The 113,443-nt window shown below is 65.3% G+C and carries 103 protein-coding genes, 6 tRNA genes and 1 riboswitch (2 of these 110 cut by a window edge); of the genes, 79 read left to right on the plus strand and 30 right to left on the minus strand.

Annotated elements, in window-relative coordinates:
* Window positions 1-300, plus strand: the end of a protein-coding gene (gene ttcA, locus ACH5N8_RS01025) for a tRNA 2-thiocytidine(32) synthetase TtcA (RefSeq protein ID WP_483282167.1). It extends 573 nt beyond the left edge of the window; 300 of the gene's 873 nt are visible here — the last part of the coding sequence; the start codon falls outside the window, past its left edge; it ends in the stop codon at window positions 298-300.
* A gap of 869 nt (window positions 301-1,169) precedes the next feature.
* Window positions 1,170-2,084: a TIGR01777 family oxidoreductase gene (locus ACH5N8_RS01030; RefSeq protein WP_483282168.1), complete on the plus strand. Its 915-nt coding sequence runs from the start codon at window positions 1,170-1,172 to the stop codon at window positions 2,082-2,084.
* Between the two features lie 17 nt (window positions 2,085-2,101).
* Here ACH5N8_RS01030 and ACH5N8_RS01035 read toward each other — a convergent pair whose 3' ends face one another.
* From ACH5N8_RS01035 to ACH5N8_RS01055, 5 genes are all read right to left on the minus strand, one after another.
* Entirely contained in the window at window positions 2,102-2,416 is a 315-nt protein-coding gene (locus tag ACH5N8_RS01035) for a DUF3240 family protein (RefSeq protein WP_483282169.1), read from the minus strand.
* Entirely contained in the window at window positions 2,409-5,510 is a 3,102-nt protein-coding gene (locus tag ACH5N8_RS01040; protein ID WP_483282170.1) for an efflux RND transporter permease subunit, read from the minus strand. The genes ACH5N8_RS01035 and ACH5N8_RS01040 overlap by 8 nt, the downstream gene beginning before the upstream one ends.
* A complete protein-coding gene (locus ACH5N8_RS01045; protein ID WP_483282171.1) occupies window positions 5,510-6,622 on the minus strand; it encodes an efflux RND transporter periplasmic adaptor subunit in 1,113 nt (370 codons plus the stop codon). Before ACH5N8_RS01045 ends, ACH5N8_RS01040 begins: the two co-directional genes overlap by 1 nt.
* Window positions 6,619-7,884: a TolC family protein gene (locus ACH5N8_RS01050; protein ID WP_483282172.1), complete on the minus strand. Its 1,266-nt coding sequence runs from the start codon at window positions 7,882-7,884 to the stop codon at window positions 6,619-6,621. The genes ACH5N8_RS01045 and ACH5N8_RS01050 overlap by 4 nt, the downstream gene beginning before the upstream one ends.
* Before the next feature lie 97 nt (window positions 7,885-7,981).
* On the minus strand, window positions 7,982-8,392 hold the full coding sequence (locus ACH5N8_RS01055) for a hypothetical protein (protein WP_483282173.1): 411 nt from the start codon (window positions 8,390-8,392) through the stop codon (window positions 7,982-7,984).
* Window positions 8,393-8,469: 77 nt separating this feature from the next.
* On the opposite strand from ACH5N8_RS01055, the gene ACH5N8_RS01060 reads away from it, so the two are divergent.
* Window positions 8,470-9,354 carry an SDR family oxidoreductase gene (locus ACH5N8_RS01060; RefSeq protein WP_483282174.1) on the plus strand — a complete coding sequence of 295 codons (885 nt, stop codon included), beginning with the start codon at window positions 8,470-8,472 and terminating at the stop codon, window positions 9,352-9,354.
* Between the two features lie 13 nt (window positions 9,355-9,367).
* On the opposite strand, the gene ACH5N8_RS01065 is transcribed toward ACH5N8_RS01060, so the two are convergent.
* Window positions 9,368-9,724, minus strand: coding sequence for a cupin domain-containing protein (locus ACH5N8_RS01065; protein ID WP_483282175.1), 357 nt, complete (start codon window positions 9,722-9,724; stop codon window positions 9,368-9,370).
* Between the two features lie 97 nt (window positions 9,725-9,821).
* On the opposite strand from ACH5N8_RS01065, the gene ACH5N8_RS01070 reads away from it, so the two are divergent.
* The 9 genes from ACH5N8_RS01070 to ACH5N8_RS01110 all read left to right on the plus strand — a co-directional run bounded on the left by ACH5N8_RS01070 (window position 9,822) and on the right by ACH5N8_RS01110 (window position 17,448).
* Complete coding sequence (locus ACH5N8_RS01070) at window positions 9,822-10,109, plus strand: hypothetical protein (RefSeq protein ID WP_483282176.1); 288 nt, start codon at window positions 9,822-9,824, stop codon at window positions 10,107-10,109.
* 43 nt (window positions 10,110-10,152) lie between these two features.
* Window positions 10,153-10,251: riboswitch (TPP riboswitch) on the plus strand.
* A 148-nt stretch (window positions 10,252-10,399) separates the two neighbouring features.
* A complete protein-coding gene (locus ACH5N8_RS01075) occupies window positions 10,400-11,497 on the plus strand; it encodes an FAD-dependent oxidoreductase (protein ID WP_483282177.1) in 1,098 nt (365 codons plus the stop codon).
* Window positions 11,498-11,502: 5 nt separating this feature from the next.
* Window positions 11,503-11,700: a sulfur carrier protein ThiS gene (gene thiS, locus ACH5N8_RS01080; protein WP_460027621.1), complete on the plus strand. Its 198-nt coding sequence runs from the start codon at window positions 11,503-11,505 to the stop codon at window positions 11,698-11,700.
* A 2-nt stretch (window positions 11,701-11,702) separates the two neighbouring features.
* Window positions 11,703-12,530, plus strand: a complete 828-nt coding sequence (gene thiG, locus ACH5N8_RS01085; protein ID WP_483282178.1) for a thiazole synthase — start codon at window positions 11,703-11,705, stop codon at window positions 12,528-12,530.
* 39 nt (window positions 12,531-12,569) lie between these two features.
* On the plus strand, window positions 12,570-14,075 hold the full coding sequence (locus tag ACH5N8_RS01090) for a phenylacetate--CoA ligase family protein (RefSeq protein ID WP_483282179.1): 1,506 nt from the start codon (window positions 12,570-12,572) through the stop codon (window positions 14,073-14,075).
* Between the two features lie 151 nt (window positions 14,076-14,226).
* The gene (locus ACH5N8_RS01095; protein ID WP_483282180.1) at window positions 14,227-15,048 is read left to right on the plus strand and encodes a cytochrome c family protein; all 822 of its coding nucleotides are present in this window, start codon (window positions 14,227-14,229) and stop codon (window positions 15,046-15,048) included.
* 143 nt (window positions 15,049-15,191) lie between these two features.
* On the plus strand, window positions 15,192-16,553 hold the full coding sequence (locus ACH5N8_RS01100; protein WP_483282181.1) for an alkaline phosphatase family protein: 1,362 nt from the start codon (window positions 15,192-15,194) through the stop codon (window positions 16,551-16,553).
* Window positions 16,554-16,630: 77 nt separating this feature from the next.
* On the plus strand, window positions 16,631-17,026 hold the full coding sequence (locus tag ACH5N8_RS01105; RefSeq protein WP_460027626.1) for a hypothetical protein: 396 nt from the start codon (window positions 16,631-16,633) through the stop codon (window positions 17,024-17,026).
* A gap of 218 nt (window positions 17,027-17,244) precedes the next feature.
* A complete protein-coding gene (locus tag ACH5N8_RS01110; protein WP_460027627.1) occupies window positions 17,245-17,448 on the plus strand; it encodes a YgaP family membrane protein in 204 nt (67 codons plus the stop codon).
* Between the two features lie 159 nt (window positions 17,449-17,607).
* Here the strand turns inward: ACH5N8_RS01110 and ACH5N8_RS01115 are convergent, their stop codons facing one another.
* From ACH5N8_RS01115 to minC, 4 genes are read right to left on the minus strand one after another with little or no spacing between them, the layout of a single operon-like run.
* A complete protein-coding gene (locus ACH5N8_RS01115) occupies window positions 17,608-17,823 on the minus strand; it encodes a winged helix-turn-helix domain-containing protein (RefSeq protein WP_460027628.1) in 216 nt (71 codons plus the stop codon).
* Window positions 17,824-17,879: 56 nt separating this feature from the next.
* Window positions 17,880-18,161 (minus strand): cell division topological specificity factor MinE, encoded by a 282-nt coding sequence (minE, locus tag ACH5N8_RS01120; protein ID WP_460027629.1) that lies wholly within the window; start codon window positions 18,159-18,161, stop codon window positions 17,880-17,882.
* Window positions 18,158-18,973 (minus strand): septum site-determining protein MinD, encoded by an 816-nt coding sequence (gene minD, locus ACH5N8_RS01125; RefSeq protein ID WP_460027630.1) that lies wholly within the window; start codon window positions 18,971-18,973, stop codon window positions 18,158-18,160. Before minD ends, minE begins: the two co-directional genes overlap by 4 nt.
* 30 nt (window positions 18,974-19,003) lie before the next feature.
* Window positions 19,004-19,744 (minus strand): septum site-determining protein MinC, encoded by a 741-nt coding sequence (gene minC / locus ACH5N8_RS01130; RefSeq protein ID WP_460027631.1) that lies wholly within the window; start codon window positions 19,742-19,744, stop codon window positions 19,004-19,006.
* 74 nt (window positions 19,745-19,818) lie between these two features.
* On the opposite strand from minC, the gene ACH5N8_RS01135 reads away from it, so the two are divergent.
* Complete coding sequence (locus ACH5N8_RS01135) at window positions 19,819-21,042, plus strand: alkaline phosphatase family protein (protein WP_483282182.1); 1,224 nt, start codon at window positions 19,819-19,821, stop codon at window positions 21,040-21,042.
* A gap of 70 nt (window positions 21,043-21,112) precedes the next feature.
* Here the strand turns inward: ACH5N8_RS01135 and ACH5N8_RS01140 are convergent, their stop codons facing one another.
* Complete coding sequence (locus ACH5N8_RS01140) at window positions 21,113-21,964, minus strand: MlaA family lipoprotein (RefSeq protein ID WP_460027633.1); 852 nt, start codon at window positions 21,962-21,964, stop codon at window positions 21,113-21,115.
* Between the two features lie 163 nt (window positions 21,965-22,127).
* Between ACH5N8_RS01140 and rnt the strand changes: the two genes are divergently transcribed.
* Window positions 22,128-22,742, plus strand: coding sequence for a ribonuclease T (gene rnt, locus ACH5N8_RS01145; protein ID WP_483282183.1), 615 nt, complete (start codon window positions 22,128-22,130; stop codon window positions 22,740-22,742).
* A gap of 33 nt (window positions 22,743-22,775) precedes the next feature.
* Here rnt and grxD read toward each other — a convergent pair whose 3' ends face one another.
* Window positions 22,776-23,105 carry a Grx4 family monothiol glutaredoxin gene (gene grxD, locus ACH5N8_RS01150; RefSeq protein ID WP_483282184.1) on the minus strand — a complete coding sequence of 110 codons (330 nt, stop codon included), beginning with the start codon at window positions 23,103-23,105 and terminating at the stop codon, window positions 22,776-22,778.
* 201 nt (window positions 23,106-23,306) lie between these two features.
* Here grxD and ACH5N8_RS01155 point away from each other — a divergent pair, with 201 nt between their 5' ends.
* Together ACH5N8_RS01155 and ACH5N8_RS01160 are read left to right on the plus strand one after the other, a co-directional pair.
* The gene (locus ACH5N8_RS01155; protein ID WP_460027636.1) at window positions 23,307-24,326 is read left to right on the plus strand and encodes an isocitrate/isopropylmalate dehydrogenase family protein; all 1,020 of its coding nucleotides are present in this window, start codon (window positions 23,307-23,309) and stop codon (window positions 24,324-24,326) included.
* Window positions 24,327-24,412: 86 nt separating this feature from the next.
* Window positions 24,413-24,488, plus strand: a tRNA-Glu gene (locus ACH5N8_RS01160).
* A 136-nt stretch (window positions 24,489-24,624) separates the two neighbouring features.
* Here the strand turns inward: ACH5N8_RS01160 and ACH5N8_RS01165 are convergent.
* The 3 genes from ACH5N8_RS01165 to ACH5N8_RS01175 form a co-directional block, all read right to left on the minus strand.
* Window positions 24,625-25,131, minus strand: a complete 507-nt coding sequence (locus ACH5N8_RS01165) for a globin domain-containing protein (RefSeq protein WP_483282185.1) — start codon at window positions 25,129-25,131, stop codon at window positions 24,625-24,627.
* 157 nt (window positions 25,132-25,288) lie between these two features.
* Window positions 25,289-26,044 (minus strand): rhomboid family intramembrane serine protease, encoded by a 756-nt coding sequence (locus ACH5N8_RS01170; protein WP_483282186.1) that lies wholly within the window; start codon window positions 26,042-26,044, stop codon window positions 25,289-25,291.
* A 125-nt stretch (window positions 26,045-26,169) separates the two neighbouring features.
* A complete protein-coding gene (locus tag ACH5N8_RS01175; protein ID WP_483282187.1) occupies window positions 26,170-28,371 on the minus strand; it encodes a primosomal protein N' in 2,202 nt (733 codons plus the stop codon).
* A 342-nt stretch (window positions 28,372-28,713) separates the two neighbouring features.
* On the opposite strand from ACH5N8_RS01175, the gene ACH5N8_RS01180 reads away from it, so the two are divergent.
* From ACH5N8_RS01180 to ACH5N8_RS01190, 3 genes are all read left to right on the plus strand, one after another.
* Window positions 28,714-29,304 (plus strand): HNH endonuclease, encoded by a 591-nt coding sequence (locus tag ACH5N8_RS01180; protein ID WP_460027640.1) that lies wholly within the window; start codon window positions 28,714-28,716, stop codon window positions 29,302-29,304.
* Window positions 29,305-29,434: 130 nt separating this feature from the next.
* Window positions 29,435-32,086 (plus strand): cation-translocating P-type ATPase, encoded by a 2,652-nt coding sequence (locus tag ACH5N8_RS01185; RefSeq protein WP_483282188.1) that lies wholly within the window; start codon window positions 29,435-29,437, stop codon window positions 32,084-32,086.
* 49 nt (window positions 32,087-32,135) lie between these two features.
* Window positions 32,136-32,525, plus strand: a complete 390-nt coding sequence (locus tag ACH5N8_RS01190; protein ID WP_483282189.1) for a hypothetical protein — start codon at window positions 32,136-32,138, stop codon at window positions 32,523-32,525.
* A gap of 22 nt (window positions 32,526-32,547) precedes the next feature.
* Here the strand turns inward: ACH5N8_RS01190 and prmC are convergent, their stop codons facing one another.
* The 3 genes from prmC to hemA are packed head-to-tail and all read right to left on the minus strand — an operon-like array spanning window position 32,548 to window position 36,198.
* Complete coding sequence (gene prmC, locus ACH5N8_RS01195; protein WP_483282190.1) at window positions 32,548-33,849, minus strand: peptide chain release factor N(5)-glutamine methyltransferase; 1,302 nt, start codon at window positions 33,847-33,849, stop codon at window positions 32,548-32,550.
* A 3-nt stretch (window positions 33,850-33,852) separates the two neighbouring features.
* Window positions 33,853-34,935: a peptide chain release factor 1 gene (prfA, locus tag ACH5N8_RS01200; RefSeq protein ID WP_483282191.1), complete on the minus strand. Its 1,083-nt coding sequence runs from the start codon at window positions 34,933-34,935 to the stop codon at window positions 33,853-33,855.
* A 3-nt stretch (window positions 34,936-34,938) separates the two neighbouring features.
* On the minus strand, window positions 34,939-36,198 hold the full coding sequence (hemA, locus tag ACH5N8_RS01205) for a glutamyl-tRNA reductase (RefSeq protein WP_483282192.1): 1,260 nt from the start codon (window positions 36,196-36,198) through the stop codon (window positions 34,939-34,941).
* 217 nt (window positions 36,199-36,415) lie between these two features.
* On the opposite strand from hemA, the gene ACH5N8_RS01210 reads away from it, so the two are divergent.
* From ACH5N8_RS01210 to amoB, 30 genes are all read left to right on the plus strand, one after another.
* Window positions 36,416-38,152 (plus strand): tetratricopeptide repeat protein, encoded by a 1,737-nt coding sequence (locus ACH5N8_RS01210; RefSeq protein ID WP_483282193.1) that lies wholly within the window; start codon window positions 36,416-36,418, stop codon window positions 38,150-38,152.
* The gene (gene lolB / locus ACH5N8_RS01215; protein ID WP_460027647.1) at window positions 38,149-38,721 is read left to right on the plus strand and encodes a lipoprotein insertase outer membrane protein LolB; all 573 of its coding nucleotides are present in this window, start codon (window positions 38,149-38,151) and stop codon (window positions 38,719-38,721) included. Before ACH5N8_RS01210 ends, lolB begins: the two co-directional genes overlap by 4 nt.
* Window positions 38,722-38,730: 9 nt before the next feature.
* A complete protein-coding gene (ispE, locus tag ACH5N8_RS01220; protein ID WP_460027650.1) occupies window positions 38,731-39,582 on the plus strand; it encodes a 4-(cytidine 5'-diphospho)-2-C-methyl-D-erythritol kinase in 852 nt (283 codons plus the stop codon).
* A 5-nt stretch (window positions 39,583-39,587) separates the two neighbouring features.
* Window positions 39,588-39,662: transfer RNA gene (locus ACH5N8_RS01225), tRNA-Gln, on the plus strand.
* Between the two features lie 35 nt (window positions 39,663-39,697).
* A complete protein-coding gene (locus tag ACH5N8_RS01230) occupies window positions 39,698-40,651 on the plus strand; it encodes a ribose-phosphate diphosphokinase (RefSeq protein WP_460027648.1) in 954 nt (317 codons plus the stop codon).
* Between the two features lie 46 nt (window positions 40,652-40,697).
* Window positions 40,698-41,306, plus strand: a complete 609-nt coding sequence (locus ACH5N8_RS01235) for a 50S ribosomal protein L25/general stress protein Ctc (RefSeq protein ID WP_483282194.1) — start codon at window positions 40,698-40,700, stop codon at window positions 41,304-41,306.
* A gap of 50 nt (window positions 41,307-41,356) precedes the next feature.
* The gene (pth, locus tag ACH5N8_RS01240) at window positions 41,357-41,950 is read left to right on the plus strand and encodes an aminoacyl-tRNA hydrolase (protein WP_483283160.1); all 594 of its coding nucleotides are present in this window, start codon (window positions 41,357-41,359) and stop codon (window positions 41,948-41,950) included.
* 42 nt (window positions 41,951-41,992) lie between these two features.
* A tRNA-Tyr gene (locus tag ACH5N8_RS01245) sits at window positions 41,993-42,077 on the plus strand.
* Between the two features lie 17 nt (window positions 42,078-42,094).
* Window positions 42,095-42,168, plus strand: a tRNA-Gly gene (locus ACH5N8_RS01250).
* A gap of 11 nt (window positions 42,169-42,179) precedes the next feature.
* Window positions 42,180-42,255: transfer RNA gene (locus ACH5N8_RS01255), tRNA-Thr, on the plus strand.
* 39 nt (window positions 42,256-42,294) lie between these two features.
* A complete protein-coding gene (gene tuf, locus ACH5N8_RS01260; RefSeq protein ID WP_483282195.1) occupies window positions 42,295-43,485 on the plus strand; it encodes an elongation factor Tu in 1,191 nt (396 codons plus the stop codon).
* A gap of 48 nt (window positions 43,486-43,533) precedes the next feature.
* A tRNA-Trp gene (locus tag ACH5N8_RS01265) sits at window positions 43,534-43,609 on the plus strand.
* A 45-nt stretch (window positions 43,610-43,654) separates the two neighbouring features.
* Window positions 43,655-44,035 carry a preprotein translocase subunit SecE gene (gene secE, locus ACH5N8_RS01270; protein WP_483282196.1) on the plus strand — a complete coding sequence of 127 codons (381 nt, stop codon included), beginning with the start codon at window positions 43,655-43,657 and terminating at the stop codon, window positions 44,033-44,035.
* Window positions 44,036-44,039: 4 nt separating this feature from the next.
* Window positions 44,040-44,573, plus strand: coding sequence for a transcription termination/antitermination protein NusG (gene nusG / locus ACH5N8_RS01275; RefSeq protein ID WP_460028592.1), 534 nt, complete (start codon window positions 44,040-44,042; stop codon window positions 44,571-44,573).
* A gap of 76 nt (window positions 44,574-44,649) precedes the next feature.
* On the plus strand, window positions 44,650-45,081 hold the full coding sequence (rplK, locus tag ACH5N8_RS01280; protein ID WP_460028593.1) for a 50S ribosomal protein L11: 432 nt from the start codon (window positions 44,650-44,652) through the stop codon (window positions 45,079-45,081).
* Window positions 45,082-45,777 (plus strand): 50S ribosomal protein L1, encoded by a 696-nt coding sequence (rplA, locus tag ACH5N8_RS01285; protein WP_483282197.1) that lies wholly within the window; start codon window positions 45,082-45,084, stop codon window positions 45,775-45,777.
* 220 nt (window positions 45,778-45,997) lie between these two features.
* Complete coding sequence (gene rplJ, locus ACH5N8_RS01290) at window positions 45,998-46,525, plus strand: 50S ribosomal protein L10 (protein ID WP_460028595.1); 528 nt, start codon at window positions 45,998-46,000, stop codon at window positions 46,523-46,525.
* A gap of 46 nt (window positions 46,526-46,571) precedes the next feature.
* Window positions 46,572-46,946 (plus strand): 50S ribosomal protein L7/L12, encoded by a 375-nt coding sequence (gene rplL / locus ACH5N8_RS01295; RefSeq protein ID WP_483282198.1) that lies wholly within the window; start codon window positions 46,572-46,574, stop codon window positions 46,944-46,946.
* A gap of 236 nt (window positions 46,947-47,182) precedes the next feature.
* Window positions 47,183-51,259 carry a DNA-directed RNA polymerase subunit beta gene (gene rpoB / locus ACH5N8_RS01300; RefSeq protein WP_483282199.1) on the plus strand — a complete coding sequence of 1,359 codons (4,077 nt, stop codon included), beginning with the start codon at window positions 47,183-47,185 and terminating at the stop codon, window positions 51,257-51,259.
* Between the two features lie 72 nt (window positions 51,260-51,331).
* On the plus strand, window positions 51,332-55,537 hold the full coding sequence (gene rpoC, locus ACH5N8_RS01305) for a DNA-directed RNA polymerase subunit beta' (RefSeq protein ID WP_483282200.1): 4,206 nt from the start codon (window positions 51,332-51,334) through the stop codon (window positions 55,535-55,537).
* 73 nt (window positions 55,538-55,610) lie between these two features.
* Window positions 55,611-56,279 carry a c-type cytochrome gene (locus tag ACH5N8_RS01310; RefSeq protein WP_483282201.1) on the plus strand — a complete coding sequence of 223 codons (669 nt, stop codon included), beginning with the start codon at window positions 55,611-55,613 and terminating at the stop codon, window positions 56,277-56,279.
* A 70-nt stretch (window positions 56,280-56,349) separates the two neighbouring features.
* Window positions 56,350-56,928 carry an ATP-dependent zinc protease family protein gene (locus ACH5N8_RS01315; protein WP_483282202.1) on the plus strand — a complete coding sequence of 193 codons (579 nt, stop codon included), beginning with the start codon at window positions 56,350-56,352 and terminating at the stop codon, window positions 56,926-56,928.
* A 34-nt stretch (window positions 56,929-56,962) separates the two neighbouring features.
* A complete protein-coding gene (locus ACH5N8_RS01320; RefSeq protein WP_483282203.1) occupies window positions 56,963-58,501 on the plus strand; it encodes an inactive transglutaminase family protein in 1,539 nt (512 codons plus the stop codon).
* 4 nt (window positions 58,502-58,505) lie between these two features.
* A complete protein-coding gene (locus tag ACH5N8_RS01325; RefSeq protein ID WP_460028601.1) occupies window positions 58,506-59,471 on the plus strand; it encodes an alpha-L-glutamate ligase-like protein in 966 nt (321 codons plus the stop codon).
* A gap of 192 nt (window positions 59,472-59,663) precedes the next feature.
* Window positions 59,664-61,028, plus strand: coding sequence for a phosphate ABC transporter permease subunit PstC (gene pstC, locus ACH5N8_RS01330; protein ID WP_483282204.1), 1,365 nt, complete (start codon window positions 59,664-59,666; stop codon window positions 61,026-61,028).
* Complete coding sequence (gene pstA, locus ACH5N8_RS01335; RefSeq protein WP_483282205.1) at window positions 61,021-62,331, plus strand: phosphate ABC transporter permease PstA; 1,311 nt, start codon at window positions 61,021-61,023, stop codon at window positions 62,329-62,331. Before pstC ends, pstA begins: the two co-directional genes overlap by 8 nt.
* Window positions 62,332-62,413: 82 nt before the next feature.
* A complete protein-coding gene (gene pstB, locus ACH5N8_RS01340) occupies window positions 62,414-63,250 on the plus strand; it encodes a phosphate ABC transporter ATP-binding protein PstB (RefSeq protein WP_460028604.1) in 837 nt (278 codons plus the stop codon).
* Window positions 63,251-63,627: 377 nt separating this feature from the next.
* Window positions 63,628-64,407 (plus strand): bacterial ammonia monooxygenase, subunit AmoC, encoded by a 780-nt coding sequence (gene amoC, locus ACH5N8_RS01345; protein WP_483282206.1) that lies wholly within the window; start codon window positions 63,628-63,630, stop codon window positions 64,405-64,407.
* A 124-nt stretch (window positions 64,408-64,531) separates the two neighbouring features.
* The gene (amoA, locus tag ACH5N8_RS01350; protein WP_460028921.1) at window positions 64,532-65,275 is read left to right on the plus strand and encodes a bacterial ammonia monooxygenase, subunit AmoA; all 744 of its coding nucleotides are present in this window, start codon (window positions 64,532-64,534) and stop codon (window positions 65,273-65,275) included.
* An 82-nt stretch (window positions 65,276-65,357) separates the two neighbouring features.
* Complete coding sequence (gene amoB / locus ACH5N8_RS01355; protein ID WP_483282207.1) at window positions 65,358-66,602, plus strand: bacterial ammonia monooxygenase, subunit AmoB; 1,245 nt, start codon at window positions 65,358-65,360, stop codon at window positions 66,600-66,602.
* A 141-nt stretch (window positions 66,603-66,743) separates the two neighbouring features.
* Here amoB and lipA read toward each other — a convergent pair whose 3' ends face one another.
* The 6 genes from lipA to ACH5N8_RS01385 form a co-directional block, all read right to left on the minus strand.
* Entirely contained in the window at window positions 66,744-67,718 is a 975-nt protein-coding gene (gene lipA, locus ACH5N8_RS01360; RefSeq protein ID WP_460027309.1) for a lipoyl synthase, read from the minus strand.
* Window positions 67,719-67,742: 24 nt separating this feature from the next.
* Window positions 67,743-68,378 (minus strand): lipoyl(octanoyl) transferase LipB, encoded by a 636-nt coding sequence (gene lipB, locus ACH5N8_RS01365; protein WP_460027310.1) that lies wholly within the window; start codon window positions 68,376-68,378, stop codon window positions 67,743-67,745.
* Window positions 68,375-69,844 (minus strand): magnesium transporter, encoded by a 1,470-nt coding sequence (gene mgtE / locus ACH5N8_RS01370; RefSeq protein WP_460027311.1) that lies wholly within the window; start codon window positions 69,842-69,844, stop codon window positions 68,375-68,377. Before mgtE ends, lipB begins: the two co-directional genes overlap by 4 nt.
* A gap of 17 nt (window positions 69,845-69,861) precedes the next feature.
* Complete coding sequence (locus tag ACH5N8_RS01375; protein ID WP_460027312.1) at window positions 69,862-70,158, minus strand: YbeD family protein; 297 nt, start codon at window positions 70,156-70,158, stop codon at window positions 69,862-69,864.
* A gap of 63 nt (window positions 70,159-70,221) precedes the next feature.
* Window positions 70,222-71,073, minus strand: coding sequence for a D-amino acid aminotransferase (locus ACH5N8_RS01380; protein ID WP_460027354.1), 852 nt, complete (start codon window positions 71,071-71,073; stop codon window positions 70,222-70,224).
* Between the two features lie 25 nt (window positions 71,074-71,098).
* Window positions 71,099-72,247 (minus strand): D-alanyl-D-alanine carboxypeptidase family protein, encoded by a 1,149-nt coding sequence (locus ACH5N8_RS01385; RefSeq protein WP_460027313.1) that lies wholly within the window; start codon window positions 72,245-72,247, stop codon window positions 71,099-71,101.
* A gap of 150 nt (window positions 72,248-72,397) precedes the next feature.
* Between ACH5N8_RS01385 and mnmG the strand changes: the two genes are divergently transcribed.
* From mnmG to ACH5N8_RS01495, 22 genes are all read left to right on the plus strand, one after another.
* Complete coding sequence (gene mnmG / locus ACH5N8_RS01390; RefSeq protein WP_460027314.1) at window positions 72,398-74,272, plus strand: tRNA uridine-5-carboxymethylaminomethyl(34) synthesis enzyme MnmG; 1,875 nt, start codon at window positions 72,398-72,400, stop codon at window positions 74,270-74,272.
* On the plus strand, window positions 74,269-74,898 hold the full coding sequence (rsmG, locus tag ACH5N8_RS01395) for a 16S rRNA (guanine(527)-N(7))-methyltransferase RsmG (RefSeq protein ID WP_460027315.1): 630 nt from the start codon (window positions 74,269-74,271) through the stop codon (window positions 74,896-74,898). Before mnmG ends, rsmG begins: the two co-directional genes overlap by 4 nt.
* Window positions 74,899-74,904: 6 nt before the next feature.
* Window positions 74,905-75,669, plus strand: coding sequence for a ParA family protein (locus tag ACH5N8_RS01400; protein ID WP_460027316.1), 765 nt, complete (start codon window positions 74,905-74,907; stop codon window positions 75,667-75,669).
* Window positions 75,670-75,691: 22 nt separating this feature from the next.
* A complete protein-coding gene (locus ACH5N8_RS01405; RefSeq protein WP_483282208.1) occupies window positions 75,692-76,573 on the plus strand; it encodes a ParB/RepB/Spo0J family partition protein in 882 nt (293 codons plus the stop codon).
* 43 nt (window positions 76,574-76,616) lie between these two features.
* Window positions 76,617-77,003 carry an ATP synthase subunit I gene (locus ACH5N8_RS01410; RefSeq protein WP_483282209.1) on the plus strand — a complete coding sequence of 129 codons (387 nt, stop codon included), beginning with the start codon at window positions 76,617-76,619 and terminating at the stop codon, window positions 77,001-77,003.
* 20 nt (window positions 77,004-77,023) lie between these two features.
* Window positions 77,024-77,803, plus strand: coding sequence for a F0F1 ATP synthase subunit A (gene atpB / locus ACH5N8_RS01415; protein WP_460027319.1), 780 nt, complete (start codon window positions 77,024-77,026; stop codon window positions 77,801-77,803).
* A gap of 42 nt (window positions 77,804-77,845) precedes the next feature.
* Window positions 77,846-78,118: a F0F1 ATP synthase subunit C gene (gene atpE / locus ACH5N8_RS01420; RefSeq protein ID WP_460027320.1), complete on the plus strand. Its 273-nt coding sequence runs from the start codon at window positions 77,846-77,848 to the stop codon at window positions 78,116-78,118.
* Window positions 78,119-78,173: 55 nt separating this feature from the next.
* Window positions 78,174-78,653, plus strand: coding sequence for a F0F1 ATP synthase subunit B (locus tag ACH5N8_RS01425; protein WP_483282210.1), 480 nt, complete (start codon window positions 78,174-78,176; stop codon window positions 78,651-78,653).
* A complete protein-coding gene (locus ACH5N8_RS01430) occupies window positions 78,653-79,189 on the plus strand; it encodes a F0F1 ATP synthase subunit delta (RefSeq protein ID WP_483282211.1) in 537 nt (178 codons plus the stop codon). Before ACH5N8_RS01425 ends, ACH5N8_RS01430 begins: the two co-directional genes overlap by 1 nt.
* A 15-nt stretch (window positions 79,190-79,204) precedes the next feature.
* A complete protein-coding gene (atpA, locus tag ACH5N8_RS01435) occupies window positions 79,205-80,746 on the plus strand; it encodes a F0F1 ATP synthase subunit alpha (protein ID WP_483282212.1) in 1,542 nt (513 codons plus the stop codon).
* A gap of 9 nt (window positions 80,747-80,755) precedes the next feature.
* Complete coding sequence (atpG, locus tag ACH5N8_RS01440) at window positions 80,756-81,622, plus strand: F0F1 ATP synthase subunit gamma (RefSeq protein ID WP_483282213.1); 867 nt, start codon at window positions 80,756-80,758, stop codon at window positions 81,620-81,622.
* 46 nt (window positions 81,623-81,668) lie between these two features.
* Window positions 81,669-83,051: a F0F1 ATP synthase subunit beta gene (gene atpD, locus ACH5N8_RS01445; protein WP_483282214.1), complete on the plus strand. Its 1,383-nt coding sequence runs from the start codon at window positions 81,669-81,671 to the stop codon at window positions 83,049-83,051.
* Window positions 83,052-83,078: 27 nt separating this feature from the next.
* Entirely contained in the window at window positions 83,079-83,501 is a 423-nt protein-coding gene (locus tag ACH5N8_RS01450; protein ID WP_460027326.1) for a F0F1 ATP synthase subunit epsilon, read from the plus strand.
* A 137-nt stretch (window positions 83,502-83,638) separates the two neighbouring features.
* Entirely contained in the window at window positions 83,639-85,012 is a 1,374-nt protein-coding gene (glmU, locus tag ACH5N8_RS01455) for a bifunctional UDP-N-acetylglucosamine diphosphorylase/glucosamine-1-phosphate N-acetyltransferase GlmU (protein ID WP_483282215.1), read from the plus strand.
* A gap of 3 nt (window positions 85,013-85,015) precedes the next feature.
* Window positions 85,016-86,848, plus strand: coding sequence for a glutamine--fructose-6-phosphate transaminase (isomerizing) (gene glmS, locus ACH5N8_RS01460; protein ID WP_483282216.1), 1,833 nt, complete (start codon window positions 85,016-85,018; stop codon window positions 86,846-86,848).
* Between the two features lie 65 nt (window positions 86,849-86,913).
* Window positions 86,914-87,924 carry a phosphogluconate dehydrogenase (NAD(+)-dependent, decarboxylating) gene (gnd, locus tag ACH5N8_RS01465; protein ID WP_483282217.1) on the plus strand — a complete coding sequence of 337 codons (1,011 nt, stop codon included), beginning with the start codon at window positions 86,914-86,916 and terminating at the stop codon, window positions 87,922-87,924.
* A complete protein-coding gene (gene zwf, locus ACH5N8_RS01470; RefSeq protein WP_460027330.1) occupies window positions 87,921-89,450 on the plus strand; it encodes a glucose-6-phosphate dehydrogenase in 1,530 nt (509 codons plus the stop codon). The genes gnd and zwf overlap by 4 nt, the downstream gene beginning before the upstream one ends.
* On the plus strand, window positions 89,440-89,901 hold the full coding sequence (locus ACH5N8_RS01475) for a YcgN family cysteine cluster protein (protein WP_460027331.1): 462 nt from the start codon (window positions 89,440-89,442) through the stop codon (window positions 89,899-89,901). Before zwf ends, ACH5N8_RS01475 begins: the two co-directional genes overlap by 11 nt.
* A gap of 108 nt (window positions 89,902-90,009) precedes the next feature.
* The gene (gene smrA, locus ACH5N8_RS01480) at window positions 90,010-90,609 is read left to right on the plus strand and encodes a DNA endonuclease SmrA (RefSeq protein ID WP_460027332.1); all 600 of its coding nucleotides are present in this window, start codon (window positions 90,010-90,012) and stop codon (window positions 90,607-90,609) included.
* A complete protein-coding gene (locus ACH5N8_RS01485; protein WP_483282218.1) occupies window positions 90,606-91,694 on the plus strand; it encodes a phosphotransferase enzyme family protein in 1,089 nt (362 codons plus the stop codon). Before smrA ends, ACH5N8_RS01485 begins: the two co-directional genes overlap by 4 nt.
* A 104-nt stretch (window positions 91,695-91,798) precedes the next feature.
* Window positions 91,799-93,112: a GTP cyclohydrolase II gene (gene ribA, locus ACH5N8_RS01490; RefSeq protein WP_483282219.1), complete on the plus strand. Its 1,314-nt coding sequence runs from the start codon at window positions 91,799-91,801 to the stop codon at window positions 93,110-93,112.
* A gap of 4 nt (window positions 93,113-93,116) precedes the next feature.
* Window positions 93,117-94,139: a zinc-dependent alcohol dehydrogenase gene (locus ACH5N8_RS01495; RefSeq protein ID WP_483282220.1), complete on the plus strand. Its 1,023-nt coding sequence runs from the start codon at window positions 93,117-93,119 to the stop codon at window positions 94,137-94,139.
* Between the two features lie 49 nt (window positions 94,140-94,188).
* Here the strand turns inward: ACH5N8_RS01495 and ACH5N8_RS01500 are convergent, their stop codons facing one another.
* From ACH5N8_RS01500 to ACH5N8_RS01510, 3 genes are read right to left on the minus strand one after another with little or no spacing between them, the layout of a single operon-like run.
* The gene (locus ACH5N8_RS01500) at window positions 94,189-95,724 is read right to left on the minus strand and encodes an FAD-binding oxidoreductase (RefSeq protein ID WP_483282221.1); all 1,536 of its coding nucleotides are present in this window, start codon (window positions 95,722-95,724) and stop codon (window positions 94,189-94,191) included.
* Window positions 95,725-95,740: 16 nt separating this feature from the next.
* Complete coding sequence (locus tag ACH5N8_RS01505) at window positions 95,741-96,676, minus strand: hypothetical protein (RefSeq protein ID WP_483282222.1); 936 nt, start codon at window positions 96,674-96,676, stop codon at window positions 95,741-95,743.
* A gap of 50 nt (window positions 96,677-96,726) precedes the next feature.
* Complete coding sequence (locus ACH5N8_RS01510) at window positions 96,727-98,892, minus strand: YgiQ family radical SAM protein (RefSeq protein WP_483282223.1); 2,166 nt, start codon at window positions 98,890-98,892, stop codon at window positions 96,727-96,729.
* Between the two features lie 167 nt (window positions 98,893-99,059).
* On the opposite strand from ACH5N8_RS01510, the gene ACH5N8_RS01515 reads away from it, so the two are divergent.
* The gene (locus tag ACH5N8_RS01515) at window positions 99,060-100,259 is read left to right on the plus strand and encodes a class I SAM-dependent rRNA methyltransferase (protein WP_483282224.1); all 1,200 of its coding nucleotides are present in this window, start codon (window positions 99,060-99,062) and stop codon (window positions 100,257-100,259) included.
* Between the two features lie 111 nt (window positions 100,260-100,370).
* Window positions 100,371-101,720 (plus strand): DegQ family serine endoprotease, encoded by a 1,350-nt coding sequence (locus tag ACH5N8_RS01520; RefSeq protein ID WP_483282225.1) that lies wholly within the window; start codon window positions 100,371-100,373, stop codon window positions 101,718-101,720.
* 59 nt (window positions 101,721-101,779) lie between these two features.
* Here the strand turns inward: ACH5N8_RS01520 and ACH5N8_RS01525 are convergent, their stop codons facing one another.
* Together ACH5N8_RS01525 and ACH5N8_RS01530 are read right to left on the minus strand one after the other, a co-directional pair.
* Window positions 101,780-103,204, minus strand: a complete 1,425-nt coding sequence (locus ACH5N8_RS01525) for an efflux transporter outer membrane subunit (RefSeq protein WP_483282226.1) — start codon at window positions 103,202-103,204, stop codon at window positions 101,780-101,782.
* 85 nt (window positions 103,205-103,289) lie between these two features.
* A complete protein-coding gene (locus tag ACH5N8_RS01530; RefSeq protein ID WP_460027342.1) occupies window positions 103,290-103,892 on the minus strand; it encodes a TetR/AcrR family transcriptional regulator in 603 nt (200 codons plus the stop codon).
* Window positions 103,893-103,974: 82 nt separating this feature from the next.
* On the opposite strand from ACH5N8_RS01530, the gene ACH5N8_RS01535 reads away from it, so the two are divergent.
* The 6 genes from ACH5N8_RS01535 to ACH5N8_RS01560 all read left to right on the plus strand — a co-directional run bounded on the left by ACH5N8_RS01535 (window position 103,975) and on the right by ACH5N8_RS01560 (window position 111,897).
* On the plus strand, window positions 103,975-104,991 hold the full coding sequence (locus ACH5N8_RS01535) for an HlyD family secretion protein (RefSeq protein WP_483282227.1): 1,017 nt from the start codon (window positions 103,975-103,977) through the stop codon (window positions 104,989-104,991).
* Between the two features lie 99 nt (window positions 104,992-105,090).
* A complete protein-coding gene (locus ACH5N8_RS01540; RefSeq protein WP_460027355.1) occupies window positions 105,091-106,590 on the plus strand; it encodes a DHA2 family efflux MFS transporter permease subunit in 1,500 nt (499 codons plus the stop codon).
* Between the two features lie 34 nt (window positions 106,591-106,624).
* Window positions 106,625-107,680 (plus strand): HlyD family secretion protein, encoded by a 1,056-nt coding sequence (locus ACH5N8_RS01545; protein ID WP_483282228.1) that lies wholly within the window; start codon window positions 106,625-106,627, stop codon window positions 107,678-107,680.
* Complete coding sequence (rbbA, locus tag ACH5N8_RS01550; protein WP_483282229.1) at window positions 107,677-110,433, plus strand: ribosome-associated ATPase/putative transporter RbbA; 2,757 nt, start codon at window positions 107,677-107,679, stop codon at window positions 110,431-110,433. The genes ACH5N8_RS01545 and rbbA overlap by 4 nt, the downstream gene beginning before the upstream one ends.
* A gap of 5 nt (window positions 110,434-110,438) precedes the next feature.
* Window positions 110,439-111,566 (plus strand): ABC transporter permease, encoded by a 1,128-nt coding sequence (locus ACH5N8_RS01555; protein ID WP_483282230.1) that lies wholly within the window; start codon window positions 110,439-110,441, stop codon window positions 111,564-111,566.
* 16 nt (window positions 111,567-111,582) lie between these two features.
* Entirely contained in the window at window positions 111,583-111,897 is a 315-nt protein-coding gene (locus tag ACH5N8_RS01560; protein ID WP_483282231.1) for a P-II family nitrogen regulator, read from the plus strand.
* Between the two features lie 14 nt (window positions 111,898-111,911).
* Here ACH5N8_RS01560 and ACH5N8_RS01565 read toward each other — a convergent pair whose 3' ends face one another.
* On the minus strand, window positions 111,912-113,443 hold the 3' portion of the coding sequence (locus ACH5N8_RS01565; RefSeq protein WP_483282232.1) for a monovalent cation:proton antiporter family protein. The gene runs 436 nt beyond the window's last position; only the last 1,532 of its 1,968 coding nucleotides appear in the window; its start codon lies off the right edge, out of view — the gene reads right to left on this strand; its stop codon occupies window positions 111,912-111,914.

Consider the following 113,443-nt stretch of genomic DNA (forward strand, 5'->3'; position numbering starts at 1 on the left):
TATTGTAGGGAGAAGGATATCGACGAGTATGCCCGCCTGCGGGCCTTCCCTCTCATCCCCTGCAATCTCTGCGGGTCGCAGGCCAATTTGCAGCGTCAGGCCATGAAGGAGATGCTGCACGAGTGGGAGAGGCGCCATCCGGGGCGCGTGGAGACGATCTTTACCGCCTTGCAGAATGTCGCGCCCTCGCAGCTCGCGGATCGCGCCTTGTTCGATTTCGCCGGGCTGGACGCGCTGCGTGGCACAGCCGCATCGGAGGTGGTGGACGCGCCGGCGGGTCTCGACATCCTCATGCGCTGAGTGGCCTTTGCGACCGCGTGGTCTCCTGCCGCCCGGCGAGCCGGGCTATTGCAATTTGGCGGAATGTTATTTATAAATTTCGCCGTGCTTCGTGCACCACTAACTATAACTTTCAAGTGTTCAATCAGGAGGTTCCTATGAAAAAGTTGCTCTGCGTTGTAAGCGTACTGATGATGTCTCTCGTTGTTGTCGGATGCGGTAACTCTCCCGACGGCGACAAGCAGAAGATCGAAGCTCCTGCTGCTCCCTCTCTGTAAGTAGTCAGAGATTCGACCTGAGTACCGCGTCTACGCATCAGCCGAAAAAAGGGACACTCCCGAAAACAACCGCGAACAGCGCGTCAGGTTCCGATAAAAACCCGGGCTTGTCCCGGGTTTTTTTTGCCCGCCGGGCTGGCCCCGGGCGCGACAATTTGCCGCTCTTGTCATGGGCTTGAGGAGGGACGAATGCACGGTCGGTCGACTTGACAGCCCCCGGTCAGGCTGTAAGATACGCTACAGCGTTTGACGCTATCTGAAGCCATTCATCAGCAAACAAAAATCCTAAAGGTACAAGCACATGGGAATGATTCTCGACCTGGTCGAAAAGATGAGATCTCCGGTTGGCATCGTCGTTACGCTGGTTGTTATCGCCGCCGGTGTATTCTTCGTCCGCTGGGTCTTCAACGACGAAGAGAAGCAGTAAGCCTTACTGCCGAGTGGCAAGCTTGGACGTTCCTCTAGCTGGGAACCGCGTCCGCCCTTGCCACCGCCCCATCCGAACAAAACCGAGCGATTGTCTCGGTTTTTTCGTTCTTGGCCAAGCCTGGGGCCTGCCTGTCCTTGGCGGCTAGCCTGACCGAACCGTTCATCCCCCCCCTGGCGGCTTACATGCGTATCCTGATAACCGGCGGTACTGGCTTCATCGGCAAAGCGCTGTGCCAGGCACTGCTGGGCGCAGGGCATCGGCTGTGGGTACTGACGCGGCGCCCGCAAGTCGTCCAGCAGCGGATCGGTTCCGGCGTGGTTGCCTTGGCGGATCTGTCCGCCTGGACACAAGGCATGGCCTTCGATGCCGTCATCAATCTGGCTGGTGAACCCATCATGGCCAGACGCTGGAGTCCGGCCCGCAAGCAGGTCTTGTGGGGCAGCCGGGTCACGCTGACCCAGCAGCTGATCGACCGCATGGCCGAGGCGGAGGTGAAGCCCCGGGTGCTCATCAGCGGTTCCGCCATCGGCTTCTATGGCGATCGGGGCGACCAGCCACTAACCGAATCCGCCGAGAGGGGCACCGGCTTTGGGCATGAGCTGTGCGCCGCCTGGGAGGCGGCTGCCCTGGACGCGGAGTCACTGGGCGTTCGTGTCTGCCTGTTGCGGACCGGTCTTGTGATCGGTCGTCAGGGCGGCTTTCTCAAACCGATGCTGCTGCCATTCCGGCTGGGATTGGGAGGACGGCTGGGCGACGGGCAGCAGTGGATATCCTGGATTCACCTCGCCGATCATGTCGCCTTGACGCTGTTTCTCCTGGAGACAGCGAGCGTCAACGGGGTTTTCAATGCCACTGCCCCGCAACCGGTCACCAACCGGGCATTCACCCAAACCCTGGCGCAACTGCTGCACCGCCCGGCCTTGTTGCCCCTGCCGGCATGGCTCTTGAAGCTGGCAGCCGGCGAGATGGCAGAGCTGCTCCTGGCCAGCCAGCGGGTGTTGCCGGAGAGGGCGTTGGCCAGCGGTTTCCGTTTCAGTCACGAAACCCTGCAAGCCGCCCTGGAAGACGTTCTGGTGCCCGCGACCGGGCCACACTGATTCCCCGCGCGCGGGATTCAGATCTTCCCCGCGCCGCTCAGCGGTGCGATCCAGTAGTGCAGCGAGGCTCCGGCGAAATCCTGCCGCAGGTGCCCCAGCAGTCCGTCGATCACGGCGTGTTCGGCGTGGATCTCGAAGCGGATCTGCCGCTGGTGACCGGCCACCTGCTCCGCCAGGTTGAGCTGGTCGTGGCGGGCGGAATGGCCGTTGATCGGTCCGCTGCAAAAGCCGTTGCCGGCGGCATGCTCCAGCAGCCAGTCCACCAGCACCTCCTCCAGATGCGCCGGAGCCACCAGGGTCAGCAGGCTGTCGGATGATATGCCGTTACGCATCCCGATCCCTGGCAGCCATGGTGGCCGTTTGCACGACAACTGGGCGAGACGGTTCGCCAAATCGCCGATAGAGGATAGGCAGCAGCAACAGGGTCAGCAGGGTGGATGTGAGCAGGCCGCCGACACCCACGATGGCCAGCGGACGTTGAATTTCCGAGCCCGGCCCGGTCGCGAACAGCAGGGGAATCAGCCCGAATGCAGCGATGCCGGCGGTCATCAGCACCGGTCGTAGCCGCCGCAGGGCGCCCTGGATGACCACCTGTTCCATGGGCATGCCCAAGGCCCTGAGCTGGTTGAAGGTGCTGACCATGACCACGCCGTTGAGAACGGCGATGCCCAGCAACGAGATGAAGCCGACCGACGCCGATACCGACAGATACTCGCCGGCGATCCACAGCCCGTAGATGCCGCCGATCAGTGCCAGCGGGACATTGGCCAGCACCAGCAGGGCCTGCCGCACCGAGCCGAAGGTGGAGAACAGCAGCAGGAAGATCAGCCCCAGCGCTACCGGAATGACGATGGACAGCCGGGTGGCGGCACGCTGCTGATTCTCGAACTGGCCGCCCCAGCCGAGGAAGTAGCCCTCCGGCAGGCTGACCCGCTCGGCTACGGCGCGCCGCGCGTCCTCGACGAAACCCACCAGGTCGCGCCCCTCGACGTTGCTGCGCACCACCGAGTAGCGCATGCCGCGCTCGCGGGCGATTGCCACCGCGCCTTCCACCGCATTGATCGAGGCCACAGCCGATAACGGTACCCGGCGCCCATCCGGCAGGGCGATCTGCAGGGTCGACATCTGTGCCGGCCCGCTGGTGCCGCGCAGCAGCAAGGGCGTGCGGCGGATACCCTCCTGGACGATGCCCAGCTTGCGGCCCTCCACCTGGGTGCGAAGGGTGTCCGCCAGGGCATCGGAATTCAGCCCCAGTCGCCCGGCCGCCAGGCGATCGATCCTGACCACCAGGTATTGCATGCCCTCGTTGCGCAGCGTGAAGACATCCGAGGCGCCGGCGATGCCGCGCATTACCTCGGCAATTTCCTCGGCCTTGGCGTTCAGTACCGACAGCTCCGGGCCATAGAGCTTCACGGCCACGTCGCCACGGACGCCGGTCAGCATTTCCGTTACCCGCATCTGGATCGGCTGGGTGAAGCCATAGGCGATGCCGGGGATGGTGTCCAGCACGTGGCGCAGGCGTTCGATCAAGGCCTCCTTGCCGCCCGCCTGCCACCCGGATTCCGGTTTCAGCACCAGGAAGGTGTCGGTCTCGTTCAGCCCCATGGGATCGAGGCCGATTTCGTCGGCGCCGACACGGGCGGTGATGTGCGCCACCTCGGGGACATGTTCCAGCACCGCTTTCTGGATTTGCCCGTCCATCCTCACCGACTCCTCCAGATTGATCGAGGGGAGTTTCTCGACCTGCACGATGATATCGCCCTCGTCCATGGTCGGCATGAATATCTTGCCGGTCCGGGTGTAGACCAGCAGTGCCGACAGCAGCAGCAGGCCCGCCGTGATCAGCACGGTGCGCGCATGTCGCAGCGACCAGCCCAGCAAGGGTTCGTACAGGGCGTGCAGCCGCCGCGCCAGCCAGGGCTCCTCGTGCTGCACCCGGGTCATCAGGAACGAGGCCAGCACCGGGATGACCAGCAGCGAGAACAGCAGCGAGCCACTCATGGCGAAGACATTGGTGAAGGCGACCGGCTTGAACAGCTTGCCCTCCAGGCCCTGCAGCGACAGCAGGGGCACGAAGACGATGCCGATGATGATAGAGCCGGATACCACCGGCGCCATCACCTCGCGCATGGCCCGGTAGATGACATGCAGGCGCGGCAGGCGCGCGCCTTGGGGCTGCGCGGCGAGGTGCGTGGTGATGTTTTCCACCACGACCACGGCCGGGTCGACCAGCTTGCCGATGGCGATCGCCAGCCCGCCAAGACTCATCAGGTTCGCCGTGATGCCGAACTGGTCCATCAGCAGGAAGGCGAACAGCGCCACCATCGGCAGGATCAGGGCCACGGTCAAGGCGGCGCGCAGGTCCCCCAGGAACAGCAGCAGCAGCACCACGACCAGCAGGGTGGCCTCGATCAGGGCGCGGATGATGGTCTGCGTCGCCTTGTCGATCAGCGTGCTGCGATTGTAGAAAACCCGCAGTTCGACCTCTTTGGGCAGGGCCGGGCGGATTTCCTGCAGTTTCTGTTCCACGCCCTGCACCACCTCGCGCGCGTTGGCGCCGCGCATGCCCAGGACCAGTCCCTCGACCACCTCGCCCTGGCCATCGCGGCTGACCGCACCATAGCGGGTCAGGGCACCGATGCGCACCTCGGCCAGATCGTTGACCGTGATCGGCACGCCGCCGCGATTGGCGACGACAATGGTGCGGACATCGTCCAGCGTGCTGATGCGCCCCTCGGCCCGCACCAGCAGCGACTCCTCGCCCTGGATCAGCCGGCCCGCGCCGTCATTGCGATTGTTGAGCATCAGGGCCGCGGTCAGCGCGTCCATGCTGACCCCGCGCGCCGCCAGCCGCATGCTGTCGGGGATGACCTCGAAGCTGCGGACCAGTCCGCCCAGCGCGTTGACGTCGGCCACGCCCGGCACCGTGCGGAGTGCCGGGCGAATCACCCAGTCCAGCAACCCGCGCCGGTCGGCCAGGCTCAGGCCCTCGCCCTCGACGGTGAACATGAACATCTCACCCAGGGGCGTGGTCATCGGTGCCATGCCGCCCTCGGCGTTGGCGGGCAGGGTCGACCAGACGCCGTTCAGCCGTTCCGCGACCTGCTGGCGCGCCCAGTAGATGTCGGTGCCCTCCTCGAAGTCGAGGGTGATGTCGGTCAGCGCGTATTTGGCGATGGAGCGGAGCATGGTCTGCCGGGGGATGCCCAGCAATTCCACCTCGACCGGGGCGGTGACCCGGCTCTCGACTTCCTCGGGCGTCATGCCCGGGACCTTGACGATGATCTTGACCTGGGTCGGGGAGACATCGGGGAAGGCGTCGATCGGCAATCGCAAGGCTGCCACCCAGCCGGCACCCGCGATCAGCAGCGCCAGCAGCAGGGTGAAGACGCGCTGGCTCAGGGCGAACCGGATCAGGCGCTCCATCACTCGGCGTGCTCGTGTCCGGCCAGCCCGCCGACCCAGGCCGCCTTGAGGCCGGCCACGCCTTGCGCGACGATGCTTTCGCCGCCTTCCAGGCCTTCGTGCAGTACGACGTGATAGGCCTCCTGCCCCGCCACCTGCACCTCTACCGCCTCGAAGCCTCCCTCGCGCTGGACAAAGACGTAACTGTGACCCTCGTGGTGGAATACGGCCGCTATCGGCACCTTGAAGATGCGGTCGGTACTGCGGTGCAGGGTCTGGACATTGACGTTCATGCCGGGGCGCAGGCGGTCGCCGCCCTGCTCGACCCGCGCCCGGACCAGGGCGGTCTGGCTCTGCGGGTCGACGCTCTGGCTGATCTCGATCACGCGGGCGCGTGCCTTCGGGTTGTCGATCGTGACCCGGTCGCCGGTGCGGGCCTCCTTGAGGCGCTCCTGCGGCATCTCGATTTCCAGCCACAGCTCGTCCAGACGACCGATGCGGAACAGCGGCGCCAGCGTATCGACCCGCTGGCCGACGATCGCCAGGCGTTCCAGCACGATGCCTTCGGCCGGCGACAGTACGCGGTAGATGCCGCTGATACGTCCCTCCGTCTTCAGTCGCGCGATCTCCGTCGCCGCCAGCCCGGAAGCCAGCAGCGTCTGCTCGGCGGCGCGCAGCGCGGCCTGCGCCCGTTCGAAGTCGCTGCGGGTTTCCTGCCAGCGCACCCGCGAGATCACTCCCTCGCGCAGCAGGGTATCGTCGCGGCCCATCTTGGCCTCGGCGACGCCGAACACGGACTGGGCATCGACCAGCGCCCGCTGCAGGTCCACCAGGGCAACGCTTTCGATTTCCGCCAGCACCTGACCCTTGGCCACGGTCACGCCCAGGGGCACGTTGACGCGGGTGATGACCCCCGACTGGAGGGCGGTGACGGCAAATTCGTGGGCCGGGGGCAGAACCACCCGGCCCGGGACCTGCGCCAGCGGCAGCGCGGAGACGGGTTCGGGTCTCACGGTGCGCAGGTCCAGGTGGCTGCGCTGCTCGGTGTCCAGGCGGATCAGGTGGTTTTCGGCCTGCGCCCCGAAAGCCAGGCCGAGACCGCACAGGGCCGTTGTCAGTAGGCGGGCGATCATGGCAGAACCCCGACGACCTGGTTGTAGGTGGCCGTATCCTTCTGCACCAGGATGGCACGTTCGGCCGCATCACGGATGGCGGCCTGGGCGCCGGCCTGGATCTTGAGGTAGTCGATCAGCGCGATCTCGCCGGCCTCGAAGGCGATACGGCTCATGTTGATCTGCGTTTCGGCGATGGCCTTGCGGCGCTCGGCGATGGCCAGCGCGGCCTTGTCCACTTCCAGGTTGTGGCGGGCTTCGTGCAGGGCCTTTTCAAGCTGTCGTCGCAGGGTTTCGCGCTGGACGATCTTTTCGTTCAGGGTCAGGTTGGCCTGCGCCACCTGGGGGGCATGCCAGTCGTCGCCGCCGACCGGCACCTGCAAGACCAGGTTGGTACCGGTGCCGAAATTGCCCTGGAGATCGACCTGCGAGCTGTCCGTGCCGACCAGCAGGGTGGGCTGGTTGCCCTGCTTCGACAGGCGGGTCAGCTCCACTTCGGCCTGGGCCCGCTCGACCGAGGCGCTGGCCGCCGCCAGCGAGGGGTGACGCTCGTCGAACTGCTTCAGTGGACTCAGCGGTTCCTCCAGCTTGCGCGGCGCGCGGGTCATGCGGGTGAGATTCTGGTAGGCCTTGCGGGCATGCATGACCTCGGCCTCGGCCTGGACCAGGACGGTCTTCTTTTCCAGCTGGTCGCTTTCCGCCAGCAGGAGGTCCGCCCGTGCCAGGTCGCCGAGCTCGACGCGGCGCTGCACCACGGCGGTCAGGCGCTCGGCCACCTCGTAAATCTGCCGCGCCAGCTCGCGCCGGTTTTCCATCAGCCGCAGGGTCCACAGGGCATCGCGCACCAGGCCGGCCACCTCGTGCTTGAGGGCGACGATATAGCGCTCGACCGCCTGCCTGGATTCCTCCGTCACCTTTTCGCTGGCCTGCTTCTGGCCCCACATCCACAGCGGCACCTGGTAGCCGGACTGGACGTTGGTGATGCCGTCATCCCGGCCGAAAAGGGCGTCATCGATGTATTGCAGGTACAGCATCGGATAGCCGGCGATCCAGCTCGAGCTGCGCTGTTCGAGGGCCCGCGATTCTTCCTGGAAAGCCTGGATGAGGGCATTCTGGGGGTAGCGCTCGAATGTCGTTTCGATCACGTTCCTGAGCGTGAGCCGGTCGTCGAAGACCAGCTCGTCGACATGCACTACCAGCAAATCCTCGTCGGGATCGTAGTTCAGGGCCTGGGCCGCGGGCGGAAGCCACAGGCAGAGAAGCGGGATCAGGAGACGTTTCATGACAGAACCTTGCAGCCACGGGCCATAACCACCTCGCTGGCGTCGAATGGGGTGCCGGTATCGGCCAGACAGCCGATGCCGCGGACCGGAACCTTGCTCAGGTGCCGGTTTCGGGCGGGGCGGGGCGATCGGGCGAAGCGCGCGGCGGCGGGCCACCGGGCTGCTGGCGCCGCGGCTTGCCGGCGGGGGGCTCGCCGATAGCCGGCTCGTGCCGTCGGGGCTGGCGCGACACCGGCAGCGGCGAGCCGGGCAGTCCCGTCACGGTGGCCGGCGACCGTTCCAGCAGCGGATTGCTGCCCTTGACCATGCCCGCCTGCATCACCACGACCCGGTTGCTGCCGGCAGGCGCCGCGGAGGACACACCGCTTGCCCGGGTGGTCAGGGATTCGAGGCCGGGCAGATGCAGAAACCCGCTCGTTTCCGCTGCCGCATGGGCATGCACCCAGGGCGACAGGAACTGCATCAGGATCAAGGCCAGGTGCAGAAGGGCGGGACGGAGTCGGGACATGTCACGGCGCGCGGCAATCTTCCGGAAGAGGCACTATAGTACCGCGTTATGCTTGGCAACGATGGTCGGAAAAGCCCATGACAATTTCCCGGGAGACGCGCGCGGCCAGCGTCATGATCGTCGGTTGCGGGGATATCGGCCGGCGGGTGGCGCAGCTGGAGCAGGCGGATGACCGGCCGGTCGCGGCACTGACACGCTCTGCCGCCGGCGCCGATGTCCTGGCGGCATGCGGCATTGAACCGGTGCGCGGCGATCTGGACAGTCCCGCCAGCCTCGTGCCGCCCGCCTGCGCGCTGGCTACCCTCTACTACTTCGCTCCGCCGCCGCCCCACGGAACCGAGGATCCGCGTCTGCAGTGCTGGTTGCGGGCCCAGACCGTGCTGCCGGCAAGGCTGGTTTACATCAGCACCAGCGGGGTCTATGGCGATGCCGGTGGCGCCTGGATCGACGAAGACTGGCCGGTGGCGCCGAAGACGGCGCGCGGGCAGCGACGCCTGGCCGCGGAAACGATCCTGCGCCGCTGGCAGGCGGATACCGGCGTGCCGGTGATCCTGCTGCGGGTGCCCGGCATCTATGGTCCCGGCCGGCTGCCGGCCGAGCGCGTTCGCCAGGGCATTCCGGTCCTGCTGCCGGAGGAATCGCCCTACAGCAATCGCATTCATGCCGACGATCTGGCTGCGGCCTGTTTTGCCGCCGCCCGCCAGGGGCAGCCCGGGCGGGTCTACCACATCAGTGACGGGCAGCCGACCACCATGACCGATTATTTCTGGCGCATCGCCGATCTCCATGGCCTGCCGCGTCCGCCCGCCATCACGCTGGCCGAGGCGCGGCGGGTGCTGAGTCCCGCGATGTTGTCCTTCCTGGAGGAATCGAAGCGCCTGGACAATCGGCGCATGTGCGAGGAACTCGGCGTTCAGCTGCGCTATCCGGATCTGGCCGCCGGTCTGCCGGCCTGTCTCTGAGGCATCGGGCCGTTCAGGGGCCGGGCTGGGGCGTGCCGTCGCTGGCGAAGTGCAGCGCCAGCCAGATCGAGACCTGGTCGGGATCGGTCCAGCTCACCCGGTGCCGGCAATGGGCCGGCAGCAGCACCGCATCGCCGGGCGCCAGGTCCAGTTCCTCCGGCTGTCCCTCGATCGCCAGCCGCGCCGCGCCCTGCAGCAGCGCCACCCATTCGTCGCGCGGCTGGTCGTACCATTCGCCGGCGGGTGTCGCATGGCCGCGCGACAGTATGCGTTCGATGCGCAGGGCGGACGTTTCCAGCCAGGTTTCGAAGCGTTCCTGGTCCAGTTGGTCGGGAACCTGCTCCAGCAGGGAGCGGATGCGTAGGGTCATGGCGGGTACCGGGAGGGCTGACAACCGGGGCCGGCGGCCTGGATTCGGCGCGCCGGCATTTTGATAGAGTAGCGCAACCTGTTTCCGGAGAACGCCGATGACCGCGATCCTGTCTGTCCTGGCCGTGTTTCTCTCGGCCCTCTGGTTCTACCGCACCGCCGCCGCGCGCCGGCAACCTGCGCTGGCCTGGGGCCTGGCCGGGGCGCTGCTCTATTACGGCGGCTTCCTGTTCTGGATGTATGTCGTGCTCCGGAACTTCATGGCCGGCCATTTCCAGGTCCACAGCTTCTGGATCGGGATCGCCATGGATGTTTCGTCGATACTCGTCGGCCTGGCCGGCATGGCGACCTTTCGCTGGCTGGTGTTGTGCCGCAAGGGGGGCTGAGCGCCGCCTTCGCGAAACGGCCGGATTGTGCTTTAATTCCGACTTGCCGAAACAGGGGTGCCTGCCGTTCCGGGCAGCGCTGAGAGAGACCCTCAAACCCGATCCGGATAATGCCGGCGTGGGAAGTTTCCAGGGCCCGTTGCCGATGAACCGGCGGCGAGGCCACCTTCCCCCCCGTCCGCTTCTCCGGTTCGCCCAAGACAGGAGCCGGATATTCCCACCCGATCCATCCAGATCCCCGCCATGGCTGGCGTCATGCCTGCCGGCGCTTGCGGCGCCAGGCGTTACCTATGAGCGCGCGTTTCGCCGTACTCGGCGGCGGCCTGATGGGCCGGCTGATGGCGGTCTCGCTGGCCAGGGCCGGTCAGTCCGTCGATCTCTTCGATCGCGCCGGTCCGGATGCGGAAGGCTCGGCCGCGCGCGTGGCCGCGGCCATGCTGGCGCCGCTGGCGGAGTCGGTCGAGGCCGAGCCACTGGTCGTCGAACTGGGCCAGGACAGCCTGTCCCGCTGGCCGGCGCTGCTGGCCGGGCTGTCGCGGCCCGTCTACTTCCAGCGCCAGGGAACGCTGGTGGTCTGGCATGCGCAGGACCGGGACCAGGCCGTGCGGTTCGGCCGGGCGCTGGGGCGCGCCCACCCGCGCCTGCCCGGGGCGGAGCCGGCCCGCGCGCTGTCGGGCGCCGAGATCGCCGCGCTGGAGCCGGGCCTGGGCACGCGCTTCCCGCGCGGGCTGTTCCTGCCGGGTGAGGGCCAGCTCGACAATCGCGCCCTGTTGCCGGCGCTGGCGGACGCCATGCGGGACGCCGGGGTTCGAACCCACTGGCAGGTGATGGTCGCGCCCGAGCAGGTCGAGGCCGACTGGATCATCGACTGCCGGGGGCTGGGCGCCAAGCCCGACTGGCATGCCGTGCGCGGGGTGCGTGGCGAGGTCGTCCGCGTTCACGCCCCCGAGGTGACGCTGACCCGGCCGGTGCGGCTGCTGCATCCGCGCTATCCGCTGTACATCGCGCCCAAGCCCGATGGGATCTATGTCATTGGCGCCACCCAGATCGAATCCGAGGATCTCTCGCCAGCCAGCGTCCGTTCGGCGCTGGAACTCCTGTCCGCGCTTTACTCCGTGCATCCCGGCTTTGCCGAAGCGCGCATCCTGGAGATGACGGCGCAATGCCGGCCGGCCCTCCCGGACAACCGGCCGGAAATCCGCTGGGAAGGGGGGCGGCTGATACGGATCAACGGGCTCTACCGCCACGGCTACCTGATTGCCCCGGCCGTCCTGGAGGCAAGCTTGGCGCTGGTCCGGCACCTGGCGGCGGCGGATACCCTGCGGCCTGCGGACTGGCGCGCCCAGCAGCGCTGGCCGTCCCTGTACCACTTCGAGGAGGCGGCCTGAACGCCATGCACATCATCATCAACCAGCAGGATTTCGACTTGCCGCAAGGCGCCACCCTGGACGACGCGTTGGCGGCCTTCGGTGCCCGGCCGCCGTTTGCTGTTGCCGTCAATCTGGGTTTCGTCCACCGCCAGGACTACCCGACCACGCTGTTGCAGGCCGGCGACCGGGTCGAGGTCGTGCAGCCGGTCGCCGGGGGTTGAGCATGAGCATCCAGGAACGGTCAACCCCGGATGACCGCGATGCCTTGATCCTGTACGGCACCCGCTTCCCCGGCCGCCTGCTGCTCGGCACGGCCCGCTATTCCTCGCCGCGGGTGCTGGAGGAATCGGTACGGGCGGCCCGCCCGGCGATGCTGACCGTTTCGCTGCGCCGGCAGGCCGCCGGGCACAACGAGATCGGCGGCCAGGCCTTCTGGGATCTGCTGGCGCAGCTCGACACCCCGTTCCTGCCGAATACCGCCGGCTGCCACACGCCGGAAGAGGTCTACACCACCGCCATGATGGCGCGCGAGGTGTTCGGCACCGAATGGATCAAGCTGGAGCTGATCGGCGACGACTACACGCTCCAGCCCGATACCCTGAACCTGGTCGGTACGGCCGAGCAGCTGCTGCGCGAGGGTTTCAAGGTGCTGCCCTACTGCACCGAGGATCTGGTGCTGTGCCAGCGGCTGGTCGATGTCGGCTGTGAGGCGGTGATGCCCTGGGCGGCGCCGATCGGTACCGGCAAGGGCGCAATGAATCCCTATGCCCTGCGCCTGCTGCGTGAGCGGCTGGACGTGCCGATGATCGTCGATGCCGGCATCGGCCTGCCGTCCCATGCCTGTCAGGTCATGGAATGGGGTTTCGACGGCGTGCTGCTGAATACCGCCGTGGCTCAGGCCGACGACCCGGTCGCCCTGGCCCAGGCCTTTGCCCAGGCCATCGCGGCCGGCCGATTGGCCCATCGTGGCGGCGCCATGGTCGAGCGCGAGTCGGCCGAGCCCAGTACCCCGGTGATCGGCACCCCGTTCTGGCACCAGGCGTCGGGTTGATGCCCTGGCGGGCCAGCTGCTTACCTCGGAGGAATGCGCATGAAACCCGATGCCGAACGGAGCGCCACCCAGGCCGCATGGCGGCATTTCCTCGACAGCGACCTGGATGCCCTGATCTGCCCGGACCCTGCCGCCGTCGCCGGGCGGGTGCTGGGCCTGTTCCGCCATGCCGCCGTGACCGTGCCGGCCTACCGCGAGCTGCTGGCCAGCCACGGCATTGTGCCGGAAACCATTCGCACGCTGGCGGATTTCGGCCGCCTGCCGCTGATGACCAAGCCCGGCTACATGCAGGCCTGGCCGCTGCCCCGGCGCTGCCCGGGCGGCACCCTGGCCGCTTCCGACCGGGTGGCGGTGTCCTCCGGCTCCACCGGTCAGCCGACCTTCTGGCCGCGCGGCCTGCGGCACGAGCTGGATATTGCCGTGCGCTTCGAGCAGGTGTTCCGCGACAGCTTCCGTGCCCATGAGCGGCGTACGCTGGCCGTGGTCTGCTTCGCACTGGGCAACTGGGTGGGTGGGCTGTTCACCGCCTCCTGCTGCTGGCATCTGTCGCACAAGGGCTATCCGCTGATGGTCGCGACGCCGGGCAACAACAAGGACGAAATCTTCCGCGTCGTCCGTACGCTGGCGCCGGAATTCGAGCAGACCGTGCTGCTGGGCTACCCGCCCTTCGTCAAGGATGTCATCGACGCCGGACTGGCCGAGGGTATCGACTGGTCGCGTCACAACGTGCGCATGGTGTTCGCCGGGGAGGTCTTCAGCGAGGAATGGCGGGCCGAACTGGTGCGGCGGGCCGGTTCGACCTCGCCCTGCCGCGACACGGCCTCGCTCTACGGCACGGCGGATGGCGGCGTGCTGGGCAACGAGACGCCCTGGACCATCGCCGCCCGCCGCTACCTGGCCGAGCACCCGGATGCTGCCCGCGAGCTGTTCGGGGAGTCGCGTCTGCCGACCCTGGTGCAGTACGATCCCGCCAGCCGCTATTTCGAGGTCCACGAGGATACCCTGATCGTTTCCGGCGACAGCGGCGTGCCACTGGTCCGCTATCATATCGCCGACAAGGGCGGCGTGATCGGCTTCGACGACATGCAGGCGTTCCTGCGCGAGCGGGGCGCCGCGCGCTGTATGGGCGAGGTCCTGGATGGGAGCGCGCCGGTCCGGCCGCTGCCCGTGGTGTATGTCTTCGGCCGCGCCGACTTTACCGTGTCCTTCTACGGCGCCAACATCTACCCGGAGAATGTCACGGTGGGCCTGGAACAGCCCGAGGTCATGGACTGGCTGACCGGCAAGTTCGTGCTGGAGGTGCGGGAGGATACGGATGGCGACAAGCATCTGAGCGTCACCGCCGAACTCCGTCCGGGTCTGACCGGCGATGCCGAGCGGGCCGCCCGCCTGGCCGAGAGCATCCGCGCCCAGCTGCTCCGCCTCAACAGCGAATTCCGCCACTACGCGCCGGCCGAACACCAGCTTCCCCGGGTCACGCTGCGCGCCTTCGGCGATCCCGAATACTTTCCGGTCGGCGTCAAGCACCGCTATACCCGCCGCTGAGGCGATGGCTGCCGGATTCCCGCGCGCTCTCGCGGGAGAAGTCGGCGGTGTCCGGGGGTAAGATGTGCCGGAATCAAGCGATGGGGTGATCCGCATGCGAAACATTGCTACATGCCGACGGGGCCATGCCATGCTCCGGCCGTGGTGCCTGATGGTATCGCTGGTCTTGCTGTCGCTGGCCGGGCGCGCCGTGGCGCTGCAACTGCCGTCTCCGATCTCCCTGGCGAAGGACGCCAGCCTGAGGAGCCAGACGGTGGAGGTCATCGAGCCGCATGCGACCACGCCGGAGCGGCCTGTCCGCATCGCCTATGTCGGCGTACCGATGCGGGAGGCGTTGACGCGGTGGTTCGGCGAATCCTGGCAGCGGCCGGGAACCGAGGTGGTGTTTCTGGCCGAGGATGGCTATGCCTCGGCCATCCCCGCCGAGAAGCTGGCCCGCCAGCCGGCCTACCTGACCTACGCCCGCGCCGATGGAGCCCCCTTCGAACTGGATAACTGGGAGCAGCGCGAAAGGGTGCCGCTGGCGCCTTACTATCTGGTCTGGGATAACCTCCGGGTGCCGGCACTGCAGCATGACGGTTCGTCCGGCTGGCCGTATCAGGTCACCCACATCCGTTTGCGCCAGCCAGGCGACGATGCCGCGTTGCGGTTGCCGCATGCCGATCTGGAGACGGCGCTGGGCCTGAAGGACACGGTGACGAACTGTCTCACCTGTCACCACCTGCGCGGCTTCGGCGGCGAGAAGTTTCACGAGGACCTGTCCGTCAGTCTTTGCCGCTGGCCCGATGCCGAACTGGTGCGCTGGATGCTCGAGCCGTCCCGCTTCCGTCCGGGCACCAGCATGCCCGCCCTCAACCGCGCCTGGCCGGACGAGGAGCGCCGCCTGGTTGCCCACCGCATCGCCCGCTACCTGGATGGCGTGCGGCGGTCCGATCCCAGGATTTGCGCGAGGGACGCGGGTAAACCGCACTGACCCATTGAGCCGGCTTGATTCCCCCGGTCGACGGGGCGTCGGCCGGGCGATAGCCTCGGGTCCGGTGAAACTTGAGCGTTTCCTGGCCTGTCCCTGACGGAGTGCTTCTGCGGCAGTGCCGGCTTATCCTCCATGACCGTCCCATGTATCGAAATACCTTGATCCTGCTTGCCGGCCTGCTTGGCGCGGGCCATGCCGTAACCTCCCTTGCCGATCCTGCCGCCCCGGGCCGGCTTTCCAGGCTGGAAAACATCGTGGTGATCTACCTCGAGAACCACAGTTTTGACAATCTCTACGGGCTGTTCCCGGACGCCGATGGTCTGGCCGGTGCCGCCAGGGAAAACACGCTTCAGACCGACCGGCAGGGCCGGCCGTTTGCCGTCCTGCCGCGCGTCATGAGTACCTGGACGCAGCCCCCGACGCCTGATCCACGCTTTCCCGAGCGCTTGCCGAACCGGCCCTTCGGGATCGATCGATATGCGCCGCCGACGGAGCGGATCGGCGATCCCACGCACCGCTTCTACCAGCATCAGGCGCAGATCAACGGCGGCCGGATGGATCGTTTCGTCGCCGAATCCAATGTCGGCGCGCTGGTGATGGGATATTACGATGGCCGGCGGCTGCCGCTGTGGGATTGGGCCAGGCGCTATACCCTGGCGGACCGCTTTTTCGCGGCGGCGTTCGGTGGTTCGTTCCTCAACCACCTGTGGCTGACCTGCGCCTGTACCCCGAGGCATCCGCAACCGCCGCAAGACAATACCGCCGTGCTCGACACCCAGGGAAAGCTGCTCAGGGATGGCGCCTATACGCCCGATGGCTATGCGGTCAACACCCTCTATCCGCCCTTCAGCCCGCGCAGTCCCAAGGCCGACACTCCCGGCAAGGTATTGCCGCCCCAGGTTCAGCCCACCATCGGCGATCGGCTGTCGGGCAAGGGTGTGACCTGGGCCTGGTATGCGGGCGGCTGGGACGACGCCCTGGCCGGCCGCGCGGACCCGAGCTTCCAGTATCACCACCAGCCCTATGCCTATTTCAGGCGCTACGCCGATGGCACACCGGATCGTGCCCGGCATCTGAAGGACGAGCGGGACTTTCTGGAGGCCATTCGCCGGGGCCGCTTGCCGGCAGTGGCGTTCTACAAGCCCCTGGGACGCTACAACGAGCATCCCGGGGATGCGGATGTCTTCGCCGGCGAGCAGAAAACGGCCGGGATACTGGCCATGCTGGAGAAGAGCCCGCAATGGCCGCACATGCTGGTCATCGTTACCTATGACGAGCACGGCGGCTTCTGGGATCATGTGCCGCCGCCGGTGGGCGACCGCTTTGGACCGGGCAGCCGTGTTCCCGCGCTGCTGATTTCGCCGTTCACGCGCGGCGGGCGCATCGACCACACGACCTACGACGCGACCGCGATACTGAAGCTGATCGAAACCCGCTTTGACCTGGAGCCCCTGGGGCGGCGCGATGCCGCGGCGGCGGACCTTGCCGATGCCTTAAGGTTCTGACTCCGGTCAAGCAACGGCATCCGGCCATTTTGTTATAGTCCGCGCTGCCAGTTAACCATCTTCCATGTGAGGCCATTGTGGAATCAAATCTCGTCAAGGGCATGATCGGTTTTGCCATCCTGATGATCGTGGGCTTCGTGATCGTGGGCACCACGCGGGAAACCCAGCAGGAGAAGATTCAGGGGGCATTCCTGCAAACGTCCGGTATGCTGAACAGCCTTGCGCTGGACAAATGCTCGGAGGCGGCGCGCAAGGAAATCGGTACCCATCCCTACACGCCGTCCGAATCCCAGAGCGACAGCATGACCTATGTCAGCCTGGTCTGGAACAGCGTTGGCTCCGCGAAGCGGGTGGAGTGCCGCTACATGCTGGATCAAGGCATAACCCTGCTGAAGATCGACGACCGCACCCTGATCGAGAAGACGGCGCCGGTGACGGCTGCGCCAGCCGCCCCGCAATCCGGCCATCATTGATGTCTGGGGTGGACGGCCCGCCAGCGGCGCTGCGCCCGGCTCGTCATGGGCGTGACGATGGGGCGCCCGCCGCCATCGTCAGGCTTCCCGTTCAGAAAGTGCTTGACATGTCCGTCTCTGGTTTGACATGGTCCAGTGCCCCGCCGATCGTGTGCGGCACGATCCGGCATGCTCGGCGCGGACCCTTGTCCTAACCAATCCTATCGAGGGGTGTCATCATGAATCTGCCACAGAATGTCGGGAAGACGGACAAGTATCTGCGGATCGGCGCCGGTCTTGGGCTGCTGGCCCTGGCGCTGAGCGGCATCATAGGCGTCTGGGGCTACATCGGCATCGTGCCGCTGCTGACCGGTCTCCTTAACACCTGCCCGGCCTATTCGCTGCTGGGGATCAATACGCGCACTGTCGATCGGAGCGAATGAGGTCTGGCATCGTGGCTTGCGCCGGCATGCTGCCGGATTCGAGAGCCTTGCGCCCCTGAGCAAGCGGGGCAACGCGGGAGATGCCTGGCCGGCCCGGCGATGGCTGGCATCTCCCGGCCGGTAATGCCCGTACTTGGCTGAACCGGGGCGACGGCGGGTTTATGATTCGCGCAGGCTGAAAAACTCGTTCTTGCCTTTCAGCTCGACGCGGATCTTGCCTTCCCGCGCCAGCCAGCCGATGGCGCGCTGGATTTCATGGCGCTCCAGCCCTGTTGCCTCGATCAGTTTGGTGGCGCTGGCGTTCGGCGTTGCCTGCAGTGCTGTCCAGACCTTGCCGGCAGCGGCTCCCAGGGCTTCGTTGAATGCGTCGCTCATGATGCGGGTTCTCCGGTGAGGTTGTGACGGTATCCGTGGGCTTTACGTCCCCGCGTTCACAGGGCGGAACGCCGCCGGGGAGGTGTCTCCTCCGGCAGCACAATGTTGAGCTCGAGGACCTCGCGGTTCTCGTCCTGTTCCATGTTGACCGTGATGGCGTTCTGTTCAACATGGACATACTTGCGGATGACGTCCAGCAATTCCCTTTGCAGATCGGCGAGATAGGCGGGCTGGTTGCGTTCCGCCCGGCGTTCGTGGGCGACCAGGATCTGTAGTCGCTCCTTGGCGACCGAGGCGGACTTCGGTCGCGAGGACCGGAAATAATCCATCAGGTTCATGCCTTACCCCCGAACAGGCGGCCGAACAGGCCTTTCTTCTCCGCCTCGATGAAGCGGTGCGCAATATTCTCGCCGAGATAGCGGCCGACGACATCCTGATAGGCCTGACCGGCATCGCTTTTCTCGTCCATGACCACCGGCACGCCGGAGTTGGAGGCGTTCAGCACCGCCTTGGATTCCGGGATCACGCCGAGAAGATGCAGGGACAGGATTTCCTGGACATCGTCGACGCTCAGCATCTCGCCGAGCTTGACGCGTTGCGGCGAATAGCGGGTCAGCAGCAGGTACTCGCGGATCGGCTCCTGGTTGGCCTCCGCCCGCCGCGACTTGCTGGCCAGGAGTCCCAGCATGCGGTCGGAGTCGCGCACCGAGGAAACCTCCGGGTTGGTCACCACGATGGCGTCGTCGGCAAAATACATAGCAAGATGCGCACCGCGTTCGATGCCGGCCGGCGAGTCACAGACGATATAGTCAAAATTCTCCGACAGTTCGTTCAGCACGCGCTCGACACCTTCCTGCGTCAGGGCATCCTTGTCGCGGGTCTGGGAGGCCGGCAGGATGAACAGGTTCTCGCAGCGTTTGTCCTTGATCAGGGCCTGGTTCAGGCTGGCTTCATTGTTGATGACATTGACGAAGTCGTAGACCACTCGCCGCTCGCAGCCCATGATCAGGTCGAGGTTGCGCAGGCCGATATCGAAATCGACCACCGCTGTGCGGTGACCGCGCAGCGCCAGGCCCATGGCGACCGCCGCGCTGGTGGTGGTTTTGCCGACTCCGCCTTTGCCGGAGGTCACGACGATGATTCTTGCCACGAAAAGTCTCCCGATGGTGGTAGCAGTGATTCAGAGTGGTGCGATGACCAGGGCGTCGTCCTGGAGGTAGATCTGCACCAGCTTGCCCCGGAGGGCGTCTTCCTCGTTCTCGCTGGTGCGGTAATGGCCGCCGATGGCGACCAGCTGGGCCTGCAGGTCGGAGCAGAAGATGCGGGCCTCGAGATTGCCCTGCACGCCGGCCAGGGCCCGGCCCTTGAGTGGCCCGTAGACGTGAATGTTGCCGTCGGCCATTATCTCGGCGCCCGGGCTGACCTGTGCCAGCACGATGAGGTCACCGCCGCTGGCATAGACCCGCTGACCCGAGCGTACCGGCTGGTCGATGACCTTGGTGCTGGCAGCCGCGGGCCGGGGCGGTGGCGGTACGCGGCGGCGCTCCGGCGCTTTCGCCTCGGCGGCAGGCGCTGGCTCGGCGCGCACTTCGGCGAGCACGGCGATCTTTTCCGCCTGCGCGGCCTTCTGCTGGTCCGCTGTGCCGCCGCGCATGCCGACCGGCACCAGGGCGTGTTCCTGGAGCATGCCCAGCAGGGCGATGAAATCCAGCTCCAGTTTCTGGCTGGCGGACAGATCGCCGAGGTCGACGATGATGGGGGCGTGGCGAAAGAATTCCGGCGCCTTGCCCAGCTTCTGGGCGAGCTGCAGGTCCACCTCGGCCAGGTCGCTGGTATGGACCTTGAGGATCGGCAGGGTGATGGAGCCGGACTTCAGCTCGACCGCGGCGGTGCTGTGGGTGGCGGGAGGATTGGCGGACATGGGGAGATTGGGCGCCGGTCTGGCTTGGAATGATAATCTGCCAGCATTCTAACATCGTGCCAAAGCATCTGAACATGAACGGGTTTGTCGCGCCATCCGGGCCCGGGAGCGCCGGCTGGCGGCAGGATTTCAGAGCGTTGCGGCCCGACTACGCGGGCGGCAGCATCGTCAATCTGATGAGTTCGCTGGTGCTGGGCCTGGGAGGCGATGCTACCGGTCATGAGCCGCTGGCGCTGTTGCCGCCGGAGGAAGTCCGCGACTATCGCCAGGTTGCCCTGATCGTTGTCGACGGTCTGGGCGATGCCTTGCTGACGCATCTGGCCGCCGATTCGTATCTGGCCACCAGTCGGCGCGGTACGCTGACCTCGGTATTCCCCTCCACCACCGCTGCCGCGGTGACGACCTTCCTGACCGGGCTGGCGCCGCAGCAGCACGGTCTGACGGGCTGGCACATGTACTTTCGCGAGCTGGGTGCCGTGCTCGCGGTGTTGCCGGGCAGGCCCCGCTTTGGTGGCGTCCCGCTGGGGCAGGCCGGCATCGCGGTCGACCGTTTCTTCGGTCACCGGCCGGTCTTCGAGCGGCTGCCGGTCCCGAGCCAGGTGCTGTCACCGGCCCTGATCGCGCATTCCGATTTCAATCGTGGCCATTGCCGGCCGGCGGCCGTCACGGGGTATGCCTCGATGGCCGAATTTTTCCAAGGTCTGGTCGACAGCCTTTCCCGTCCGCAAGGCCGACATTTCGTCTATGGATACTGGTCGGAGCTGGATCATATTGCCCACGTCTCGGGGCCGTTCGGCACCGAGGCGTTGACGCATTTCCGCCAGTGGGATGCTTGCTGGGCCGATGCTCTGGCGGCTCTTGCCCGCCGTGGCGACACATTGCTGATCGTGTCGGCGGACCATGGCTTCGTCGAAGCGACGCCCGCCCGTACCGTAAGGCTGGAGGAGCACGCCGAGCTGCAGGATTGCCTGGTGCTGCCGCTCTGCGGCGAGCCGCGGCTCGCCTATGCCTACGTCAGGCCCGGGCGCGTCAGGGCTTTCGAGCGCTACCTCGGACGTTATCTTGCCGATGTGCTGGAGTGCCAGGCCAGCGAGACCCTGATCGTGCAGGGCTGGTTCGGCCCGGGTGCTCCTCACCCCCGGCTGGCCGAACGGGTGGGCGACTATACCCTGGTGATGAAGGAGAACTACGTGATTCTGGACAGGTTGCCGACCGAGCGACCGCTGGCCCTGCAGGGGGTTCACGGCGGCGTCAGCGCCCTGGAAATGACGGTGCCGCTGGTGGTGGCCAGCCGTTGAGACACGGCGGGGAGGCGCTCGGCGGCGCGGTCCGCCAGGCTGGCGTCGGGCCGGCCCGCGCTGTCCGGTGTCAGTGGCGGATGGTCTGCGGCGGGGGATTGCCGGCATCCTTGGCCGGCGCCGGGCTGTCGTTGTCCAGGCCTTCGAGATCCAGGTCCATCTGCCGTTCCAGTTCCTCGTCCAGCGGCGGGTGGCCATCGTGGATGACGAAATTGCGCTGCTGGAAGTAGGCGTTGCGGATGAACTCGTAGCGGTCCACCGATGCCTCGTCCATGATCTTGGACGCGCTCAGCAGGTCTGCGCGCTGGTCGGTCAGGCGCAGTGCGCCGGATCCCAGGACGATCCAGTCCGTGAAGTGCCAGCCGGACATGCTGTACCCCGCCATCGGCGTGATCCAGTTGATCGGATTGGCAGCGGTGTCACCCGCGATGCCGAAAAGACCGCGCGGTGTGCTCGGTCCCAGCAGCGGCAACACCATGTAGGGGCCCGAAGGAATGCCCCAGACGGCCAGGGTCTGGTCGAAATCCTCGTTGTGCTTGGCCAGGTTCATCTTGCTGGCGACATCGACGAAGCCGGCGAGGCCGACCGTGGAGTTCACGAAGAAGCGGCCGATATCCTTGCCCGTTTGCAGCAGCTTGAACTGCAACAGGTCATTGCCGATGACGGTGATGTCCTCGACATTGTTGTAGAAGTTGGTGACGCCCTGGTCGACGACCGATGGCGTGACTTTCTTGTAACCGGTGGCGACCGGCTTCATGACGTAGTCATCAAGCTTGTCGTTGAAGTTCTGCACGCCGCGGTTCCAGTTTTCCAGTGGGTCGCGTTCGTCCTTCTTGGTGGCGTTCGACGAGCAGCCTGCCAGCAACGACAGAGCCAGCAGGGATGCCAGGGAAGGCGATGTGTACGGAGGACGTCTAATCATGATGGGACCCGACAGGACATTCGCGCGATTGAGGTCATGGCTTTCCGGCATACCCGAAGAGACGACCCGCCTGAGTTGGCAAATTGGGGCAATATAATAAGCTTCGCTTGGACAGTCGAGCATAAATTGTACTCAGCCCATGCAGCAACATGAAAAGCCCCTCATGGCTCGACGGTTTCGGGGCTATCTGCCCGTCGTCGTCGACATCGAGACATCCGGCTTCAATCCCAGGCAGAACGCTGTCCTGGAGATAGCCGCCGTCATCACCCGGATGGATGACCAGGGCCAGCTGACGCTGGCCAGCACCCATGCCCGTCATGTGAAACCCTTTCCGGGCGCCAAGCTGGAGGCTTCCGCCCTCAGCTTCAACAAGATCGACCCGTTCCACCCGTTTCGGCTGGCGGTGGATGAAAGGGAGGCGCTGCAGGAGATTTTTCAACCCATCCGCGTGGCCGTGCGCGAGAACGGTTGCACACGCGCCATCCTGGTGGGCCACAATCCGGCCTTCGACATCGCCTTCCTGAACGCAGCCGTCGAGCGGGCTGGCGTCAAGAAGAATCCCTTTCATCCGTTTGGCACGTTCGATACCGCCACCCTCAGCGGCCTGGCCTATGGTCAGACGGTGCTGGCCAAGGCCGTGCAGGCTGCCGGCATGGACTGGGACAACGACGAGGCCCATTCCGCGGTTTACGATGCCGAGCAGACCGCAAGGCTGTTCTGCGGCATCGTAAACCGCTGGCAGTACCTGCAATCGCTGGCGGTTCGCGAATCTCCCTGAGCGGCGACGGCAACCGGCGGAGAACTGGTCTGGCTAGTCGTCCGTCGAGCCAGCGGTCGCGTCCTGCAGCATCTTCTGGAGTTCACCCTGCTGGAACAGATCCATGATGATGTCGCAGCCGCCGACCAGTTCGCCCTTGATGTAGAGCTGGGGGTAGGTGGGCCAGTTGGAATAGGTCTTCAGGGCGTCCCGCAGTTCGGGATCCTCGAAGATGTTGACGTGGGTGAAGGGCGCCCCGCAATGTTGCAGGATCTGCACGGCGCGGCCGGAAAAACCGCACTGCGGGAAGGCCGGGGTTCCCTTCATGTAGAGCAGGACAGGGTTCCCGGCCAGCTGCGACTCGATACGCTCAATGACATCCATTGACAGACTCTCCGCAAAGATAAAAACCCAGTAAATTTATCAGAATATCGCCCGGGGCGGTACCGGCGATGTCCATCGCGCGCATGGCATGCCGTTCTCTCCCTGCGGCGAACAGCTTGTCCACCGGTCCATGCCTTAACTCGGGCGCGACCCTGGTGGATAATGGATCATCCACTTTCACCACGATAACCGGAGTCTCGCATGCACCGAATTACCCTGATCCCTGGCGACGGCATTGGCCCTGCGATCGTCGAGGCGGCGGTGCAGGTCATCGACGCCACCGGCGTGTCGATCGACTGGGACCGCCAGCTGGCGGGCATGGCTGCCGTCGAACAGCTGGGTAATCCGCTGCCCGAGGAAACGCTGGCCTCCATTCGCGCCAACCGGCTGTGCCTGAAGGGACCGCTGACCACCCCGGTCGGCGGCGGTTATCGCAGCGTCAATGTCACCCTGCGCCAGGCCTTCAACCTCTACGCCAATGTGCGTCCGGCCGTATCCTTCGAGGGAACCGACACCATTTTCAGGGACGTCAACCTGATGACCGTGCGCGAGAATACCGAAGGGCTCTACGCCGGCATCGAGCATTTCATCCAGGTCGATGGCGAGAAGATCGCCGCCGAGAGTGTCGCTGTCGTCACCCGCAAGGGCTGTGAGCGCATCATCCGCTATGCCTTCGACTACGCCCGCAAGGCCCAGCGCAAGCGGGTCACCTTGGTGCACAAGGCCAACATTCTCAAGTGTACCTCCGGTCTGTTCCTGGAAATCGGGCGCGAGATCGCCAAGGAATATCCGGACATCGCCTTCGACGACCGTATCGTCGACGCCTGCTGCATGCAGTTGGTCATGAAACCCGAGAGTTTCGACGTCATCGTTACCACCAACCTGTTCGGCGACATCCTCTCCGATCTGGCGGCTGGCCTGATCGGCGGGCTTGGGCTGACCGCCGGCGCCAACATCGGCACCGACGCCGCCATCTTCGAGGCCGTTCATGGCAGCGCGCCCGACATTGCCGACAAGGGCATTGCCAATCCCACGGCCATGATTCTCGCCGGCGCCATGATGCTCGAACACCTCGGCGAACTCGCCGCTGCGCGCCGCATCGAGCAGGCCGTTCGCGACGTCATCCGCGAGGGCAAGTCGGTGACGCCGGACATCAAGCCGGGCTCCACCTGCGGAACCCGCGACATCGCTGCAGCCATCATCGACAAGGTCAGGGGCTGAGGTCGGCGCCGTTTCACCGCGCGGTAGCTCGCTGACGGCTTGCCGGTAATCGCGGCTCGCGTTAAAATCCGCGCTTACTCCTTACTGTCCCCTTCGTCTAGCGGTCCAGGACTCCGCCCTCTCACGGCGGCAACAGGGGTTCGAACCCCCTAGGGGACGCCAATTCTGTGGCTGACAGCAAACCCGAATTTTCGGGGATCCTGGCCTGCCGCGATCCGCAACCGCCCTCGGGCGGTTTTTTGTTGTTCGGCTCCCCGCGCGGCGCGGGCCTTCCCTGGCCCGACAGCGACGCCCCCCCTCAGCGGCCGAAGAGCGCCTCGCGAATATTGCGCGAGGCGTTGAGCGCGGCTTCGGAAAGCTCGTCGGCGACCTCCATCTGCCGGAAGGTATCGCGCAAATGGTCCAGGATCACGTCGAAATGCCGGTCCCGCAGCCCCTTGTCGAAGAATTGGGCGAATGCCTCGCGGAGATCGGGGGCTTCCCCTGCCTCATCGTCTCCCCGCAGGGCCACGGTCAGGAATGACTTGTGCTTCGCCCCCTGGTCCGCCCGGCTGACCCCGAACAGGAAGTAGTTGATGCGCGGGTCGCTCATCAGCTTGTCCGTCAGGATGTCGACGGCATTCTGGATGGCTTCGTCGCCGCCCAGTTGCTCGCGCAGCGAGGCGGCCTCGGCTATCACCGGTTCCGGCTTGCGACCCTTGTCCTGCTTGCCGGCCGCCGGTTCCGGTTCCGCGGCTGGAGTCTCCTCGACAATGGTTTCGTCCTCGGCCGGGACTTCGGCGGTGATCTCGGTTTCTTCGCTCATGGGGTTCTCCTCAATTTCTTGACCGAATCGGTTTGTTGTTCTGCGAGGTCGCTGGCGGCGAGCGGTACCGGCCTGGAGGGACGCGGGTGTCACGTGGTCCAGAGACCGGAACACATTGTTTCAGAATTGTCACAGGGGCTCCAGTCTTGGCCGACGGTCACCACGGACGTGAAGGCGGGCGGCCATGACGCAGGTGATCGAGCAACAGATCCTCGCGGGCCATGGGCCTGACCAGCAGGAGGCCAGCGACGAAACCGCCCGCATGGGCCCAAAAGGCAACACCCCCACCGGCTTCCTGCAATGCCGGAATGCCCGAGGCCAACTGGATGACGAACCAGTAGCCGAGCATGAAGATGGCGGGTACCACGATGGTCGTGGCGTAAAAGCCCAGGAAGACGAAGGTGATGATGCGGGCATGGGGATAGAGCCGGGCATAGCCGCCCATGACGCCGCCGATCGCGCCGGAGGCGCCCACCATGGGGATGGCAGCGGCGGGATTCGAAAGCATCTGCGCCAGGGCCGCGGCCAGCCCGCAGAGGAGATAGAAACCCCAGAACCGGACCGGCCCCATGGCGTCCTCGACGTTGTCGCCGAACACCCAGAGAAACCACAGGTTGCCGATGAGGTGGAACCAGCCCCCGTGCAGAAACATGTGGGTTACCAGGGTCAAGGCCGATCCGCCTCCTGCTTCGAGCCGGCAGGCCAGTCCCTCGCCCAGCGGAATCAGGCTGCCCGGTGCGGCAAGATGCAGCAGTTCGCCGGGAATCAGGCCCCAGCCGCAGAGCGAATGCGCCAACGGTGCCGCGCTGCCGAAGCCCTGAACCAGTCCCCATGTTGCCAGGTTGAAGCCGATGATGCTGATGACGGCGATCGGGGTACGCAGGGTGGGATTCTCGTCACGCAAGGGAAACATGGAAAACCTCTCGGAGTCGTGATGTGGCGTGTCTGGTCCCGGGCACCCGGGCGTTGTTCGCGGGCTTCATGTTACGTGAACCCCGGCGGCAACGCGGTCTTGCCACGCGGCTCCATCGGCCAGGATCAGGCGAGGTCGATCGGGTCGACATCGACCGACCAGCGTACGCCGCGAGCCGATGCCAGCCCGGGAGCCTCGGCCACCAGGCAATCCAGCAGGCCGTGCAGCGTTCGCCGCTGTTCGGCCTGCAACAGCAGCTGCCATCGATGGCGATTGCCGCGCCGCGCCAGGGGGGCGGGTGCGGGGCCCAACGTCTGTAGCACCTGGCCGGTTTGCTCGCGTGCCCGTGCCGCGATGGCTTCCAGGAACTGCCGGGCCAGCGTGCTGTCCCGGGCATCTGCCCGCCACAGGGCTTGGTAGGCGTAGGGCGGCAGTCCGGCCGCTTGACGCTCGGCGAGGCAGGCGCGTGCAAAGGCCGGGTAGCCCTCCTGCACCAGTGCCAGCAGCAGGGGGTGAGCGGGATGGCGGGTCTGCAGGATGACCGTGCCGGGCCTGCTTTCCCGCCCCGCCCGGCCGGCGACCTGCAGGATCAGCTGGGCGGTACGCTCGCCGGCCCGGAAGTCCGTGCTGTAGAGACCGGCATCGACGTCGAGGATGCCGACCAGGGTTACTCCGGGAAAATGATGGCCCTTGGCCAGCATCTGCGTGCCGATGAGCATGTCGACGTCACCGTTGTGGATGGCCTGCAGCATTTTTTCCAGGGCGCCCCGGCGGCGCGTGCTGTCCCGGTCGATACGGGCAATGCGGGCGCCCGGGAAACGTTCGGCCAGGGCTGCCTCAATCCGTTCGGTGCCCAGACCCAGCGGCCGCAGATCGCTGCCGGCGCAGTCGGGACAGCGCGCCGGCAGCGGGCGCTCGTAGCCGCAGTGATGGCAGCGCAGGCGGCTTTCCCGGGCATGTATCACCAGGCGCGCGTCGCAATGCCGGCAGGGCGCGACCCAGCCGCAATCGTGGCAGATCAGGGTCGGGGCAAAGCCGCGCCGGTTGACGAACAGCAGCGTCTGCTCGCCGCGCGCGAGGGTTTTGGCCATCCGGGCCATGAGGCCAGCGGACAGGCCTTCCTGCAGCGGCTGGGCGCGAATGTCGAGCACCTGAAAGCGTGCCATCGCGGCATCGCCGGCGCGGTAGGGGAGCTGCAGATGCGCATAGCGACCCTGGGCCGCGTTCAGCAGGCTCTCCAGCGATGGCGTGGCGGACCCCAGGACGATGGGGATCCGGGTCTCGCTGGCGCGCTTGACCGCGACATCGCGCGCCGAAAAGCGGAATCCTTCCTGCTGCTTGAAGGCGCTGTCATGTTCCTCGTCCAGAACGATCAGGCCAAGGTTCCGCGCCGGGGTGAACACCGCCGACCGGGTACCGAGCAGTATGGCGGTTTCCCCGCGTTGCAGCGACAGCCAGGCCCGGTGCCGCTCGCCATCGGGCAGCGCCGAGTGAAAGCGGGCGATGGGGACCGCAAACCGGGCCCGGAAGCGGGCCTCCAGCTGTGGCGTCAGATTGATCTCCGGCAGCAGGATCATGACCTGCCGGCCGTGTGCCAGTACGGCCTCCGTCAGGCGCAGGTAGACCTCGGTCTTGCCGCTGCCGGTGACGCCCTCGAGGAGGAAGGCCCGATAGCCGTCCAACGCTGCCCGGACGGCGTCGACGGCGGCGGCCTGGTGGGCATTCAGGGTGAGTGCCGGACCGGGATGAGGCATCTCGCTGGCGGTGGGCGCGAAGGGCTCGGGTGTCGTTTCCCGCCATGTCGCCAGGCCCTTGCGCACCAGCGCCCGGGCCGTGGCGGCAAGGCCGGCATCGGCGAGCGCCTCGGCCGGCAAGCCGCCCGGTTGGTCGCGCAGCCGCCGCAGCAGCTCGGCCTGGCGGGGCGCCCGGCCGGGCGGTAACGTCGGTGCAACCGTGGTCTGGCAGAGTCGCCGGGAGACGGGTGGGCTGGCGGACGCTCCCTTGCGCAGCAGGGTTGCCAGCGCGGTGGCGATCACCTCGCCGATGGGATGGTGATAGTACTGGCTGGCCCAGGCCAGCAGGCCCAGGTCCCGGTCGCTCAGCAACGGGATTTCGTCGAGCACGGCCAGCGCCGGGCGCAGCTTGTCGATCGGCGTTTCCGGGTTGTCCGCGAGCCCCACCAGCATGCCGACCTTGCGGCTGTGCCCGAACGGCAGTTCGAGGCGTATGCCGGGCTTCAGGCGCTCCGCCGGCACGTCCGGCGGAGGCAGGTAGTCGAACAACCGGTGCAGGGGCGCGGGGATGGCTACCTGCAAAATCAGGGGCATGACCACGGCTCGGGCTGGCGGCGCAGGCGCAGGCCTCGACCTCGGATCGGATAATGGCGGGTTTCCACACATTCTGTGGATAACGTTGTGGATGCCGGGTGCAAGAGAGGTCCCGAGGGGCGTGTTTGCTGGCGTTGGTCAAATTGACCGAAGTTTGGACGATTTTTCCCTGTCAAGCAAAATCAACAAGTTATGGTGGTGTACCGGCCAGCGGAGCTGGCTGGTGGGCAAAATTTCTGGTTGACAGACAATTTTTATACACTGTGCATAACTCAACGAACATTCAATCGCTTAGCTCAGACTCATGTTGTAACCGACACACTCGAAAGCGGAGGAGGAACGATGGAGATTTGTCAGCTGCAGGTGTTGCGCACCGATGCCTCGGGCATGCCGCTGGAATGGCTGGGCTACCAGGATGCCGCGAAACTGTATCACCTGGGCATGGTGGCCTATAGCTGTGGCACCCCGCTGTACACCCTGCGGGGGGGCGTCAACGCCAGGAGCGGTCGGCGCAGCCTGATCGAGGTCAACTCCATCATCGCTACCTACCATCACCACCGGAGCGGGCGCGGCATCGGTCCCGACTATGTGCCGCCGCTCAGCAATCCCGCCCTCTTTCGCCGCGACGACCACCTTTGTCTGTATTGCGGTTTCCCGTTCCGCCATGCCGACCTGTCCCGCGACCATGTCAAGCCGCTCAGCCAGGGGGGCGGGGATTGCTGGTCGAATGTGGTCACCGCCTGCAAGCGCTGCAATAACCACAAGGCCGGGCGGACGCCGGAACAGGCCGGCATGCAGCTGCTGGCCATCCCGTTCACGCCGACCCACGCGGAATATGTCTATCTCCAGGGGCGGCGGGTCCTCAGTGACCAGATGGAGTTCCTGCGGGCCCACTTTCCGCGCAAGAGTCCCCTGCACCGACGGCGATCCTGACCATCGGGCCGTCACGGTCGCGGCGATTCGGCCGTAAACTGCTCCCCGCCCGGCGACGCCGGGGCGGCGGCATGGCCTGGCCCTGGCGTCGCCGGATCTGTCGCTGTCTTCCTGCCGCATTCCAAGGCTCATGAGTGCCCGTCACAAGAACCGACCGAAACCCGTTGTCGCGCCGCCCTGGCACTTGCTGGAGTCCTGGCAGACCGTCGCCTGGCTCAAGGTCGACCCCGGGCAGGGGCTCGGGCACGCGGAGGCGCGGGCGCGGCTGGCCGAGCATGGCCCGAACGAGATCCGCGAGCACAAGCCCCGCGGTCCGCTGCGAATGTTCCTCGGCCAGTTCGCCGACTTCATGATCATCGTGCTGATGCTGGCCGGTGTCGTGTCCGGCCTGATCGGCGAATTCTCCGACACCATCGCCATCATCGTCATCGTGGTGCTGAACGCGATCATCGGCTTCGTCCAGGAGTTTCGTGCCGAGCGCGCCGTCGCCGCGCTCAAGCGCCTGGCCAGTGCCTCGGCCCGGGTAAGGCGGGAAGGCCAATGGCAGACGCTGCCCGCCAAGGAACTGGTGCCCGGCGATCTGGTGATGCTGGAGGCCGGCAATGTCGTGCCGGCCGATCTGCGGCTGCTGGACGTTGCCCGGCTGAAAGTCGAGGAGGCGGCCCTGACCGGGGAATCCCACCCGGTCGAAAAGATGGATGTGCTGATCCGCGAGCTGGAGTCGCCGCTGGGCGACCGCACCAACATGGCCTACAAGGGCACCATCGCCACGTGTGGCCGGGCGGTGGGCGTCGTGATCGCCACGGGCATGGATACCGAGCTGGGCAGGATCGCGGAATTGCTGCACCGCGAGAAGGAAGCCCGCACACCGCTGCAGAACCGTCTCGCCAGCTTCGGCAAGCGGCTGGCGCTGCTGGTGCTGGCCATCTGCGCCATCATCTTCGGCGTGGGGCTGCTGCGCGGCGAGCCGCCGCTGCTGATGCTGCTGACCGCCATCAGCCTGGCGGTGGCGGCCATTCCCGAGGCATTGCCGGCGGTGGCGACGGTTTCCCTGGCCCTGGGGGCCCACCGGATGGTGCAGAAGCAGGCCCTGATCCGGCGCCTGCCGGCGGTGGAAACCCTGGGCTCGGTCACCTACATCTGTTCCGACAAGACCGGTACCCTGACCCTCAACCGCATGCAGGTCGAGGCTTTCTTCTGCGAGGGGCGCCAGAGCAAGGGGCTGGACCCCGCGGTTTCCCCCCGGCTGTTGCAGGCCCTGGTACTGAACAATGACGCGCGTGCCGATGGGGATGGCCGGCTGGTCGGCGATCCGACCGAGATCGCGCTGTATGAAGCCGCCCGGCGGGCCGGCATCGATGGCCCGGCGGCCGTGGCGCAGAGCGAACGGCTGGACGAACTGCCCTTCGATTCCGAACGCAAGCGGATGACCACCCTGCATGTGCACGGGACACGTTTCGTGGCCTACATCAAGGGCGCCCCGGAAGCCTTGCTGCCGTTGTGCGTGAGCGAGTGGAGCGGGGGCGCCGCCCGGCCGCTGGCGATCGAACCGATTCTGGCTGCGGCCGAGCGGATGGCCGCCGGAGGGCTGCGCGTGCTGGCGCTGGCCTGCCGTGATTTCGCCCAGCGGCCGTCCGACTTCAGCGTGTCCACGATCGAGACGGAGCTGTGTTTCCTGGGGCTGGTCGGCCTGCTGGACCCGCCCCGTCCGGAGGCCCGCGAGGCCGTGCGACTGTGCCGGACGGCCGGCATTGCCCCGGTCATGATCACCGGCGATCATCCGGCCACCGCGCGGGCCATCGCCATGCGGCTGGGCATGGCCGACGCGGACAGCCCGGTGCTGACCGGCGCCGAGCTGGCGAGCATGAGCCCGGAGACCTTCGCGGCCCAGGTGGCCACGGTGAGGCTCTATGCCCGCGTCGCGCCCGAGCAGAAGATCCGGATCGTCAAGGCGCTGCAGGGCCGGGGCGAATTCGTGGCGATGACCGGCGATGGTGTCAACGACGCGCCGGCGCTGCGGTCGGCCAACATCGGCATCGCCATGGGCAAGATCGGCACGGATGTGGCCAGGGAAGCCGCGCACATGGTGCTGCTGGACGACAATTTCGCCACCATCGTCGCGGCGGTGCGCGAGGGGCGCCGGATCTTCGACAATATCCGCAAGTTCATCAAGTACACCATGACCAGCAATTCGGCGGAGATCTGGACGCTGTTCCTGGCACCGTTCCTGGGGCTGCCGATCCCGTTGCTGCCGATCCATATCCTGTGGATCAACCTGGTCACCGACGGCCTGCCAGGGCTCGCCCTGGCGGTGGAGCCCGAGGAGCGCGGCATCATGCAGCGCCCGCCGCGACCGCCCCGGGAAAGCATCTTCGCCCACGGCATGTGGCAGCACATCCTCTGGATCGGGCTGTTGATGGCCGGGGTGTCGCTGTTTGCCCAGGGCTGGGTCTACCAGACCGGCTCCACGCACTGGCAGAGCATGGTGTTCACCGTGCTGACGCTGTCGCAGATGGGCCATGTGCTGGCCATCCGGTCGGAATGGGACTCCTTTTTCCGCCAGGGGCCGTTCTCCAACGGGCCGCTGCTGGGCGCGACGCTGCTGACCCTGGCCTTGCAGATGGCGGTACTGTACGTGCCATTCCTGCAGCCGATCTTCAGGACCGAGGCGCTGAGCGCCGGTGAACTGGGCTTCTGCCTGGGGCTTTCGGCCATCGTGTTCGTGGTGGTCGAGTGCGAGAAGTGGCTGCGTCGGCGCGGCTGGATTTACCGTGCGGAATGACCCTGGATACCCGGCCGGATCGCGGCCCGCGAGCGTTGGGAGACACACCATGAACCTGAGTCACCACCACCAGGCGCGCCGCCGCCTGCTCACCGGACTGGCCGGGCTGTTGCTGGCTCTGCCGGCCGCGGCCGATGTGGGCGTCTACCTGGCGACCGTGGTGGCGATGGATGGCAGCTACGGCCTCTATGACACGCGGGGCGCCATCCTGGATGGCAGCTATCGCCTGCCGGTGGAAATCGAGGACGACCAGGTGACCCGCATCGTGTTGCCGGATGGCGCCCGCCTGAACGTGGTGGGCGGGGTGTTGCACGGCCTGATGGCGACGGCGATGAGTTACGGCGGGCAGCGGTTCCGCATCGAGGTGGCCGACGACCGGTTCCGGCGCGAGGATACCGCCAACGACGAAGTGTCCGACTCGCCGCCGGACGACGGCTGAGGGCTGCCGGCGCGCGCCTGGCTCAGGTTTCCTGCAACTGCAACGCCACTTCCCGCCAATCTCCGGGGCCGGTGATCCGGTAGCCGCGGAGTTCCAGCACGCCCTTGGTGTCGAGGCCCACGATCAGCCGCAGCACGCCGGGAAAGACATCCGCCGCGCATTCATCCTCCGTGGGCAGTGGCGGGCCATCCGGGCGGGAGCGGAGGATCGCGAACAGGTTCTCGCCGGCCGCCTCGAGCGACCGCGATGCCGACGCCAGGTTGCCCGGTTGCCAGTGCGAGGCACCATGGGGTGTGGCATTGATCGGGTGACAACTCAGGGGGCTCGTCCCCTTGGCGCCGACCAGCCCGGCAATCGGACATTCGGGCGAAAGCTGGGCCAGGTGCAGGATCTGGTTGACCAGCGGGCGGGGCAGGGCAATCGCGGTTTCGGGCATGGCTTGGGCCTGGATGGAGGGGGTTCCCTCGTATCTTGCCAGAGTGGCGCGGGGATGTCCCTGCAGGTCGCGGTGCGTGCGGATGTCGCGGTAGCCATGCCGGACCAGCAGCGCGGCCAGCGGGGTGGCCTGATCGTAGCCATGTTCCAGCAGCAGCGTGGCCCCCGGCTTCATGTGCGAGGGCGCGTCCCGGACGATGATGCGCAGGGCCTCCAGCCCGTCCGGGCCCGACGCCAGCGCCAGGGGCGGCTCATGGCGCAGGTCGCCCCGGGACAGGTGCGGGTCGTCCGCGGCGATGTAGGGCGGGTTGCTGACGACCAGGTCGAATCGTTCGTCCGGCGCCAGCGGCGCCAGCCAGTGGCCTGCGCGGAAGGCCACGTTGCCTGCGCGCAGCCGGGTCGCATTGGTCCGCGCGATCGCCAGCGCGACGGGACTGGTATCGATGGCCACGATTCGGTCGTCGGGACGCTCCAGCCCCAGGGTGATGGCGATGATGCCGCTGCCGGTGCCGAGATCGAGGAGGGTGGCCGGTTGCCCGGCCGGCAGGACGGCCAGGGCCAGCTCGATCAGCAGCTCGGTTTCCGGTCGTGGGACCAGAACGCCCGGTGCGACATGGAACGTCCGCGACCAGAATTCCCGCAGACCAGTCAGGTAGGCGACAGGCCAGCCCTCGCGGCGGCTCTCGATCAGCGCCCGATACCGTTCCGCCGCTTCCGGCGCGAGAAGCCGTTCCGGCCAGGCGCGCAGGGTGGTGCGCCCGCAGCCCAGCACGTGTGTCAGCAGCACCTCGGCATCCAAGTCGGCGCTGGCCGAGTGGGCGGCCAGCACCGCGCATCCCCAGCGCAGTGCGCCGCCCAGGGTTTCCGGCGCCGGGCTGGCGGCGGACACGGGCTATTCCTCGGACAGCTGGGCCAGCAGTTCGGCCTGGTGTTCGCGGATCAGTGGCTCGAGAACGGGGTCGAGATCGCCTGCCATGATGGATTCGAGCCGATACAGGGTCAGATTGATGCGGTGATCGGTCAGCCGTCCTTGCGGAAAGTTGTAGGTGCGGATGCGTTCGGAACGGTCGCCGCTGCCGACCTGGAGCTTGCGCGAGGCGGCGATCTCGGCGGATTGCTTGTCCTGTTCGGCGGAGAGAATGCGCGATTGCAGCAGGGACATGGCGCGGGCACGATTCTTGTGCTGGGATCGCTCGTCCTGGCACTCGACCACCACGCCGGTCGGAAGGTGGGTGATGCGGATGGCGGACTCGGTCTTGTTGACGTGCTGGCCGCCGGCGCCGGAGGCGCGGTAGGTGTCGATCTTGAGATCGGCCGGGTTGATGTCGAATTCGATTTCCTCGACCTCCGGCAGCACGGCGACGGTGCAGGCCGAGGTATGGATGCGGCCCTGCGCCTCGGTTTCCGGCACCCGCTGCACGCGGTGGGTGCCGGCTTCGAACTTGAGCTGCGAGTAGACATCCTGGCCGCTGATGCGCAGGACGATTTCCTTGTAGCCGCCCAGTTCCCCCTCGCTTTCGCTGATGACCTCGGATTTCCAGCCTTTCTGCTCGGCATGGCGGAGGTACATCCGGTACAGATCGCCGGCGAACAGCGCGGCCTCCGCACCACCGGTGCCGGCGCGGATTTCCAGGAAGATGTTGCGCTCGTCGTTGGGGTCGCGGGGCAGCAGGAGAATCTGGAGTTGCTGCTCCAGCCGCGCCAGCCGGGCCTCGGCCTCGGCGAGCTCCTCCCGGGCCATGGCGCGCACCTCCGGGTCCGGATCGTCGGCAAGGCTGCGCGCATAATCCTGCTCGTCCTGCGCCGTCCGGTACTGCCGGAAGGCGCTGACCAGCGGGTTGAGCTGGGCATACTCGCGGCTGAGGGTGCGGAAGCGGTTCTGGTCGTTCTGGGTTTCCGGCTCGGCGAGCAGGGCGGTGATTTCCTCGAAGCGCTGGTCGAGCTGCTCCAGCTTCTGGCGAATGGATGGTTTCACGAATCAGTGACTGTCCTTGAGTTGAAAGAGCTCGCGGGCGGCGGCGATGAGATCGTGCCGTTCGTGGATGCCGGCCTGCCTGAGCTGGGCGCTGGGGGTATGCATCAGCTTGTTGGTCAGCCGGTGGGCCAGCAGCTGCAAGGCTTCCTCGGGCGGGTGACCGGCCCTGAGCAGCCGTTGCGCCTGCGCCAGGGTCTGGTCGCGGAGTCGTTCGGCCTGTTCGCGCGTGTCCCGTATGGTACGGGTGGCGCCCTGGGCGCGCAGCCAGCCGAGGAAATGGACCACCTCGATGTCGATGATTTCCTCCGCCTGCTTGGCGGCTTCCTGGCGCGAGCGGAGATTCTCCTCGACCGTGTTGCGCAGGTCGTCGACGGTATACAGGTAGACATCGCGCAGTTGCTCGACCTCGGGCTCGATATCGCGCGGCACGGCGAGATCGACCATGAACATCGGCTTGTGGCGGCGTGCCCGGATGGCGCTTTCGACGCTGCCCTTGCCGAGGATGGGCAGCTGGCTGGCGGTGGAGGAGACGATGATGTCGGCGCGTGCCAGGTGGCGGGGTAGCTCGGCCAGCGAGATGGCGAAACCGTTGAATTGCTGGGCCAGGCTGTGGGCGCGGTCGTAGGTACGGTTGGCGATGATCAGTTCGCCCAGCCGGTTTTCCGTGAGGTGGCGCGCGGTCAGTTCGATGGTTTCGCCGGCGCCGATCAGGATCGCCGTCTGGTTGCTCAGATCCTCGAAAATGCGCTTGGCCAGCCGGACGGCGGCGAAGGCCACCGAGACGGGGCTGTTGCCGATGGCGGTGTCGGTGCGGACCTTCTTGGCGGCGGCGAAGGTGTGCTGGAACAGCTTGCCGAGCGTCTTGCCGAGTGTCCCGGCATCGCTGGCAGCCTGGTAGGCCGTCTTCATCTGTCCCAGAATCTGCGGCTCGCCGAGCACCATCGAATCCAGCCCCGAGGCCACCCGGAACATGTGGCGGATGGTGGCGCTGTCGGTGTGGGTGTAGAGGTAGGACTGGAAGTCGGCCGGCTCCAGGCCCTGTTCATGGGCGATCCAGTCCACCAGTTCCCGTCGTGTGTCGTGGGCCGTGCCGCAGTAGAGTTCGGTACGGTTACAGGTGGAGAGGATGGCCGCCTCCTCGATGCCGGGCAGGCGGCTGAGCTTGCGCAGGGCATCCATCACCCGCTCGGTCGGAAAGACCAGGCGTTCCCGCACCGAAACCGGCGCTGTATTGTGATTGAGTCCCAAGGTGATGATGGCCATGCGGCTACAGCGTCTGTAATCAGACTATAATTCTAAGAATATTTGCCCTTTCCGGCCATGGATGCCCGGAAATTGCTGGAGGAATCCTTCGGGCCCGCCGGTTGGGTCCGGTCGGAGCGCCGCCCAATCTTGCCTCATCTGCCAACCTTTTCCCCGATGGCCTGTCATTTGGGGCATCTTTCCCGGAATACCAGTTCTCAACGAGGCGATGCCGAGCGTGGTCAAGCAAATTCTCTACTGGATGGTCACCGGTGTCCTGTGGGCATCCGGGTGTGCGGGGGTGCACTCCTCGCCTGAGTCGGCAACGCAGCAGGGTGCGGCGGGCGGTGCCGACCCGGCGCCACCGGAGGGGGCCGGTGCGCCCATCTACCTGATGTTGGTCGGCGAGGTTGCGGGGCAGCGCGGGCAGTTCGATGTGGCGCTGAACCATTATCTCGAACTGGCGCGGTTGGTTCCCGACGGCCGCGTCGCCGAGCGCGCCACCCAGATCGCGCTGTACGTGAAGAATGCCGACAAGGCGCTGGAGGCGGCGTCGATGTGGGCCGAGCGCGAGCCCAGGAGCCTGCCGGCCCACCGTATCCGGGCCATGCTGCAAATCAAGGCCGGGGATACCGATGCCGCCGCGCAGGCGTTCGGCCGGCTTCTCGAGCTCAAGGATCCGGAGCTGGAGAATACCCTGGTTGAACTGGTCCGCTGGATGGATTCGGAGCTGCCGAAGGAGCAGGGCTTGCAGGTGATGCAGACGCTGGCCGAGAAATACCCCCGGGTCGCCGAGATTCATTTCGCCTACGCGCTCCTGGCCAGCAACAAGGATGCCGCGATGACCGCGCGGGTCGAGACCGATCGGGCGCTGGCCATGCGGCCCGGCTGGAGTCGCGCGCTGATGCTGCGGGCACAGCTGATGATGCAGGCGGGCGATAACCGGGCCGCACGGATCGCCCTGGAAAAGGCATTGAAGGGTGATCCCGAGAATCCGCGGGTTGCCCTGCTGTATGCGCAGTTTCTGGCCAAGACGGGCGACCTGAAAGCCGCCGAGCGCGAACTGAAGCGGATCGTCGGGCGCGATCCGGGCAATCATGATGCCCGTTTTGCCCTGGCTTCCGTCTGGTTCGAGCTGGGTCAGCTGGACAGGGCGCGAACCGAGTTTCAGGCATTGTCAGGCGATCAGCGCTGGCAGGCGCAGGCCGATTTTTCCCTGGGCCTGATCGACGCCCGCCAGGGGCATGCCGAGCGCGCGCTGCGGCAGTTCGACCGGGTGGGGGCGGGGCCTTTGGAGTTCGACGCGCGCTTCAACGGCATTTCCGCGCTGATCAGTCTTGGTCGTCACGACGAGGCACGCCAGCGTCTGGCCGCGGCACGTCAGAGCTATCCGCATGAGAAGACCCGTCTCTACTTGATCGAGGCGGAGATGCTGGCCAAGGACAAGCATTTTTCAACCGCCACGAGCCTGCTTGGCGAGGCGCTGCGGGAACAGCCGGGTCAGCCGGAGCTGCTGTATGCGCGGGCCTTGCTGGCCGAACAGGCCGGACAGCTCGACGTGATGGAGGCGGACCTGCGGGCCGTGTTGCAGCAGAAGCCGGACGATGCCGCGGCGCTCAATGCCCTGGGTTTCTCGCTGGCCGAGCATCGGCTGGACCGTCTCGACGAGGCGGAGGGCTATATCAGGCAGGCGCTGGAGAAGCGGCCCGGGGATCCCGCCGTTCTCGACAGTTATGGCTGGGTGCTGTATCGCAAGGGCAAGCCCAGGGAGGCGCTGGCCTATCTGCGCAAGGCCTATGGCCTGTTTGCCGATCCGGAAATTGCCGCTCATCTGGGGGAGGTGCTCTGGACGCTGGGGCGGCGCGAGGAGGCACGCCGGATCTGGTCCGAGGGTTACGCGAAGAATCCGGAGCAGGACGATATCCGGCGTGTCCGGGAGAAGTTTCCCGACGGGTTTCGCGGAGCGGCGAAATGAGGCGGCTCGCCTGGGCTGGCTGGCTGGCCCTGGGGTTGGGGGGCTGCACCACGGTCAGCACGGTTTCCGAGCCGGTCGTGCTACCGGATACGCCGGTCGCGATCCGGGCCTGGTCCATGGACGGGCGGATCGGTGTCCAGTCCGCCGGGAAAGCCTGGCAGGCCAACCTGTACTGGGAGCATGATCCCGCGCAGGACCGTCTGCGGTTGTCCGGTCCCTTCAGTCAGGGGCTGGTATCCATCGTCGTGCAGAAGGATCTGATCTACATCAACGAGGGTGGCGGCGTGACGGCGCTGTCGCGCGATCCCGACGCCATGCTGCGCCAGCGGCTGGGGTTCGCCGTCCCGCTGAGCAGTCTACGTTACTGGATGCTCGGCGTACCGGACCCCGGAGCATCCGCGCAGCGATCGGCCGACGCCGGGGCGGGCAGCTTCCGGCAGGCCGGCTGGCATATCGTGCCGGATCAGCTGGCCAGCATCGATGGCTGGATGCTGCCACAGAAGCTGACCGTGCAGGGTGCGGGCGTCAAGTTGAAGATTCTGGCCGATACCTGGACACTGAGGAACTGACCTGTGGCGATGCCTTCATCCCTGCGCCTGCCGGCGCCGGCCAAGCTCAATCTGATGCTCCGTATCGTCGGTCGGCGGCCGGATGGTTACCATCTCCTGCAGACGGTGTTTCAGTTTCTCGATTGCTGCGACTGGATCACGCTGGCCGCCCGCCCGGATGGCGAGATCCGGCTGGCGTCGCCGCTGCCGGGTGTGCCCGAGGCGATGGACCTGACGGTGCGCGCGGCAAGGGCTTTGCAGGCCGCGGCCGGTGTGCGGCAGGGCGTGACGATCACCATCGAGAAGCGGTTGCCGATGGGGGGCGGCCTTGGTGGTGGCAGTTCCGATGCGGCGACCACGCTACTGGGCTTGAACCGGCTCTGGGGCGCCGATCTGGCGATCGCGGAGCTGAAAGCCCTGGGGTTGGCGCTGGGTGCCGATGTGCCCGTCTTCATCGAGGGCGCCGCCGCCTGGGCGGAGGGTGTCGGTGAGCGGCTGACGCCCATCGAACTTCCCGAGCCCTGGTATGTCGTCATCGCGCCCCCCTGTCACGTCAATACGGGGGTGGTGTTCAACGCGCCCGATTTGACAAGGGATAATCCGTCCATAACAATAGCCGACTTTTTTGCGGGGCAGCAGGAAAATCATTGCCTGTCCGTGGTTCTGGCGAACTATCCTGTCGTGGCGCAGGCCATGGACGCGCTTTCCCGATACGGTCGGGCGCGATTGACGGGCACGGGCGCCTGTGTATTTGCCGATTTTCCCGGCGAGGCCGAGGCGCAAGCCTGTCTGCGGGGGGTGTCTCCGGAGTGGAGCGCCTTGCTTGCGCGAGGTCTGAACAGGTCACCGTTGCAGCTTGCGCTGGAGCGGCTGACAACTTGATTTCTTGGGGCGTAGCCAAGCGGTAAGGCACCGGGTTTTGATCCCGGCATGCCCAGGTTCGAATCCTGGCGCCCCAGCCATATTGCGGCGATTCTTTCTCTTGGAGCTTCAGTGAGTGTCTGACGCCAGCTTCATGGTGTTCGCGGGAAATGCCAACATGCCCTTGGCCAAGGGCATCGCGCGGGCACTGAACATGCGGCTGGGGCAGGCGACGCTCGGCCGTTTTTCCGATGGCGAGATATCCTTTGAGATCGAGGAAAACGTTCGTGGTCGGGATGTGTTCATCGTGCAGCCGACCTGTTCGCCGGCGAACGAGAACCTGATGGAGCTGCTGGTGATGATCGACGCCTTCAGGCGTTCGTCGGCTTCCGTCGTCACTGCGGTCATTCCCTATTATGGCTATTCGCGGCAGGACCGCCGCATTCGTTCGGCGCGGGTGCCGATCGCCGCCAAGCTGGCGGCCAAGATGATCTGCGCGGCGGGCGCCGACCGGGTGTTGACCGTGGATCTGCATGCGGACCAGATACAGGGCTTCTTCGACGTTCCGGTCGATAATGTCTACGCCTCGCCGATCCTGCTGGGCGATGTGTGGCGTCAGCAGTATCCGGACCTGATGGTGGTGTCCCCGGATGTCGGCGGCGTGGTGCGCGCCCGTGCCCTGGCCAAGCGTCTGGACGAGGCCGATCTTGCCATCATCGACAAGCGCCGGCCCCGGGCCAATGAGGCCAAGGTAATGAACATCATCGGCGATGTGGCGGGCCGTACCTGCATCATGGTCGACGATCTGGTCGATACGGCCGGTACCCTGTGCAAGGCCGCGGAGGCGCTGAAGGAAAGCGGTGCGGTCCGCGTGGTGGCCTATTGCACGCATCCGGTGCTGTCCGGCAGGGCGCTGGAGAACCTGAATCAGTCGGTGCTGGATGAGCTGGTTGTCACCGACACCATTCCCCTGGGGGCCGAGGCGCGGCGTTGCCGCAAGATTCGTCAGCTCAGCGTTGCGGAAATGCTGGCCGAGACCATACGCCGGATCGCCGTGGGCGAATCCGTCAGTTCCATGTATGTCGACTGAGTCGGCATCGTTTTTATCAACTGCTCAGAGTATTTGGAGAATGAAGATGGCAGGCGGTTTTGTGTTTGATGCGGAGGTCCGGGCCGAGTTGGGGCGTGGGCATTCCCGGCGCTTGCGCCAGGCTGGCAAGGTGCCGGCGGTACTTTACGGTGGCGGTGCGGACCCGGTGGGTCTGGTGCTGGATCACAACAAGGTTCTCAAGGCGCTGGAGCACGAGGCGACGTATTCGCACATCCTGACCCTTCGGTTTGGCGACAAGGAGGAAACGGCCATCCTCAAGGATTTGCAGCGCCATCCCAGCCGTCCCGTGATCCTGCACATGGACTTCCTGCGTGTCAGCGAGTCGCAGAAGATTCGCGTGCACGTGCCGCTTCATTTCCTGAATCAGGACAGCTCGGTCGGTGCCAAGAAGGGCGGTGTGGTGACACACAATCTGGTCGATATCGAGGTGGTCTGTCTGCCGGCCCATCTGCCGGAATTCATCGAGGTTGATCTTGCCAAGGTCGATGTCGGCCAGTCCGTGCATCTGTCCGAGCTCAAGTTGCCGCCGGGTGTGCAGATTGTCGAGCTGATGCACGGTGCGGATCATGACCAGGTGGTTGCTGCCATCCAGGCCGGGCGTGTCGCCGGCGAGTCCGCCGAGAGCGAGGGCTAAGGCCCCGTTTTTCTGGGTTCGGTGGCGGGTCGAATGGTGTCGTGTCTTCGGTGATCCGCCTGATCGTCGGGTTGGGCAATCCGACCACCCGCTATGAGGGAACCCGGCATAATGCCGGGTTCTGGTTCGTGGACACCGCCGCGCGGTCGCTAGGCGTCGTTCTGCGGCCCGAATCGCGCTTCATGGGCGTCTTGGGGCGCCGGGATGAAGGTGGTTCCGCGCTGTGGTTGCTGAAGCCGACGACCTACATGAATCGCAGCGGGCATTCGGTGCTCGCGGTGGCCGCCTATTTCAAGATCGCGCCGTCCGAGATTCTTGTGGCACACGATGAGCTCGACCTTGATGTGGGCGCGATCCGCCTGAAAAAAGGCGGCGGCCATGGCGGGCACAACGGGCTGCGCGACATTGTCGCTCAGCTCGGATCGTCGGACTTTTACCGTCTGCGCTTCGGTATTGGCCACCCGGGCGACCGCTCCCGGGTTGTCGGCTATGTGCTGGACAATCCGGGGCGGGCTGACCGTACCTTGATCGATGGGTGCGTCGAGCGGTCGGTGCAGGAATTGCGGGCGCTGCGATCCGGTGAATTCGCTGCGGTGATGAACCGTCTGCACGCCGATCCAGCAAGGATCGAAAAAAAAGGTTGACGCATACGGATTATATATTGATAATCCTCTGCTAACCCTGATGGAGGGGTTCCCGAGCGGTCAAAGGGATCAGACTGTAAATCTGACGGCTCAGCCTTCGAAGGTTCGAATCCTTCCCCCTCCACCACTTTTTGGGTTTGATTGGCGGGTGTAGTTCAATGGTAGAACCTCAGCCTTCCAAGCTGATGGCGTGGGTTCGATTCCCATCACCCGCTCCATAAGATTTTGCGCCCATATAGCTCAGTCGGTAGAGCACTTCCTTGGTAAGGAAGAGGTCACCGGTTCAAGTCCGGTTATGGGCTCCAGTGTTTTTGTTTGCAAACCATCATTAAGGGTGTTGGCGGATGTCCAAAGAAAAATTCACGCGTACAAAGCCGCATGTCAATGTCGGAACGATCGGTCACGTTGACCACGGCAAGACGACCCTGACGGCGGCGCTGACCAAGGTCGGTGCGGAGCGCTTCGGTGGCGCCTTCAAGGCCTATGACCAGATCGACGCGGCGCCCGAAGAGCGCGCGCGCGGCATCACCATCGCCACCGCCCACGTCGAATACGAATCCCCCACCCGGCACTACGCCCACGTGGACTGCCCCGGCCACGCCGACTACGTCAAGAACATGATCACCGGCGCCGCGCAGATGGATGGTGCCATCCTGGTCTGCTCCGCAGCCGACGGTCCCATGCCGCAGACCCGCGAGCACATCCTGCTGGCCCGCCAGGTCGGCGTGCCCTACATCGTCGTGTTCCTCAACAAGGCCGACATGGTCGACGATGCCGAGTTGATCGAACTGGTCGAGATGGAAGTGCGCGAACTGCTCTCCAAGTACGACTTCCCGGGCGACGACACTCCCATCGTCAAGGGGTCTGCCCTCAAGGCGCTGGAAGGCGATCAGAGCGAGATCGGCGTCCCCGCCATCATCCAGCTGGTCGATGCCCTGGACAGCTACATCCCCGAGCCCGAGCGCGACATCGAAAAGCCCTTCCTGATGCCGATCGAAGACGTGTTCTCCATCTCCGGTCGTGGCACCGTCGTCACCGGCCGTATCGAGCGCGGTCGTGTCAAGGTTGGTGACGAAGTCGAGATCGTCGGCATTCGTGACACCGCCAAGACCACCTGCACTGGCGTCGAAATGTTCCGCAAGCTGCTGGACGAAGGTGTTGCCGGTGACAACGTCGGCGTCCTGCTGCGTGGCACCAAGCGTGAAGACGTCGAGCGCGGCCAGGTACTGGCCAAGCCCGGCAGCATCACCCCGCACACCCATTTCGAGGCGGAAATCTACGTCCTCTCCAAGGACGAAGGCGGTCGCCACACCCCGTTCTTCAACGGCTACCGGCCGCAGTTCTACTTCCGGACCACCGACGTGACCGGATCCATGGAGCTGCCGCAGGGTGTCGAAATGGTCATGCCCGGCGACAACATCAAAGTCACCGTCAAGCTGATCAGCCCGATCGCCATGGAGGAAGGCCTGCGCTTCGCGGTACGCGAAGGTGGCCGTACCGTGGGCGCCGGGGTCGTATCCAAGGTTATCGAGTAATCAGGTTCGAAGGGCGTGCCGTGCGCGCCCTTCGGCAAGCAGGGTTAAAGGTCAGTAGCTCAATTGGTAGAGCAGCGGTCTCCAAAACCGCAGGTTGGGGGTTCGAGCCCCTCCTGGCCTGCCATTTCCCTTCCGACATCTCACGTTTCACCGAAATAAAGGAATTCCCATGAGTGCGAGGGAGGAATCGACGTCGTCCTCGGGTCTGGATACTGCCAGGCTGGTGGTGGCCATCCTGATTCTGGTGGGCGGAATCGTCGGCTTTTATTACTTCGCGGACAAGGGGCTGGTGTACCGGGTTCTGGGTATCCTGGCGGCTTCCATCGCCTCGATTGCTCTGATTCTGACTGCCGCGATAGGGAAATCCTTCTTGGGTTTTTTGCGCGAGTCGCGGGTCGAGGTCAGGAAGATGATCTGGCCGACGCGCCAGGAAACCATGCAGTCGACGCTGGTTGTTGTGGCCCTGGTTTTTCTGGTTGGTCTTCTGCTGTGGACGTTGGACGCCATGCTTTTCTGGGGTGTCAGTCACCTCACCGGACAAGGGAAGTAGTCCGATGTCCTTCCGCTGGTATGTCGTGCATGCCTATTCCAACTATGAAAATCAGGTAAAGCGCTCGCTGGAAGAGCGTATTACCCGTTCCGGCCTTGATCAGTATTTTGGTCGCATCTTGGTCCCGACCGAGGAAGTGGTCGAGATGCGCCAGGGTCAGCAGCGCAAGAGCGAGCGCAAATTTTTCCCGGGCTATGTGCTGGTGCAGATGGAGCTGAACGAGGAAACCTGGCACCTGGTCAAGGAGGTTCCCCGTGTGCTTGGCTTCATCGGTGGCACATCCGATCGCCCGGCGCCCATCTCCGATAAGGAGGCGGAAATCATCCTGGGCCGTATGGAGGAAGGGGCGGCCAAGCCCAAGCCCAAGATTCTCTTCGAGGTTGGCGAAGTCGTCCGTGTCAATGAGGGCCCGTTCAAGGATTTCAACGGGGTCGTTGAGGAAGTCAACTACGAGAAAAGCCGGCTGCGCGTTTCGGTCCTCATTTTCGGCCGATCGACGCCCGTCGAGCTCGATTTCGGTCAGGTCGAAAAGGCCTAGTCCGCAGATACCCCTTGCGAGGGGTGGTTCGTCACTATGGGGAGCCGTTACCGGCGTCTGACCCACAGGAGTAAACATGGCAAAGAAAATTACCGGCTATATCAAGCTGCAGGTGAAGGCCGGCGAGGCCAATCCGAGTCCTCCCATCGGCCCGGCCCTGGGTCAGCGCGGCGTCAATATCATGGAGTTCTGCAAGGCGTTCAATGCCGCCACCCAGAATGTTGAGAAAGGCCTGCCTCTGCCCGTGGTCATCACGGTCTATGCCGACAAGAGCTTCACTTTCATCACCAAGACGCCGCCCGCGACAGTGCTCATCAAGAAGGCTGTGGGGCTGAGCAAGGGCAGCAGCAATCCCAATACCAACAAGGTTGGCAAGATTACCCGCACGCAGTTGCTGGATATTGCCAAGCAGAAGCAGCCCGATCTTACCGCGGCCGACGAGGATGCGGCCATCAGGACCATTGCCGGCAGTGCTCGCAGCATGGGTTTGGATGTGGAGGGTGTATAAATGGCTAAGCTGAGCAAGCGCGCAAGACTGATCAACGAGAAGGTTCAGCCCGGCAAGATTTATGCGGCCGAGGAAGCGTTCCAACTCCTGAAGGCGGTTTCGGCCGTCAAGTTTGTCGAGGCGGTCGATGTGGCCGTGATTCTCGGGGTTGACCCGAGAAAATCCGACCAGGCGGTTCGTGGTGCCACCGTGCTGCCGAACGGTACTGGCAAGTCGGCCCGAGTAGCGGTGTTCGCCCAGGGCGCGAATGCTGACGCGGCGCGCGAGGCGGGTGCCGACATCATCGGCATGGATGACCTGGCCGCGCAGGTCAAGGCGGGCGAAATAAACTTCGACGTGGTCATCGCCACGCCGGATGCCATGCGTGTGGTCGGCCAGCTTGGTCAGATCCTGGGGCCGCGTGGGCTGATGCCGAATCCGAAAGTCGGTACCGTAACGGCGGATGTGGCGACGGCAGTCAGAAACGCCAAGGCTGGCCAGGTTCGTTATCGTACCGACAAGAAGGGCATCATTCACTGCACCATCGGCAAGGTGAATTTCGAGCCTGCCGCACTCAAGGAAAACCTGGAGGCGCTGCTGGCAGATCTCAAGAAGGCCAAGCCCTCCACATCCAAGGGGGTCTACCTCAAGAAGATCACCGTTTCCACGACCATGGGGCCAGGGCTCGCACTGGATCAGGGCAGCTTGGCTGCCTGAAGGCTTTGGGTTGCCGGAGGGGCTTTTGCCTTCCGGTGACCGTCAAAGACCGCAGGTGCACTCGATGCTTAATCCCGTCGGGCCTGCGCAGACGGTGTACTGGAGTCGGCAACCGACGAAAGGAGCCGTGCAATCGCGTCCTGGCGGATTCCGCCAAGGCGTTGTTTAGGCTCTGAATGGTTTACCCGCTGTTCAGAATGTTACATATTGGAGAAACACAGTGGCGCTGAGACTAGATGACAAAATCGCTGTCGTCGAGGAAGTGTCCGCTATTGCCGCCAAGGCGCACTCCGCCGTGGCCGCGGAATACCGCGGTCTGACGGTGGGTCAGCTGACCGATCTGCGCAGGAATGCGCGTGCCTCCGGCGTATACCTGCGTGTGGTGAAGAACACTCTCGCGCGCAGGGCGGTCGAGGGCACCGAATTCCAGTGCATGCAGGAAGGTCTGGTGGGTCCGCTGATCCTGGCCTTTTCGCTGGAGGATCCGGGTGCTGCGGGACGTCTGATCGCCGACTTCATCAAGACGAACGACAAGCTGGTTGTTCGCCTGGTCGCGGTCGGCGGCAAGCAGTACGGTCCCACAGGGCTGGAGCGCCTGTCGAAGTTGCCGACCAAGGATCAGGCCATCGCCATCCTGATGGGCACCATGAAGGCCCCGGTCGAGAAGTTCGTGCGTACCCTGGCCGAACCGCATGCCAAGCTGGTTCGTACGATAGCGGCCATTCGCGATCAGAAGCAGGCGGCGTAGCCAACCACGGCACGCTCCTAACACACAATCATTTCGGAGAAATTCGATGGCAGTATCAAAAGAAGATATCTTGGAAGCTATCTCTAACATGTCGGTCATGGAGGTCGTTGACCTGATCTCCGACATGGAAGAGAAGTTCGGTGTTTCCGCTGCGGCAGCAGTCGCTGTCGCGCCGGCAGCGGCGGCGGCTGCGGCCCCGGTCGAGGAGAAGACGGAGTTTGACGTTGTCATGACCGGTTTCGGCGACAACAAGGTCAACGTGATCAAAGTCATCCGGGCCGTCACCGGTCTGGGCCTCAAGGAAGCCAAGGACATGGTGGAAGGCGTCCCGGCGACCGTCAAGGAAGGCATCAACAAGGCCGAAGCCGAGGACATCAAGAAGCAGCTGGTCGAGGCTGGCGCAACGGTAGACATCAAGTAACTTGTCTCCGCTGTCAGGCTAAACCGCCCCTCAAGGCTGGTAGCTCAAGCTACCGGCCTTTTGGCGCTGTAGGGATGCGGTAAAGCCCGGCAGATATTTGCCCCGACCGGTTGCGTGAGGCTCGGCCGGCGGCTGCCCGGGCTCCCATGCGAGCGGGGCGGGAACGGCAAGGCCTGATCCAGGCCGTCCCCTCACTCTGTGATAACCCTGTTAGAACCGTCAGGTAAGGAATCGAAATGGCCTATTCTTTCACCGAAAAGAAACGCATCCGTAACAGTTTTGGCAAGCGTCGGGATGTGCTCGACGTTCCCTACCTGCTGACGACCCAGGTTGAATCCTACAAGCGCTTCCTGCAGACCGACGTGCAGTTGGCGCACCGCGCCGACGAGGGGCTGCACGCGGCGCTGAAATCCGTTTTCCCCATCACCAGCCATTCCGGCCATGCGGTGCTGGAATACGTTGACTATTGGCTCGGGGAACCTACCTTCGACGTCAAGGAGTGTCAACAGCGCGGCGCCAACTATGCGGCGCCCTTGCGCGTTCTGGTGCAGCTGGTCCTCTATGACCGCGATTCGCCCGCCGCCGCAAAGATCGTCAAGGAGATCAAGCGCCAGGAAATCTACATGGGCGAGATCCCTCTCATGACCGATACCGGCACCTTCATCATCAACGGCACCGAGCGCGTCATCGTCTCGCAGCTGCACCGCTCGCCGGGCGTGTTCTTCGACCATGACCGCGGCAAGACCCATTCCTCGGGCAAGCTGCTCTTCAATGCGCGCATCATTCCCTATCGTGGTTCCTGGCTCGATTTCGAGTTCGATCACAAGGACTGCGTCTACGTTCGCATCGACCGCAGGCGCAAGCTGCCGGCAACGGTGCTGCTGCGCGCGCTGGGCTATGACAACGAGGAGATCATCGGTCTCTTCTTCGAAACCAACCGCTTCATGCTGCGCGGCGACAAGGTATTGCTGGAGCTGATTCCGGACCGGCTGCGCGGCGACATCGCCAGCTTCGACATCCACGTCGACGGCAAGGTCCTGGTCGAAAAGGGCCAGCGCATCACTGCCCGCCACATCCGCGAGATCGGCAAGGCCGGACTGACCCAGCTGGAAGTGCCCCGCGACTATCTGCACGGCAAGATCCTGTCGCGCAACATCGTTTCCGCCGAGACCGGCGAGCTGCTTGCCAAGGTCAACGACGAGATCACCGATGATCTCATCACCCGCCTGTCCGAAGCCGGCGTCGATGCCGTCGATACCCTGTTCGTCAACGACCTCGATCGTGGCCCCTACATCTCCAATGCCATGCGCATCGACTCGACGGAGACCCAGCTGGACGCACTGGTCGAGATCTACCGCATGATGCGTCCCGGCGAGCCGCCCGCCAAGGAAGCGGCCCATGCGCTTTTCGACAACCTGTTCTTCTCGCCGGATCGCTACGACCTTTCCGCGGTCGGTCGCATGAAGTTCAACCGCCGCCTGGGCCGGGCGGAAGTCACCGGCAGCGGCGTGCTGACCAAGGAGGACATCATCGATGTCCTGCGCGAGCTGATCAATATCCGCAACGGCCATGGTGCTGTCGACGATATCGACCATCTTGGCAACCGCCGCGTGCGTTCGGTGGGCGAGATGGTGGAGAACCAGTTCCGTCTCGGTCTGGTGCGCGTCGAACGCGCCGTCAAGGAGCGCCTGTCGCTGGCGGATGCGGAAAACCTGATGCCGCAGGAAATCATCAATGCCAAGCCGGTGGCGGCGTCGATCAAGGAGTTCTTCGGCTCCAGCCAGCTGTCGCAGTTCATGGACCAGAACAATCCGCTCTCCGAAGTCACCCACAAGCGTCGCGTGTCGGCGCTGGGCCCTGGCGGTCTGGCGCGGGAACGTGCCGGCTTCGAGGTGCGCGACGTGCACACCACCCATTACGGACGGGTCTGCCCCATCGAAACGCCGGAAGGCCCGAATATCGGGCTGATCAACTCGCTGTCGGTCTACGCCCGCACGAACCAGTACGGCTTTCTGGAGACGCCCTACCGCAAGGTCGTCGAGAGCCGGGTTACCGATGAAATCGAATACCTCTCCGCCATCGAGGAGGGCAAGTACTTCATCGCCCAGGCCAGCGCCAAGGTCGACGCCGAGGGGCGGCTGGTCGACGATCTCGTTTCCTGCCGACACAAGGATGAATTCACGCTGGCGGCGGCGACCCAGATCAACTACATGGACGTCTCGTCCAAGCAGATCGTGTCGGTGGCCGCCTCGCTGATTCCGTTCCTGGAGCATGACGACGCCAACCGCGCGCTGATGGGTTCCAACATGCAGCGCCAGGCCGTCCCGACCCTGCGTACCGAAAAGCCGCTGGTGGGTACGGGCATGGAGCGCATCGTGGCCCGCGACTCGGGCGTGACCGTGGTGGCCAAGCGTGGCGGCACCATCGAGTTCCTCGATGCCAGCCGTATCGTGGTGCGCGTCAACGACGACGAGACCGAGGCCGGCGTACCGGGTGTCGACATCTACAACCTCACCAAGTACACGCGCTCCAACCAGAACACCTGCATCAATCAGAAGCCGCTGGTGAAGCCGGGCGACCAGGTGGCCAGGGGCGACATCCTGGCCGACGGTCCCTCCACCGACATGGGCGAGCTGGCGCTGGGGCAGAACCTGCTGGTCGCGTTCATGCCGTGGAATGGCTACAACTTCGAGGACTCGATCCTGATCTCCGAGCGCGTCGTCCAGGAGGATCGCTTCACCACGATCCACATCGAGGAGAAGTCCTGTGTCGCTCGCGATACCAAGCTGGGGCCGGAGGAAATCACCGCCGACATCCCCAACGTCGGCGAGGCGGCCCTGGCCAAACTGGATGAGTCCGGCATCGTCTATATCGGCGCGGAAGTGAAGGCTGGCGATATCCTGGTCGGCAAGGTCACGCCCAAGGGTGAGACGCAGCTGACGCCCGAGGAGAAGCTGTTGCGCGCGATCTTCGGCGAGAAGGCGTCCGATGTGAAGGACACCTCGCTGCGGGTACCCTCCGGCATGGACGGTACGGTGATCGATGTGCAGGTCTTTACCCGCGATGGTGTCAAGAAGGACGAACGCGCCAAGCAGATCGAGCAGGCCGAGATCGAGCGGGTGAAGAAGGATCTGAACGACCAGTTGCGCATTATCGAGAAGGACTTCTATCAGCGCGTCGAGGCCATGGTCCTCGGCAAGGAAGCCCATTCGGGGCCCGCACGGCTGAAATCCGGCACCGTCATCACGGTGGAGTATCTCGCTGGTCTGAAGCCGGCGCAGTGGCTGGAAATCCGCATGAGGGACGAGGACGTCAACCTGCAACTGGAAGCCATCGCTGAGCAGATCGCCATCCAGCGCGAGGAGATGAACAAGCGTCTGGAGGAGAAGAAGCGCAAGATCGCGATCGGCGACGATCTGCCCCCCGGCGTGCTGAAGATGGTCAAGGTCTATCTGGCCGTGAAGCGCCGCATCCAGCCGGGCGACAAGATGGCCGGCCGCCACGGCAACAAGGGTGTGATCTCGCAGATCGTACCGGTAGAGGACATGCCGTTCGCAGCCGATGGCACGCCGGTCGATATCGTGCTCAACCCGCTCGGTGTGCCCTCGCGCATGAACGTCGGTCAGGTGCTGGAGACGCACCTCGGCTGGGCGGCGCGCGGGCTGGGCATCAAGATCGGCAGGATGCTCGAGGTGCAGGCACAGGTGGCCGAGATCCGGCAGTTCCTGAAGGATGTCTACAACAGCAGCGGTCGCACCGAGAATCTCGACGAACTCACCGACGCCGAGGTTCTGGAACTGGCCGGCAATCTTCGTGGTGGCGTGCCCATGGCGACGCCGGTCTTCGACGGCGCCAGCGAGCGTGACATCAAGTCGATGCTGAGGCTGGCCGGCCTGCCGGAAAGCGGGCAGACGAAGCTGTTCGACGGTCGTACCGGCGAGTCCTTCGATCGCGATGTCACCGTCGGCTGCATGTACATGTTGAAGCTGAATCACCTGGTCGATGACAAGATGCACGCGCGTTCGACCGGTCCCTATTCGCTGGTGACGCAGCAGCCGCTGGGTGGCAAGGCCCAGTTCGGTGGCCAGCGCTTCGGCGAAATGGAAGTCTGGGCGCTGCAGGCCTATGGTGCCGCCTACACCCTGCAGGAGATGCTGACGGTCAAGTCCGACGATGTCACCGGACGCACCAAAATCTACAAAAACATCGTCGACGGCGATCACCGGATGGAGGCGGCGATGCCGGAGTCATTCAACGTGCTGATCAAGGAAATCCGCTCCCTGGGAATCAACATGGAATTGGAGCAGGATTAGCGCGAGGCGAAGGCGCGCTCCGGGCCGCGGTTCCGGCCCGGCTTCCCCAGTGTTCAGATTAGGAGATGACCAGTGAAAGATCTTATTAGTTATTTGAAGCGTCAGAATCAGGTCGATGATTTTGACAACATCCGCATCAGTCTGGCCTCGCCGGACATGATCCGTTCCTGGTCCTACGGTGAGGTCAAGAAGCCGGAAACTATCAACTACCGTACCTTCAAGCCGGAGCGCGACGGTCTGTTCTGCGCCAAGATCTTCGGTCCGGTCAGCGACTACGAGTGCCTGTGCGGCAAGTACAAGCGCCTGAAACACCGTGGCGTGATCTGCGAGAAATGTGGCGTCGAGGTGACCCTGTCCAAGGTGCGTCGCGAACGCATGGGGCACATCGAACTCGCCAGCCCGGTCGCCCACATCTGGTTCCTGAAGTCCTTGCCCTCCCGCATCGCTCTGCTGCTGGACATGACTCTACGCGAGATCGAGCGGGTGCTCTACTTCGAGTCCTACGTGATCATCGACCCGATGCAGACGCCCTTGGAGCGCAACAAGCTGCTGAGCGAGGAGGAGTTCTACGAGGCGACCCAGCAGTATGGCGATGATTTCGTGGCCAAGATGGGTGCGGAGGCCATTCATGAGCTGCTGCGGACGATGGATCTGCCGCGCGAAGTCGAATTGCTCCGGGAAGGCATCGCCGGCACCACCTCCGAAACCAAGATCAAGAAATACACCAAGCGGCTGAAGGCCATCGAGTCGCTGATCTCCTCCAACAACAAGCCGGAGTGGATGATCCTCACGGTCCTGCCGGTGCTGCCGCCAGAGCTGCGTCCGCTGGTGCCCCTGGATGGCGGCCGCTTCGCCACTTCCGACCTGAACGATCTCTACCGCCGCGTCATCAACCGCAACAACCGCCTCAAGCGGCTGCTGGATCTGAACGCACCGGACATCATCGTGCGCAACGAGAAGCGCATGCTGCAGGAGTCCGTGGACGCCCTGCTGGACAACGGCCGCCGTGGTCGGGCCATCACCGGTTCCAACAAGCGGCCGCTCAAGTCGCTGGCCGACATGATCAAGGGCAAGCAGGGCCGCTTCCGCCAGAACCTCCTGGGCAAGCGTGTCGACTACTCCGGCCGCTCGGTCATCGTGGTTGGCCCGACCCTCAAGCTGCATCAGTGCGGCCTGCCCAAGAAGATGGCGCTGGAGCTGTTCAAGCCCTTCATCTTCAGCAAGTTGCAGTTCCGCGGTCTGGCCACCACCATCAAGGCCGCCAAGAAGATGGTGGAGAAGGAGAGTCCGGAGGTCTGGGACATCCTTGACGAGGTCATCCGCGAGCATCCCGTGATGCTGAACCGTGCCCCGACGCTGCACCGTCTGGGGATCCAGGCGTTCGAGCCGACGCTGGTGGAAGGCAAGGCCATCCAGCTGCACCCGCTAGTCTGCAGCGCCTTCAACGCCGACTTCGACGGTGACCAGATGGCCGTGCACGTGCCCCTTTCGCTGGAGGCCCAGCTGGAGGCGCGTACCTTGATGATGGCGACCAACAACATTCTGTCGCCGGCCAACGGCGAACCCATCATCAACCCGACCCAGGACGTGGTCCTGGGACTCTATTACATGAGCCGCGAAGCCGTGGGTGCCAAGGGCACGGGCATGATCTTCGCCGATGTCGAAGAGGTTCAGCGGGCGCTGGACAACCGCGTGCTCGACATCCAGGCCAGGATCACCGTACGCCTCAAGGAGACGATCCTGCACGAGGACGGACAGCGTTCCTCCCATGTCCGTCGCGCCGAGACCACGGCCGGTCGGGCGATCATCTGGACCATCGTGCCGGAAGGGATTCCCTTCGAGCTGGTCAACGTGGACATGACCAAGAAGGCCATCTCCCGCCTGATCAATCATTCCTACCGCACGCTCGGCATCAAGGCCACGGTAGTGTTTGCCGACAAGCTGATGTACATGGGTTTCTCGAACGCGACCCGCGCGGGCGTGTCGTTCGGCGTGGACGATATGGCCATCCCGGCCCGCAAGGAGGAGATCATCGCCGCGGCCGAGGCCGAGGTGAAGGAAATCCAGAATCAGTACGCCTCCGGTCTGGTGACCGACGGCGAGCGCTACAACAAGGTCGTGGATATCTGGTCGCATGCCAACGACCAGGTGGCCAAGGTCATGATGGAGGGCCTGGGTACCGAGGTGGTGGTCAAGCCGGATGGCAGCGCTGGCGAGCAGAAATCGTTCAACTCCGTGTTCATGATGGCCGATTCCGGCGCCCGTGGTTCGGCCGCCCAGATCCGCCAGTTGGCCGGCATGCGTGGCCTGATGGCGAAGCCGGACGGCTCCATCATCGAAACGCCGATTACCGCCAACTTCCGTGAAGGGCTGGACGTACTGCAATACTTCATTTCCACCCACGGCGCCCGCAAGGGTCTGGCCGACACCGCGCTGAAGACCGCCAACTCCGGCTATCTGACACGTCGACTGGTCGACGTGGCGCAGGATCTGGTCATTACCGAGGAGGATTGCGGCACGAACGACGGCCTGCTGATGTCGCCCCTGATCGAGGGCGGTGACGTCGTCGAGCCGCTGGCCGAGCGCGTGCTGGGTCGTGTCGTGGCCGAGGATGTGCTGGATCCGGCCAGCCAGGAGCTGCTGCTGACTGCCGGCTCCATGCTTGATGAGACGGCCGTGGCCCTCCTGGAGCAGCACAGCGTGGACAACGTCCGCGTGCGCTCCGTCATCACCTGCAGGACCCGCTATGGCGTCTGCGCCTCCTGTTACGGGCGCGACCTGGGTCGTGGCCACAGGGTCAACATCGGTGAGGCCATCGGGGTCATCGCGGCGCAGTCGATCGGCGAACCCGGCACGCAGCTGACCATGCGTACCTTCCATATCGGCGGTGCGGCATCCCGGTCGGCGGCCATCAGCAACGTGGAGGTGAAGTCGGCCGGCACCATCAAGCTCAACAACGTCAAGACCGTTGTCAACAAGGACGGCAATCTGGTTGCGGTTTCCCGTTCGGGCGAGGTGAGCGTCATCGACGAGCACGGTCGCGAACGTGAGCGCTACAAGATCCCCTATGGTGCGGTGGCTTCGGCCCGTGACGGCGATCGCGTCAAGGCGGGTCAGGTCGTGGTGACCTGGGATCCGCATACGCATCCGGTCGTCACCGAAGTCCGGGGCTATGCGCGACTGGTCGACTTCATCGAAGGCGTGACGGTCAAGGAGCAGTCGGACGAAGTGACCGGCCTCAGCTCGATGGTCGTCATCGACCCCAAGCAGCGTGGCGGTTCCGGCAAGGATCTCCGGCCGATGGTCAAGCTGGTCGATGAGAACGGTAACGACATCTTCATTCCCTCGACCGAAATCGTGGCGCAGTACTTCCTGCCGGCCGGCGCCATCATCGGCATCCACGACGGCGATCAGGTGCAGGTTGGCGACGTGCTCGCGAGGATTCCGCAGGAGTCCAGCAAGACCCGTGACATCACCGGTGGTCTGCCGCGCGTGGCGGATCTGTTCGAGGCGCGCAAGACCAAGGATCCGGCGATCCTCGCCGAGGCGACCGGCACCATCAGTTTCGGCAAGGAAACCAAGGGCAAGCGCCGGGTTATCGTCACCGATGCCCAGAATCTCCAGCATGAGGTGCTGATTCCGAAATGGCGGCATATCACGGTGTTCGAGGGTGAGCATGTCGAGCAGGGCGAAACCATCGCCGAAGGCGATCTGACGCCGCACGACATCCTGCGGCTGCGCGGTGTCGCGGAGCTGGCCTCGTATCTGGTCAAGGAAATCCAGGACGTCTACCGTCTGCAGGGCGTGAAGATCAACGACAAGCACATCGAGGTGATCATCCGCCAGATGCTGCGCAAGGTCGAGATCACCGACCCCGGTGATACCACCTTCCTGCGCGGCGAGCAGGTCGACCGTTCGCGCTTCCATGAGGAGAATGAGCGCGTGGAGGCCGAGAACAAGATTCCGGCCTGCTACGAGCCAGTCCTGCTGGGCATCACCAAGGCGTCGCTGTCGACGGAGTCCTTCATTTCCGCCGCCTCCTTCCAGGAAACCACCCGCGTGCTGACCGAGGCGGCCATCCGTGGCTCCAGCGACAAGTTGCTGGGGCTGAAGGAAAACGTCATCGTTGGGCGCCTGATTCCCGCCGGCACGGGCCTAGCCTACCACCTCGATCGGAAGCGGCGTGCCGAACAGGAGGATCAGGGCGAAACCGAGGAGACACAGGTCATGGATACCAGCGAGGTCGAGGAAGCCCTGAAGCAGGCCTTGAGTCTCTGAGGCGGGCGTGAGTGATAGACCGCCCCGCCTGGCTGCAGGGGCGGTCTTGTCCGGGCGTGTTGGTCAATGAATCATGGGCGGCGCCCAGCAATCGGGGCACCATCGAGAATTCAAGAGTCGGAGCACCCTTATGTTCAATGTGAAGCTTAACGTTCCAGTCCTGGCAGGTATCTGTGCGCTTGTCGCTCCTGCCGTCTTCGCCGCAGGCGATCCTGTCGCCGGCAAGCAAAAGTTCTATACCTGCGAAGGCTGCCATTCCGTGCCCGGCTACACGAACGCCTACCCCACGTACCATGTGCCGCGCATTGGCGGTCAGCATGCCGATTACGTGGTTTCGGCCCTGCAGGCATACCGCGACGACGAGCGCAAGCATGGCAGCATGAAAGGCAATGCCGATAACCTGACCGAGCAGGACATGCAGGATATCGCCGCCTATGTGTCCAAGTTCCGCGGCATGAATGCGAGCCTGCCGGTGACCGGCAATCCGCAGGCCGGCAGGACCAAGGCGGCTGCCTGCGCCAGTTGCCACGCCGAGGACGGCAACAGCGAGAATGCGATGTTCCCGCGCTTGGCCGGGCAGCATGAGAGCTACCTCATTCGGGCGTTGAACGAGTATAAGTCGGGAGCCCGCAGCAACCCCATGATGATGGGATTTGCCTCGACCCTGAGCGAGGAGGACATCAGGGATGTGGCGGCCTATTACGCCAGCCAGAAAAAAGGCCTGACCTATCCGCAGGACTGATCACCGATGAGGCGTCAGGCGGCGTGGCACGCTGTCCCGCTGGACTGACGCCCGGCATCGGGATATTGACATGACGTGGGGCTTATCCATGCAGCGTGGCAAAGCGGCGACCTGTCTGCTGGCGTTCTCTCTCGCGATGGCGGCCCCGTCGGCGGCCAAGTCCGATGGGGTGACCCAGGACCGGAAGATCATGGGCTGGCTGGAAACGGTATTTCTCCGGCCACTCAATCTGCGCGTCACCGCCAAGCTGGATACCGGGGCTAAAACATCTTCCCTGCATGCCGGCAACGTCGAACATTTTTCTCGCGACGGGGATCCTTGGGTCCGGTTCGAGTTCCGCGCCGACAAGACCGCCGACCCGATCAGGATCGAGCGACCCCTGGTGAGGAAAGCGGTCATCAAGGAGCGGCTGTCGCGATCCTCCACCCGGGATGTGGTCACGCTGACCATCTGCAAGAACGGTCGGGACTATGAGACAGAATTCACCCTCAATGACCGCAGCAGCTTCAATTATCCCGTTCTGCTGGGCCGCAGTTTCCTTGCCGATGTGGCGCTGGTGGATTCTGCCGCGACGTTCATCTTCAAGGGTGATCAGGATGCCTGTGGCCAGCGAGGCAATGGGTCTGATGCCAAATCGGGCAAGCCTTAGCCGCATCGGATGCCGTTGCCGCTAGGTGGTTGTCATGCGTGGCGTCCACGTCAAGATTCTCGCCCTGCTGCTGACCACGCTCGGCCTGAGCGTCTGCTGGTTCAAGGTGACACGCCTGGGCCTGCCGCTGGTACCGACCGAGAAGGCCGAGGTGCTGACGGTCGAGGCGCGCATCGAATTCAAGGCCCGGCGCAATTCCGCCGCCAAGGTACGCTTTTATATTCCGCGCCAGCCCACGGGCTATACCGTGGTGGACGAAAATTTCGTCTCCGGCAGTTACGGGCTGACGACCGAGGACGATGGTCTGCGTCGGGTGGCCGAGTGGGCTGTCCGCCAGGCCAAGGGCTATCAGGTGCTGTATTACCGCCTGCATCTGGCGCGTGATTCCAGCCTTCAGGCGCCGGCGGCCGAACCGCCCTTGACGCCCCCACCCGCCGTTCAGCCGCCAGCGTTGCCGGAAGCCCTGGGTTCAGCCGCCAAGGGCCTGATGGAGGATGTGCGCAGCAAGTCGGCCGACATCCGGTCGTTTGCCCGCGAACTGCTGGTACGGCTCAATGCGCCGACGGCAGACCCCAACGTCATCCTGCTCCGCCAGGGCATCGACGAACCCGGGGACTGGGTGCGGCGGGTGATGAACCTGCTGAGCGGCGCCGGCATTCCTGCCCGCATGGCCCATTATCTGATCTTGAAGGATGGCATCAATCACGGCTCGCTGACGCCCTGGCTGGAATTCTTCGATGGCAAGCAATGGACGGCCCTGAATCCGCATACGGGTGAGCCGGGTGCGCCCGAGGGCAGCGTGCTGTGGTACGTGGGGTCCCAGCCGGTGCTCGAGGTGCTGGGGGGCAAGAACGAGCAGGTCGATTATTCGGTCACGGAACGCGCACAGGACCGGACCTTGATCGCCGAGCAGCGGGCGCGGCAGATGGGGTCAAGGCTGATGGAGTATTCGCTGTTCAGCTTGCCGGTCAGCGTCCAGAACGTATATCGGGTATTGCTGATGGTGCCGGTGGGCGCCTTTCTCATCGTCATTCTGCGCAATGTCGTGGGACTCAAGGCCTTTGGCACCTTCATGCCTGTCCTCATTGCGCTGGCGTTCCGCGAAACCGAGCTGGTCTGGGGCATGGTGCTGTTCTGTACGCTAATCCTGCTGGGCTTGCTGATCCGTTTCTACCTGGAGTACCTCAAGCTGTTGCTGGTGCCGCGCCTGGCGTCGGTACTGATCATTGTCATCATGCTGATGGCGATCATCAGCATTTTCAGCCACAAGCTGGGGTTTGACCGCGGTCTGTCGGTGGCGCTGTTTCCCATGGTCATCCTGGCCATGACCATCGAGCGCATGTCCCTGGTCTGGGAGGAGCTAGGACCCGCTGAGGCGCTGATCCAGGGCGCCGGCAGCCTGATTGTGGCGGCTTTGGCGTATCTCTGCATGAGCAACCGCTACCTGGAGCACCTCATCTTCGTCTTCCCTGAATTGTTGCTGGTGATCCTGGCCATGACGCTGTTGCTGGGCCGCTATACGGGATATCGCTTGACCGAGCTGTGGCGCTTCCGGGCGGCGCTGAGAGACTGAGCGCATGGACCTGAGGCAGGCACTGACACCGCCCTGGCGACGGCTTCGGCGGCTTGGCATCATGGGCATGAACGAGCGGAATGCCGACTTCATCCTGCCGTACAATCCGCGCCGCAATTATCCGTTGGTGGACAACAAGCTGCTGACCAAGGAACTGGCCGTCAAGGCTGGAATAGTGGTGCCCCAGCTCTATTGCGTGATCGAAATCACCCATCAGATCGAGGAGCTGGCCACGCTGCTGAGCCCTTATGATGATTTTGTCATCAAGCCTGCCCATGGTGCTGGTGGCGAAGGCATCCTGATCGTGACCGGTCGGCATGATGGTCGCTATCGCAAGGCGAACGGCGTGCTGGCCGACGACGAGGAACTGGGACATCACATCTCCAATATCCTGGGTGGCATGTATAGCCTGGGAGGACTGCCCGACTCTGCGCTGATCGAGTATCGCGTCAGATTCGACCCGATTTTCGATCGCATCAGCTTTCAGGGAGTGCCGGATATTCGGACGCTGGTTTTCCGTGGCGTTCCTGTGCTGGCGATGGTGCGATTGCCGACGCGTCTGTCCGATGGCAAGGCGAATCTGCATCAGGGAGCGATCGGCGTCGGCATTGATCTGGCGTCGGGGCGAACCTTTTCCGGTGTCTGGCATGAGCGGCCCATCGAGCAGCATCCGGACACTGGCGGCAATCTTTCCGGCCGGTTGATTCCCTACTGGGACGAGATACTGGCCATGACTGCCGCCTGCCATGATTTTGCCGGCCTTGGGTTCATCGGCGTGGACATCGTTCTGGACGAGAACCATGGGCCGATGATGCTGGAGATGAACGCCCGGCCCGGCCTGAGCATCCAGCTGGCCAATCGCATCGGGCTGCTGTCGCGCCTGCGTCATATCCAGGGCCTGATTTCGATACCGGAGCCGGTGGCGGAGCGCGTGCAGCTGGCCAAGACACTGGCCCGGTACACCTCCTGATGAAAACCGGGTAAGCGGCAACAAGACTGTCATTGCGGCAGGCTATACTAGGCACTTTGTCATTTTTGTCTGGTGGAGTTCTCTGCCGCGCCTGCATGGAATCCGGTTTTCCCATGGCAGTCCAGGCACCGCGTCAAGCCAAGGGGAGGCATGGGAGTGTGATCGAAGAGAGGCAATGTGGATAAATCGACCTTGCTGCTGCTGGTTCTGTTGTTGAGCGTGCTCGCCTTCCAGGTGGGCAGGCGGCGCGCGCTGTATTGGGCGGGCAACGGTGGCTTGCAGGAGCTGCACTCCCTTCCGGGGTACTACGGTTACTACACCGCGCTCTGGTGCGGGGTGCCGGCGTTGATGCTGATGCTGGTCTGGTTCACCCTCGAGGCCACGTACATCACGCACGCGGCCTTGGCGGTTCTGCCGGAGGCCATGCTGTCCGGCTCGCCCGAGCAGCTCAGCCTGCTCGTCAACGACATCCGCAATGTCGCAAGCAATGCGAACGGCGAGGCCGCGCCGGCGATCCGCGAGGCCGCGCGGCGTTATCTGGAGCTGGAGCACACCAGCAACCGGTTGCTGGCGCTGCTCACCGTCGCCACTGCCCTGGCGGGCATGTGGTGGGCCAGGACCAGGATTCGGCCGCAGCACCGCGCCCGAAACCAGGTCGAGGGCTTTCTCGAAATCTTCCTGATCGCCTGTGCCGGTGTGGCGATACTGACAACCATCGGCATTGTGCTGTCGGTATTGGTCGAGTCGGTCCGCTTCTTCAGTCTGGTGCCCTTGACCGATTTCCTCTTCGGCATGAAGTGGAGCCCGCAGATCGCCATGCGTGCCGACCAGGCAGGTTCTTCCGGGGCCTTCGGCATCATCCCGCTGGTGCTCGGAACCACGCTGATCTCGCTGGTTGCGATGCTGGTGTCCGTTCCCGTAGGCCTGCTGTCGGCCATCTACCTGTCCGAATATGCCAGTCCCCGCTTCCGCGCGGTCGCAAAGCCATTGCTGGAGGTGCTGGCTGGCATCCCGACGGTGGTCTACGGATTTTTCGCCGCACTGGTGGTTGCGCCCTTCATTCGCGATTTCGGCGCCTGGGCCGGGCAGGACGTCTCCTCCGAGAGTGCCCTGGCCGCCGGTCTGGTGATGGGGATCATGATCATCCCGTTCGTCTCTTCGTTGTCGGACGACTTTATCAATGCGGTGCCGCAAGCCCTGCGGGATGGGGCCTACGCACTCGGGGCGACCCAGTCGGAAACGATACGGCAGGTCGTGATTCCGGCGGCCTTGCCTGGCATCGTCGGTGGCATTCTCCTCGCGGTATCGCGCGCGATCGGCGAAACGATGATCGTCGTCATGGCTGCCGGGCTGAGTGCGAACCTGACCTTCAACCCGCTGCAGGCGGTGACCACGGTCACCACGCAGATCGTTACCCTGCTGGTGGGGGACCAGGAATTCGATAGTCCCAAGACCTTGGCCGCCTTCGCGCTGGGGTTGGTTTTGTTCCTGCTGACGCTGGCGTTGAACATCCTGGCCTTACGCATCGTGCGCAAATACCGTGAACAGTATGAGTGAGAGTGAGTCGCCCTCTGCCGAAGCCTCCGGGCTCCGCACCCTGGATGCCGTGTCCGCCAGCCTGGCCAGACGGCGCCGGGCCGAGCAGCGCTTCCGCTGGTATGGGCTGGTTTCCATCTGTCTCGGTTTGCTGGCCCTGGTGGTGCTGTTTGCCAGCATCATCGGCAAGGGTTATTCGGCCTTCCAGTACACCTACATCGCCCTGGATGTCGAGCTGGAGGCCGCCATCATCGACCCCGAGGGTACCCGTACCACCGAGCAACTGCTCGGCGCCGACTATGATGCCCTGTGGAAGGGATCGCTTGGCCGCTTGTTCCCCGAGGTGACCGCGCGTCAGGAACGGCGCATGCTGTCCGCCATGATCAGCGGATCGGCGGGTGAGTCCATCCGAGAAAGCGTCCGGCGCAATCCGGCGATCATCGGCTCGACGGTAAGGCTGTGGCTGCCGGCGGACGATGCGGTCGACATGTTGAACAAGGGACACGTCCAGATTTCCGAGGCGCAGGCGAACGAGCGGCTGCGCGAGCAGCGGGGCTGGCTGGAGAAGCTCCGTGCCGAAGGGCGCGTCGAGAAACGGTTCAACCGCACCTTCTTCAGTCGGGGCGACTCCCGCGAGCCAGAAACTGCGGGTATTCTGGGGGCGCTGACCGGTTCTGCCCTGACCCTGTTGGTGACAGTGGGGCTTTCCCTGCCGATCGGCATTGCGGCCGCCATCTACCTTGAAGAGTTTTCCCCCCGCAATCGTTGGACCGATCTCATCGAAGTCAACATCAACAATCTGGCTGCGGTTCCCTCGATCGTGTTCGGGCTGCTGGGGCTGGCGGTATTCATCAATGTCATGGGCATGCCCCGCTCATCCCCGCTGGTCGGAGGATTGGTGCTGACCCTGATGACCTTGCCGGTGATCATCATCAGCGGTCGTTCGGCGCTGAAGTCGGTGCCGCCCTCGGTGCGGGAGGCGGCTCTGGGCATAGGCGCCTCGCCGGTGCAAATGGTATTTCATCATGTACTGCCGCTGGCCATCCCGGGAATGCTGACCGGAGCCATCATCGGCACCGCGCGTGCGCTGGGGGAGAGTGCGCCATTACTGATGATCGGCATGGTCGCCTTCATTGTGGACATTCCCGCCCGCATCACCGACCCGGCCACGGTTCTCCCTGTGCAGATCTATCTTTGGGCGGATAGCCCCGAGCGCGCCTTCACTGAGCGCACGTCGGCGGCCATCCTGGTGCTGCTGGGTTTTCTGATCGTGATGAACGGGTTGGCCGTCTATCTCAGGAAGCGCTACGAGAGACGCTGGTAGGGACATCCAGGATCGATAACGCCTGTGTGTCTGCCGATCAGGCCGCAGGGCATGAACATCTCAGGCGAGAGATAATGGCGACATGAGAGACAAGAACAGAGCCTCACCGGATATCAACTACAGCCGGGAGCATCGCGAAACTGTGGGGGAAATCCTTTCCGCCAACGCGCGCATTCAGTGCCGCAAGGTCAATGTCTATTACGGCGACAAGCATGCCATCCAGGATGTGACCCTGGATATCGGCCGCAACGAGGTCATTGCGCTGATCGGTCCTTCTGGGTGCGGCAAATCAACCTTCATCCGCTGCCTGAATCGCATGAACGATACCGTGCCGGGCTGCCGCGTGACGGGTGAGATATTGATGGATGGCCGGGCCATCTATGGGCCCGATATCGATGTGGTACCCCTGCGGGCCCAGGTGGGCATGGTTTTTCAGAAACCCAATCCCTTCCCGAAAAGCATCTTCGAGAACGTGGCCTATGGTCCGCGCATCCATGGTCTGGCGCTGTCCAAGGCCGAACTGGAGGAAATTGTCGAGGTTTCGTTGCGACGCGCCGGTCTCTGGGATGAGGTCAAGGACCGGCTCAACCATCCCGGTACCGGTCTTTCCGGTGGCCAGCAGCAGCGTCTCTGCATCGCCCGGACGATAGCGGTCAATCCTGAGGTGATCCTCATGGATGAGCCGTGTTCGGCGCTGGATCCGATCGCCACCGCCAAGATCGAGCAACTGCTCGACGAACTGCGCTCCCAGTTCACCATCGCCATCGTCACCCATTCGATGCAGCAGGCTGCGCGCGTTTCCCAACGTACAGCATATTTCCATCTTGGGCGCCTGATCGAGGTCGGGGAAACGGCCCAGGTGTTCACCAATCCGCAGCATCAACTGACGGAAGACTACATCACGGGACGTTTCGGTTAGGGTCAGAATCCCCGTTGCTCCACCTTGATGTCCCTCTGCCGGGTGGGCGGCCATCCCATCTTTTGTGGCTGGCCGGTATCGGGTGGTCATGTTTTGCACCCATGCGCGGGGCTGAGGGTTGCCGCAAATTTCCTTGCTGGACGCCCCATCCCGGCTGGCGCCGATCCATGCCGGCAGACATCGAACGGGAGAAAAATAAATGCGACAAAATGTCGCATTTTTTATTGACAGGCGGGGGCGGGGTGGTAGACTGCGCCTCACTCTGAGGACCGGGGTGCGGCCACAGCGACAGGCTGGGGTCGTCAACATCGAAGGACTGAAGCTCAAGGGTGCGGCAACGCACTGCAACTCAACACACCAAAAAAGAGGTAAGCAACATGGCAGCAACAACTGCGAGTGGTGTAGGCGCGGCTGAACGCCCGCTGCTGGACACCAAATGGGTCGTATTTGCATTCAGCATCTACTTCGTTTTCTATCTGTGGGTACGCTGGTATGAAGGCGTGTACGGCTGGTCCGCTGGCCTGGACTCCTTCGCACCGGAGTTCGAGACCTACTGGATGAACTTCCTGTACACCGAAATCGTACTGGAAGTGGTCACCGCCTCCATCCTGTGGGGCTACCTCTGGAAGACCCGCGACCGCAACCTGGCCGCGATCGAGCCGCGTGAAGAACTGCGTCGCAACATGACCCACCTGATCTGGCTGTTCGCCTATGCGAATGCCATCTACTGGGGTGCCTCGTACTTCACCGAGCAGGACGGCACCTGGCACCAGACGATCGTGCGCGACACCGACTTCACCCCGTCGCACATCATCGAGTTCTACCTGAGCTACCCGATCTACATCATCACCGGCTTTGGCTCGTTCATCTACGCCAAGACCCGCCTGCCCTTCTTCTCCGAAGGTCTGTCGCTGCCGTACCTGGTGGTGGTTGTCGGTCCGTTCATGATTCTGCCGAACGTCGGCCTGAACGAGTGGGGTCACACCTTCTGGTTCATGGAAGAGCTGTTCGTCGCCCCGCTGCACTACGGCTTCGTCTTCTTCGGCTGGCTGGCGCTGGCCATTGCAGGCGTCCTGCTGCAGGTCTTCGCCAGCATCGGCAACCTGATCGGCAACACTGTCTGTGAAGCCGTTGACCAGGGTCTGATCGCCAAGTAAGCGGAAAACCGGCGGCCCGCCGGCTGCAAGGCCACGGTCTTGCGGACGACGGGCCCCGGCCACTGGTTTGGGCGGCGGGCCACCGCCGCCCGAACGACAACAAAAGCAACCTTTGGAGGTATACATGAGCGCACTTAACTCAGCCGTACGGTCCCATGCCGAAGCGGTGTCAGTGTCCCGGACCGTCGACTGGCTGGGCCTGTTCGTCTTCTTCTTCGTCGTCTGTGGTTCCTACCACATTCACGCCATGCTCACCATGGGTGACTGGGACTTCTGGTCCGACTGGAAAGACCGTCGTCTGTGGGTCACCGTCACCCCGATCGTACTGGTCACCTTCCCGGCTGCCGTCCAGTACTTCCTGTGGGAACGCTTCCGTCAGCCGTGGGGTGCCACCCTCTGCGTACTGGCCCTGCTGTTCGGTGAATGGGTCAACCGCTACTTCAACTTCTGGGGCTGGACCTACTTCCCCGTCAACTTCGTCTTCCCGGCGATCCTGACCCCGGGTGCGATCCTGCTCGACACCGTGCTGCTCCTGTCCGGCAGCTACCTGTTCACCGCCATCATCGGCGCCATGGGCTGGGGCCTCATCTTCTACCCGGGCAACTGGCCGATCATCGCCCCGCTGCACGTACCGGTGGAATACAACGGCATGCTGATGTCCATCGCCGACATCCAGGGCTACAACTACGTACGTACCGGCACCCCCGAGTACATCCGTATGGTAGAGAAGGGCACCCTGCGTACCTTCGGTAAGGACGTCGCACCGGTATCCGCCTTCTTCTCGGCCTTCATGTCTATCCTGATCTACTTCATGTGGCATTTCGTAGGCCGCTGGTTCGCCAACGTCCGCTTCATCAAGCAGTCCTAAGAGACGGCCGAACCCACGAACGACAACGACCGCCCGGCATATTCCGGCGCGGTACACCCGAAAACTCGAGAGAGGAAGAACCATGAAACTACTCAAAGACCGGATCGCCAAATGGTCCATGGTCAGCCTGCTGACCGCCTTTGCCGCGACCAGCTTCTACGCCCCGAATGCCGCTGCCCACGGTGAAAAGTCCCAGGCCGCCTTCATGCGTATGCGTACCATCCACTGGTACGACCTGAAGTGGTCCAAGGAAAAGGTCAAGGTCAACGAAACTGTCGAAATCACCGGCAAGTTCCACGTCTTCGAAGGTTGGCCCGAGACCGTTGACGCACCGGAATCGGCGTTCCTGAACATCGGTATCCCCGGTCCCGTGTTCATCCGCAAGGAATCCTACATTGGTGGCCAGCTGGTACCGCGTTCGGTCCGTCTGGAAATCGGCAAGACCTACGACTTCAAGGTCGTCCTCAAGGCACGTCGTCCGGGTGACTGGCACGTCCACACCATGATGAACGTCGAAGGCGGCGGTCCGATCATCGGCCCGGGCAAGTGGATCACCATCGAAGGCTCCATGGGCGAGTTCAAGAACCCGCTCACCACCCTGACCGGTCAGACCATTGACCTTGAGACCTACAACCTCGAGAACACCTACTTCTGGCATGCCTTCTGGTATGCCTTCGGCCTGGCCTGGATCATCTACTGGATCCGCCGTCCGGTGTTCCTGCCCCGCTTCCTGCTGGTCAACGCTGGCCGTGCCAACGAACTGGTTTCCGGCACCGACCGCAAGATTGGCATGGGCTTCGCAGCCGCCACCCTGCTGATCGTCATCTTCGCGATGTCGACCGCCAACAGCAAGTACCCGATCACCATCCCGCTGCAGGCGGGCACGATGCGTGGCATGAAGCCGGCGGTTGACGAGAAGTCCACCATTGCCGTCAAGGTAGAAGACGCAACCTACCGCGTTCCGGGCCGTGCAATGCGCATGAAGCTGACCATCACCAACAACGGTGACAAGGCTGTCCGTCTGGGTGAGTTCTACACCGCCTCCGTTCGTTTCCTGGATTCCGACGTCTACAAGGACACCACCGGCTATCCGGAAGACCTTCTGGCGGAAGACGGTCTGGAAGTCAGCGACAACAGCCCGATCGCTGCGGGTGAGACCCGCACCGTTGAGGTGACCGCATCCGACGCGGCGTGGGAAGTGTATCGTCTGTCCGACATCATCTACGATCCGGACAGCCGCTTCGCCGGTCTGCTGTTCTTCTTCGATGCAGATGGCAACCGTCAGATCAGCCAGATCGACGCGCCGCTGATCCCGTCCTTCATGTAAGGTACGGCGGGTGCCGGGTTCGTCCCGGTACCCCGATCCTCGCGGATCACCAAAGCCTCCCATCGTCAGATGGGGGGCTTTTTTATTGGGTATGGCAGGCTCGCTGGGGCCTGAATGATGAGGCGGCTGACGATACCCGGTCTATGCCATCAAAGCTACGGCCTGGGCGTCGGCATGATAGGACGAGCGAACCATGGGGCCGCTGGCGACGGATGAGAATCCCAGCTCCCTGGCAAAGTTTGCCAGTTCCTCAAACTCCCGCGGTTCTGCGAAGCGAAGCACCGGATGATGGGCAGGGCTGGGTTGCAGATATTGGCCTATCGTCAGCATGTCGCAGCCGTGCCGGCGCAAATCGGCAATCACCGTCTTGACCTCGTCAGAGGTTTCGCCGAGGCCGAGCATCAGGCCGGATTTGGTCATGACGTGCGGGTGGCGCTGCTTGAACGATTGAATCAGGTCCAGGGATTGGTCGTAATGAGCCCCGGGTCGGGCGGATCTGTAGAGGCGCGGTACGGTTTCTAGGTTGTGATTGAAGACATCCGGTAGCGCAAGAGCGAGCAGATCGAGCGCGATGTTCTGGCGTCCACGAAAATCCGGTGTGAGAATCTCGATGCGGGTGCTGGGTGAATGCGTCCGGATCGAGGCGATGCAGTCAACGAAATGCCGGGCCCCGCCGTCGCGAAGGTCGTCGCGGTTGACCGAAGTGATGACCACGTATTTCAGTCCCAAGGTACGCACCGTCTGCGCGAGATGCTCCGGCTCAGCCGGATCGGGCGGTTTCGGGCGTCCATGGGCCACATCGCAGAATGGGCAGCGGCGCGTGCAAAGATCGCCCAGGATCATGAACGTGGCCGTTCCATGTCCGAAGCACTCGGACAGGTTGGGGCAGGCAGCCTCCTCGCAGACGCTGTGCAGTTGATGGGCGCGCAGGATTTGCTTGATTTCCCGCACCTTGGCTTCATTCCCCAGTCGGGTACGTATCCAGGCCGGTTTGCGCGGCGTGGCTTCAATCGTGATGGGCTGAATGGGGATGCGCTTCACCTTGTCCTGATTGCGGTGATGCGTTTCCGGGCTTTTGCGGGAAGGTGCCGTCGGGTCGTTTTCAGAGTATTTCATGGTTATGGGAGTCGGCAGCTGGGTTCAGTGGGCTTGGTTTTCGATGGATGGGTAGCCGAGTGCATCCATCAGTGACAGTAGCAGAGATGGCATCAAGACCATCACGGAGCTGCGAATGCCCTGATCGGCCAGGCTGGTGACCGTCAGGCCCGCATAGCCGCAGGGGTTGATGGCCAGAAATGGCCTCAGGTCGGGATCAATGTTGAGGCTGAGTCCATGGTAGCTACACCCTCGCACGATGCGCAGCCCGACCGACGCGATCTTGGCCCCCTGGATATAGACGCCGGGCGCCTGAGGAATGCGCTCGCCCCGTATTCCGAACGGAAGCAGGGTGTTGATGACGGCTGATTCCAGGCGGTCGACCAGGCTGCGTATACCGAAGCCGGCTCGCTTGAGGTCGATGAGTGTGTAGGCCACCAGCTGTCCCGGACCGTGCCAGGTGATCTGGCCGCCGCGGTCCGTTCTGACGAGCGGGATATGGCTAGACTCCCGCAGATGGGCAGGGTTACCGTTCAATCCTAGGGTATAAACAGATGAGTGTTGCGTGAGCCAGATCTCGTCCGGGGCATTCGCCGATCTGGCGAGGGTGAATGCTCGCATCTCTGCCCAGACAGCTGCAAAATCCGTCAGACCCAGTTGGCGAATGTGAATGGCACTCAAGGCGTCTTGTCGAGAAACAGCTTGGCCAGGCCGAGAAAGATGAAAAACCCCATGCCATCGGTCATCGCCGTCAGGAGCACGCTGGTGCCGATGGCCGGATCCAGATCAAGGCGGTGGCGAATCAGGGGAATGGCGAGACCGGTGATGGCGGCCACGACCAAGTTCAACAGGGTTGCGGCCATCATGACCAGGCCGAGCTGGGTGTTGCCGTAGAGTCCATAGGCGAGCAGCCCCAGTACCGCGCCCCAGACCACTCCGTTGAGCAGGCCGATCAGAAGCTCCTTGACGATTAGGCGCCGCGTATTGGTCGAATTGATCAGTCCCAGTGCGATCGAGCGGACGATCAGTATGCTGGTCTGGTTTCCTGTGTTGCCGCCAATCCCGGCCACGATGGGCATCAACGAGGCCAGTGCGACAATCTTCACGATCGTGTCCTCGAAGAGACCGATGACGCGGGTGCTGGCGAAGGCCGTGACCAGGTTCACGGCCAGCCAGAGCCAGCGGTTGCTGGCACTTTTCCATACGCCGGAAAAAATGTCCTCATCCTCCAGGAGTCCGGCCTCTGCCAGCTGGTCCTCGTCGGATTTCTTGCGGATGAGGTCGACGATGACGTCGATACCGAGACGCCCTTGCAGGCGGTGCTGCTCGTCCACCACGGGTGCCGACAGCAGGTCGTAGCGCTCGAAGGCCCGGGCCGCGTCTTCGGCATTGTCATCCAGGCGGAAAAAGACCACGTCTCTGGCCATCACCGATGCCACACTGCGGTCGGAGCTGTGGGTGACCAGTCGCTTGAGGGAGAGCACGCCCTGCAGGATGCTGTTTTCGTCGACAACGAACAGCTTGTCCGTGTGTTCCGGCAGCTCGCCGCGGCGCCGCAGGTAGCGCAGCACGGCGCCGAGGGTGGTGTCGGCGCGAATGGTGACCATGCCGAAATCCATCAGTGCGGCCACGCTGTCGCCCCCATAGGCCAGCACCGATTCGAGGCGCTGGCGATTCTGGTCGTTGAGGCTCTGCAGCAGTTCCTGCATCACCTCCTCGGGGAGATCCGGGGCCAGGTCGGCGATTTCGTCGGTGTCGAGCTGCTCGGTGGCGGACAGGAGCTCGCTCTTGTCCATCGAGGAAATCAGTGTCTCGCGAACCGCATCCGAAACGTCGAGCAGGATCTGTCCATCCAGCTCGGACTTGACCAGGTTCCACACCATGAGGCGCTGCTCCAGCGGCAGGGCCTCAAGGATGTAGGCAATGTCCGCCGAGTGCAGGTTGTCCAGCTTCTGCTTGATGGCCACCTGATGCTGTTTGTGCATCAGCGTCTCAACCAGGTCGTGATGGGGCATGGTCTGGTGCTGGATGATGGTTTCCTCCAGCTTCTGTTTTTTGAGCAGCTCGACGATTTCTAGCAGGTGCTGCCGCAGGTGCTCCTCGGGCGGGCTGTTGATGCCGTCATCCTGGCGGGGGCTCTCGGCCATGACGGATCTCGGGGTGCTCAGAGCGCCATGATGACGTCTGGACTGGCGGTCAGGTCCAGGTAGATGGCGTCCAGCTGGGGCTTGCTGGTGGCGGTGATGGTGACGGTGACTGCATCGTATTTGCCGCCTTGGCTCTTGCGCGACTGCACCGGGCTGTCCTCGGCAAGCCGGGCATGGCGAAGGATGATGGCGATCACTTGGGACTCGAACTCCGCGTGCGTATGACCGAAGACCTTGATCGGAAACTCGCAGGGAAACTCGAGCAGGGTTTCGTGGTTGTCGGTCATGATGGCGATCCGCTGTATTCGGGTCATGGGCCGGAAGGCCGGTGGCGCCGGCCTTCCGGAGCGCGGGCGTGCTGTTGGGGAATGGGCGGCTCAGCCGGCCCGCGCGGACTCCCTGAGCATTTGCTTGTATGCCTGATAGGCGGACTGCAATACCGCCCACAGCGGGCCGGCCTTGCCCTCGCCGACCGGTTTGCCGTCCAGTTCGATGACCGGGAGTATCTCGCGGGTCGAGCTGGTCATCCAGATTTCGCTGGCCTGCCCCAGTTCGCTCAGGTCGATCGTACGTTCTTCCGTCGGAACCCCCTGGGCCGCTGCGAGTTCCAGCACCAGATCGCGGGTGATGCCGGGCAGAATGGCCGCTCCCTTGGGTGGCGTTACCAGCGTGCCACCAAGGACGATCATGATATTGCTGGCGGCGCCCTCGAGCACCTTGCCGTCGCGGATCAGGATGGCTTCTGCAGCGCCGGTGTCGAGGGCCTGCTGGCGGAGAAGCACGTTGGCCAGCAGGGTGATGGCCTTGATGTCGCAGCGATTCCAGCGGATGTCCTCGACCGTGATCGCCCTGATGCCCGCCGGAGGCGGGGGGGCAATCGGCGTGCACATGGCGAAGAGGGTGGGCGCGACGCCCGCGGGGATGGCATGATCCCGCTTGGTGGCCACTCCCCGGGTTACCTGCAGATAGATCGACTGGTCATGTGTGCCACTGATCAGGCGATCGAAGATGGCGGACCAGGCCTCGTCCGTCAGCGGCGGCTGCATGCGGATATTGGCCAGACTCTGGTCCAGTCGCCGCAGGTGCTCGGTCAGGCGCAAGGGTTTGCCGCCGTATACCGGGATCACTTCGTAGACACCGTCGCCGAACAGGAACCCGCGGTCGAGCACCGAAATCTTGGCTTCGCCCAGTGGCAGGAACTCGCCGTTGAGGTAAACCTGCATATCCATATCTGTCATTGCTGCCTTGGTCTCCCTAGCGCTTGATTAACATCGCCAACTCATCGAACAGGCGTTTGAACAGGCCGCCTCTGGCGACGGATTCCAGTGCCACCAGATCATCACGGGCGATGACCTGATCGTTGAGGGTGACCTTGACCTCGCCAAGCCGGGCGCCGGCGTCGATGGGGGCGATACTCTTGTTGTCGACTTCCATGCTGGCCTTGAGGCCGTCATATTGGCCGCGGGGAAAGGTGACATGGAAGTCCTGCCGGAGTCCCGCGGGGATGTTGGATTGCGCGCCCTTCCAGACATGCGCCTCGGTCAGCTTGATTTTGCCCTGATAGAGCTGGCGCGTCTCGAAATGCTTGAAGCCATAATTCAGCAGGTCGGCATTGCTGCTGGCGCGCAGCTTGTCGCTTTTGGCGCCCATGACGACCGAGATCAGGCGCATGTTGTCCCGCACGGAGGACGCTGCCAGGCAATAGCCGGCACCCTTGGTATGTCCGGTCTTGATGCCGTCCACCGTCGGGTCCTGCCACAGCAGGCGGTTGCGGTTCCCCTGCTTGATGTTGTTGTAGGTGAACTCCTTGATGGCGTGCCATTTGTAATATTCCGGAAATTCCCGGATCAGTGCCCGCGCTAGGGTGGCCACGTCGCGGGCACTGGTGTAGTGGTCGGGGGCGGGAAGTCCCATGCTGTTGACATAGTGGGTCTGTGTCATCCCCAGCTGTCTGGCTGTCTCGTTCATCCGTTCGGTGAAGCGCACTTCGTCACCCCCGATCCGCTCGGCGAGGGCGATACTGGAGTCATTCCCGGACTGGATGATCATGCCCTTGATCAGATTCTCGACCGCCACGCTGCTGCCGGGTTCGGCGAACATGCGCGAACCCTCGGCGCTGGCGGCCTTGGCGCTGATGGTTACCATGTCGTCCAGCTGCAACCGGTTCTGCGACAGTTCGCCGAACGTGATGTAGGCGGTCATCATCTTGGTCAGGCTGGCTGGCTCGAGCTGCGTGTCGGCGTTCTGCTCGGCCAGTACGCGTCCGCTGTTGGCGTCCATGAGGATGTAGGCCGCCGCGGCAATCGGGGGCGGCGGCGGGATCGCTCCGTTCTCCGCCTGGACGCCTGTACCGGCGCTGACGATCAGCGCGGCGAGTATGAATCGGAAGGGATGCTGAAACACGATGGATCGGCCCTTTCGGCAATCATTGGGGTCGCCCAGATTGTAGCATGGGGGGTGCATGGGCCGTGTCCGTTGAGGTTCCGCGTGCAGGCAGGGCCCCGCATGGTGTAATGTACTCCTGCTAGGAATCGGGTCTGCCTCTTACTCCATATGCCGTTTTCAGAAGCTTACGATGTCATTGTGGTCGGTGGCGGACATGCCGGTACCGAAGCCGCGCTGGCCTCCGCCCGCATGGGCTGCAGAACCCTGCTGCTGACCCAGAACATCGAGACCCTGGGACAGATGAGCTGCAATCCGGCCATTGGCGGCATCGGCAAGGGGCACCTGGTCAAGGAGATCGATGCCCTCGGTGGGCTGATGGCCCGCGCCGCCGACCAGGCGGGCATCCACTTCCGCATCCTCAATGCCAGCAAGGGGCCTGCGGTCCGCGCGACGCGCGCCCAGGTTGACCGGGTGCTGTATCGCCAAGCGGTGCGACAGGCCCTGGAATGTCAGCCGAACCTCCATCTCTTCCAGCAGACCGTGTCCGACCTCCTGGTGCAGGGCGAGCGTGTCGCCGGCGTGCGTACCGTGATCGGCCTGCGCTTCACGGCGCCCTGTGTGGTGCTGACGGTGGGTACTTTCCTTGCCGGCCGCATCCATGTGGGGCTCAACAATTACGAAGGCGGCCGCATGGGCGATCCGCCTGCCAATGATCTCTCGGCGCGCCTGCGCGAGCTGGCGTTCGCGGTCGGGCGTCTCAAGACCGGTACGCCGCCGCGACTGGACGGTAGAACGCTCGCTTACGACAGGATGACCGAGCAGCCCGGCGACGAGCCGGTTCCCGTATTTTCCTTTCTCGGCGCGCGCGAGGAGCACCCGCGGCAGGTTTCCTGCTTCATTACCCGCACCTGCGAGCGCACGCACGAGATCATCCGCGCTGGCCTTGACCGTTCGCCCATGTATGCCGGGGTGATTGAGGGCGTCGGGCCACGCTACTGCCCCTCAATCGAGGACAAGATCGTCCGTTTTGCCGAGAAGGACTCGCACCAGATCTTTGTCGAGCCGGAGGGGCTCGAAACGCGGGAGATCTATCCCAACGGTTTTTCGACCAGCCTGCCGTTCGATGTCCAGTACCAGGCGATACGGTCGGTGCGCGGGTTCGAGAGTGCCCATATCACTCGCCCCGGCTATGCCATCGAATACGATTACTTCGATCCCCGTGGCTTGAAGGCATCCCTGGAGGCGCGGCAGCTGGCGGGGCTGTTCTTCGCCGGGCAGATCAACGGTACCACGGGCTACGAGGAGGCAGCGGCGCAGGGGCTGGTCGCCGGGCTGAATGCGGCCTTCCAGGCCCAGGGGCAGGAGCCTTGGTCGCCCAATCGCGCAGAGGCCTATATCGGTGTCATGATCGATGATCTGATCTCGCGCGGCACGGTGGAGCCTTACCGCATGTTCACCAGCCGGGCGGAATATCGTCTGCTGTTGCGCGAGGACAATGCGGATTTGCGTCTGACCCCGACGGGGCGCCGCCTGGGGTTGGTCGATGACGCGCGATGGCGGGCTTTCGAGGCCAAGCAGCACGCAGTGGCGTCCCTCAGGGACAGGCTTGCCGGCGAGTGGGTGCGGCCCAACTCGCCACTGGCCGAAGCGGTGGCGCTGCTGCTGGGGGGCGCGGTGACGCGCGAGGCCAGCCTGCTGGAGCTGTTGCGGCGACCGGAAGTCGGTATCGATCAGGTCGTCGCGCTGATGCCCATGGCGGCGGAAACCGTCGGGCAGTCTGTGCGCGAGCAGGTGGAAATCCAGGTCAAGTATCAGGGTTACATCGACCGGCAGCAGGTCGAGATCGAGCGCCTGCAGCGCTACGAGCACTGGCGCCTGCCCGATGAGATGGACTACGCCAACGTGGTCGGGCTGTCCAACGAGGTGCGTGAAAAGCTCAGGGCCCAGCGGCCCGAGACCGTGGGGCAGGCCTCCCGGATTCCGGGAGTGACGCCGGCCGCGGTGTCCTTGCTGCTGGTCCATCTGAAGAAAAAGACCGCGTGACGGCGCAAGATGCTCTGCACGAGCGCCTGTCTGCGGGGCTCATCCGTCTGGATCTGGCGCTTGATGCCGCGCAGATCCGTGACTTGCTGGCGTTCCTGGCGCTGCTGCGAAAATGGGGCGAGACCTACAATCTCACCGCGATCAGGGAGTCGCTGGCCATGGTCGATCGGCATCTGCTCGACAGTCTGGCGGTGGCGCCGTTCCTGGCCGGAGAGGCGGTACTCGACGTTGGCACCGGCGCAGGTCTGCCGGGTATTCCCCTGGCGATTGCCTTGCGGCAAAAACGCTTTGTGCTGCTGGACAGCAGCGCCAAGAAGATTCGATTCGTGAAACAGGTGATCCTGACCTTGGGGTTGGAGAATGTGCAGGCCGAGGCCATGCGAGTAGAGGAATACGTGCCCGCGCAGGGCTTCGATGTGGTGTTGGCGCGGGCGTTTGCGGGACTGGATGTGATGCAGGCGCTGACGCGTCGCTTGCTGCGACCGGGGGGGCGCCTGCTGGCGCTCAAGGGTCGTCTGCCGGTCGATGAGATGGCGCGCTTGCAGCAGGCCGAGATGCTGCGCGTTCACCCTCTGTCTGTTCCGGGCCTGGAGGCGGAGCGCCATCTGATCGAGATCGGGGCGTAACCGGCCATGGGCAAGATCATTGCGATCGCCAATCAGAAGGGCGGTGTCGGCAAGACCACCACCAGTGTCAACCTGGCGGCCTCTCTGGTGACGCTGGGGTATCGGGTTTTGCTCGCCGATCTCGATGCCCAGGGCAACGCCACCATGGGATGCGGTGTCGACAAGCACGAACGTGGTCATGGCGCCTATGAGGTGCTGGCGGGGCGGACCTTTATCGGTGACGCGATCGTCAGCACCGACGAGGAGGGGCTCGACCTTCTTCCTGGAAACGCCGACCTGACCGCGGTGCAGGTCGAGCTGATGCAGCGCATCGGCCGCGAGCGTGTGCTGTCCGAGGCGCTCGCGGCCTGCCGCGATGATTATCATTTCATTCTCATCGACTGTCCGCCCGCGCTGAATGTGCTGACACTCAACGCCCTGGTTGCGGCCGACAGCGTGTTGATCCCGATGCAGTGCGAATATTACGCGCTCGAGGGGTTGTCGGACCTGGTCGGCACGCTGCAGAACGTGCAGGAAATGCTCAATCCCGAGCTCCATATCGAGGGATTGCTGCGGACCATGCACGACAGCCGCAGCCGGCTGGCGGCGGAGGTTTCCGCGCAACTGCTGGAGCATTTCGGCGACAAGGTTTTCGCAACCATCGTGCCGCGCAACGTTCGCTTGGCCGAAGCGCCCAGTCATGGCCTGTCCATCGTCCGGTATGACCGGGGCTCCAAGGGGGCTCAGGCCTATCTTGCGCTTGCCGAGGAAATCGTTCGGCGCAACCAGTAGAACCATTCGAAGAAACACATCAATGTCGGCAAAGAAGAGAGGTCTGGGGCGCGGGCTGGACGCCCTGCTCGGCGGGGCCAAGCTGGAGGCGGGGAGCTCGGAGCGGCTCAGGCTGGTGGGGCTGGACCGGCTCTCGCCGAGCGCCTTTCAGCCGCGGAAGGATATCGACCCCGTCAAATTGCAGGAGCTGGCCGATTCGATCAGCGCCCAGGGTATCGTGCAGCCGGTCGTGGTCCGGGAAGTCGAGGCCGAGCGGTTCGAGATCATCGCCGGCGAACGGCGCTGGCGTGCCGCGCGATTGGCGGGGCTGGCCGAGGTTCCCGTGGTCGTGCGGAAGGTTTCCGATCAGGCGGCCCTCGCCATCGCACTGATCGAGAACATTCAGCGAGAGAACCTCAATGCGCTGGAGGAGGCCGAGGCGCTCAAGCGCCTGCTGGACGAATACCGCATGACCCATCAGCAACTGGCCGATGCGGTGGGCAAGTCCCGGGTGGCGGTGACCAACCTCCTGCGTCTCAACGACCTGCAGGCGGACGTCAAGGCGCTGTTGGCCGGGGGGCGCATCGACATGGGGCATGCCCGCGCCTTGCTGGGATTGCCCGAGGTGCAGCAATTCCATGCGGCGCGACAGATTGTCGAGGGCGAGCTGAATGTGCGTGCCGCCGAGGCTCTGGTGCAGGCGATGAAGGAGGTGGCGGTCGCTGGCCGGCCGGCAAGGTCTGCGGCGGTGACGGCGAAGGACCCGGATATCCGCCGTCTGGAGGACGATGTCTCCGCGCGGATCGGCGCCCCGGTTTCCATCCGGCACGGCAGCAAGGGGAGCGGCCAGATCATCATCCGTTACAGCAGTCTCGATGAGCTGGATGGTGTGCTGAGCCGTTTTCGCGGCGAGTTGAATCGTTGATCTCCGGGGTTGGCGCTGATAGAATCGGCGAACTTGTGCGGCCATGACCTTGAGCGCACCGTCCCCCCGATTCTTTCCCATCGTTCGCTGGATTCTCTTGGCGCAGGGCTTCGTCGTCCTGTTGTCCGGGCTTCTGGGGGCGCTGTTCGCGGGTGGTCGGGTGGGGATTTCCGCGGGCTTGGGTGGCTTGCTGGCGCTGGTGCCGAATCTCTGTTTCGCGTGGCGGTTCGGTGTGCGCGATGATCGCCGGACGGCCAGGCAGGTGGTGCGGTCGTTCTATCTTGGTGAAACAGTCAAGCTTGCCCTGACGGTGAGCCTCTTCGCGGTCGTTCTGCGATGGCCGTTCGTCCATTTCCCGGCGCTGTTGTCCGGGTTTGTTTTGGTGTTGTCGGTTTTGTGGCTCTCGCTGCTGGTGCGCGGAGCAAAATGAAATGAATGGGGGTAACGAGCATGGCGGCTGAAGCGGCGCACGGCGGTGGTGGGGCGACGGGGTATATCGTCCATCACTTGACGCCTCTGTCGGTGGGCGAAGGTTTCTGGACGCTGCATCTCGATACCCTGTTTTTCTCCGCAGTGCTTGGCGGTTTCTTCCTGTTCCTGTTCAAGCGGGTGGCCGATGGTGCAACCTCGGATGTGCCCGGGCCCCTGCAGAATTTCGCCGAAATGCTGGTTGAATTCGTCGACACGCAGGTCAAGGACGCCTTCCACGGCAAGAGCGCCCTGATCGCGCCGCTGTCGCTGAGCATCTTCGTGTGGATCTGGCTGATGAACTTCATGGACCTGATCCCTGTGGATCTGCTGCCCCTGATCGGTTCGGCCATCGGTCTCGAGTATCTGCGGGTCGTGCCGAGCACGGATTTGAATGCCACCTTCGGCATGTCCATATCGGTCTTCTTGCTGATCATTTTCTACAGCGTCAAGGTCAAGGGTCCTGTCGGCTTTGCCAAGGAGATGCTGCTGAGCCCCTTCGGCAAGTGGATGATCCCCTTCAATCTGCTGCTGAAGCTGGTCGAGGAGGTGGCGCGGCCGGTGTCGCTGGCGCTGCGACTGTTCGGCAACATGTATGCCGGCGAACTCATCTTCATCCTGATCGCCTTGCTGCCATGGTTCGTGCAGCCACTGCTGAGTTTCCCCTGGGCGGTGTTTCACATCCTGATCATTACCCTGCAGGCATTCATCTTCATGGTGCTGACGATCGTCTATCTGAGTCTGGCGCACGAAGATCACTAGACCGACTTTCATTTCAATCACTGCTTGTCCTCTGGAGGAACAATGGAAATTGCATCGATCGCCAATGTACAGGGCCTGACCGCCATCGCTGTGGGCATCATCCTGGGTATGGGCGCCCTCGGAACCGCCATCGGTTTCGGCATTCTGGGCGGGAAGTTCCTGGAAGGCGCGGCGCGCCAGCCGGAGCTGGTGCCGCTGTTGCAGGTCAAGATGTTCATCGTGGCGGGTCTGCTGGACGCCGTGACCATGATCGGCGTCGGTCTGGCGTTGTTCTTCACCTTCGCCAACCCCTTCCTGTCCGCGCTGAAGGGTTGAGCTTGGGCAATCCGTCGCTCTTGCGCGGCGAACTGACGTAACGAGGGAAAGCGCTGTGAGTATCAACGCAACACTGATCGGCCAGATGATCACGTTTGCGCTTCTGGTGTGGTTCACCATGAAGTACGTGTGGCCACCGATTATGCAGGCCCTGGAGGAGCGGAAGAAGAGGATCGCCGAAGGTCTGGCGGCCGCCGAAAGAGGCCAGCACGAGATGGGTCTGGCCGAGAAGCGTGCCAGCGGCTTGTTGCGCGAGGCCAAGGATCAGGCGGCGGATATCGTCAGTCTGGCGCAGAAGCGGGCTGGCGAGCTGGTCGAGGAGTCCAAGCTGTCCGCCAGGGAAGAGGGTGAGCGCATCGTTACGGCGGCACGCACCGATATCGACCGCGAAGTGCAGAAGGCCCGCGAAGGGCTGCGGCAGCAGGTGGCCGAGCTGGCCGTCGAAGCCGCCGAGCAGATCCTCAGGAAGGAGGTCGATCGCGGCCGGCACAGTGAAATCATCGATAACCTCGGCAAGGCACTGGACGAAAAGTAATGGGCGAATTGACGACATTGGCCCGCCCTTACGCGGTGGCCGCCTTCCGGCGGGCCAAGGAAACCGGCACCGCCGACGAATGGGCCAATCAGCTGGCCTTTCTCGCCACAGTCACCGCCGACGCGCGCGTGCAGCGCGCGCTGGCAAATCCCAAGGTGCGTCGCGAGGCCTTGGCGCAGGCCTTCCTCGGCTTGTGCGAGGGGCGATTGAATCCGGAGGGCCAGAACTTCGCCCGCCTGCTCATCAGGAATCAGCGGCTGAACCTGGCCGGGGAGATCGCGGCGCTCTATGCCGCTTTCAAGGCCGAGGACGAGGGCCATGTCGACGTCGAGGTGGCGTCGGCCTTCGAGCTGACCGCGGAGGAGCAGGCCAGCCTCGGCAGGACCCTGGACGATGCCCTGGGCCGGAAGGCCAGGATGACCGTGACGGTCGATCATGATCTCATCGGTGGCGTGTTTGTCCGTGCGGGGGATCGGGTGATCGATGCCTCCGTGCGTGGCCAGATCGAGCGGTTGGCCAAGAAACTCAGGAATTAATTGCGAGAAACGAAAATGCAGCTGAATCCATCTGAAATCAGTGACCTGATCAAGGCGCGGATCGAGAGTTTCGATCTCGGCGTCGAGTCGCGCAGCGAGGGGACCGTTGTCAGCCTGACCGATGGGATCGTGCGCGTGCATGGTCTCTCCGACGTGATGCAGGGCGAGATGGTGGAGTTTCCCGGCAATACCTACGGCATGGCGCTCAACCTCGAGCGGGACTCGGTCGGTGCCGTGGTATTGGGCTCCTACGAGCATCTGGCGGAAGGTGATGCCGTCCGTTGTACCGGCCGCATTCTCGATGTGCCGGTGGGGGAGGGCCTGCTGGGGCGCGTGGTGGATGCCCTGGGGCGGGCGATCGACGGCAAGGGGCCCGTGGCCGAGGCCGGTCGTTCGCCGATCGAGAAGATCGCCCCGGGCGTCATCGCCCGGCAGTCGGTGGATCAGCCATTGCAGACCGGTCTCAAGGCCATCGACTCGATGATCCCGGTCGGGCGCGGCCAGCGCGAACTGATCATCGGCGACCGCCAGACCGGCAAGACCGCCATCGCTATCGATACCATCATCAACCAGAAGGGCACTGGCGTTAAGTGCATCTATGTCGCCATCGGCCAGAAGCAGTCTTCCATTGCCAACGTGGTGCGCAAGCTGGAAGAGCATGGCGCCATGGCGCACACGATCATCGTCGCCGCTTCCGCATCCGAGTCGGCCGCGCTGCAATTCATCGCTCCCTACGCCGGCTGCGCCATGGGCGAATACTTCCGTGATCGCGGCGAGGATGCGTTGATCATTTATGACGACCTCACCAAGCAGGCCTGGGCGTATCGCCAGATTTCCCTGTTGCTGCGCCGTCCGCCGGGCCGCGAGGCCTACCCGGGCGACGTCTTCTACCTCCATTCGCGTCTGCTCGAGCGTGCGGCGCGCATCAATGCCGAGGAAGTGGAGAAGCTGACCGGTGGCCAGGTCAAGGGCAAGACCGGCTCGCTGACGGCACTGCCGATCATCGAGACGCAGGCGGGCGACGTGTCCGCCTTCGTGCCGACCAACGTGATTTCGATCACCGACGGCCAGATCTACCTGGAAACCAGCCTCTTCAATGCCGGCGTACGTCCTGCCGTCAACGCCGGCCTGTCCGTGTCCCGTGTCGGCGGCGCGGCGCAGACCAAGATCATCAAGAAGCTGGGCGGCGGCATCCGTCTCGACCTTGCCCAGTTCCGCGAACTGGCGGCTTTCGCCCAGTTCGCCTCCGATCTTGACGAGGCCACCCGCAAGCAGATCGAACGCGGCCAGCGCGTCACCGAGATCATGAAGCAGAGCCAGTACTCGCCCCTCAGCGTGGCGCAGATGGCGGTGTCGCTGTTCGCGGCCAACGAGGGCTTCCTGGACGACATTCCGGTCGGCAAGGTGCGCGATTTCGAGGATGGCCTGCAGGCATACATGAAATCCGAGCAAGCCGCCCTGCTGGACAGGATCAACAGCACCGGTGACTACAGCGACGAAATCCAGGGCGGGCTCCGCGCAGCGGTGACCACCTTCAAGTCCACCCACACCTGGTAAGGCAGCGCCATGGCCGTCGGCAAAGAGATCCGCCTGAAGATCACGAGTATCAAGAATACTCAGAAGATCACCCGGGCCATGGAGATGGTCGCCGCGAGCAAGATGCGCAAAACCCAGGACCGCATGCTGGCGACCCGCCCGTATTCGCGCAAGGTGGCGCAGATCATCCGGCACCTTGCCACCGCAAATCCGGAGTATCGCCATCCCTACACGGTGGCCCGGCCCGTTAGCCGGGTCGGCGTCATCCTGGTGTCCTCCGACCGGGGGCTCTGTGGCGGCTTGAACGCCAATCTGTTCCGGTTGGCGCTCCGCAGATTGCGCGAGTGGTCCGAAGCCGGTGTCGATGCGCAACTGGGCGTGATCGGGCAGAAGGGCGCGGGGTTCTTCAACGCCATCGGCGCCAACATTGCCGCCCAGGCCACCCGCCTCGGCGACAAGCCGCACCTTGAGGACATCGTCGGCGTGATCAAGGTCATGCTGGACGACTATGCCGAAGGCAAGGTGGACGAAGTGCACCTGCTCTACAACGAGTTCGTCAACACCATGACGCAGAAGCCCAGGCTGGTGCGCCTGCTGCCGGTGAGCCCCGACGAGATGGCCGAGGACGCCAGCAAGGGCCTGTGGGATTACATCTATGAGCCGGACGCCAAGGAGGTGCTCGATCAGCTTCTGATTCGCTATGTCGAATCCCTGGTCTTCCAGGGGCTGGTGGAAAACAACGCCTGCGAGCAGGCGGCGCGGATGGTGGCGATGAAGAGCGCCTCCGACAATGCCGGCAAGCTGATCAAGGAATTGCAGCTGATCTACAACAAGGCGCGCCAGGCGGCCATCACCCAGGAAATCGCCGAAATCGTCGGCGGCGCAGCGGCGGTCTGAGCCGGCCTTTGAACATTACGCAGACAAGAGTTTTAAGAGGACAACCATGAGTTCGGGCAAAATCGTACAGATTATCGGTGCCGTCGTAGACGTTGAGTTCCCCCGCGAGTCGCTGCCGAAAGTTTACGACGCCTTGCGCGTGGAAGAAGCCGGGCTGGTCCTGGAAGTCCAGCAGCAGTTGGGCGACGGCGTGGTCAGGACCATCGCCATGGGCAGCACCGACGGTCTGAAGCGCGGCCTGGCCGTCGACAACACCGGCGCGGCCATCTCGGTGCCGGTCGGCAAGCAGACCCTCGGCCGCATCATGAACGTCCTCGGCGACCCCATCGACGAGAAGGGCCCCATCGGCGAGGAAATCCGCTGGGGTATCCACCGCAAGGCGCCCTCCTTCGAGGAGCAGGCCGCTGCCAACGAACTGCTGGAAACCGGTATCAAGGTGATCGACCTGGTGTGCCCGTTCGCCAAGGGCGGCAAGGTCGGCCTGTTCGGTGGTGCCGGCGTCGGCAAGACCGTCAACATGATGGAGCTGATCCGCAACATCGCCATCGAGCACAGCGGCTATTCCGTATTCGCCGGCGTCGGCGAGCGTACCCGCGAAGGCAACGACTTCTATCACGAAATGAGCGAGGGCGGGGTTCTCGACAAGGTATCGCTGGTCTATGGCCAGATGAACGAGCCGCCGGGCAACCGTCTGCGCGTGGCGCTGACCGGTCTGACCATGGCCGAGTATTTCCGCGACGAAGGCCGCGACGTGCTGCTGTTCATCGACAACATCTACCGTTACACCCTGGCCGGTACCGAGGTCTCGGCGCTGCTGGGGCGCATGCCCTCCGCCGTTGGCTACCAGCCTAACCTGGCGGAAGAGATGGGTGTGCTGCAGGAGCGCATCACCTCCACCAAGGTCGGCTCCATCACCTCCATCCAGGCGGTCTACGTACCGGCGGACGACCTTACCGACCCGTCCCCGGCCACCACCTTCGCCCACCTCGACGCCACCGTGGTGCTGTCCCGCCAGATCGCCGAGCTGGGCATCTACCCGGCGGTCGATCCGCTGGATTCCACCAGCCGCCAGCTCGACCCGCTGGTCGTCGGCCAGGAGCACTACAGCGTGGCGCGCAAGGTCCAGTCCACCCTGCAGCGCTACAAGGAGCTGCGCGACATCATCGCCATCCTGGGCATGGACGAACTGTCCGAGGAGGACAAGCTGACCGTGTCGCGTGCCCGCAAGATCCAGCGGTTCCTGTCGCAGCCCTTCTTCGTGGCCGAAGTCTTCACCGGCGCGCCGGGCAAGTACGTCTCCCTCAAGGACACCATCGCCGGCTTCAAGGGCATCGTCGAGGGTGAGTTCGATGATGTTCCCGAGCAGGCGTTCTACATGGTCGGCAGCGTCGACGAGGCCTTGGAGAAGGCCAAAAAGCTCGCCGCCTAATTACCGGAACCGCAAGAGGTCACAGCCATGGCGATGACGATTCATGTGGACATCGTGAGCGCGGAGGCGGAAATCTATTCCGGGCTCGCCGAGATGGTCGTGGCGCCCGCCGAGATGGGCGAGGTCGGCATCGCCGCGCGCCATGCGCCCTTCCTGACCCGCCTGAAACCGGGCGAGGTACGGGTCAAGGTGAGCGGCAACGAGATCCATCCGTTCTATATCTCCGGCGGCATGCTGGAGGTGCAGCCGCACGTGGTCACCATCCTGGCCGACACCGCCGTCCGCGCCCGCGATATCGACGAGGCCGCCGCCCTGGAGGCCAAGCGCAAGGCCGAGGAGATGCTTGCCGACAAGACCGGAAAGATCGACTACGCCGTTGCCCAGGCCCAGCTGGCCGAGGCAGTGATGCAGCTGCGCACCCTGGAAAAGTACCGTTCCGGCCGCGCCTGACGCACCTCGCCTCCCAGCAACCCGGTGTGGCTGAGCGCTTGTGTGGCAGCTCGGTCACGCCGGGTTTTTTTATGGTCGCCCGCGCCGCTGCCGGGTGACTGCCGGTATCCACTTTCTGATCGACACCACGCCTGTTCATGAGTCTCGAGATCATCATCCTCGCCGCTGGCCAGGGCACGCGCATGCGCTCGGCCTTGCCCAAGGTGCTGCACCGGGTGGGCCACCTGTCCCTGCTGGAGCACGTGTATCGCCTGTCCGCCTCGTTCGCGGCCGACAAGATAAGCATCGTTTACGGACATGGCGGCGAAGCCGTGCGCTCGGCGCTGCCGCATCTTGCGGTCACCTGGGTCGAGCAGAAGGAGCGCCTGGGCACCGGACATGCCGTCATGCAGGCGGCGGATCAGATCGCGGACGATGCCAGCGTGCTGATTCTCTACGGCGATGTCCCGCTGCTCCAGCAGTCGACGGTGGAACGCCTGCTGGGCCTGACCGTGGACGGCAGCGTGGGATTGTTGACCGTGCAGCTGGCGAATCCGCATGGCTACGGTCGCATCGTCCGCGGACAGGCCGGCGAGGTGTTGCGGATCGTCGAGGAAAGGGACGCCACGCCGGAGGAACGCGCGATCCACGAGGGCAACACCGGCATCCTGGCCCTGAACGGCGGGCGGCTGAAACGCTGGCTGTCGCGGCTGGAGAACCGCAATGCCCAGGGCGAGTACTACCTGACCGACGTCATCGGCCTGGCGGTGGCGGATGGCGTGGCGGTCAGAACCACCGAGGCCGACGGCATCGACGAGGTGCTGGGCGTCAACGATCGCCAGCAGCTCGCGCATCTGGAGCGGGTCCATCAGGCCGCCTGGGCCGCGAGACTGATGCGCGAGGGCGTGACCCTGCGCGATCCTGCTCGCCTCGATGTCCGCGGCGACGTCCAGATACTGGGTCAGGATAGCGAGATCGACGTCAACGTGATCCTCGAAGGCGCGGTCCAGCTTGGCGCACGTGTCCGGATCGGCCCCGGCGTGGTGATCCGCGACAGCGTCATCGGCGACGACGTCGAGATCCTCCCGCACTCCATCATCGAGCGCGCCAGCGTCGGCGCCGGCTGCCGCATCGGTCCCTTCGCGCGGCTGCGGCCGGATACCTTGCTGGGCGAGGGCGTCCATATCGGCAACTTCGTGGAGCTCAAGAAAGCCCGTGTCGCCGGCCACTCGAAGATCAACCATCTCAGCTATGTGGGCGACGCCCGGGTGGGTGCGGGCGTCAACATCGGTGCCGGCACCATTACCTGCAACTACGATGGTGCCAACAAGTTCGAAACCGTCATCGAGGATGGCGCCTTCATCGGTTCCGATACCCAGCTGGTGGCACCGGTGACGGTCGGCAGGAACGCCACCATCGGCGCCGGTTCCACCATCACCAAGGACGCACCGCCGGATGCGCTGACCCTGAGCCGGGTCAGGCAGCTCACGGTGGACGGCTGGCGGCGTCCGCTCAAGCGGCAGGAGGGCTAGCCCATGTGCGGTATCGTTGGCGCCATCGCCTTTCGCAACATCACCCCGGTTCTGGTCGAAGGCCTCAGGCGGCTGGAATACCGGGGCTACGATTCGGCCGGCGTGGCGGTGCTGGGTGAGGATGGCCAGCTGCAGCGGGTCCGGCGGAAGGGCAAGATCCGGGTGCTGGAGGACGGTCTGCGCGAGACGCCTGCCACCGGCCATCTCGGCATCGCCCACACTCGCTGGGCTACGCACGGCGTTCCGTCCGAACGCAATGCTCATCCGCATGTCTGCCGCGAGTCGGTGGCCGTGGTTCATAACGGCATCATCGAGAACCACGAAGCCCTGCGGGTGGAGCTGGAAGCCAAGGGTTACGCCTTCGCGTCGGAGACCGATACCGAGACCATCGTCCATCAGGTGCATGAATGGCTGGATGCCGGCTTGTCGCTGCGGGAGGCCGTCCAGCGCACCTGCGCCCAGCTGGAGGGGGCCTATGCGATCGGTGTGATCTCGACCGCCAGCCCCGACCGCCTGCTGGCGGCGCGGCAGGGCAGCCCGCTGGTCATCGGCCTTGGCGAAGGCGAAAACTTCATTGCCTCGGACATTTTCGCCCTGGTCGGCGAAACCCAGCGCTTTGTCTTTCTCGAGGATGGCGATATCGCCGAGCTGACCACCGACAGCGTCCGCATCTACGACCGTGAGGGCCAGCCGGTCGAGCGGCCGGTGCATGAGACCGGACTTGCCGCCGATGCCATCGAGCGTGGCGAGTATCGGCACTACATGCAGAAGGAGATCCACGAGCAGCCGGTGGCCATTGCCCGGACCCTGGAAGGCCGGATTCGCGCTGGCCAGGTCGTCGATACCGCCTTCGGTCCCCAGGCGGCGCAGGCCTTCGACCGCATCCGGGCGGTCCAGATCGTGGCCTGCGGCACCAGCTTCCACGCCGGGCTGGTGGCCCGCTACTGGATGGAGGATATCGCCGGCCTGCCCTGCGATGTCGAGGTCGCCAGCGAATTCCGCTATCGCCGGCACGTGGTCGCGCCGGGCACCCTGTTCGTGACGATCTCCCAATCGGGCGAGACAGCGGACACGCTGGCGGCGCTCAGGGAGGCCGGTCAACTGGGCTACGCCCATACGCTGGCCATCTGCAACGTACCCGAGAGCTCCATCGTGCGCGCCTCCGACGCCAGCCTCATGACCCGCGCCGGTCCCGAGGTGGGCGTGGCCTCGACCAAGGCCTTCACCACCCAGCTGGTGGCGCTGCTGCTGCTGGTGCTGGCCCTCGGGCGCCGGAACGGCCTGGAGCGGGCGCGCGAGGCGCGCATCGTCGCGGAACTCGAATCGCTGCCGCGACAGGTGGAGCAGGTGCTGGCCCTGGAGGCGGCCATCCGGGCCTGGGCCGAGCTGTTCGGCGACAAGCAGGACGCGCTCTATCTCGGCCGCGGGCCGCAATATCCGGTCGCGATGGAAGGAGCCCTCAAGCTCAAGGAGATTTCCTATATCCATGCCGAGGCCTATCCGGCGGGCGAACTCAAGCATGGCCCGCTGGCGCTGATCGACGAGGAGATGCCGGTCATCGCCGTCGCGCCCAACAACGAACTCCTGGAGAAGCTGAAATCCAACCTGCAGGAGGTGCACGCGCGGGGCGGGCAGCTGTTCGTGTTCGCCGACGACGAGGCGCCCCTGGCCAATATCCCGGGGGTGCGGCTGCTGCGCGTGGCCGAGACCGATGACGTGGTGGCACCGATCGTGTTCACCGTCCCGTTGCAGTTGCTAGCCTACCATGTGGCCCTGATCAAGGGCACGGACGTGGACCAGCCGCGCAACCTGGCGAAATCGGTCACGGTGGAATGATCTGGCCCGCCGGTTGCTTGCAATGGGCGGGAATGCATTGATTTGACGGCGACAAGGGAGGCGTCATGCAGTTGGGAATGATCGGTCTGGGGCGCATGGGCGGCAACATGGTGCGGCGGCTGATGCGGGCGGGGCACGAGTGTGTGGTCTTCGACCTCAATCCCGCATCGGTCCAGGCGCTAGCGGCGGAGGGCGCGACCGGCGCCGGGTCGCTGGAGGCCTTCGTGCGCGCGCTGGCGCCGCCGCGGGCGGTCTGGATCATGGTGCCGGCGGCGGTGGTCGACCAGATGCTCGAGCGGGTCGTGCCATTGCTGCAACCCGGCGATATCGTCATCGATGGCGGCAACTCCCAGTATATCGACGACATTCGCCGGGCCGGGACGCTGGCGCAGAGCGGCCTGCACTACCTGGATGTCGGCACCAGCGGTGGCGTGCACGGGCTGGAGCGCGGCTATTGCCTGATGATCGGCGGCGACCACGCGGCGGTGCAGCGCCTCGATCCGGTGTTCCGCACGCTGGCGCCGGGGGTTGGCGACATTGCGCCCTCGCCGGGACGGGAAGGCCGCAGCAGTACCGCCGAGAATGGCTATCTGCATTGTGGCCCGGCGGGCGCCGGCCATTTCGTCAAGATGGTGCACAACGGCATCGAGTACGCGCTGATGGCCGCCTACGCCGAAGGCTTCAACATTCTCCGGCATGCCGATGTCGGCGACTTCACCCGCGAGGCCGATGCCGAGACCACCCCGCTGCGCCACCCCGAGCATTTCCAGTACCACCTGAACCTGGCCGACATCGCCGAACTGTGGCGGCGCGGCAGCGTCGTGACGTCCTGGCTGCTCGACCTGACCGCCAGGGCCCTGGCGGCGAGCCCGGATCTGGGCGAATTCTCCGGCAGGGTTTCGGATTCCGGCGAAGGTCGCTGGACCATCAACGCCGCCATCGACCAGGGCACGCCGGCACCGGTCCTGAGCGCCGCGGTCTTCCAGCGCTTTGCCTCGCGTGGCGAGGATGAGTTCGCCTGCAAGGTGGTCTCGGCCATGCGCTACCACTTCGGCGGCCACCAGGAGAAGACATGAACGGTCCAGCCATACCGCCCGCCGGGGGCGGCGGCCGCCCCGGCGACTCCTGCGTCATGGTCATCTTCGGCGCCACCGGCGATCTGACCCAGCGCAAGCTGCTGCCGGCGCTCTACAACCTGGCGCGGGCCCGGCTGCTGTCCAGTCGCTTCGCCATCATCGGCACGGCGGTGGAGCCGATCGCCGCCGATGCCTTCCGCGAAAAAATGCTGCAGGCGATCCGCGCCTACGCCACCGACGAGCTGGATCAAGAGGTGCTGGCCTGGTTCGAGCCGCGCATCCACTACATTTCGGGCGACGTGCGCGAGCCGGAGTTCTATGCCCGGCTGCGGGCGCTGTGCGAGCAGATCCGCGCCGACCATGCCATCGAGGACAAGCACTTCTATTACCTGGCGACCTCGCCGGTCTTTTTCGGCGAGATTGTCCGCCAGCTCGGCCAGGCGGGTCTGGCCAGCGAAGAGAAGGACAGCTGGCGCCGCGTCATCTTCGAGAAGCCCTTCGGCCACGATCTGGAGTCGGCCCGCCAGCTGAACGCCGACATCAAGGAAGTGCTGCGCGAGCGGCAGATCTACCGCATCGACCACTACCTCGGCAAGGAGACGGTGCAGAACATCCTGGTGATGCGGTTCGCCAACAGCATCTTCGAGCCGGTCTGGAACCGCCGCTACATCGACCACGTGCAGATCACCGCCGCCGAAACCGTCGGCGTGGAGCGGCGCGGCGCCTATTACGAGACCGCCGGCGCGCTGCGCGACATGGTGCCCAATCACCTGTTCCAGCTGCTGTCGCTGATCGCCATGGAGCCGCCGGTATCGTTCGAGGCGGATGCCGTGCGCGACGAGCAGACCAAGATCCTGCGCGCGGTGCAGATTCCGACCCCCGAGGACGTGCTCAGCAAGATGGCCCGCGGCCAGTACGGCGAGGGCACGGTGGCCGGGGAGCCGGTGCCGGGCTATCGTCAGGAGGCCAATGTCGCGCCGGACTCGCGCACCGAGACCTTCATCGCCATGAAGCTGATGATCGACAACTGGCGCTGGGCCGATGTGCCCTTCTACCTGCGTACCGGCAAGCGCATGGCGACCCGCGCCACCGAGATCGTCATCCAGTTTCGCCGCGCGCCGCTGGTGCTGTTCCGCAATACCGCCATCGAGCATCTGCGCACCAACCGCATGGTGATCCACCTGCAGCCCAAGGAAGGCATCTCGTTGCAGTTCGGCGCCAAGGTGCCGGGGCCGGTGATGAAGCTGGGCTCGGTGAAGATGGATTTCGACTATGTCGACTATTTCGGTTCCACTCCCGACACCGGCTACGAGCGGCTGCTGCTGGACTGCATGATGGGCGATGCCACCCTGTTCCAGCGTGCCGACATGGTCGAGACCGGCTGGAGCCTGATCCAGCCGGTGCTGGATGTCTGGAAGGCGCTGCCGCCGCGCGCCTTCCCCAACTACGAGGCCGGCACCTGGGGGCCGCGCGAGGCGGACGAACTGCTGGAGCGCGACGGGCGTCACTGGATCAATGCCACCTGAGGGCGAGACAGCCGCCGGCTGGTGGGATCGCAAGCCGCTGGCGTCGCTGACCCCTGGTGAATGGGAAGCGCTGTGCGACGGTTGCGGCCGCTGCTGCCTCAACAAGCTGGAAGACGAGGCTACCGGCGAAATCCTCTATACCCGCGCCGCCTGCCGGCTGCTCGATCTGGACAGCTGCCGCTGTCGCCACTACGCCGAGCGACACCGGCAGGTGCCCGGCTGCCTTGCGCTGCGCGGTGGCTTCACCCAGTTCCACTGGCTGCCCCGCACCTGCGCCTATCGCCTGCGTGCCGAGGGCCGGCCGTTGCCGGACTGGCATCCCCTGAAGTCGGGCTCCGCCGGCTCGGTGCACGAGGCTGGCATCTCGGTGCGCCATTTCGCCATTTCCGAAACGCTCGTCGAGGATCTGGAAGATCATGTCCTGGACGACTTCGACGCCCGGGAGCCCTGAGCCCCGGCTTGCCGCGTCCGCATCGCGCGCCGGCGGATTTGCTATGCTCCGCCGAACCCGAATGCCCTCTGGCCGTCTGACGACAACCGCACCGCAACGGGCAGAACCATGAACGACGAGGATACCGAATTCTTCCGCCAGGCCATGGCCGACGTGAAACCCCTGACAGCGCCGGAGCGGCATCTGGCGCGCCAGGCGGATGGCTCGCTCACGCCCGGCATCCGCTACCGGCGCGAGGCGGCGCAGCGGGCCATGACCATGGACGAGAGCCAGCTGCCGACGGCCTTCGTCGACCCGGTGCGGCCGGAAGCCGTGATCAGCTACCGGCGCGACGGCATCCAGTACGGCGTGTTCCGGCGTCTGCAACAGGGCGCCTATCCCATCGAGGCGATGCTCGACCTGCACGGCCTGACGGTGGAGCAGGCACGGCACGAGGTGTACCGCTTCATCGGCGACTGCCTGCGCCACGATGTCCGCTCCGCCCTCATCAGCCATGGCAAGGGGCATCGCAACAAGGACCAGGTCCCCTTGCTGAAGAGCTTCCTGGCCCGCTGGCTGCCGATGTTCCCGGAGGTCATGGCCTACCACAGCGCCCAGAAGTGGCACGGCGGCGCCGGTGCCGTCTATGTGCTGCTGCGCAAGAGCGAAAAGGCCAAGGAAGCGACCCGCGAGCGCCTGGGGTTCGGCTCCGGCAAACCCGAGGCATGACGCCGGCCGCTGCCGGGCAGGCAGCCCGGGCCTTCGCCGCCCCGTCGGCGCGGCTGGTTCTGGAGCCGCTGGGGCAGGGCCTCATCAACGATACCTATCGGGTCACGGAAGGCCGCCTCCGCTGGGTGCTGCAACGCATCAACCGGCAGGTGTTTCCCGATCCCGCGGCGGTCATGGCCAACCTCAGGCGGCTGAGCGATCATGCCCGGCAGGCCCGCTCGGGCCAGCCCGACGATGGCTGGCGCCTGCCCGAGGTGATCGCTGCCCGTGACGGCGCCGATGGGTATCGGGACGAGGCGGGCGAGTACTGGCGCGCCCTCACCTTCATCGACCACGCCGTCAGTCTGCCGGCCATCGCCCGGCCGGAGCAGGCGGAGCAGGTGGGACGCGCCCTGGGCTGGTTTCATGGCCTGGTCGCGACGCTGCCCGTGCGCGACTTTCACGACACCCTGCCCGGCTTCCATGTCTGCCCGGGCTACCTGCAGCGCTTCGATGCCGTGCTGGCGGCGCGGGAGGACCGTGCCGATGCGCCCGGTCTTGGCAGCGCCCTCGCCTTCGTCGCTCGGCGTCGCATGCGGGCCGGCATCCTGGAGTCCGGGCGCGACCTCGGCCGGCTGGTCGAGCGGGTGATACACGGCGATCCCAAGCTCGACAACGTACTGTTTGATCGTCACAGCGGCCGCGCGGTAAGTCTGGTCGATCTGGACACGGTCAAGCCGGGCCTGCTGCACTACGACCTGGGCGACTGCTGCCGCTCCTGCTGCAATGTCGCCGGCGAAGGCGCGGACGCCTCCGCGGCGGTCTTCGACCGGACGACTTTCCGCGCCATCTTGAGCGGCTACCTGCGCGAGGCCGGCGCCAGCCTGGGCGCCGACGATCGCGACTACCTGTACGACGCCATCTGGCTGTTGCCCTTCGAACTGGGTCTGCGCTTTCTCACCGACCACCTGGCCGGCGACCGCTATTTCAAGGTGCGCCTGCCCGGCCAGAATCTCCAGCGTGCCCTGACCCAGTTCGCGCTGGTCGACAGCATCGAAGCGCAGGCGCGCGAACTCCGCGCGCTGATCGCCTCCCTGGCGCCCTAGGCCGTCTTCCGCCGTTGCCGCGCGGGACCTCGGGCAGGGTAATCCGCGATCTTTGTCGTTATACTGTTCCGCTTTTGCAGACAAGCGCTGTCCGTTACCCCCTCGTGGTCAAGAATCTCGTCAAAACCCGTCTGCCGACCAGCTTCGGCGAGTTCTCGCTGTTTCTGTATGCCGAGCACGGCAAGGAGCATCTCGCGCTGGTGAAGGGGGACGTCAGCGGCGTGGCCGGGGTGCCCGTGCGGGTCCACTCGGAATGCCTGACGGGCGATGTCTTCGGGTCGCGGCGCTGCGATTGCGGGGACCAGCTCCGCCATACCTTGCAATACCTGGGCCGGGTCGAGGCCGGCATCCTGCTGTACCTGCGCCAGGAGGGGCGCGGCATCGGCCTCCTGAAGAAGATGGAGGCCTACAACCTCCAGGACCAAGGCATGGACACGGTGGAGGCCAATCTCCGCCTCGGCCACCAGCCCGACGAGCGCGACTACGGCATTGCCGCCCGCATCCTGCGCGATCTGGGCGTCGCCTCGATCCGTCTGATCACCAATAACCCGCACAAGGTCGAGGCCTTGCAGCACCACGGCGTCGAGGTCCAGGCGCGCATCCCGATCGAGGTGGGCCACCACCGGGAGAACATCGGCTATCTGCGCTCCAAGGCCGAACGCATGGCGCACCTCCTGAACTTCCGCGAGCGCAGGCCCGAGCACCAGGACTTCGGCTTCATCGACCCGCTGATCGATCAGCTGCGCCTGGCCCGCGAGGCCGGGCATGGATTCCCCTTCGTCACCCTGACCTATGCGCAGAGCATGGACGGCAGCATCGCCGCCGATGCCGGCGCGCCATTGGCCCTGAGCTCGCAGCAGGCGCTGACGCTGACGCACTTCCTGCGCGCCCACCATGATGGCCTGCTGGTCGGCGTCAATACCATCCTGGCCGACGATCCGCAGCTGAACGTCCGCTACTGCGAGGGCGAGGATCCCCGCCCGATCATCCTCGACAGCCATCTGCGGACGCCGCTGGATTGCCGCCTGCTGCGGCAGGCCGGCAAGCCGCCGATCATCCTGACGACATCGCTGTCCGATCCCGCCCAGCGGGCGGCCCTGGCCGGACAGGGCGCGGTCGTCATCCAGGTCGACGGCGACGCCGAGGGCTGCGTCGACATACCCCAGGCGCTGGTGGCCCTGACCGCGCAAGGCATTCGCACCCTCATGGTCGAGGGCGGCGGCAAGATCATTTCAACCTTCCTGAAACAGCATCTCGTGAATTACTGCGTCATCACCATCACGCCGAAGATCATCGGCGGGCTGAAGGCCATCGACGGCCTCAGCGCCGCCGGCGAGGCGCCGCTGACCCTGGCGGACTGCCGCTACCAGATACTGGGTTCCGATGTCATCGCCTACGGGCCGGTCCATTTCGGCTAGTCGCATGAGCATCGAAGCCATATTCCACGTTGCCCCGCACACGGTCGCGCTGCGGGAAGTCCGTCCCGCTAAGCCCGGGCCCGGCGAACTGCTGGTGCGCGCGCACTGCTCCGCCATCAGCCCCGGCACCGAATCCCTGATCTTCCGTGGCGGGGTGCCGGAAAACCTCAAGCTGGACGAGCAGCTCGCCAGCCTGGACGGGCATTTCCGCTACCCCTTCAAGTATGGCTACGCCCTGGTGGGCGAGGTCATCGGCGTCGGCAGCCGCGAGGACCGCCGCTGGCAGGGTCGGCGCGTGTTCGCCTTCCATCCGCACCAGACCGAGGCCGTCATCGGCAAGCGCTATTGCCACCTCCTGCCCGAGGGCATGCCGGCAGATCGCGCGCTGTTCCTTGCCAACATCGAAACCGCCCTGAATCTGGTCATGGATGCCGCCCCGCTCGCCGGCGAGCGGGGCATGGTGTTCGGCCAGGGCGTGGTCGGCCTGCTGGCCGCGGCCGTGCTCGGGCAGTTCCCGCTGGAGGAGTTGATCACGGCCGATCCCGTGCCCCTGCGCCGCGAGCTGTCGCAGAAGCTGGGCGTCAGCCTGGCCATCGATCCTTCGCGCGGACGCGAGCTGGCCGTGCTGGAAGACTGCCTGTTCGATGGCGACCAGAGCGGGCTCGACTTTGCCATCGAGGTGTCCGGCCAGATCGAGGGCCTGAACCAGGCCATCCGCCTGTGCGGCTTCGACAGCCGCATCGTGGTCGGCTCCTGGTATGGGCGCAACGCCGGGTTGGTCGATCTCGGCGGCCATTTCCACCGTCGCCGCATCAAGCTCATCTCCAGCCAGGTCAGCACCATCGACCCGGCCCTGAGCGGTCGCTGGAGCAAGGAAAGGCGTCTGGCGCTGGCGCTGGACTGGCTGGACCGGGTGGCGCCCGAGCAGTTCATCACTCACCGCTTCGGCCCGGCCGATTGCCAGGTCGCCTTCGAGCTGGCCGGCGACAAGAACGCCGGTGCGCTGCAGGTCATCTTCGAGTTCTGAGCCGGACCTGCCGGCCGCGTGGCGGGTGCGGCAGGCCGCTCCGCCCCGCTCAGGCCGGGCGGATCGATTGCGGAAAGCGGAACCGGTTGCCGGGATCGTATTGCCGCTTGATGGCCCTGAGGCGTGGCAGGTTGCTGCCGTAATAGGCGGTTTCCCAATCCCCGAGCGACGGGTCGACGAAGTTCTGGAAGGCGCCGCCGCCGGCAATCGGCACCAGGGCCGCATAGCATCCGTCCTGCCAGCGATGGGCGCGACGCTTGGACTGTGGCGACTGGGTGGGATCCCAGCCAATGCCGAGATCGAACAGCCAGCGGCTCCACCGGTGGACGAAGGCGGTGGCGTCGGCAGGGACATCGTTGATTGCGCCACCGGTCAGGAACAGTGACAGGTAGGCGCCGCCCTGGGCAGGCTCCCAGCGGTTCATCCACTGCCGGACGACGGCGATGAAGGCGTCCGGCAGGCTGCTGTCGACGAATCTCGACCGGGACTGATAACAGGCCGGCGTTCCCTCCTCGGCGAGGAAATACTGGCCTTCCCAGTACGGCAGGGTTTCGATGGTTGCGGCGCCGGGTTTCGCCGCTGCCGTCAGGGGCGCAAAGATGTCGCGCAGATCCGCCTCGCTACCGTGGAACTGGCCATAAATCCGCAGCAGCAGCGCCGGTTCGCCGTGCCTGCCGTCCGCCAGGTAGGGTTCCAGGTAAAGCTTGGCGCCGAGCTGGTCTGGCGCGGCCTCGAGGGTGCGCACCACCGTCGCGATCAGTTCGTCCGGGGCCGCGCGCCAGGACAGATCGAACACCACGATCCGGTCGACCGGGAACGTCTCCAGCGTAAAGGCCGTGTTGATGCCGAAGTTGCCGCCGGCGCCGCCCCGGCAGGCCCAGAAGAGATCGGCATTGCTCGTTGCGTTGGCCACCCGGATGGCGCCATCGGCGGTCACGATTTCGGTGGACACCAGCTTGTCGCTGCCGATGCCATGGGCGCGCATTTCGAAACCGATGCCACCGCCGAGCAGGAACCCGCCGGCACCCACGCCGGTGCAGCGGCCATGGGTGACGGAGCGGCCGATACCCCCCAGTGCCTTGTAGAGGGCGCCGTTGAGCATGCCGCCACCGATGGTCACACGGCCGCTGCTGGCGTCGTAGGTGCTGCCACCCAGCGAGGACAGGCTGATCAGCAGCCCATGGGTGCTGGAATAGCCGGCATAGGAATGACCGCCGCCGCGCGTGGCCAGCGGCATGTTCTCTTCCTGGCACCAGCGCAGGCAGGTCGCGACGTCCTCGGCGTTGGTGCACACGGCGATGCCGGCGGGCTTGATGTGCCGGTAACGCTGGTTGTTCGGCGTCGACAGGCGCGTATAGCCGAACTGGCCGTGGCGGATGAGTTCGCCGCTCAGGCGCTGTTTCAGCCTTCTCCAGGCGCCTGCGGTCGCTGCCGGTGCCTGCGACAAGGGTTCGAGCGGACCCGGGAGCGCTGCAAAGGTGCGTTCCGCGATGGCGCCGCCCATCAGGGCCGCGCCGAAACCCATGAAGCGGCGGCGGCTGATGGCGAGGGTTTGGGTCAGGTCGAGGTCTGGTGTGGTTTTCATGTGTCAGGCTCCGCGGTCACAGGCTGGCCGGGTCGATCCCGGCCTGTTCCAGCATCTCCCGGTAGGCCGCCGAGTGCCGGGCCAGCGTTTCGGTGTCGGCGCTGCCGGCCTCGGCGGTCGCCAGCGGGATGAAGACCTGGACCATCGCCGCCTCGGCGATGGCGTCGAAAAAGGCGGCCTTGAGGGCCCAGGCGAAGACGCCGGCGAAGACATAAGGCCAGAAGCTCAGGTCGATGGGGATGCCGTCCACCAGCAGGCCGATGCCCGCCAGCAGCAGCGGGTACGCGGCAAGGAAGCCCAGCCAGGAAAAGAGCGTCGCGGCCAGCCGGTTGCGGGTCATGCGGGCGAAATGCCGTTCCTGTACCGCCAGCCCCTCGGCGGCGCTGCGCCAGGGCCGATCGGTGCCCGAATAGAGCTGCCAGGCCAGCAGGGTCTGATGGTTCAGGGCCGATAGCCGGCCGGTGGCGCGGATCATGAACTGACGCAGGCCGGGTTTGTCCGCGGGCAGCTTCGGGCAGGGGTGCATCTCCGCGATGTCCCCCTGGACCTGGCGGATGGCCTGATCCAGCGCGAACAGCCGGGTCGTGCTGGGGAAGGCGGACCGCTGGCGCTGGCGGGCGTGCTCGACCAGCGCCCTGCCGCCGGGCAGCGCGACGCCGCGCGCCTGGTCCGCCAGCAGGGCCAGCTGCGGGATGTTGACGGCATTCAGCCAGGTCGGGCGGAGCCTGGCCATCAGCCAGACGAACAGCGCGAACCCCGCGACCGCGCCATAGGGGCCCAGTGCACTGGCGTTCCTGGCCAGCGAGCCGAAGCCGACCAGCGTGCCGGCGCCCGCCAGCGTCGCCAGCAGGTAGCCCAGCGCCGCGCCGAGGCAGAGCGCCAGCCGGTACAGCACATAGGCCATGGAGGTCTCGATGGACCTCACCGCCGCCATCAGATCGAAATCCCACATCGTCGTCTCCTCCGCTGTTGCTGCTGGGGTTCCCGCAGGCGTCCCCGGTGTCATCGATAACGCTTGGTCGCCGGCCCCGGACGGGCGCCGCCAGCCTTGCGCGTGCCGGCGGGCGGCTTGCCGGGCGGTGGCAGGCCGGTGTGCTGGGTGCGGAACGGCTGGGCCTTGCGCGCCACGCGGCGGCCCTCGGCCTGCTGGCCAGTGCCGGCCGGCTGCCAGGCCGGGATCAGGTGCTGCTTGCCGTTGCCGATCAGGTCGGCGCGGCCCATGCGTTTCAGTGCCTCGCGCAGCAGCGGCCAGTTTTCCGGATCGTGGTAGCGCAGGAAGGCCTTGTGCAGGCGTCGCTGCTTCATCCGCTTGGGGATGTAGACCGCCTCGCTGTCGCGGCCGACCCGGTGCAGCGGGTTCTTGCCGGTGTGATACATGGTCGTGGCATTGGCCATGGGCGAGGGCAGGAAGGCCTGCACCTGGTCGGCGCGGAAACCATTGCGCTTCAGCCACAGCGCCAGGTTGAGCATGTCCTCGTCGGTGGTGCCGGGGTGCGCGGCGATGAAGTAGGGAATCAGGTACTGCTCCTTGCCGGCCTGCTTCGAATATTTGTCGAACATGGCCTTGAAGCGGTCATAGGTACCGATGCCCGGTTTCATCATCTTCGCCAGCGGCCCCGCCTCCGTGTGCTCCGGGGCGATCTTGAGATAGCCGCCGACATGGTGGGTGACCAACTCTTTCACGTATTCCGGCGAGGTCACGGCCAGGTCGTAGCGCAGGCCGGAGCCGATGGTGATCTTCTTGATGCCGGGCAGGGCCCGTGCCCGGCGGTAGAGCTTGATCAGCGGTCCGTGATCGGTATTGAGGTTCTTGCAGATGCCGGGGAACACGCAGGACAGGCGCCGGCAGGAGGCCTCGGTCTTCTCGTCCTTGCACGCCAGCCGGTACATGTTGGCGGTGGGGCCGCCGAGATCGGAGATATGGCCGGTGAAGGCCGGCGAGGTGTCGCGGATGGTCTCCAGCTCGCGGATGATCGAGTCCTCCGAGCGGTTCTGGATGATGCGGCCCTCGTGCTCGGTGATCGAACAGAACGAGCAGCCGCCGAAGCAGCCGCGCATGATCGTCACCGAATGCTGGATCATCTCGAAGGCCGGAATCTTGCGATCGCCATAGTCGGTGTGCGGCCGGCGCGAATAGGGCAGGTCGTAGACGCCATCCATCTCCTTGGTCGTCAGCGGGATCGGCGGCGGGTTGATCCAGACCTCGCGTTCGCCATGGCGCTGCATCAGGGCACGGGCATTGCCGGGGTTGGTCTCCTGATGCAGCACGCGCGAGGCATGGGCATAGAGCACCGGATCGTCCTTGACCCGCTCGTAGGCCGGCAGGCGGATAGCCGTGCGGCCGGGGTCGGTGCGGCGGCGCTCGAAGCGGACGACCGGACCGCTGTCGGCGGGGGTGGCGCAGCCGGCGGGCTCCATCTGGTAGGGGTCGGGCGCCGGCGCCACCGGGCCGGGGCGGTCGATCTCGGTCGAATCGATGACGAACCAGTCCCCGGGCGGGGCCTTGCGCAGGAAGGCGGTGCCACGGATGTCGGTGAGCTGGCCGACGGGTTCCCCGGCCGCCAGGCGGTGGGCGATCTCTACCACCTGCCGCTCGCCGTTGCCATAGACCAGCAGGTCGGCCTTGGCGTCCATCAGCACCGAGCGGCGCACCGTGTCCGACCAGTAGTCGTAGTGGGCGATGCGGCGCAGGCTGGCCTCGATGCCGCCGAGGACGATGGGCGCGTCCTTGTACGCCTCGCGGCAGCGCTGGGCGTAGACCGTCACGCAGCGGTCGGGTCGCTGGTGCGGCTCGCCGTCCGGCGTATAGGCATCGTTGGAGCGGATCTTCCGGTCCGACGTATAACGGTTGACCATGGAATCCATGTTGCCGCCGGTGACGCCGAAGAACAGATTGGGTTTGCCGAGGCGCTTGAAGCCATCGGCCGAGTGCCAGTCCGGCTGCGCCAGGATGCCGACCCTGAAGCCCTGGGCCTCCAGCAGCCGGCCGATGATCGCCATGCCGAAGCTCGGATGATCCACATAGGCGTCGCCGGTGACGATGACGATGTCGCAGGCATCCCAGCCCAGGGCTTCCATTTCGGCCCGGCAGGTCGGCAGCTGCGGCGCCGTGCCGAAACGCTTGGCCCAGTAGGGGCGGTAGGAGAACAGGTCGGGGGCGCGGATCATGGGGGCTGCGGTGCGGGATCGGGAGGATGGGCGCGGTATTGTAGCCCGAAGACCGGGGGCACCCATGCCCGTTTTCCCCCGCCGGTCGTTCATAATGCTGGGTTTCCAGCCGGGGAGCGCGGCTCTCCCGTGCCGTGTTCCCCATCCGCAGCTTCCATCATCCGCCCATGAGCCAACTGCCCCTGCTCCGCCTGAAGAAAAATGAAGACCGTCGCCTGCGCGGCGGCCACCTCTGGATATTCAGCAACGAGGTGGATATCGCCGCCACCCCGCTCCGGGGTTTCGCCCCGGGCGATCTGGCCGTGCTGGAGAACGCCCGCGGCGAGACCCTGGGCACGGTCTATGTCAATCCCGACTCGCTGATCGCGGCCCGCATCCTCGCCCGCGACACGCGCCAGGCCATCGACCGGGCCTTTTTCGTGCGCCGGCTGGAGCGGGCGCTGGCCCTGCGCGAGTGGGCCTACGGTCGGCCGTACTACCGCCTGGTCTATGGCGAGAGCGACGGTCTGCCGGGGCTGGTGATCGACCGTTTCGGCGATGTCTTCGTGTTGCAGACCAGCACCGCCGGCATGGAGCGATTGCAGGATCGGGTGGTCGAGGCGCTGGAGAGCCGCTTTGCCCCGCGCGCCGTGGTGATCCGCAACACCTCGGGCCTGCGGGCGCTGGAAGGGCTGGGCGAGGACACGCGGGTGGCCTCGGGCACGCTGGCGGCACCGGTCGAGCTCGAGGAAAACGGCGCGCGCTTCCGCGTCGATCCCCTGCAGGGGCAGAAGACCGGCTGGTTCTACGATCACCGCGACAATCGCGCCGAGCTGGCCCGCTGGTGTGACGGCAAGCGGGTACTGGACCTGTTCGCCTATACCGGCGCCTGGAGCGTGCCGGCCGCGCTGGCCGGGGCGGCGTCGGTGACCTGTGTGGACGCCTCGGCGCCGGCCCTGGCGCTGGCCGCCGAAAATGCCCGGCTGAACGGCGTCCAGGCGCAGCTGGATTGCCAGGTGGCCGACGTGTTCGACTATCTCCGGCAGGCCCGCGAGGCGCGCCTGCACTTCGATGTCATCGTGCTGGACCCGCCGGCCTTCATCAAGCGCCGGAAGGATGTCGCCAAGGGACTGGAGGCCTATCGGCGGCTGAGCCAGGCGGCCCTGCAGGTGCTGGCGCCGGGCGGGCTGCTGGTGTCGGCGTCCTGCTCGTTCCACCTGGCCCGCGACCAGCTGCACGACCTGCTGCGCGCCTCGGCGCGGCATCTCGACCGGCATCTGGTGTTCGCGCGGCGCGGCGGCCAGGCGGCGGACCATCCGGTGCATCCGGCGATTCCCGAGACCGATTACCTCAAGGCGTTCTTCTGCTGGGCCGGTCCCAGCCTGTAGGCGCCAGGCGGCGCGCCCGCATTGAAACCGCCGGCTGCGGCCCCCACCCTATGCCGGCGCGCGGCCCCTCGGTCCGCCTTTTCCGATTTCCATAACGCCTCAGGTGCAGACATGATCAAGCGCCCCCGAAATTTCCCTGCCATCCTGCTGGCCGGCCTGCTGTCGCTCGCGGCGCCGGCCTGGTCGGCCTTGCCGCTGGCGGTGGACGGCCAGTCCCTGCCCAGCCTTGCGCCCATGCTGAAGCGGGTGACGCCGGGCGTGGTCAACATCTCGACCAAGACCCAGATCCAGCAGGCCGAGCATCCCCTGCTGCGCGATCCGGTGTTCCGCCATTTCTTCGGCGTACCGAACATGCCGCGCCAGCGCGAGAGTTCCAGCCTCGGCTCGGGCGTCATTGTCGATGCGCGGCGCGGCTATGTGCTGACCAACAACCACGTGGTCGACAAGGCGGACGAGATCACCGTCACCCTGACCGACGGGCGCAAGCTCCAGGCCAAGCTGGTCGGTGCCGACCGCGAGTCGGACGTGGCCGTGATCAAGGTGAACGCCGAACGCCTGACGGACGTGCCGGTGGCGAATTCCGACCGCCTGCAGGTGGGCGACTTCGTGGTGGCCGTGGGCAATCCCTTCGGGCTGGGGCAGACGGTCACCTCCGGCATCGTCAGCGCCCTGGGCCGCTCCGGGCTGGGTATCGAGGGCTACGAGGACTTCATCCAGACCGACGCCTCGATCAACCCCGGCAACTCGGGCGGCGCCCTGGTCGACCTCAATGGCCAGCTGGTCGGCATCAACACCGCCATCCTGGCGCCCAATGGCGGCAACGTCGGCATCGGTTTCGCCATCCCGGTGAACATGGCCATGAGCATCATGAATACCCTGGTCGAGCATGGCGAGGTCAAGCGCGGCCTGCTGGGCGTGACGGTGCAGGATCTGACCCACGAGCTGGCCCAGGCCTTCCGGCTCACGCAGACCCAGGGCGCCGTGATCACCGCCGTGCAGCCGGGTTCCCCGGCGGAAAAGGCCGATCTGGAGCCGGGCGACGTGGTGCTTTCCATCAACGGCAAGCCGGTCAGGAACAGCGCCGATGTGCGCAACATCATCGGCCTGGCCCAGATCGGCGACGAGGTCCAGGTGGAGGTGGTCCACAAGGGCGCTTCCGTGGTGCGCGACGCCAGGATCGCCAAGCCGCAGTTCGCCAATGCCGAAGGCCAGGCCATCCACCCCAGGCTGGCCGGCACCCTGCTGCGCGACGCGCCCGGCAACGAGGGCGTGGTGATCGAACAGATGAGCCGCGCGTCCCATGCCTACCAGGCCGGTCTGGTGCCGGGCGACGTCATCATCGGCGCCAACCGCCGGCAGGCCGCCAACATAGCCGAGCTGCGCCGGGCGGTGAAGGGCGCCGGGCAGCTCATCCTCAACGTCCAGCGCGACGATCAGGGCTTCATCATCGTCCTGCAGTAGGCGGCTCCCGAGTCGCTTTGCCCGGGGTGGCTCGCCGGTGATCCGACAGGGACCGGCGATCAGCCCCAGGGACGGATGGACGCGTCGGCCGGTTGCACTTCCAGCTGTCCCGCCCCGCCCAGGGCCTTGTACAGCGCGACCAGGTGGACGAGCGTCCGGGCCTGCGACTGGGACAGCTCCAGCTCTTCCAGGTAGAGGGCACGCTGGGCGTCGAGCACATCCAGGAAGGTCGAGATGCCCTCGCGATAGCGCAGCTCGGCCAGCCGCAGCGATTCCCGCAGGTCGGTGAGCGAGCGGGCCAGCTTCTGCCGCCGCTGTTCCTCCTTGAGGTATTGGGTCATGGCGGTCTCCGTTTCCCGCAGGGCTTCCAGCACGGCTTTCTCGTAGCGTAGCCAGGCTTCTTTCTGGCGGGCGTCGGCCAGGTCGATGCCCGCCCGGATGCGGCCGAAATTGAAGATCGGCTGCATGATGGCGCTGCCGCTGGCCCAGGAGAAGGCGGTCGAGCGGAACAGGTTTTCCAGATCGGAGTTCTGGAAGCCGGCGAAGGCCGCCACGGAAATCTTCGGGAACAGCTCGGCGAAGGCCGCGCCCTGGGTGGCCGTGGCCGCCGCCAGGTCGCGTTCCGCCGCGCGGATGTCCGGGCGGTGGCGCAGGGTTTCCGCCGGCAGGGTCAGCAGCTCGCGGACCTGGGTCTGCGGCAGGTCGGCGGGGGCTTCCAGCGACTTCAGCAGCGCGCCCGGCTTGGCCGCGACGAGGATCTCTAGGCGATGGCGGGCGGCGGTCAGCTCGCCTTCCAGCGCCGGCAGCTGGGCCTCGGTGGATTCGGTCTGGGCGCGGGCGCGGGCGACGTCATAGCGGGTGCCGACGCCCTCCCGGAACAGCTGTTCCGTCAGCGCCAGCGTGTGCCGCTGGGTATCCAGGTTGGCGTGCGTGATGCGCAGCCGGTTCTGCAGGTTGCGGTACTCGATATAGGTGCGCGCCAGTTCCGCGGCAACCATGACCCAGGCCTGCCGGTAGGCCTCCGCGGCGCTCTCACTGACGGCGGTGGCGGCCTCCAGCTTGCGGCGCAGGCGGCCGAACACGTCGATTTCCCAGACCGCGTCGAAACCGGTGAGGAAAAAGTTCAGGGCGTTGGAACCCTGGTTGGGGCCCGGGATCAGATTGTCCAGCCGGGAGCCGATGGCGGCACCGGACACCTGCGGGAACAGCGCGGACTGGTTGGCCAGCCGCTCGGCCCGCGCCTGCTCGATGCGGGTGAAGGCCATCCGCAGGTCCAGGTTGCGATCCTGCGCCTGGGCCATCAGGCGGTTCAGGACCGGATCGTCGAAGGTCTTCCACCAGCTGGCGAGGGTGCTGGCCGGAACCCTCGCCAGCCCGGCGTCCGGATTCCGCGCGGCCTGCCAGCGGTCCGGCAGGACCGGGTCGGGTGTGCGGTAGTCCGGGCCCACGGCGCAGCCGGTGAGCCCGGCGACAAGGGGCAGCATCAGCGATCCGCGCCTCATGGACGATGCCCCGCACGGCATCCACCGGCCGCACCATGGGCGCAAGGCAGCATCAGCGATCCGCGCCTCATGGACGATGCCCCTCCAGGAACAGGGTCACCGCCGCCTCGATCAGCCGTTCTCGCTCGGCTGCCGGCAGGCCCTGTTGCAGGCCGATCAGGCAGCGGAAATGCGCGGCGCCCTGCAGCATGCCCAGCAGCAGCTGGCTGGCGCTGTCGGGCTGGTGTACCGAGAGCGCGCCGCGATCGTGCAGCTCGGCGAGATAGCGGGACAGCAATTGCAGCATGGGGCCGGCGCTGGTTGCCCAGACCTGTTCGCGCAATTCCGGGAAATGCTGCTGCTCGGCGATCAGCAGGCGATACAGCGCCAGTGAGTCCGGCGCGTAGAGCAGGTCGACATAAGCGTCGGCGATGGCCCTGAGGCCCCTTGCGGGTTCCCGGTGGGCCAGCGGCGCCTCGCTCAGGGTGCTGAACAGGGCCTTGCATTGATCGGCGATGACGGCGACGAAGAGTTCATGCTTGCTGCCGAAGTGGCTGTACAGCGTCGGCTTGGACACCGGCGCGGTCTCGGCGATGGCATCCATGCTGGTGCCGTTGTAGCCGCTGGCCAGGAAGGCCTGCCGGGCGGCGTCGAGAATGGCCTGGCGCTTGGAAGGGGAGGGGGTTTTCATCGGGTGTCGTTGATGGGTGATTGCAGCCGCCAGAATCGGCGTTTATCATAAACTAAACCGTTCAGTTAAATAAATCCAGCCCATGCCATCCCTGAAACAGCTTCTCCTCCTCAGTCTGGCCGTGGGCGCCGCGGCCGGTGGGTTCGCGTACTGGCGGACGGCCATCCATCCCTACGAGAGCACCGACAACACCTATCTGAAGGCGCACATGACGCTGATCAGCCCGCGCGAATCGGGCTACGTCAAGTCGGTGCATTTCGAAAACAACCAGAAGGTCCAGGCCGGCGACCTGCTGGTGGTGATCGACGACGCCGATTTCCGCGCGCGGGTGGCCGAGGGCGAGGCGCAGATCCAGGTGCAGCAGGCGCAGATCCGCAGCCTTGAGAGCGACAAGCGCGTGCAGCAGAGCCGGATCGAGGAGCAGCACGCCGAGATCGCCAACGCCGCGGCCGACATGGAGCGTGCCGCCAGGGACCTCAGGCGCTTCGGCAACCTGGTCCGCGAAGGGGCGGTGTCGACCCAGACCCACGATTCCGCCGATGCCGCCCTCAAGCAGGCGCGCGCCCAGCATGCCAGGGTGGTTGCCGCGCACGAGGAGGCGGAGCGGCAGCTGGTCGCGCTGGATGCCCGCATCGGCGAGGCGCAGGCGCGCATCCGCTCCATCGAGGCGGCCCTGGAGACCGACCGCATCGCCCTTTCGCACACCCGCATCCATGCGCCCATCGCCGGCACCCTCGGCAACCGCAGCGTGCAGGTCGGCCAGCTGGTCAAGCCCGGCAATACCCTGGCCTATCTGATCCCGGAGCAGGGCCTGTACGTGGAAGCCAACTTCAAGGAAACCCAGATCGAGCACATGCAGCCGGGCCAGCCGGTGGACATCACCGTCGATGCGTTCCCGGGCGACCGCTTCCAGGGTCGGGTCGACAGCTTCGCGCCGGCCTCCGGTTCCGAGTTCAGCCTGCTGCCGCCCGAGAACGCGACCGGCAACTTCACCAAGATCGTGCGCCGGGTGCCGGTGAAGATCGCCTTCGCGCCCGCCACCGACCTCAGCCGGCTCAGGCCCGGCCTGTCGGCGCTGGCCAGGGTGCGGGTGCGGTAAGCGCCGATGTCGGCGACCGGCATTCCGGACACCGCGGCCGAGATTTCCGCGAGCGCGGAGCGCACCCTGTCGACCCGCGAATGGGTCGGTTTCATCGCCATGGTGTTCGGCATCTTCATGGCCATCCTCGACATCCAGATCGTCGCCAGCTCGCTGGAGCAGATCCAGGCCGGGCTGTCCGCGACCCGCGACGAGATCACCTGGGTGCAGACCGCCTACCTGATCGCCGAGGTGGTCATCATCCCGCTGTCCGGCTGGCTGGCGCGGGCCCTGTCGACGCGCATCCTGTTCGCCGTTTCCTGTGCCGGCTTCACCCTGATGAGCCTGCTCTGCGCGCTGGCCTGGAATCTCGATTCGATGATCGTCTTCCGCGGACTGCAGGGGCTGTTCGGCGGCGCCATGATTCCCAGCGTGTTCGCCGTCATCTACACCCTGTTCCCGCCACGGCTGCAACCCACCATGGTGATCGTCGTGGGGCTAGTGGTGACGGTGGCGCCCACCGCGGGGCCGGTGTTCGGCGGCTATCTCACCGACGCCGTGTCGTGGAAGGCGCTGTTCCTGGTCAATCTGGTCCCCGGCCTGCTGGTGACCGTGCTGACCTGGCTGCTGGTGCGGGTGGACGAGCCGGAATGGGCGCTGCTGGAAAAGATCGACTTCCGCGGCATCCTCTATATCGTCGTGTTTCTGGGCAGCATGCAGTTCGTGCTGGAGGAGGGCGTCCGCAAGGAATGGTTCGAAAGCCGGGAGATCGCCGTTTTCAGCGTCATCGCGGTGCTGGCGGCGCTGGCCATGCTGCGCCGGGAGCTGACCATCGACCAGCCGATCGTCGATCTCTGGGCCTTCCGCGACTTCAACTTCACCGTCGGCTGCCTGTTCAGCTTCATTCTCGGCATCGGGCTCTACACCGTCATCTATCTGATGCCGGTCTACCTGGCCACGGTGAAGGGACTCAACAGCCTGCAGATCGGCCAGTACATCATGGTCGCGGGCGTCTTCCAGTTCGTTTCCGCCTTCGTCGCCGGACCGGCCGCCAAGGTGCTGGATTCGCGCCTGATGCTGGCGCTGGGGCTGACGATGTACGGTGCCGGCTGCTGGGCCAATGGCAACCTGACCCACGAGGATGCCTACTGGGAATTCTTCTGGCCGCAGGCCCTGAGAGGATTCGCCCTGATGTTCTGCTTCCTGCCGATCAACTCCCTGGCGCTGGGCACCCTGCCGCCCGACGAGGTGAAAAATGCCAGCGGGCTCTATAACCTGATGCGCAACCTGGGTGGCGCGATCGGCCTGGCGGTGGCCAATACCCTGATGATCCAGTGGAACAAGGCGCACTATGCCAAGCTGCGCGAGGCGGTCACCGGCGGCTCGCCCGTGGCGCGGAACCTGCTCGAAGAGTTGCAGGGCCGACTGGCGGCCGCCGGCGTGACCGATCCCGAGCTGGCCGCCGTCAAGCAGGTGCATGGCCTGGTCATGCGCGAGGCGGAGGTGATGACCATCAACTCCCTCTTCCATGCCCTGGCGCTGGTGTTTTTCCTCGCCCTGCTGCTGATGCCGCTGGTGAAGAAGGTGGCGGCCGGCAGCGATGCCGCCGCCGGGCACTGAACGGCCGGCGGCGGCACAATCTTGCGGAGGCGCAATGAAGCGATGGACCATCCTGCTGCTGTTGCTGGTCGCCGTCGCGCTGGCCGCCAGCTGGTGGGCCTCGCGCCCGGAGCCGTTGCCCCGGGGTTTCGCCGCCGGCAATGGCCGCATCGAGGCGACCGAGATCGATATCGCCACCCAGTCGCCGGGGCGCATCGCCGAGATCCGGGTCCGCGAGGGTGATTACGTGCAGGCCGGCGCCGTGCTGGCCCGCATGGACACCGAGGTGCTGCGCGCCCAGCTGGCCGAAGCCGAGGCCCGGGTCCGGGAGGCCGAGCTGGCCCGCGTCACGTCCCGCTCGACGGTGGCGCAGCGCCAGAGCGAGCGGGTCGCGGCCGAGGCCCTGGTGGCCCAGTACCGTGCCGAGTCGGAGGCCGCCGGCAAGCGCCTGCGCCATTCCCGGGCCCTGGTGGGCGAGGGCGCCGTTTCCCGCCAGCAGCTGGACGACGACCGGGCCCGCGTGGAGGCCGCCGAGGCCATGATCCGCGCCGCCGAGGCCAGGGTGATGGCGGCCCGCGCCGCTGTCGCCGCCGCCGAATCGCAGATTCCGCAGGCGCAGTCGGTCGTCGACGCGGCGCGCGCCACGGTCGACCGGCTGCAGGCGGAAATCGGCCATGCCGAACTCCGCTCGCCGCGCGCCGGCCGGGTCCAGTACCGGATCGCCGAACCGGGCGAGGTGCTCCCCGCCGGCGGCCGGGTGCTCAGCCTGGTTGACCTCGCCGACGTCTACATGACCTTCTTCCTGCCCACCGAGGCCGCCGGCCGCCTGGCGCTCGACGGCGAGGCGCGGCTGGTGCTGGACGCCCTGCCCGACGATGTGATTCCGGCCCGGATCAGCTTCGTCGCCAGCGTCGCCCAGTTCACGCCGAAAACCGTGGAGACCGCGCAGGAACGCATGAAGCTGATGTTCCGGGTGCGGGCGCGGATCGATCCCGAATGGCTGCAGGCCCATCTGGACCACGTCAAGGTGGGGCTGCCGGGCATGGCCTACGTGCGGCTGGACCCGGACCGGCCCTGGCCCGAGCGGCTGGCGGTCCGCCTGCCGCCGTGAGGCCGCGCTCCGCCGCCGGGCCGGTCGCCCGGCTCCGCGATGTCCGCCTGGCCCACCGCGACCGCCGGGCGCTCGCCGGCGTGGACCTCGATATCCCGCCCCGCGCCATGGTTGGTCTGATCGGCCCCGACGGGGTCGGCAAGTCCAGCCTGATGTCCCTGATCGCCGGTGCGCGGGCCATCCAGTCCGGCGTCGTCGAGGTTCTCGGCGGCGACATCGGCCGCGCCGCCCACCGCCGCGCCGTCTGCTCCCGCATCGCCTACATGCCGCAGGGCCTGGGCCGGAATCTCTATCCCACCCTGTCGGTGTACGAGAACATCGATTTCTTCGGTCGCCTGTTCGGCCTGTCGCGTGCCGAACGCCGGCGGCGCACCGCCGAGCTGATCGAGGGCACCGGGCTCGCACCCTTCCGCGATCGGCCGGCCGGCCAGCTGTCGGGCGGCATGAAGCAGAAGCTGGGCCTGTGCTGCGCACTGATCCACGATCCCGATCTGCTGGTGCTGGACGAGCCGACGACCGGGGTGGACCCGCTCTCGCGGGCCCAGTTCTGGGCCCTGATCGACCGGTTGCGCCGCCGCCAGCCGGAGATGAGCGTGCTGGTATCCACCGCCTACATGGAGGAGGCGGAGCGCTTCGACTGGCTGGTGGCCATGGATGCCGGCCGGGTCATCGCCACCGGCACGGCCGACGAACTGCGCCGCCGCACCGGCGCCACGAGCCTGGAGGATGCCTTCATCCGGCTGTTGCCGGAAGCCCGCCGCCGTGCCCGCAGGACGCTGGAAATCCCGCCGCTGCGGCGCTCGGCGGCGCCCGACATCGCCATCGAGGCGCGCGACCTGACCATGCGCTTCGGCGATTTCACCGCGGTCGACCACGTCAGCTTCCGCATCGAGCGCGGGGAAATCTTCGGCTTCCTGGGCTCCAACGGCTGCGGCAAGACCACCACCATGAAGATGCTGACCGGGCTCCTGCAACCGACGGCGGGCGAGTCGCGCCTGTTCGGTCAGCCGCTGGATGCCGGGCATCTGGCGACGCGCCGGCAGGTCGGTTACATGTCGCAGGGCTTCTCGCTGTATGCCGAGCTGACGGTCCGGCAGAACCTGGCGCTGCATGCCAAGCTGTTCCACCTGCCGGAGGAGGGCGTGCCCCGCCGGATCGCCGAGGTTGCCGAGCGCTTCGAGCTGGCTGCGGTCATGGACAGCCTGCCGGACGAACTGCCGCTGGGCATGCGGCAGCGGCTCTCGCTGGCCGTCGCGGTCATCCATCAGCCGGCCCTGCTGATCCTGGACGAGCCCACCTCGGGTGTCGACCCGATCGCGCGCGACGCCTTCTGGGCGCTGCTGATCGATCTGGCCCGCCGCGACCGGGTCACGCTGTTCATCTCCACCCATTTCATGAACGAGGCCCAGCGCTGCGACCGCATCTCGCTGATGCACGAGGGACGGGTGCTGGCCAGCGGTACGCCCGAGGAACTGGTCCGGCAGAGCGGCCAGCCGGATCTGGCGTCCGCGTTCATCGCCCGTCTGCAGGCGGCCGGCGGATTCCAGCCGGCGGTGCCGGCTGCTGCCGCCGGACCGCCCGCGCCGCCGATTCCGGCGGCTGCGCGGCGCCGGCCCCGGTCCGCCCGCTTCAGCCTGGCCCGCCTGCTCAGCTACAGCCGCCGCGAGGCCATCGAGCTGGTCCGCGACCCGTTGCGCGGCCTGATCGCGCTGTTCGGTACCGCCTTCCTGATGTTCATCATGGGCTACGGCATCAGCATGGATGTCGACAACCTGCGCTTCGCGGTGCTGGACCGCGACCGCACGCCGCTGAGCCAGAACTACGCCCTGGAGCTCAGCGGCTCGCGCTACTTCATCGAGCGGCCGCCGCTGGCCGGCCATGCCGAGCTGGATCAGCGCATGCGCACCGGCGAACTGAGCCTGGCCCTGGAGATTCCGCCCGGCTTCGCGCGCGACCTGAAGCGCGGCCGTCCGGTCGCCATCGGCGCCTGGATCGACGGCGCCATGCCGATGCGGGCCGAGAACGTGCTGGGCTTCGTGCAGGCCATGCACGCCGGCTGGCTGCAGGAGCAGGCGCGGCATCAGCCGCTGCCGGCCCGCCCGGCCGGGCCGGCCGGCATCGAGACCCGCTTTCGCTACAACCCCGACGTCAAGAGCCTGCCGGCCATCGTCCCGGCGACGATCCCGCTGCTGATCATGCTGATCTCGGCCATGCTAAGCGCCCTGAGCGTGGTGCGCGAGAAGGAGCTCGGCGCGATCGTCAACTTCCACGTCACGCCGACCACCCGTTTCGAGTTCCTGGTCGGCAAGCAGCTGCCCTATGTGGCCATGGGCATGGTCAATTTCGCGCTGGTGTGCGCGCTGTCGGAATTCGTCTTCGACGTGCCGCTGCGGGGCAGCCTTGCGCTGCTGACCCTGGCGGCCCTGATCTACGTGGTGGCCGCCACCGGCCTCGGCCTGCTGGTCTCGGCCTTCGTCCGCAGCCAGATCGCCGCGATCTTCGCCACCGCCATCGCCACGATCATTCCTTCGGCCAGCTACTCCGGGATGATGGACCCGGTATCGTCCCTGGAAGGGGCGGCGCGGGTCATCGGCGAGCTGTTCCCCGCCACCTACTTCATGCTGATCAGCCGGGGCACCCTGTCCAAGGGGCTGGGCTTCTCCGAGCTGGGCTTTGCCCTGCTGCCGATGCTGGCGGCCGTGCCGGTCATCATCGGCCTGAGCGTCGCGCTGCTGCGCAAGCAGGAGCGCTAGCGGCGATGATGGGGACACTGCGCAACATCTACCATCTCGGCGTCAAGGAACTGCGCAGCCTCGGCCGCGACAGCCTGATGACGATCCTGATCCTGTATGCCTTCACCGGCGCGGTCTACATCCGGGCCACCAGCGTCCCCGGCACCCTGCACAAGGCGCCCATCGCCATCGTCGACGAGGACCGTTCGCCGCTGTCGGGGCGCCTCGTCGACGCCTTCTATCCGCCGCATTTCCTGACCCCGGCGCTCATCGCGCCGAGCGCCATCGATCCCGGCCTGGACCGGGGCGTCTTCACCTTCGCCATCGACATTCCGCCCGACTTCCAGCGCGACCTGCTGGCGGGGCGCGCGCCGGTCGTGCAGCTGAACGTGGATGCGACCCGCATGTCGCAGGCCTTCATCGGCAACACCTACATCCAGAACATCATCCACGGCGAGATCGACGAGTTCCTGCGCGGCGAGCGGACCGTCGAGCCGCTGCCGGTCGAGCTGACGCTCAGGACCCGCTTCAATCCCAACCTGAGCGCCGTCTGGTTCGGTTCCGTCATGGAGCTGATCAACAGCATCACCATGCTGTCCATCATTCTCACCGGGGCGGCGATCATCCGCGAGCGTGAGCATGGCACCCTCGAACACCTCCTGGTGATGCCGCTCTCGCCCTTCGAGATCATGCTGGCCAAGGTCTGGTCGATGGCCCTGGTCGTCGCCACCGTGGCGCTCGTGTCGCTGCTCGTGGTGGTGCAGGGTTGGCTCGGCGTGCCGATCGAGGGCTCGATCCCGCTGTTTGCCGCCGGCATGGCGCTGAACCTGTTCGCCACCACCTCGATGGGCATCTTCCTGGGCACGGTGGCGCGCTCCATGCCGCAGATGGGGCTGCTGATGGTCATCACCCTGCTGCCGCTGGAGATGCTGTCCGGCGGCGCCACACCCTACGAGAGCATGCCGGCGTTCGTCCAGCAGCTCATGCAGGTGGCGCCCACCACGCATTTTGTCGCCCTGGCCCAGGGCATCCTCTATCGCGGCGCCGGGTTCGCCATCGTCTGGCCGCAGTTCCTGGCGCTTCTGGGCATCGGCGTGTTCTTCTTCGTCCTCGCCCTGGCGCGTTTCCGCAGGACGCTCAGTTTCATGACCTGACCGGGAGGTTGCCGACATGCGCACCAAGCTCATCATGGCTCTGGTGGACGAATCCCTGACCGCGGCGGTGCTGGAATCCGCCCGCACGCTGGGCTGCCTGGACGTCATCGTCATCGGCCCGGCGCAGGGCGCCGGCGCGCTGCCGGCGAAGACCTTCTTCGACCTGAATCTGCTCGGCCGGCGCGATGTCGTGCTGTTGCTGGCCCGGGCGACGGACAGTCCCGCCCTGGCGCGGATGGTCGCCGAGGCCGCCGGGCTTGGCCACGGGCCGGGGCGCGGACGGGTATTCCTGCTCGCGGTGGAGGATGTCGTCGGCCTTCCGGAGGGCTGAGGGTCGGGGGGCGGTCAGGCGTTGATGAGCTGCTCCACCCGGTGCACCTGATCGTCCTGGCCACACACCACCACCACGTCCCGGGCCCGCAGGCGGAGGCGCGGGGACGGATGCGGCAGCCGCTTGCCGTTGCGCACCAGCGCCGTGACCGTCACGCCGTCCCAGTCGATGTCGGACAGCCGGCGCCTGGCGCAGGCGCTCTCCGGCGGCACCGGGATGGCGTGCAGCCGCCGCGCCTCCAGTTCCTGCGGTTTCAGGTACAGGTCGTTGCCGCGGAACAGTTCGCGCATCAGGCGGTAGCGGTTGGAGCGCTCTTGCTGCAAGCGCCGCAAGATCCGCGCGATCGGCACATCGAGCAGCAGCAGCGCCTGCGAGGCGATCATCAGGCTGGCTTCCAGGGTATCCGGCACCACTTCCAGCGCGCCGGCCTGTTGCAGTTCCTCGACATGCGTCTCGTCACGGGTGCGCACCATCACCGGCAGGCCGGGCCTGAGGCTCTTCACCGCGCTCAGTATCCGCAGCGCGGCCGGCACGTCGTCGAAGCTGATCAGCACCAGCCGCGCCTGTTGCAGCCCCAGCGATTCCAGCAGGTCGTCCTGGGTCGAGTCGCCGAAGTAGACCGGCTCGCCGGCCGTATGCGCCTCGCGCACGCAGTCGGCGTCGAGATCGATGGCGACGAAGGGGATGTCCTCCTCGGTCAGGAAATGGCCGACGCTCTGGCCGATCCGGCCGTAGCCGCAGAGGATGACGTGATCATGCCGGCCGGCCGGCGGGGCGTGGTCGGGCCTGGGCAGCTCGCGTTCGGCCCTGAGGATCGGCTTGCGGCCGCCGAACAGGGTGGCGATGCCGTGGTTGAAGCGGATCAGGATCGGCCCGGCGATCATGGAGAACAGCACGGCGGTGAGGATGATCTGTGCCAGTTCGACCTCGATGACCCGGTGGCCGATGGCGATGGCCAGGAGGGCAAAGCCGAACTCGCCGCCCACGGCCACGATCAGCCCGGTCCGCCAGGCCGTCAACCGGTCGATCCCGGTCAGATTGACCATGACGGCGACCAGCAGCGCCTTGATCGCCAGCATCGCGCCGGCGCCGAACAGCGCCCAGTGCCAGATGCGCGGCATGGCGGCGGGATCGAACAGCATGCCGATGTCGACGAAGAACAGCCCCAGGAGCACATCGCGGAAGGGCCGGATGGTCGACTCCAGCTGGTGCCGGAACTCCGTCTCGCCCATCATCATGCCGGCCAGGAACGCGCCGAAGGCCAGCGACAGGCCGAACTGCTGCGTGCTCCAGGCGGCCAGCAGCGCCACCAGCAGCACGGTCAGGGTGAACACCTCGGTGGAGCGGCGGCGGGCCACCAGGCGGAACACCGGCCGCAACACCCAGCGGCCGGCGACGAAAACCGCCACGAAGGCCCCGAAAGCCTTGGCCATCGCCCCGCCCAGCGCCACGGCCAGCACCTTGGCGTTCATGGCCTGGCCCAGCACCGGCAGCACCACCAGGAACGGCACCGCGGTCACGTCCTGGAAGACCGACAGGGCCAGGC

Source organism: Methyloparacoccus sp. NF-16 (genome assembly GCF_056880625.1).

What these genes read in the sequence shown, in the direction of transcription:
- ACH5N8_RS01030 (WP_483282168.1), top strand. Translation starts at nt 1,170, where the DNA reads ATGCGTATCCTGATAACCGGCGGTACTGGCTTCATCGGCAAAGCGCTG.
- ACH5N8_RS01035 (WP_483282169.1), bottom strand. Translation starts at nt 2,416, where the DNA reads ATGCGTAACGGCATATCATCCGACAGCCTGCTGACCCTGGTGGCTCCG.
- ACH5N8_RS01040 (WP_483282170.1), bottom strand. Translation starts at nt 5,510, where the DNA reads ATGGAGCGCCTGATCCGGTTCGCCCTGAGCCAGCGCGTCTTCACCCTG.
- ACH5N8_RS01045 (WP_483282171.1), bottom strand. Translation starts at nt 6,622, where the DNA reads ATGATCGCCCGCCTACTGACAACGGCCCTGTGCGGTCTCGGCCTGGCT.
- ACH5N8_RS01050 (WP_483282172.1), bottom strand. Translation starts at nt 7,884, where the DNA reads ATGAAACGTCTCCTGATCCCGCTTCTCTGCCTGTGGCTTCCGCCCGCG.
- ACH5N8_RS01055 (WP_483282173.1), bottom strand. Translation starts at nt 8,392, where the DNA reads ATGTCCCGACTCCGTCCCGCCCTTCTGCACCTGGCCTTGATCCTGATG.
- ACH5N8_RS01060 (WP_483282174.1), top strand. Translation starts at nt 8,470, where the DNA reads ATGACAATTTCCCGGGAGACGCGCGCGGCCAGCGTCATGATCGTCGGT.
- ACH5N8_RS01065 (WP_483282175.1), bottom strand. Translation starts at nt 9,724, where the DNA reads ATGACCCTACGCATCCGCTCCCTGCTGGAGCAGGTTCCCGACCAACTG.
- ACH5N8_RS01070 (WP_483282176.1), top strand. Translation starts at nt 9,822, where the DNA reads ATGACCGCGATCCTGTCTGTCCTGGCCGTGTTTCTCTCGGCCCTCTGG.
- ACH5N8_RS01075 (WP_483282177.1), top strand. Translation starts at nt 10,400, where the DNA reads ATGAGCGCGCGTTTCGCCGTACTCGGCGGCGGCCTGATGGGCCGGCTG.
- thiS (WP_460027621.1), top strand. Translation starts at nt 11,503, where the DNA reads ATGCACATCATCATCAACCAGCAGGATTTCGACTTGCCGCAAGGCGCC.
- thiG (WP_483282178.1), top strand. Translation starts at nt 11,703, where the DNA reads ATGAGCATCCAGGAACGGTCAACCCCGGATGACCGCGATGCCTTGATC.
- ACH5N8_RS01090 (WP_483282179.1), top strand. Translation starts at nt 12,570, where the DNA reads ATGAAACCCGATGCCGAACGGAGCGCCACCCAGGCCGCATGGCGGCAT.
- ACH5N8_RS01095 (WP_483282180.1), top strand. Translation starts at nt 14,227, where the DNA reads ATGGTATCGCTGGTCTTGCTGTCGCTGGCCGGGCGCGCCGTGGCGCTG.
- ACH5N8_RS01100 (WP_483282181.1), top strand. Translation starts at nt 15,192, where the DNA reads ATGTATCGAAATACCTTGATCCTGCTTGCCGGCCTGCTTGGCGCGGGC.
- ACH5N8_RS01110 (WP_460027627.1), top strand. Translation starts at nt 17,245, where the DNA reads ATGAATCTGCCACAGAATGTCGGGAAGACGGACAAGTATCTGCGGATC.
- ACH5N8_RS01115 (WP_460027628.1), bottom strand. Translation starts at nt 17,823, where the DNA reads ATGAGCGACGCATTCAACGAAGCCCTGGGAGCCGCTGCCGGCAAGGTC.
- minE (WP_460027629.1), bottom strand. Translation starts at nt 18,161, where the DNA reads ATGAACCTGATGGATTATTTCCGGTCCTCGCGACCGAAGTCCGCCTCG.
- minC (WP_460027631.1), bottom strand. Translation starts at nt 19,744, where the DNA reads ATGTCCGCCAATCCTCCCGCCACCCACAGCACCGCCGCGGTCGAGCTG.
- ACH5N8_RS01135 (WP_483282182.1), top strand. Translation starts at nt 19,819, where the DNA reads ATGAACGGGTTTGTCGCGCCATCCGGGCCCGGGAGCGCCGGCTGGCGG.
- ACH5N8_RS01140 (WP_460027633.1), bottom strand. Translation starts at nt 21,964, where the DNA reads ATGATTAGACGTCCTCCGTACACATCGCCTTCCCTGGCATCCCTGCTG.
- rnt (WP_483282183.1), top strand. Translation starts at nt 22,128, where the DNA reads ATGGCTCGACGGTTTCGGGGCTATCTGCCCGTCGTCGTCGACATCGAG.
- grxD (WP_483282184.1), bottom strand. Translation starts at nt 23,105, where the DNA reads ATGGATGTCATTGAGCGTATCGAGTCGCAGCTGGCCGGGAACCCTGTC.
- ACH5N8_RS01155 (WP_460027636.1), top strand. Translation starts at nt 23,307, where the DNA reads ATGCACCGAATTACCCTGATCCCTGGCGACGGCATTGGCCCTGCGATC.
- ACH5N8_RS01165 (WP_483282185.1), bottom strand. Translation starts at nt 25,131, where the DNA reads ATGAGCGAAGAAACCGAGATCACCGCCGAAGTCCCGGCCGAGGACGAA.
- ACH5N8_RS01170 (WP_483282186.1), bottom strand. Translation starts at nt 26,044, where the DNA reads ATGTTTCCCTTGCGTGACGAGAATCCCACCCTGCGTACCCCGATCGCC.
- ACH5N8_RS01175 (WP_483282187.1), bottom strand. Translation starts at nt 28,371, where the DNA reads ATGCCCCTGATTTTGCAGGTAGCCATCCCCGCGCCCCTGCACCGGTTG.
- ACH5N8_RS01180 (WP_460027640.1), top strand. Translation starts at nt 28,714, where the DNA reads ATGGAGATTTGTCAGCTGCAGGTGTTGCGCACCGATGCCTCGGGCATG.
- ACH5N8_RS01185 (WP_483282188.1), top strand. Translation starts at nt 29,435, where the DNA reads ATGAGTGCCCGTCACAAGAACCGACCGAAACCCGTTGTCGCGCCGCCC.
- ACH5N8_RS01190 (WP_483282189.1), top strand. Translation starts at nt 32,136, where the DNA reads ATGAACCTGAGTCACCACCACCAGGCGCGCCGCCGCCTGCTCACCGGA.
- hemA (WP_483282192.1), bottom strand. Translation starts at nt 36,198, where the DNA reads ATGGCCATCATCACCTTGGGACTCAATCACAATACAGCGCCGGTTTCG.
- lolB (WP_460027647.1), top strand. Translation starts at nt 38,149, where the DNA reads ATGAGGCGGCTCGCCTGGGCTGGCTGGCTGGCCCTGGGGTTGGGGGGC.
- ispE (WP_460027650.1), top strand. Translation starts at nt 38,731, where the DNA reads ATGCCTTCATCCCTGCGCCTGCCGGCGCCGGCCAAGCTCAATCTGATG.
- ACH5N8_RS01235 (WP_483282194.1), top strand. Translation starts at nt 40,698, where the DNA reads ATGGCAGGCGGTTTTGTGTTTGATGCGGAGGTCCGGGCCGAGTTGGGG.
- tuf (WP_483282195.1), top strand. Translation starts at nt 42,295, where the DNA reads ATGTCCAAAGAAAAATTCACGCGTACAAAGCCGCATGTCAATGTCGGA.
- secE (WP_483282196.1), top strand. Translation starts at nt 43,655, where the DNA reads ATGAGTGCGAGGGAGGAATCGACGTCGTCCTCGGGTCTGGATACTGCC.
- nusG (WP_460028592.1), top strand. Translation starts at nt 44,040, where the DNA reads ATGTCCTTCCGCTGGTATGTCGTGCATGCCTATTCCAACTATGAAAAT.
- rplK (WP_460028593.1), top strand. Translation starts at nt 44,650, where the DNA reads ATGGCAAAGAAAATTACCGGCTATATCAAGCTGCAGGTGAAGGCCGGC.
- rplA (WP_483282197.1), top strand. Translation starts at nt 45,082, where the DNA reads ATGGCTAAGCTGAGCAAGCGCGCAAGACTGATCAACGAGAAGGTTCAG.
- rplL (WP_483282198.1), top strand. Translation starts at nt 46,572, where the DNA reads ATGGCAGTATCAAAAGAAGATATCTTGGAAGCTATCTCTAACATGTCG.
- rpoB (WP_483282199.1), top strand. Translation starts at nt 47,183, where the DNA reads ATGGCCTATTCTTTCACCGAAAAGAAACGCATCCGTAACAGTTTTGGC.
- ACH5N8_RS01310 (WP_483282201.1), top strand. Translation starts at nt 55,611, where the DNA reads ATGGGCGGCGCCCAGCAATCGGGGCACCATCGAGAATTCAAGAGTCGG.
- ACH5N8_RS01315 (WP_483282202.1), top strand. Translation starts at nt 56,350, where the DNA reads ATGACGTGGGGCTTATCCATGCAGCGTGGCAAAGCGGCGACCTGTCTG.
- ACH5N8_RS01320 (WP_483282203.1), top strand. Translation starts at nt 56,963, where the DNA reads ATGCGTGGCGTCCACGTCAAGATTCTCGCCCTGCTGCTGACCACGCTC.
- ACH5N8_RS01325 (WP_460028601.1), top strand. Translation starts at nt 58,506, where the DNA reads ATGGACCTGAGGCAGGCACTGACACCGCCCTGGCGACGGCTTCGGCGG.
- pstA (WP_483282205.1), top strand. Translation starts at nt 61,021, where the DNA reads ATGAGTGAGAGTGAGTCGCCCTCTGCCGAAGCCTCCGGGCTCCGCACC.
- pstB (WP_460028604.1), top strand. Translation starts at nt 62,414, where the DNA reads ATGAGAGACAAGAACAGAGCCTCACCGGATATCAACTACAGCCGGGAG.
- amoC (WP_483282206.1), top strand. Translation starts at nt 63,628, where the DNA reads ATGGCAGCAACAACTGCGAGTGGTGTAGGCGCGGCTGAACGCCCGCTG.
- amoA (WP_460028921.1), top strand. Translation starts at nt 64,532, where the DNA reads ATGAGCGCACTTAACTCAGCCGTACGGTCCCATGCCGAAGCGGTGTCA.
- amoB (WP_483282207.1), top strand. Translation starts at nt 65,358, where the DNA reads ATGAAACTACTCAAAGACCGGATCGCCAAATGGTCCATGGTCAGCCTG.
- lipA (WP_460027309.1), bottom strand. Translation starts at nt 67,718, where the DNA reads ATGAAATACTCTGAAAACGACCCGACGGCACCTTCCCGCAAAAGCCCG.
- mgtE (WP_460027311.1), bottom strand. Translation starts at nt 69,844, where the DNA reads ATGGCCGAGAGCCCCCGCCAGGATGACGGCATCAACAGCCCGCCCGAG.
- ACH5N8_RS01375 (WP_460027312.1), bottom strand. Translation starts at nt 70,158, where the DNA reads ATGACCCGAATACAGCGGATCGCCATCATGACCGACAACCACGAAACC.
- ACH5N8_RS01380 (WP_460027354.1), bottom strand. Translation starts at nt 71,073, where the DNA reads ATGGATATGCAGGTTTACCTCAACGGCGAGTTCCTGCCACTGGGCGAA.
- mnmG (WP_460027314.1), top strand. Translation starts at nt 72,398, where the DNA reads ATGCCGTTTTCAGAAGCTTACGATGTCATTGTGGTCGGTGGCGGACAT.
- ACH5N8_RS01400 (WP_460027316.1), top strand. Translation starts at nt 74,905, where the DNA reads ATGGGCAAGATCATTGCGATCGCCAATCAGAAGGGCGGTGTCGGCAAG.
- ACH5N8_RS01405 (WP_483282208.1), top strand. Translation starts at nt 75,692, where the DNA reads ATGTCGGCAAAGAAGAGAGGTCTGGGGCGCGGGCTGGACGCCCTGCTC.
- ACH5N8_RS01410 (WP_483282209.1), top strand. Translation starts at nt 76,617, where the DNA reads ATGACCTTGAGCGCACCGTCCCCCCGATTCTTTCCCATCGTTCGCTGG.
- atpB (WP_460027319.1), top strand. Translation starts at nt 77,024, where the DNA reads ATGGCGGCTGAAGCGGCGCACGGCGGTGGTGGGGCGACGGGGTATATC.
- atpE (WP_460027320.1), top strand. Translation starts at nt 77,846, where the DNA reads ATGGAAATTGCATCGATCGCCAATGTACAGGGCCTGACCGCCATCGCT.
- ACH5N8_RS01430 (WP_483282211.1), top strand. Translation starts at nt 78,653, where the DNA reads ATGGGCGAATTGACGACATTGGCCCGCCCTTACGCGGTGGCCGCCTTC.
- atpA (WP_483282212.1), top strand. Translation starts at nt 79,205, where the DNA reads ATGCAGCTGAATCCATCTGAAATCAGTGACCTGATCAAGGCGCGGATC.
- atpG (WP_483282213.1), top strand. Translation starts at nt 80,756, where the DNA reads ATGGCCGTCGGCAAAGAGATCCGCCTGAAGATCACGAGTATCAAGAAT.
- atpD (WP_483282214.1), top strand. Translation starts at nt 81,669, where the DNA reads ATGAGTTCGGGCAAAATCGTACAGATTATCGGTGCCGTCGTAGACGTT.
- ACH5N8_RS01450 (WP_460027326.1), top strand. Translation starts at nt 83,079, where the DNA reads ATGGCGATGACGATTCATGTGGACATCGTGAGCGCGGAGGCGGAAATC.
- glmU (WP_483282215.1), top strand. Translation starts at nt 83,639, where the DNA reads ATGAGTCTCGAGATCATCATCCTCGCCGCTGGCCAGGGCACGCGCATG.
- glmS (WP_483282216.1), top strand. Translation starts at nt 85,016, where the DNA reads ATGTGCGGTATCGTTGGCGCCATCGCCTTTCGCAACATCACCCCGGTT.
- gnd (WP_483282217.1), top strand. Translation starts at nt 86,914, where the DNA reads ATGCAGTTGGGAATGATCGGTCTGGGGCGCATGGGCGGCAACATGGTG.
- zwf (WP_460027330.1), top strand. Translation starts at nt 87,921, where the DNA reads ATGAACGGTCCAGCCATACCGCCCGCCGGGGGCGGCGGCCGCCCCGGC.
- ACH5N8_RS01475 (WP_460027331.1), top strand. Translation starts at nt 89,440, where the DNA reads ATGCCACCTGAGGGCGAGACAGCCGCCGGCTGGTGGGATCGCAAGCCG.
- smrA (WP_460027332.1), top strand. Translation starts at nt 90,010, where the DNA reads ATGAACGACGAGGATACCGAATTCTTCCGCCAGGCCATGGCCGACGTG.
- ACH5N8_RS01485 (WP_483282218.1), top strand. Translation starts at nt 90,606, where the DNA reads ATGACGCCGGCCGCTGCCGGGCAGGCAGCCCGGGCCTTCGCCGCCCCG.
- ACH5N8_RS01495 (WP_483282220.1), top strand. Translation starts at nt 93,117, where the DNA reads ATGAGCATCGAAGCCATATTCCACGTTGCCCCGCACACGGTCGCGCTG.
- ACH5N8_RS01500 (WP_483282221.1), bottom strand. Translation starts at nt 95,724, where the DNA reads ATGAAAACCACACCAGACCTCGACCTGACCCAAACCCTCGCCATCAGC.
- ACH5N8_RS01505 (WP_483282222.1), bottom strand. Translation starts at nt 96,676, where the DNA reads ATGTGGGATTTCGATCTGATGGCGGCGGTGAGGTCCATCGAGACCTCC.
- ACH5N8_RS01510 (WP_483282223.1), bottom strand. Translation starts at nt 98,892, where the DNA reads ATGATCCGCGCCCCCGACCTGTTCTCCTACCGCCCCTACTGGGCCAAG.
- ACH5N8_RS01515 (WP_483282224.1), top strand. Translation starts at nt 99,060, where the DNA reads ATGAGCCAACTGCCCCTGCTCCGCCTGAAGAAAAATGAAGACCGTCGC.
- ACH5N8_RS01520 (WP_483282225.1), top strand. Translation starts at nt 100,371, where the DNA reads ATGATCAAGCGCCCCCGAAATTTCCCTGCCATCCTGCTGGCCGGCCTG.
- ACH5N8_RS01525 (WP_483282226.1), bottom strand. Translation starts at nt 103,204, where the DNA reads ATGCTGCCCCTTGTCGCCGGGCTCACCGGCTGCGCCGTGGGCCCGGAC.
- ACH5N8_RS01530 (WP_460027342.1), bottom strand. Translation starts at nt 103,892, where the DNA reads ATGAAAACCCCCTCCCCTTCCAAGCGCCAGGCCATTCTCGACGCCGCC.
- ACH5N8_RS01535 (WP_483282227.1), top strand. Translation starts at nt 103,975, where the DNA reads ATGCCATCCCTGAAACAGCTTCTCCTCCTCAGTCTGGCCGTGGGCGCC.
- ACH5N8_RS01540 (WP_460027355.1), top strand. Translation starts at nt 105,091, where the DNA reads ATGGTGTTCGGCATCTTCATGGCCATCCTCGACATCCAGATCGTCGCC.
- ACH5N8_RS01545 (WP_483282228.1), top strand. Translation starts at nt 106,625, where the DNA reads ATGAAGCGATGGACCATCCTGCTGCTGTTGCTGGTCGCCGTCGCGCTG.
- ACH5N8_RS01555 (WP_483282230.1), top strand. Translation starts at nt 110,439, where the DNA reads ATGATGGGGACACTGCGCAACATCTACCATCTCGGCGTCAAGGAACTG.
- ACH5N8_RS01560 (WP_483282231.1), top strand. Translation starts at nt 111,583, where the DNA reads ATGCGCACCAAGCTCATCATGGCTCTGGTGGACGAATCCCTGACCGCG.